This is a genomic window from Candidatus Nanopelagicales bacterium (assembly GCA_037045355.1).
Classification (GTDB): domain Bacteria; phylum Actinomycetota; class Actinomycetes; order S36-B12.
On sequence record JBAOHO010000008.1, the window covers coordinates 57,672 to 172,093 of the forward strand.

Sequence of the window (114,422 nt, forward strand, 5' to 3'; positions counted from 1 at the left end):
GCGACCAGCACCACGTTGACGACCGTCATCGACAAGGCCGGGCTGAAAAGAAGCGGCGTCAACCGAGTGGCGTCCATCGGCGAGCACCTCGCCCAGCGTGTGTTTCAAGAGACCGGTCGCATCGAGGCGGTCGCCGCCCGCTTGGGCATCAACAAGCTCGATGACGCGGCACGCATCGTCGGCTACGAATGGCGAGCCGAATACGAAACGTCACCGCCCGGCGGTGACGAATGAGCACCCCCACTCTCACCGCCGCTCCCGCAGTACAACTCCGCGCCATCACCCCGCCCGTGAAAGTGCAGCGGGCAGGACGACGAGCCGAACTCATCACCCTTCGCCCCAACGGCAAGTACGGGGCTCGACGCGCTCGCACACACGAGGAACGCGAGGTCGTATCACTCATCCAACGAGTCCGCTCCATCCTCGCCGACCCCGGATTTTGGGAGACCGCCACGCATCTCCCCGGCAACACGCGCACAGTGCTCCGTGCGTCGGGGAGGCCCGCCGACCATCCCACGTGGGTGATGTTCCTCATCGCCGCCCTCGCCACACAAGCCGGTTCACAACGCGCAGCTATCGCTCTCGTCGCCGACCCCGGGTTTTGGCGCTACGTGCGTGATGTCGCCAACCATCACCGGCCCGTGATGTTCATCCCCGCCGGGGACAAACCCCCGGCTCGACACCACTTCTCCCACTTCCTCCGCAAATGGGAATCCCCCGCGTGGCGAGAGGTCCGCACCCAGGTCATACGCGCGGGCCGCACCTACGCCCTCGAACAAGCGAAACGACTCGGTCACTTCAACCCCAACGACCCTCTCGAATACAACAGGGTTCGTCCGGAACAGTGGGTCACCCTCGACGGCACCGTGTACCAATCACCCAGCAACCGGGTGGATGCAGGACGATGCGACCCCGCTTCCGGATGGCATTCGAAAGGCGGAGCTCCCGACGGCACCGCGTATGGAACCAAGTACTCCATCGTGGAAACGTTGTCCGACGACTACTACGGACAGTTGCTCCTCTCGTTCGGCCACGTCACCCCACGCCCCGGCAAGACCCAGGGCGATGAAGCCGCCGCGAGCGAACGCCTCCTCAACCAGTTGAAGAAGGCAGCGCCCGGACTCAGAGGAGCCGTATCCGACTCCGCCTTCCGAGGACCGCACATCCGCCGCCTCACCCGACGCGGCATCCTCATCCTCAACCACCCCGTCGCCGCGAAAAACCCCAACCGGTTGGAAGGCGGACGCTACGCCGATGGTCGGGTGGAACGCACCCACAAAATTCGGACCGCCACACACAAGGGAGCGCACGGGTACGAGTGCCGCCACACCATCTACCTCCACGGCTCCAACCCTTGCGTCGAAGCGTTCGACGAAAACGGCGACACGACGCTCGTCCCGTTGGTGCCGGTCGGCTACGACCACCGGCAGACGAAGAGCGGCCACGTGTTCTACCTCAAAGTCGCCGTCGAGTGCCGACGCGGCAACTTCACCGAACTCATCCGCCTCGACCAGGCCGGGACCAGCGACGTCGCCCACGCGGCTCGCGCGGACCTCGCCCGCTTCTACCCTGTCGGCACACCCCAGTTCGACCTTCTTTACGGACGCCGTAACACGAGCGAGTCATTCCACGCGAAGATGAAACGCACGATGCCTCGCATCCCCGCCTACGGACGCCTCCGCCAAGACTTGTTCATGCTCGGCTACCAAGTGGCGAACAACGCGATAGCCCTCGCGTTCCACGCACAACGCGCAGGCCAGCCGAACGCCCTCGACGACACCCGCTAGTCACACACCTCCGGTTCCTATCACCCCGCCCGAGCGGGGCGTTCACCATGCCCGAAGTGTTGCTGGGGCTACTTGGCGACGCTCACCTTGCTCCGAATCGCAGCTGATTGGCTGCGGCAAAGGACGAGACGCGTACTCGCTCGCACCGCAAGCCGGTAACCTTGTTCTCGCAACGTTTTGCATCGGGTTTTCAACACGGTTTACTCCGTGTCCCCGGGCCTCTAGCTCAATTGGCAGAGCTGCGGACTTTTAATCCGTAGGTTGCGGGTTCGAGTCCCGCGGGGCCTACTTCGCCCGGATCTCTCATCACGTGACGTGGTGGATGGCGTCCTGGAGCCGCTACTTCTGTCCACGACGATGGTCGCGGCACGCTTCGCCGCCACACCGATCTCCCCAAGGTGGTCTCGGGTGGGCGGTCTGCGCAGCAGGTGGTTCAGCCGTTTCCCCGCTCGGCTCCCGGTTGGGGTGTGACCCGGTGGCTAGCCGTGGACCATGGCCCCCATCCCTGGGAGTTGGCTGCTCGGACCTTGAACCGAAAAGCGCGCCGAGGACTCAACTGCGTGAGAGTGCACGTTGTCTCACGCGTGGTGATGCAGGTCCGCGTCGACGGTGACGCCGAGACCTGGTAGCGGGTGATGGTCGATCCGCCGTTGTCCGCCGGCGCCTTCCAGTGCACCTTCACCGCCCTCTGCCGGGGAGTTCCGGATACCGCCCTTGGGGCTGCGGGAACTGTGCGGGACGCGACCCGGACGGTCACCGTGGTTGGTGGGCCGTCGGTGTGGATGTTGTGACTGGTCAAGTTCAACTGCAAGGAATATGTGCCCGGTTGTCTTGGCATGCGTACCCGCAGCACCTTCTCCGAAGACGTGACCTTTCCCGACCCGATGACCTTGGCTCGCGAAGCCGCGACGCAGGATTCGCTTCCGGCGGAGCCGGCCGCGCACCCGGCATTGCTCCGGCCCATGATCTGGGCGGTCACGGTGCTGCCCCTCCCGACGTAGGACACGGGGATGCGCACCGGCGTACCGGAGCGCACCGATCGGCGCGCCACCTTGGTTGTCAGGAGCCGACCAGGGCGGATGTCACCTTTGTTCGCCGCACCCGGGACTGGCCAGTTGTCCCACAGCCATAGTGCCGAATCCGCCATCTGACGGTAGCCCTGCATGTTGGGGTGGATGCCCGTGTCGCCATCGATCAAGGAGGGCTCGCCCGGGCACCACCCCGAGGCGATACGGCTGATGATGAACAACGATTGGGTGTTGTACGACATGTTGCTGGGGCCGTCGGCGCCGAGGCCCCAGGCGGACTTCCCAAAGCAGGCGGCCCATGACGAGAAGGCCCCCGGCGGTATCCCCACATTGAAGTCCGTGTTGACCCAATGCAGCCGTGACGCCTTGTTGGGCAAGTCTTCGCGAGTGTCACTGATCGCGCGGACGACAGCGTCGTTGATGGCGCTGCGCGCTACCAACAACTGCTCGGCGCTGAATACGGTCAACGCCGGCACTACCTCGGGGTACGGCTGAACGATGATCTTGGCATTGGTGTTGTTCAGGAGGAACCGGTACACGCCCCGCAGGCTCGAATAGGTTGCGTCCAGCTTCACCAAGGTCGCAACGCAGTTCCACAGGTCTTCGTTGACCTTGCCGATACATCGGGAAACGCCTTCGCCAATCAGCAACTTGCCAAGTGTTGGATTGCCACCCAGCGTCATGAGGACGATACGGGGTTGCTCGTCCGCCACGACGTTGAGCGCGTTCTTCCGGTTGTACTGGTTGAATCGCAGCTTCCCAACATTCCACTGAAGGGCAGTGGATCCGGTGACCGCGAAGTTCCGGTAGTACTGTGACGCATTGCCCGGGTTCACCCCGAGGCCGGCAGCGAAGTTGGCCGCCCAGGACACACGATTGGCCAGCCCGAAGTCCTGGGAGAACTGGATGTTGTCGTCGTCGGCGTTCTCCCTCGTGGAGTTCGACGAGCACGCGTCGTTCAACTTGTCACCAGGCTTGCACCACGGCAACCGAAAGCCTGACATTTCCGACCCGTCGCTGTAGTAGCCGAAACCGGCGGTGAAACTGTCTCCGATTGCCACGATCTTGGTCGGCGTCTTCGGATTCCTTCTGCGGGCTGAGCAGCGCCAGTCGAAGACGTTCTTCGTCTTGTTCTCCGCCAGGAAGTTGAATCGACCGTTGTCGAACAACGGGCAGAAGAGGGCCAGGTCGAGATGCTGCTGTTCGCCTGACCGCAACTGACAGAACCAGGAGTTGGGATCGCTGGGGTTCGCATAGTCCGCCGTGGCCTGGGGATCTCCGGTCATCCGCCGACAAACAGCATTCATTCCGCCGGGCCAGTTTCGGACCCAGAAACTGGGGTCGCGGACGAAGGGCGCACACCACCAGCCCGCCTGCAGGCTGTCGTTCCGGATGGCGTCGTAGTCATTCGTGTTGTCGGCAGCGGTCATGCAGTACGACGTGATGTCGGCCTGATCCAACTGCTGCCGGATGCCCTTCGAGGATTGGCAGTACACCGACCAGGGGTCCGCGAACACGGTCTCCCAGGGAATGGCACCCGGGTCGCCTGTCACGAATGTGCACGCCTTGTACAGGTTCACCCGGAACTCTTTCGCTTCCGGCAGGCGCATGTGCGGAACGCACCACCAGTTCACGCTGTCCCTGTCTTTCAATGCTGCGGTGAACGCGAAGTCTGGGGTGCTCCTGGTGTCGCAATACTTGGTCAGGCCGAAACTATTGACCAGAACGCCGCTGGACAGTTGACAGTAGAGCGAATATGGGTCCTTGGGGTCTTTGATCACGGGCCGTGCGTTGGGGTCGTCGGTGAGGACTGGGCAAGCGACCTCGAAGTCGATCTTGAACTCGTTGGGCCAGGCTGGTTTGGGGTGCGCCACGCAACGCCATTCCTGCAAGGACTGTTCAATCTCGGCTGTGAAGTAAGCTCCGATGGCTCGCTGGGCCGCGCAGTAGTCGTCGAGGTTTACGCCGTCCACATAGTGACCGTCGGCGAGCTTGCACAGCACCGACACAATGCCGGACCCACGCGTCATCGGATCCGACTTCGGATCGTTCGTGTAGAACTGGCAGGCGTCGTTCAGGTCGATCCTGAAGTCCTCGGCCGGTCGCGTTTCGTTGGTCGACCCAGTCACTCCCGTCGACGATCCGCCCCCTGGGGTGGCCGCGGACGCGTGGACTCCCTCGACTGTGGGGGAGCCAGCGGCCGCCACTGCTGGTGGGGACAGCAGGCCGACACCAAGCGCAAGGGTGGCCGAGGCGACCACCAGCCACGTTCGCCACCCCGAGCCTTGGGCCTGCAATTGACTGGTCATGATCCGATCTCCAGGTGCGAGTGCTTCCTGCTCCCATGGTCCTCTCCCACCCCAGTACTCCTCCGACCGGGTGGGAACCGCTGTTGGGGCCGATCGTCGACGATTGGCGCCCGGGCTCACAGAGTGCTCGACCGGAGCAGATGCTCGACGGCCCCCGCGAGGCGCTCGATGTCCGCAGCGCCAAGAGCCGACCACCACAGCCACCTTGACACCGATCGCAGCCAGGATCCCGGAGGGTCGCCAACCGCTCCTCGTGGTCGACTCTTTCGGCATGACAAGCAACCGTGACGACACGGTGGCGATGCCGGTGTTGAACGGGCGGGGGCTTCCGTGCCTACTCGCGAACGACCGAGAGCCAGCAGTCCTCGACACCGCACTGAGTGCGAGGAACTGCTGGCTCTCGACCTTCGGATCTTTGTTCGCCGCGGCAAGGCCCTGGCGCCGACGAGCAAAGGTCCGTGCGCTATGGCGCGACGGCCGGCAGGAAACTACTCACTTTGGTGGTAGTTCCCGTCGGCCTTGACCCAGGCGCGGTCGCTGTCGGCTCGTGCCCCGTCGCGAAGTGGGCGAACGGTGATCGTGGTGGCCACCGTGCGGCCGCTGGCCAGCGCAGCACTTGTCTGCTTGTCCAACTTCACATTCGCGGACTGCTTCTTCTGGTGCTTCAGCGTCACCTTGGTTGTGGAGGTCGGGCCGCCCTGCGGCTTCACGGCAACGATTGCATCGACCTTCTTGCTCTGGGTGGGGACGTTGCTCAGCACCTGCGCGCTCAGGGTGGCTCTACCGTCCTGCATCCGTTTGGAGACGGTGTAGCCGTTGACGACCGATGCCAACTGGGTTCCCTGCTGAATCGTGAAGATCGCGGTCGGAGGTTCACCGGGGCCCCAACTGTCGTGTTGGTCGTCCGAACCCACTTGGTACAGCTTTGCCGCGTCGCCTTCAATACTGATGCCGACATCGTTCTTGCCCGTGAAGTTCCCGTGCACGTGGGCCCGGATCAAGCCTTCGCCGCCGATATTCCAGTTCACGTCGACGTCCGGGGTGTAGCTGTTCGTAACGCCACCAGACGTGTAGAACCAGCAGGTGAGCTGACCGGAGACCAGGTCGAAGTCGCCTGATGTGGGCTGCGCGTTCGAGTTGGGCGCAGCCTTGTTCGAGTTATCGCAGTCCTTCCATTCCGCGTAGCCGTTCCAGAAGCTGTCGGGACTGGTGGATCCACTCGCGAACGTCATCGAATGACTCGTCCTGTTGTCAATCTTGATTCGGTAGCCGAGGTCCTGCGACCAGGCGTGCGCGTCGGTCGGAGGGATCGCGACGACGGCCGCTCCCACCAACACCGTGATCGCCCCACTCAGGGCCCGCTTTCCGTTGATCCGTTTGCTGACCATGGTCGCCTCTTTCCTTGACTTCACATTCGGCGCTTCATCTCTCGTGACTTCTGCACCCGTTCTCCGTGGACGGTTGCACGCATTCAACGCTCGGTCCCAGGAGATGTCGAGGAGCAAATCGGGCGTCTCACAACCAGGATCAAGAAATCCGTAAGGGTTACGGATGGTGCCGACTTCGACCAGGTGGGCCGTGGGGCGACCTACGTGGCGACTCGGTATGACTCCCGGATGGTCGGGTCACCTGCCTGCGATGATCGTCCTGTCAGAGCAGCCGCTACCGCGGCCCGCGGCCCACAGGTCACGGATCCAGAATGCGCTGAATGCCATCCTGAAGTGGCTGGAAGTTCACGGTCACGTCCCCGGCGAAGGGGTTGTAGAGGCCCAGCACGACACCGACCCCCATCGCCGACACCAACGCCCACCCGACCAGCATGAATGGGCGCGTGACTTTGGTGGCCACGATCCCCATGACCATCGACGACAGAGTCCCCGCTGTCAGGAGCAGCCACAACACGCTGGCAGGCAACTGACGTCGAGCGATCGACAGCAGTTCCACCTGACCCTCGGCAATGCTGCTGGCCACCGTGAGGACCTGCCCGGCTTCGGGATCGGACGAGTCCGCATTCTTCTCCAGCGCGCGAACGCCTCGCTCCAGCCGATCCAGGTAGGGGAGGCTGGGGAGATCGTTCAACTCACCGACGGCCAACTTGGGGCCGTCCTCCTCGCTGACCACCCGCATGTAGTCCTTCAGGTCCCGCGCGACCACATCTGCCCGGCTGCGATCCTCAACATTCTCGATAAGCCATGCGACTTCCTGCGCTGACGCCGCCACCTTCTCCACGGATGTCTGGGCGGAGCTGATGGTCCCCCACGTGATGGTGACCGAGAACCCGATCAAGAAAGCCATGGCGACGCCGGTGGGAGCGTTCATCGCCTCGGCCAGGGTGATGAGTTCGGTCTGGCGGGAGGGCGCTACGCGACGCCTCACCAGCAGACGGGTGGCAAACGTGACTACAGAGAAGTAGACGGTGAATAACGCGACGACGGCCAGCGTCGGCAACTGGGCGAGAGCGTCGAACACCCCTGCACGCTACTCGGCTTCGGCGCAGTGTCCTACTGTCACCAGGCTGTCGCACCTTCCACCGCCCCCGACCGACCTTCCACCGTTTGTGTCTCGCCTCTCCTCGATCGCAGGAGTCGCATACCGTGAAGTTCGTCAGGGTCCGGCGCATCTTCCGCCGTTGGGCCACTGAGGACTCGACCGCCCGCGGACATTGGCCCCGGGTGCGATAACTCGGCGTCGGGATGGCGGCGTTCGTGCCCGCCCTCGCTGGCACGCGGGGGATGTCAGCGCGGGCGGCGCTGTCCGATCGGTAGGTAGTCAGTCGACAGGCGGCCGGGCCACCCATCATGTTGGTCTCAGAATCCGCGACATCATGGAATCGGCTGTCGGCGACACGGCGCGGACTCAGCTGTACTGGCGACGTGCTGTCCCCAGCCCATCGCGCCTTGTCAATGCGGCTTGTGCGTCTTGTCCGCTTGGGGGGCGTCTGGGGGTATGGAGCGCGCGCTTCTGACCGCGGAATGGCCAGAGCGGGCAAGCAGAACCAGCGCTCCCAGCGCTACAGCGGACGTGAGGGCCAGAACCAGGGCTTCCGTTACCTGCGGTCGCACTGCGATCAGAACAACCACCGGTACCAATGCCGCAGCGCCGGCAGCAACAAGGGCCACGGCGGTGTGTAGGCGAGGCAATGTCGTTGCGGTCCAGTCGTCCGCATCTGTCCCAGTGGCGGTTCTTTCGATCCGACGGCCCCGCCGGTGCAGCGCCACGCTGCCAATGATCAGGACGACTCCGTAACACGCGATCAGCACAGTCGCCGATTGCACGGGTCAACTCCCGGCTGCGGACCCTGCGGGGGCCGGATCGTCGGAAGGAGACTCTTCGGTGAATAGCTGCAGGTCATCGTCGCTCACCCCTGCATCATGCTTACCGCGGAAGCGAATCCCGAGGAATGTGAGCCACAGCAGCGGAAGCACTCCGCCGACGATGAACACCGCATCCCCTGGTAGCCGCAGCCATTCGAGCGAGGTGTTCAGTGTCTGGAAGTTGAAGGCCATGGATCGCGCGCTGGCGTATCCGTTGTCCACGGATTCATAGAGTTGGAGCACCCCGAGGGGGAACAGTGAGACGAACACCATCCACGCCAGCCCGATGTTCAACGACCAGAAACTGATCCGCATCCGGCGCTCTGACCAGCGGTCCGGAGGTACGAAGTACTTCAATGCGAAGACCGCGAATCCGACGGCGAGCATTCCGTAGACACCCATCATCGCCGCGTGGCCGTGGTTGGCGGTCAAGGCGGTGCCGACCTCGTAGTAGCTCACGATCGGCAGGTTGATGAGGAACCCGAACACCCCGGCACCGAGGAAGTTCCAGAATCCGACCGCGATCAAGAACATGACGGCCCACTTGTGCGGGAAGGGGGTGCCGTCGGCGCTGCTTCCGCCACCGACTCGGATGAAGCTCCACGCCTCGATGGACAGGAAGAGCAAGGGGATCACTTCCATGGCGCTGAAGAAGGCGCCCAGGGAGAGCACTTCCGCGGGGGTTCCGGTCCAATACCAGTGATGGGCAGTCCCGATGACTCCCCCAGCGCTGTACAAGATGATGTCCAGGAAGATCACTCCGAGCGCCACCTTCTCCCGGACGACACCGAGTAGAACGAAGATGAAGGCGACCATAACGGTGGTGAACAACTCCAGGAAGTCCTCGACCCACAGATGGACCACCATGAATCGCCAGAAGTCGGTGATGGGGAACCTGTCCTGGTGCTGGGCCAGCAGTCCCAAGGCGTATACGGCGGGGAGCGCAAGTGCCGCGTAGAAGAACATCCAGGGCATGTTGAGTGCGCTTTCCGTGCGCAGCCGCTTGCGCAATCCCCGCCACAGGATGACGACCCAGAGAACCATGCCGACGGTCAGCAGGATCTGCCACAACTTGCCGAGGTCCAGGTACTCGAATCCCTGATTGCCCAGCCAACTCCACAGGTCCCCGAAGGCACCGCGTTGGCCTGCGAACTCTCCGATCAGCGATCCGACCACCACGATGACCAAGGCGCCCAGGAGCATGTAGGCCAACGGTGTCTGACCCTTGCGATCGCGTTGTCGCGTGATCATCGGGACCAGGAAGATCCCGGCGGCCAGGAACGACGTGCTGACCCAGAAGAGGGAGAGCTGAACATGCCAGGTGCGAACCAGGTTGAACGGCAGCAGGTCGGCGAGTGGGAGCCCGAAGAAGCTGGTCAGGTCTGCACGATAGTGGGCAGCTGCTGCCCCTACCAAGGTTTGCACCAAGAACAAGGCCGCCATCACGAAGAAGAACCAGGCCGTCGCACGTTGGGTACCGGTCAGGGTGATTTGATCCGGGGGTCGGAACCGGATCACTGCGCCAGTGTCCTGCCAGCCGATCTGGCGGTTCCAGCGCCCGAAGACGGCGAAGAGCGCCGCAGCGCCGCACAGCAGGGCCGCGAGACTGAAGATGCTCCACACCATGGTGTTGCCGGTCGGTGCGTTGGCGACGAGATCCTCTCCCGGCCAGTTGTTGGTGTAGCTGTCGCTCGACCCCGGCCGCTGTGTGGCGGCTGTCCAGGCCGTGTAGGCGAAGTACGCGGTCAGGTTGTGGATGTCCTCAGGGTCGGTGATGGCACTGGGCCGCAGACCGTTGGTGCCGTCGGGGTTGCCGAACTCGGTTGCGTACAGTTCCGTCAGATCCGCGAAGGCCTGCGCCTGGGCGTCGGAGATGGTCAGTGTGCCGGTGGCTTCATCGTAGGTATTCGTCCGGAACTCCTGGATGGTCCGGGCGATGGCATCACTGGATTCAGGCCCGCCGTACTGTTCCTGCACCGCTGTCGCTGCCCGATGCAGGTAGTCCGCGGTGTAGTCGGGACCGAGGTAGCCACCTTGTCCGTAGATGGTCCCGTACTCCATGAGGCCGTTCCGCAGGAACACCCCCTGCCCGGCGGTGATCTCCTCTCCCGTGAACACGGTCTGACCTGAACTGGACACGACCACCTCAGGCATGGGCGGACTCGACTGGTATGTCATGAAACCCATCAGGATCAAGACGAAGAACCCGATGACGGCAACGAGGCCGGCGGCTTGGGCCCAGGTCCGCGACAGGAGATGAGGGTGCCGTTCGGTGATTGTCTCTGCGGGATCTGGCATGGCGGCTCCTCCAGTCCGATTCGCTGGCAGAGCGTAGTGCGCCCATAGACACGGTGGTCGGACGGCGAAACAGGAGGACTGTGGACCCGTAACTATTCCCGGGTCAGAACCTCAGCGATCCCTGACTCCTTCCCCGTCGCCAACCGACCTGTCCAGGTCGTGACCTTGCGCGCCGACGAGACCGGGAACCTCGGAGAATGAAGAGCCCAACCAGTTGGCGCCGTGTGCACGCCGGTGAAGGAGCCGCACCTCTCGATGGCCGTCGGCGAGACCATGCGGCCCCGATCACCGCCCATCGATTGACCGGCACGACTGACCGACCGAAATAAGTCAGGACCAAAGTCCCAAGTTGGAGAGGCGTACTCGTCGATGTCGGACTACTGCGGCCCGATCAGGTGAAGCCCTTGCAGCTGTTCGGAAGGTTCAGGACCTGATTGATGTTCTTCCACGCCTTCTTGTCGTTGGTGACCGAACTCCACGGCAGCCACGTGGGTGATACCCGCTTGGTGTTGCGTGAGTTCAGCCACTCGAATGCCGTCGTGTAGTAGTCGACCTCCACCGAGACGTCGGCGGCGATGGTGGCGGGCCAGTTCACCTCGGTGAGTTCCTGGGCTGCCCGCAGGTGGGCCTTGGCTGCTTTGCGGTAGGTGTTGCGCAGGTACTTGGGCACCTTGGTCCCGTCCGGGACTGTCTTGCGCTTTCCGTACGCCTTGTGCCAGTTCTTGTCGACCGGTTTCCACCACTTGTCGGCGGGACACACGATCGTCATGAACTGGCGGGCGATCGGTGTGATCTGCGGTGCGGACTGGGTGTCGGTCGCACCGACTGCGCTGGGGGCGACACCTGCTCCGACGACAGTCAGCGCTGCTGCTCCGAGAACGATGGACGTGCGCATGATGACCTCCTCGGCCCCAGGTCCAAGCCCTGGGTCTCTACCTCCACGGTACGGCGGTACCCACCCAAGGGAAACCCTACGGAGCCACTAGGAAATACATCCGCCGCACCGATGGGACCTTTGCTGCGGCCCGGTGGGACCTTCGGCCCACACCCTCGGGGCCCCGTCGTCGACTACAAAGTCGCGACGAAGACGTCCCAGTTGTTGTTGTCGTCACCTGGAACAAGATTCGGGTTGTTCGACGTGAACGCCAGGCGCAGCCCGTCATGCGACCACACCGGATCCACCGACTCGAAGTAGGTGGTGTCGCAGTTGTCGTTGTCGCAGTCGTCGCGATTCCCGCCAGGTGTGACCTGGGTGAGAGATCCGGTGACGAGGTCCTTGACCATCACCACCATGCCGTTGTCGGAGCTATCGGCCACGAACGCAAGGCGCCGACCGTCGGGGGACCACACCGGGCCGGTTGAACTCCAGGTGCTCTCGCTGCCGTCCGCCGCGACGGAGATGCGTGTGATCGCCCCGCCGGACAGGTCGCGGACGAAAATGTCCGACGCTTCGTTGGTGTCGCCGGCGACGAGCGTCGGGGTCGACGATGCGAAGGCGATCCGGTCGCCCGCAGGACTCCAAGTCGGCTGAGCCGACTGCCCGTCAGTTGTCACGGCCGCGCCCCCCGATCCGTCGACGCCAACGACGCGGACATCACGCAAGACGCTGCCTTGTTCGTCAGAACTCACTGAGGTGAACGCGACGCGAGTCCCGTTGGGACTCCAGCGACCCTCACCGACATCGACACCTTGCGGGAGCCGCGTGAGCACCCGGTCGGCAGCGCCGCCGACGAACAAGTCGACCCACTCGTCGCCGTCACCCACCACCAGGTTGGTGGCCCCGGATCGGAACATCACCGAGGCGCTGTCCGGCGCCCAGCGTGGATCGCGGGCTTGCGCCGGGTACGGTCCGCCGGTCAACCCGGCACCCGTCGGAGACTGCGAGAGTCGTGCCGCCGTACCACCACTCGCGGGGATCACATACACATCGGAGTTGGTGTCCGTATCCGTCGCAGCGAGTGGATACGAGGAAACGAAGGACAATCGGGAACCGTCTGCCGCCCAGTCTGGTTCTCCACCCCACTCCAAATCGTCACCGAGACGCGTTCCCGGCAGGCGGGTCGTCGTCGACCCGGCCAGGTCCCGCGCGTACAACCAGCATCCGGGCACGGGCGCAGTGAGATCCGAGGCGCACGAACCGAAGACCAGCGCTTGATTGTCCGGTGACCAGGTCGCATACCGCGAGCGACCGGACCCGGGAGTGCCGGCGGGAGTCGCGGACACCAGCGCGATACCGGCTGGGGCGCCGACGACTGGGAACGGCTGAGTGGGTTGTTCGGGCGCGGGACAGGGCTCGAGCGCGGGATCGCACGGAGGTTGCGGCGCGATCGGGTCCGCCTGATAGCGCACCACAATCCGGTATCCCTTGCGTGCCGTCACCCGGGCCTTCGTCGGACTGACGGTGGGAATCCAGGTCCTGCCCTGGGTGCTGACGGGCTTGGCCGTGGCCCGGTAGATTCCCGGCCGCAGTCGGCGCAAGGTCTTGCTGCGCTTCACGATGATCGTCTTGGCGTACTTCTTGGGGCCTTTGAGCCGCACTCGAGCCGCGGAACCGGCGGGGAGCCCCGTCGCGGATATCACCACAGTGCGTCCCGGCGGCCGCGCGATCGGTGCCGCCTGCATTGGTGCGACCGGAGCAAGCAGAGGTAGAACCAGGAACCAGGCCCATCGCCATCTCATGTCGAACACCTCCTGCAGGAGGCGGGCCGCGTCAGAGTCGGACTGCGTAACCCCCACTTTCAGGGTAGCCCCGGCGAGGTGTCGGTGATCAGTTCAGCAGCGAGATCCAGTCCTGCGGCGCTGTGACGGAGAAATAGAAGACGTCGTGGATCGTGGTGATGGCGAGGACGTTGCGGGCGACTGTGCGATCCGGCAGTTCGCGTGTCTCGGTGGCTCCCGTGATGTCGATCCGTTCGATCGTGACGATGCGCCCGGAATCCGCCGTGAAGATGATCTGACTTGCCGTCAACCGCAACTGTCCGGGTCCCCGATCGGGGCCGAAAGCAGCGACAACTCGCTCCTCGCGATAGTCGACCGGCGCAGGCAGCGCGACCGCCGGGCGTGACGTCGACAACCGCGGCCGGGTGCGAATCCGTTGCAGTCCCCAGATCACCACGGCCACCGCAATTCCCAGGATCACCAGGTACAGCAGGGACCGCATCGGCTTCGGGGTGCCCCGTCAGATCCCCTGCTCGGCGGTGATCCGACCGCTCTTGACGGCAGCGACGAGGGCGTCGTGATCCTTCTCGTTCTGGTCCGCATATGCCTGCGAGAAGTCCGCGATGGCGTTGTCGAGCCGGTCGCTCTTCCCCATGTAGGTCGACAGCGCGATCGCGTCCCCGGAGCGGGCGTGGGCTTTGGCCAGGGTCCACGCGCAGATGCGCCCGTAGGCGGCCAGGTCGCTCGGCTCCATGGCGTCGATGACCGCCGAGCCTTTCCAGTCACGCAACTGGCGAACGTAGAAACTGCGGGAGACGCCGTCGAGCCCGGAGACGTGATCCCACCCGAGAAAGATGTCGCTCGCGGACTGCATCAAACGCTGGCCCGCCACGACCCGCTCGCCGCTGGTGCGGAACTCGCTCTTCGATGTGAACCGTTCCAGAACCGACTCCTGGGCTTCCTTGACCTGCAGGAACAGCGGATCCTCAGTGTCGCGGCCGCGGAACAGAGCCATCCAACACCGAGTCCCCACACTGCCCACGCCCACGACCTTCAATGCCAGGTCGGTGAACTCGAACTGCTCGAGCAGGTGACGACGGTCGAACTGCAGGGTGGATCGGTAGCTGCGCAGCACGGAACCGATGGTCTCGATCACCTGGTCACCGTCGACGCCCTCTTGCTGCATGAGGTCTCGCACATTCACGATGAGTGGAGGGCTGGACACGATACGGCGCTCGCCGTCGACCACCTGTGTGAACTTGGAGAACGCCTGCACAGAATCGCGGGTCTGCGCTTTCGCGATCTGGCGGCGGGCCCGCTTGACTCCGGTCTTGCTGGCCTGCTTGGCGAAGTTCTCGACGAGGGTCTCGATGTCGAGGCGTGCGTACCAGATCTCCAGCTGCGGCATCCCGGCGAAGTTGGCCATCGAGTCGCGGTACTGCTTCGTGGCCGCCAGCAGAATCACTCGCCGCTCAGGGTCGGTGAAACCCCGATCGCGTGCGGCGACCTCCAGCGAGGCGGTCAGTCGTTTGAGATCCCATTCCCACGGGCCTGGATTCGTCTCGTCGAAGTCGTTGATGTCGAAGACCAGGGCCCGCTCCGGGGAGGCGAATGCCCCGAAGTTCATCAGGTGTGCGTCCCCGCACGCCTGGACCGACAGGCCACTGTTGGGGGTCTCGGCGAGATCCGCCGCCATGACCAGCGCCGCCCCGCGATAAAACGTGAACGCTGTCTGCATCATGCGGCCATACCTGATCGGGATCAGTTGCTGCAGACGCGTCGCCGACTGTGACTCGAGCAGAGAGACCGGATCGGGCCGATCTGAGGGTGGGTCGAAGTAGGCCTGGCTGGTGCGCGGCACCCGCTTGCGTGCGGCCTTGCCGCGGTCGGCGCGTTCGGCGGGGGTCAAGTGCTCGACATGCTGAAGATCCTTCACCGGGACAGGCTCCCACAAGTGGGCCCCGCCCGCCCGGCAACAAGCCGGTGATGAGCCAGGCACCCCGCGCCACCGTGCGGCGGGACTGCCGACAGGGGTCCGGCCCCGTCCGACGGTGGGTGCCGTCGAACGGGGCCGGGTTGGGGGGAGGGTGGGGGATCAGGTGAGGCCGCAGTAGTCCAGCAGCTTGGGCGGCAGACCGGCGCTGGCGCCACCGCAGACTTCGTCATTCGGCACGCGGACCCACTGTGAGCCCTCAGCCTTGAGGAAGAAGTTCTCGACGGCAGGGCCGTTCATGGCCTGGCCGGCGGCCCAACGCTCCGCCGCGACATTGACGCAGATGAAGCTCTGGAGTTGCTCGCCGGACTTCAACGCCGCCGAGATCGCCTGACCCGTGCAGGGGGCTGTCGTTGATGTCGGGCTCGGGGTCGTGGTGGGGCTCGCGGTGGGACTGGCGGTGGGGGTCGTGCAGGCCTGCTTGCCTTCGCTCACGGCTTTCTTGAGCGCGGCTTCGGTCTCCGGGCCGAGTTCGCCGTCCACCTCGAGACCTTCGGCCTCCTGGAAGCGCACCAGAGCGGCGTCGGTCTCGGGGCCCATGATTCCGTCGACAGCGCCAGAGTGGCAGCCGACAGCGTTGAGCTCTTCCTGGATCTGCTTGTCGAAAGCCACCGTCGATTCACCCTCGGAGGCAGACGCGGAGGGGCTGAGCGAGGGACTCGCCGTGGGAGCGGCGGTCTGAGTGGGGGCTGGATCAGACGAACTCGAGCATCCCGCCAGTCCGGCGAGTGCCAATGTGGCGGCGGCGGTTCCGACTGCCAAACGCTTGGTCAGCATGTGGGCCCTTCCATCGTTGTGCGACGTCCTGGTTCTATCACCGCGGCTCTCGGCGACCCGGTGCCGCCGTGCCGCCGCGATTCGTACTGTTACCTGACCGATATGCGGGTCACGGCCGTCGCCAGTCGAGTGGCAAGATCGCCGTTCGCGGCCACGCTGACCTCGGCCAACCCCAACCAAGTGGCCAGCCGACCGAGTTCGGCGGCGAGGCGATCGGACGTGTCACTGGTCGTTTGGTGGCCCCACGTTCCTTGGACCTGAAGCGTGCCCCTGGCTCGGTCGGCTTTCAGGTCCACCCGGGCGCGTAGGTGCTCGTCCTGCAGGAAAGGCAGCACGTAGTAGCCATGCGCACGTTGCGCCTTCGGCACGTAGATCTCGATGCGATACCGCATGTCGAAGAGGCGCTGAACGCGGCTGCGCTCCCAGATGAGGGGGTCGAACGGCACCAGGAGCGCGTCGTGGGTCAGGCGCCGAGGAACCACGACGCTGTGATGGCGCCAGGCCGCGGGCCAGCCCGGAACGTCCACGGGCAGCAGGGCACCGTCCTCCACCAATTCGGTGACGGCCCGCATCGTGTCCGCGGCGTTCAGACGGAAGTAGTCCCGGAGGTCCACAGCGGTGGCCACGCCGAGCGCACGAGCGGCGATATCCACCAGCCCGCGGATGGCCTCCGCACGATCGGGGGTCGGGGTGTGGCGCACGTGCTGCGGAAGGACCGCCTCGGGGAGTGCGTACCGGCGCCGGAACTGCGCGTCCCGCCCGCCGCTGGTCACCTCACCGCTCCAGAACAAGTGCTCCAGAATCTGTTTGACCGCGGACCAGTTCCATCCCCAGCGATCGGTGCCGCGGGCTGCTCCGTGCTCGAGTTCCCGCTCAACAGTGGTGGCGGTCGCGGGTCCGATCGCAGCGACGCAGTCGAGCACCTCCGTGACCAGCCCGGGGTCCGACTGCGCTGCTGCTGCGACCGATCCCCACGCGTGTGGCTCCGCCATCCGCCAGCGCAGCAACGGCTGGCGCTCCACGGGGAGCAACGACGCCTCATGACCCCAGTACTCGAACAGGGTGCGTGGTGCCCGGGCGCCGGCCGCGTCGAGCCGGGATCGGTCGTACGCCCCGATGCGGCTGAAAGCCGGAAGGTAGTGGGCACGCGTGAGAACGTTCACCGAGTCGATCTGCACCAGGCCCATCCGCCGGATCGACCGCAGCAGGGACCGCGTGTCGGACCGGCCGCCACCGAGACCGAAACCCTGGGCGGCCAGCACCGCGCGGCGCGCTTCGGCCGGGGAAAGCGCGTCGCGGCCACGCACGGATCTCAAGCCGCCAGTTGTTCCAAGACGATTCGCGTGGTCGCTGGTTTCAGCCCCATTCCCAGGTGGCTGCCGGTGACCTCGATGTTCGTGGCGCCCGGGACGACGCAGGCCCGCCAGTCGACGATGCCGTCGGACTTCGTATACAGGGAGACAAGGTCCACGTCGGCGGGCAACGGCCGCTTGGTCGCCTCCATGTACGGACACGTGCAGTCGGGGGTCACACACTTTCGTTCGCGCAGCACAGGGTCCAGAGAATGCGTGACTCGTAGGGCGCCCACGAGAGGGGCGGGGATCTCGTAGAAGGCGAACTCGTGATTCAACGGCGCACCGAGGCTGATCACCCGCTCGACCAGTTCCGGGTGCCGGGCCGCCAGTCCCCGGGCCAACATCCCGCCGCGGCTGTGGCCCACGACGAGCAGGCGCCGATCGTCGTCTTCGGCGACGGTTCTTTGCGCCACCCGCGCCAACTCATCCACGGTGCGGTCCGAGCACCGGACATTCACCCGGATGCCGGACCGGACAACGTGGTAGCCACCCGTGTGCAACGCCCACTGCAAAGGCAGTGTCGACGGGTCGCCGAATCCGAATCCCGGGATCACCAGGACGGGGCGTCCGGCGCCCGACGGCAACCCCGCTGATGCCGCGCCAGGCCCATGCAGCAGGGCGTGTTCCCACTCGGCGATCTCCCATCCGAACCGGGATTCCGACGCGGCCCGGGCGGCCCAACCGGGGGCGGCTCGCAACCAGCCGGGAAGGCCGCTCGGTGCCCACGGGAGGTGCGGTTGGTGGATGTCCATCCACTGGCTGGTCATGGGTCGATCCTGCCGCAGTCGCAGTCCGGGAGGGATCGTTTCACCCGTTCCCCTATGGGGGAGTCGGGTCACGACGTAGAGTCAGGCCGTGGCCGAGCACGACCAGGATGACGAGCAGGAACCCGCGCTCGTCGGCGCGGAATCCGCCTCATGGGCCAAGGTGATCGGCTTCACGCTCGCCGGCTGCGCACTGGCGGGAGCCGGGTTCTGGGCCGTCATGCCCAAGGGCGTCGTCGCGCAGTCCGATGCCGAGCCGGTGGCAGCGGAACCGGTGCGCCAGACGGAGGCGGAGGACGCGACCCGCGAGGAGAAGCCGGTTCCCTACCGCAAGGTCAGGCCCTACTTCGGACCGCCCAAACTGTCGATCCAGATCAGCGATCCCCTGCGCGGTGTCTGCGGTGCGACGTTCTCCGAATCTATGGTCGTGCGGGTGTTGGAGGGCGAAGCCGACGAAATCGTGGCCGAGGTGCGCATCGCCGGGGAGAAGATCGTACGGACCCGGGTTCTGACCCACGCCAACGACGAATGGACCGGATCTATCGGTGGGCTGCCCGTGGACCGGCCCGCGAAGTTGCTCATCATGGCGTCCGGCCCGTACGGCCAGGAGTCCGTCGTCAAGGACATCACTCACGACTGCCCCGGCAAGATCGACCGCACCGATCCCGCCTACCTGGGCAGCAAGGCCGGCCGCGAAGACCTCAAGGAGATGTTCGACAAGGAGTTCGAGTTCGACTTCGACTCGGGTGGCTCCGGGGCGACCGACCAGGACAGCCGCGGCTCCGACACAGAGCAGGAGTGACCCACCGGTCCTGCGAGGACCGGCTGGTACTTGTCACCGGAACCTCGCGCCGACATCCGGGCGGACGAGGAGTGGGGCTCAGGCGATCCGGTAGACGGGGCCATTGAGGGACACCGCGTAGACCCGGCCGCGGGCGTCCTCACCGAAGGACACCAGCGACTCAACCCGCATCCCGGTGCTGCGATCCCCTGCCGCGGACCCTGGCCCGAGGTCGACGGCCCGCACATCCGGGTTGCAGAAGTCGCCGTACAGATACGAGCCGTTGAGTGTCGTCAGCGCCTGGTCGCGCACGACGTAACCACCCGTCACCGAGCAATATCCGTCCGAATGGCGCAGGCCGAGCACAGGTGCTTGCGCACCCGGCGCGCTGCCGTCGGCGTAGCGGTCCGGCCCCTCGAACACGCGCCAACCGAAGTTGGCGCCCGCGGCCGTACCCGGTGCCGAGTAGTTGATCTCCTCCCAGGAATCCTGGCCGACGTCCGCGATGGTCAGCGCTCCTGTCACACGGTCGAATGAGAAGCGCCACGGGTTGCGCAAACCGGACGCGTAGATCTCGGGCCGGACGCCGGTTTCGCCGACGAACGGATTGTCGGCCGGCACCCGGTAGGGCCGTGCCCCGGACCGGCGAGGGTCGATGCGCAGCATCTTGCCGAGCAAGGTCGACATGTTCTGGGCCCGGTTCTGCGGATCGCCACCGAAACCACCGTCACCCATACCGACATAGAGCAGCCGGTCGGGTCCGAACTGCAGCTGCCCACCGTTGTGGTTGCTCGCGGGCTGACTGATCCGCATGACTTGGCGCGCGCTTGTCGCCTTGGCCCGGTTGGGGTCACCCGTGCGCACCTGGTACTCGATGATGCGGGTGTCGCCGGAGCGGTCGGTGAGGTTGATGTAGAACCGGCGGCCGGCCCTAGGTGAGAACGCCATGCTCAGCAGGCCCTGCTCACCGCTGGTCGACACCTGTCCCGAGACGTCCAAGAACGGCGTCCGAAGGGTCCGACCCTTGCGTACGACAAGGATCCGCCCGCCCTTCTCGACGACGAAAAGTCGGGAGGAGTCGCCGGGTTTGGCAGTGACGAACACCGGTTGCTCGTACGAGCCGACCTTCACCAACCGGGGCTGATCGGTGGAGCCGGGTTGCGCCCGGCCCCGCTGATCCTCGGCGGCGCTGCCCGTCCCGATGACACCGGCCCCCAACACGCCGACCAGAATGCCTGCGAGAACTGCGCGTGCCGAGGATCTCATCTGCCGAGTGTAGGTCGGGTTCGAGAAGGTGCGCCGATCAGTGATTCTCGGCAGCGGCCTTGAGCCGGCGCAGTGTCTGCACCATGTTGGCGCGGTTGTGCGCCTCTCGATCGCCGGGGATCAGCAACTGCCCCACACTCTTCATGGGCAGACCCATCAGTCCCTGCCGACGGTCGATCCAGGTCTCGATGACCCGGGTGGTGCCGTCGCCCACATCCTCGAAGTCGTAACGCCAACGTGAGACCGGGAACGGCCCGAAGTCCACGTCGAACTCGAACTCGGCACCCCGGTCGGCCGCCGCGACCGTGCATTGCGTGAACCAACGCACCGGGCCGCGCCGGTTGGTCCCGATGAATCGGTCGCCTACGGACAGTTCTCCCGAGACACCGCGGGCGCCCGTCGCCTCAGGTGACCACTCGCCCATCCGCCCGACGTCTGACACCAGGTCGTAGACCACCGCGGGGGACGCCGAGATCGTGATGGACTCTGAGACGTGGGACTCGTGCATGCCACCTAGTGTCACTCGCCCCAAAAACACCATGCAATTCCGGGCACTTCCGGACTCGCCCACGGAACGCGCCTGTCGCCGGCGCGGCCCGGGACGCTCGGGTCTAGATCGGCTCAGGTTGCGGCGCCTCGGGTGGGTAGCCTCGGTGCGTGCGAGCAGTGGTGCAACGAAGCGACGGAGCAGAGGTCGTCGTCGCCGGCGAGCGGGTGGGCGGCTTCTCCGGACCGGGTTTGGTGGTCCTGGTGGGCGTGAACCGCGCCGATACCGCTGAGCAGGCCGACCGGTTGGCCGGCAAAGTGTGGGGCTTGCGCATCTTCGATGCACACAGGTTCACTGAGTCCCACTGTCTGGCTCCGGGGGGATCACGGGAGCTATCCGCCTCGGACTTGGGACTCCCGGTACTGGTCGTCAGTCAGTTCACGCTGTACGGCCGCACCGGCAAGGGACGCCGCCCGACCTGGGAGGACGCCGCCGCGGGACCTGACGCCGAACCGTTGGTGGACCGGGTCGCCGCTCGGCTGCGTGAGTCCGGCGCCCAGGTGACGACCGGGGTGTTCGGTGCCGACATGCGGGTGACGTCGACCAATGACGGCCCGTTCACCATCCTTCTCGAGGTCTGACCGGCCCTCTCGCTTCCCTGGCTCCTACTCGATGACGGACTGCTGTGCGGCTCGACTTCATGTTCGTGAGGTGGGCACGGCCGACCGCCCCGACAGGTGACAATCAGGTGTGACCGCTGATACCGCCGTGGCCGACTTCTTCAGCAACTGGGATGTCTATCGAGCGGTGATCGACAACAACTGCATGGAACACAGGGAGATCTACCAAACGGTCGCCCCCATTCTCGCCCGCCGAGTCGCGCCCTTCTCGATCCTGGACTTGGGGTGCGGCGACGCCGCCGGGATCGCGCCGCTGCTGCCCGATCTGCCGTTGGCCCGCTATGTCGGAGTCGACTGTGCAGCGCCTGCACTCGAGCATGCCCGCGCGATGTTGACGCCTGTCACCGACCGCATCGAGCTGCACGTGGCTGACATGCAGGATTTCCTTGCGGCAACCGAGGAGCACTTCGACGTGATCCTGGTGTCGTTCGCGCTGCACCACCTCCCAACAAGCGACAAGCTCCGGTTCCTGCGGGCCGCGCGGGCGCGACTTCTGCCGGACGGCGAAGTCATCCTCATCGACGTCGTCCGCAAGGACACGGAGTCCCGGGATCAGTATCTGCGGCGCTACGCCGGGCTCGTCTCGCAGTGGCCAGTCGGAACGGAACGCCAACGGCGCATCGTCGCGCACGTCACGGGCAACGACTTCCCCGAAGAGGTGTCGGTCCTGCCTGGCTGGGCCTCGGCGGCTGGGTTCACGTCGGTGGAGGAGTTCTACCGCGGTGGCCAGGACACGCAGGCTGGGTGGATTCTGTCGCGGTGATCAGCGGGCACTCGGCGAAACCCTTCTCATGGTCGGTTGCGGCCCAGTCGATCGTGGCTGGAGACCCAATCCCCGGCGAGCACTGCTCCCGCCAATGAGACGTCTCCGGCCAGGACAACAGCGGCGCAGATCTCGGCGAACCGGTCGGCTCCACCCGTTCCATAGCAGTCCAGCATCTCCAGGCATTCACGTTGCGTGGCGAGTCCCGTCCCGCCGCCGTAGGTCCCGACGATGAGGGCCGGCAAGGTGACCGACCAGTAGTAGTCGCCATTGTCGAGCAGCTGTGAATACACGAAACCCGTGTGTGACTCCGCCACGTTGGCGACGTCCTGGCCGGTCGCGATGAACAGCGCCGCGAGGGCATTCGCCGCGTGCGCCCCCAGGTAGGCGCTTCCCGCCAGGTAGCCACCGAGCGCTTGCACCTGACGGGCTTTGAACATCGTGGCCGGATCCACCCCCACGACCTCTCGCAGGACCGCTGCGTCCAGGGTCGCCTCTGCCACGACTCGACGTCCCCGCGTGAGCAGTTGGTTGACATGACTGTGCTTCTTGTCGGTGTCCATCGATCCCGACAGGATGTACCGCGCCCCCGGATACCGGCTCACGATCCATTCGCACGCGGCGAACGTGGCCTTGCCGGTCATGTTCTGTCCGGCCGCGTCCCCAGTCGTGAAGTTGAACCTGGTGTAGAGGTTGGGCCCGGCGGGGAACTGCTGGATCCCGATCAGGCGGCCCACGCTCGTGGTGGCTTCGGCGGTTTGCTTCACGGCGGCGAAGTTGGCATCGAGCCATCCCGAGAAGTCGCGTGCGCGCCGGGCGTCATCGAACAAGAACACGGGGGCCCGCTGCATGGCGTGATCCACGATCGTCGTCTTCACCCCACCGGTGCGGCCGAGCAGGCGCATGCCCCGGTTGTAGCTGGCCACCAGGGTGCCCTCGGTCGTGGCGAGTGGGATGTAGAACTCGCCGTTGGCGCTTTCGCCGTCGATGAGCAACGGACCGGCCACTCCCAGCGGAACCTGCGCCACTCCGGTGAAGTTCTCGATGTTCCCGGGCAGACTCGCAGGGTCCACCGAGTAGTGGCCGACGGCGTCCAGCGAGGCGCCGGTGTGTTCGCGGACGAATTCCCGGCGTACGTGCGCCATCTCGTGGGTGTGGTCGTCGTAGCGGTCGCGCGGAACTGGTGGGCGGGTCATGGTGGCCACGCTAACGGGGCAGACAACACCCGTGCTCAACCGTCGCAGGGGCCCTATTCCGTCTGCAGAGACCTACTTGGTCGTCGCAGTGACCGTGCGCTTGGTGCCGGCTCCGGTTGCATTGACGGCTCGCAGTTGAGACTTGTACGTCGTCTTCCGCGCCAACTTGGTGAACTTGACCTTCGAGGTCGTGATGCTTCGCCAGGATCCGTAGGAGCCACCCCTTGGCTTGATCCGGGCATCGTAAGACGTGGCAGAGGCGACCTCGCTCCAGTCGAGGATGATCCGCTTCTTCTTCGTCTTGATGGATGGGGTCGCAACTTTGGCGGGCACCGTCAGCAAGGCCACGGCGTCGACCTGGCCCGCCGTCCCGTCAGCATCCGTGGCCAGCACCTTGTAGAAGTAGTCCGTTCCCGGGGTGAGGTCCGTCATCGAGCAAGTGACGTTCGCGCTTTGTCCGGCGGTCACGGTGTTGGGGGTGGCAGTCACGATTTCGGAGTCGCTCGCGACGCCGCTGTTCAACTTCGTCAGGCTCGTGGCATACCGGCAACTGACGTCGGTCACCGCATCCGTATCGGCAGTGACCCGTCCATTGCCAGTGGCCGTGGTGCCCGTGACCGCGGTCGCCGCTGCCGTCGTCGCTCTCGGTGCGAGCGCCACGATCGAGACATTGTTGCTTCCCTGATTCCCCACCACGGCGCGGGTTCCGTCAGACGTCGTGCTCAGACCGACGGGCTGGGTTCCGACTGCCACGTTGCTGGTGATCGAGTTGTCCGACAGGCGGATCACGCCGAGTGAGTTGAGCGCGAATCGGGTCGTATACAGGGTGGCGCCGTCCTGTGACAGCGCGGGGATCGCTGGGGTTCCGGGCACCGGGATTGTCGCCGACACGGTGTTTCCGGTGCCGATCACCGACACGGAGTTCCCGGCTGCATTGGCGACATAGGCGCTTCCATCTCGGCCCACCACGACGCCCAAGGGGCTGGCGCCGACGGCGACTGTGGCAGCCACTGTGTTGCTGGCCAAGTCCACGACAGACACGGAGTTTCCTCCGAAGTTCACTACGTAGGCGCGGGTGCCGTTGGGGCTCACGGCCACGAGTCTGGGTTGCGCACCGACCGCGACCTCGCTGGTCACGGTGTTGGTGGCCGTGCTGATGGTCGACAGTTTGTTGTCGACCAAGCGGGTCACCAGGATGTTGGTGCTGTCGGGGGTGCTCGCCACTCCGTACGGGGCGCCGGGTACCGCGATCGTGGTGACCACTGTGTCGGTCGCCGTGTTGATGACGCTCACGTTGTTCGAAGTCGGGTTCGCAACGTAGACCCGCGAACCGTTCGCGGTGACCGCGAGTGATGTGGGCCCGGTCCCCACAGCGATAGTGGCGGTGACGGTATTGGTGCCGAGGTCGATGACCGACACTGAGTTGCCCGTGCTGCTCGCGACGTAGGCCTTGGTGCCATCTGGTGTGGTGGCCACCGCGAACGGTGCGGTTCCGATCGCGACGGTTGCCGTCAAGTTGGCCCCTGAGGCCGGTGCGGCCACCCCCATCGCGAGTCCGGCTACGGCGATGGCCGCGGCGGCGACCTGAGCAACGAGACGGAACCCACTCCGAGGTGCAACAGTCATGGCTCATGGAAACACAGGTCCCCCTCACAACACGAGGGCAAGCGTGAGGTCCGTGAAGGTCGGGTCGCGCAGGGCGGGCTGAGCCCAGCCGGATGCCGTCCCGGCTTGGGCCACCTCCGCGGGTGGATCTTCCCGCGACTTCCCTCACGGTGCAGCGGATCCGCGGCCTGCCTCCTGACGGAGCAGTTCGTCGAGGTCGCTCAGCCGATCCAATCCGCGCAAAGACTGAGCGACACGCGGATTGGAGGCGAGCCGTTCTCGGTTGCGGTGCAGGAAGGACCAGTACCCCGCCGTGAAGGGGCAGGCATTTGGCCCGACCCGCACGCGCGGGTCGTACGGGCAGGCGGAGCAGTAGTCGCTCATCCGCTTGATGTACGCGCCACCGGCGGCGTACGGCTTGGTCGCCACGATGCCGCCATCGGCGTACTGCGACATCCCCACGACGTTCGGCACCATCACCCAGTCGTAGCCGTCCACGAATGCCCGGTGGAACCAGTCCGTGACCGCGGCAGGATCCCAGCCGCGCTGCATGGCGTAGTTGCCCAGCAGCATCAACCGCGGGATGTGGTGGACCCAGCCGTGGTCGCTCACGTCGGCCAGTGTGCGAGCCAGGCACTCCGCGTCGACGACTTCCGCGTCCAGGTCGGCGAACCAGGCGGGCAGCGGCTCGGTGGCGTCGAGCTCATTCATGTCCCGGTAGGTCGGCGGCAGGTGCCAGTACAGATGCCACACGAAGTCGCGCCATCCGATGATCTGTCGGATGAATCCCTCCACGGACGCCAACGGGACGATGCCGCGGCGGTAGGCATTCTCTGCGCGCTGCACCACTTCGACCGGGTCGAGCAGTCCGAGGTTCATCGGAGCCGACAGCAGGGAATGGGCCATCCACGGGTCGCCGCTCAGCATGGCGTCCTCGTAGGGGCCGAACGTCGGCAGCCGGTGGGTGATGAAGTCGTCCAGCGCGGCGAGAGCCTCGCTGCGGGTGGCCGCGAAGCGGCGTGGACCATCGGAGCCGAGGAATGACACGCGCCCCTCACGCTGCCACCGATCGAGGTCCTCACGGACCTCCGCATCGATGTCGTCTTCCTGCGGCCAACGTGGCTGCGTCACCTCGATCGACCCGGTCCGTGGTGGTGGCTGGCGGTTGTCGGAGTCGTAGTTCCAGCGGCCCCCGACAGGCTGTTCGTCATCCATCAGTACGTTCAGGCGACGGCGGCTGTCCCGGTAGAAGTCCTCCATCAGCAGTCGCCGCCGACCGCGCGCGTCGACCCACCGCTCGAAGTCGTCCGCTGAGGTCGCGAAGCCACGCGCGGGAAATATCTCGACCCGGGCATGTCCGCTGACGAATCGTAGAGCCCCCTGTGACGTGGGGTGACAGACACTCAGCGGCTCGTCGATTCCGCTCAGCGCGGCGGAGTAGGTGTCGGCCTTGACGTAGGAACACTGCTCGCCCAACTCGGCCGCACGGTGCCGCATGGCGGACAGCACGAGGTGGGCCTTCGCGCGGTGGAAACGCCGTCGGGCGAATACCCCGCGGGCCTCGATCAGCAACACGGCCTGGTTCGGGTCATCAAGGAAATGGGGGCCGAGCTGGTCGCCGAAGAGCCAACGCCGTGTCACGGTGCCAGTCAAGCGCACCGCACCGGGCGGAGCGCGGTGAGTCACGGCGATAGATTCGCGGGTGTGGACCTCTTCGCCGAGATCGCCGATGAACGACGCCGAACGGCCGATGTGTTGGCTTCGCTGACTCCCGAACAGATGCGTACGCCCAGCCTCTGTGACGCATGGACAGTGCGCGATGTGGCAGCGCACCTGCTCATGCCATTGATTACCCCCGGTCCGAAGTTCGGTGTGGCGCTGATCCGCCATCGCCTCAACTTCAGCCGAACCAGCGAGGCGCTCACTGCTGACGTGGCACAACGTTCGGACGCTGACCTGGTGGCAGGGCTACGGGACAACGCCGCCAGTCGATTCACGCCGCCAGGTTTGGGGCCGCAAGCGCCACTCACCGACGTCGTCATCCACGGCCAGGACATACGACGTCCGCTGGGCCTGGGACGCGAGTTCCCGCCGGAGCGACTGGCCGTGGTCTTGGAGTTCCTCACGGGCCCCGATGCCCGCCGCGGATTCGTCCCCGCGGCGCGTACTCGGGGCTTGCGTTTCGTCGCGACGGACCTCGACTGGTCCGTCGGCTCCGGTGCCGGAGGTCATCGGTCCGGGTGAGGCCGTGATGATGGCCGTCGCCGGGCGTGCGGTGGCACTGGACGATCTCACCGGCGCTGGGGTCGCGGATCTCGCAAACCGGTTGGCGAAGTGACAGTGCCCGCACCGGCGCCGACGGGGCGGCAACCGTGGGAATCGTGGATCGCGGATTCCTACGCGGACCTGTTCGCGCGGCCGTTGGCCCGCCGATCGGATCTGTACGACAGCGACCGAGCGGTCTTGTGTCATGGCCTCGGCAGCGATCCGACCTTCGTGTACGTCAACCGGACCGCCCAGCAACTGTGGGAGCGGCCATGGCGGTCGTTCATCGGGATGCCCTCGCGGCTGACAGCGCCCCCCGCACACCGCGCCGAGCGCTCGGCGGCGTTGAACGGCGGAAAGGTAGCCACCGATTACACCGGAGAGCGCGTCAGCGCCACAGGCCGTCGGTTTCGCATCCTGGGAGCCACGATCTTCCCGGTCCGTGACGGCGCGGGTGAAGTCGTCGGGCAGGCGGCCACTTTCGTGCACTGGGAACCGATCCGCCGCCGCCCGTTGTTGGAGGTACTCGCGACGTCAGTCGACGAGGTTGGCGTGGCGCTGTCCGGGGGCGCGGATCGGATCGAGTTGTGCGCGGACTACGCCAGCGGCGGTCTCACTCCCAGCACTGACCTCGTGCACAGCGTCGCGGGCCCAGCTCGCGAGCAGGGTGTCGGGGTGATGGCCATGATCCGACCCCGACCCGGTGACTTCGTCTACTCGCGACACGAACTCGACACCATGCGGCGCAGCGTGGCTGACGTCCTGGCCGCGGGGGCCAGTGGTGTCGTGCTCGGCTGCCTGACGGCGGGCGGGCAACTCGACGTGGTGGCGACGGGTGCGTTGGTGCAAGCGGCGGCGGGCGCTCCCGTGACGGTGCACCGCGCCGTCGACGATTCCGTTGACCCCTTGGCGGCGGCGCTGGCTGCGTTCGCCACGGGTGCTGATCGCGTGCTCACGTCAGGCGGCGCGGCGACGGCGCTGCTCGGAAGTGACGTTGTGCGCCGGATGGTCGCCGAGACGCCGATAGCCGCCACGGTGGTCGCGGGTTCGGGTGTGACCCCGGACAACGTCGCCGCGCTCGTGGCACGCACCGGAGTCACCGAAGTGCACGGATCCCTGCGCACGGCCGCGGGCCCGCCGGACCCAGCAGCGGTGCAGGCGATGGTGGCCGCGTTGGCAGCAATCGGTCAGTCGGGCTGAGCCGGCAGCCACACGTCGAAAATGGCCCCGGTGGGGGAGTTGTCGCGCACCGACACCGAACCGCCCAGCGCAGACACGATCGCGGCGACGATGCTCAACCCGAGCCCAGAACCGCCCGCGGACCGAGTGCGGCTGGGGTCGCCGCGGTAGAACCGCTCGAACACGCGCGACTTCTCGGCATCGGGAATCCCAGGTCCGGAGTCGGCGACGGCTGCCCGCACCCAGCCCGCGCGGCTGCTGTCCACAGTGACGACAACCTCGCCATCGCTGTACTTGCACGCGTTGCCGACGAGGTTTCCCAGGACTTGGCGCAGCCGCATCTCGTCGCCGATCACCACCGGCGCTGCCGACCCCTCGGTGCGCAACCGCAGGGCTCGGACCGGTTGCGCCGCCCGGGTCGCCTGCACGACCTCGTTGGCGATGTGGAGCAGGTCCACCGGGTGCTGCTCGAGCGGGCGCTGTTGATCGAGGCGGGCAAGCAGCAGAAGGTCATCGACCAGCCCCCCCATCCGTTTGGCCTCGCCTTCGAGCCGGTCGAACGTCTCCGGGACACGCTCTGGTGGCACCCCTCCACGCAGGTACAACTCGGAGTACCCGCGGATCGTCGTGAGGGGAGTGCGCAACTCGTGGCTCGCATCGGCGACGAACTGGCGCATGCGGGCTTCGGATTGCCTCGACTCCTGTAGTGCATCGTCCCGCTCACCGATCGTCTGCTCGATCTCGTCCACCATGCTGTTGAAGGCCGCCGACAGTTGCCCGACCTCGGTGGTGGGCTCATGCTCGGGGACACGTCGGCTCAGGTCGCCCGCCGCGATCGCGGTCGCGGTCTGTTCCACCGTCGCCAGCGGCCGAAGGCTGCGCCGCACCGCGTAGAGCGCTGTCAACGCGAGCGCCCCGAGGACCACCAGGCCGACCACTCCCTCGAGGAGGATCAGCCGCGACACCGTCGCCTCCACCTCCGCCAGGGGTTTGGCGACGAACAGGGTGCCCTGGCGGACGGGCTGCCCGATGGCCCGCCAGGCGCCACCTTCGCCGGGGACCGTGACGGGCTGTCCCGGCGGAACGGTGACCAAGGACGTGAGGTCCGGGGAACCTGCGCTGAAGGGACGGCTGAGGATCTGCACAGTGCCGCTCTGCATCTGCCACGCCACGAAGAACTCGGCGGGCAGTTCGACGATGCCCGTCACCGGGCACCTCGGGTTCGTCGTCGACGGGAAGGGCGGGCTGAGCATCGGCGGGTCGGAACACCGCGGGTTGGCTCCCGGGACCGCGGAACAAAGGCGGGCCCGGCATGTTGTCGTCGTCGAATCCGGAGCGGGTGACCTGAAGCAGTTGCTGGTCGATCTGACCGATCAAGTAGTTGCGCAGGGCCGCGACGGCCACCGAACCGGCCACGAGCAGTGCCGCTGCCCCCAGTGCCACGACGATCACGACGAGCTGGGTGCTGAGGGGCCGACGGCGCCACCAGCCCACGTCAGGTGTCCGTCCCCGTGGGAGTGCGGAGCACATACCCGAAGCCACGGACCGTGTGCAGGAGTGAAGGCTCGGTCGTGTCGATCTTGCGCCTCAGATACGACACATAGGACTCGACAATTCCGGACTCTCCCTCGAAGTCGTAGTGCCAGACCCGATCCAAGATCGTGCTCTTGGACAGGACTTTGTCGGGATTGGCCAGGAACAGCCGGAGCAGGTTGAACTCCGTGGGAGTGCAGCTCGATCAAGGTGCCTGCCTTGCGGACCTCGTGACGGTCCTCATCCATCTCGATGTCCCCGACGGTCAGGCGCGGGGTTCCGGTGTCGCTGCGTTTGCCGGCCCGCCGCAGCAGGGCCTCCAACCGGGCGATCACTTCTTCGAGACTGAACGGTTTGGTGACGTAGTCGTCGCCACCCACGGAAAGTCCGCGGACTTTGTCCTCGGTGGCGTCCCGCGCGGTCAGGAACAGCACGGGAGCGTCCTGCCCTTCGGCCCGTAGCCGACGCACGAGATCGAATCCGTCCAGACCAGGCATCATGACATCGAGCACCAAGGCATCAGGTCGCTCCTGTCGGGCCATGGTGAGCGCTTTACGCCCGTCCGTTGCCGTGCTCACATCGAAACCGGCGAACCGGAGGCTGGCCGCGAGCAGGTCGAGAATCGTCTGCTCGTCGTCGGCGATCAGCAGCCGGCCGCGAGAAGTGGTCATGGCGCCCATCATGCCCGCTCAGTGAGGTCGTACAGCGTCACGCCATCGACCGTGACGGCGGTGAAGTTCTGCTGGACCCACTGCGAGATCGCAGCGGAGGTCCCACCCCCGGGGCCACCCCGTCCTCCTCCGGGGCCCCCGTTCGAGGCGATGAACCAGTGGATTCGTCCCTGCGCGACCAGATCCTGGAACTCGGCGAGCGTCGGTGAGGGGTCACTGCCGTTGAAGCCCCCGATCGGCATGACGGAGTAGCCGGTGGCCAACTGGTAACCGGCGCCGCTCTGGCTGCCGACGGCTGCGGCGATCCAGGTGTAGTCGCCGGCGTCCTGCGTCAGGGTGGCGACGAGTTCCGACGAAGGAGTGCTCGCATTCAGAAGGCCACCAGGACCGCCGGTCGGTCCGCCGATTCCACCGGGCCCACCTGCGGGAGGTCCGCCGCGGCCCGCCACTCCGGACCCGGACAATGCCGGCCCGGCGGAGGGCAGCGATCCGGTGTGAGGAGTGGCGACCGTGTCGAGCGTGAACAACAACGGCCCGGCCAACAGCAGTACCACTGCGGCACCGGCCGTCATCCGCTGCCAGCGGTCACCTTCCGCCAGCCCCAAACCCGCCGCCGCAGCCATGCCGCCGACGGCGACGACGAAGGCCGCAAGTGAGTACGCGCCGTCTGCTCGGATCAGCAGACTTGTCGCGTACAGGGCAGACACAGCGACCACGACAGCGAGAGCCCACCGTGCCTGGCCTCCGGCGCGACGCCGCCACAGCAGGGTCGCACCGATCGCCACAACAGCGGCTATCGCCGGGGCAAGAGCGACTGCGTAGTACTCATGGATGATGCCGGACGCGAATGAGAACGTCAGCGCCGTGACCAGCAACCACCCCGACCACAGGATCAGCCCAGCGCGGTAGCGGTCGGTGCGGCTGTCGCGTCGGGTCAACCAGAACCCCGCGATCATCAGCAGGAGTGCGGCAGGCAGGAGCCATGCGATGCCACCCGCCCATGAGGCATCGAACATCCGATGCCAACTCGGGTCGCCCCACATCCCGCCACCCGCGCCGGTGCCACCAGGAACGACACTGCCCGGCTCGTCGCCCGTGATCCGACCGAGACCGTTGTACCCGAGGATCAACTCCCAGGCACTGTTGGTCTGGGAGCCGCCGATGTAGGGGCGACTGTCCGCCGGCCAGAGCTCGACGACAGCGACCCACCATCCGCCCGCGAGCACCATCACAGCCGCGGCGATGAGCAGGTCGCGGATTCGGCGTCCGATAGTTGTCGGGGCGGCGATGAGGTACGTGAGCGCGAAGGCTGGAAGTACGAGCAAGGCCTGCAGGCTCTTGGTCAGAAACGCGAATCCGATCAGTGCCGCCGCAAGCATCAACCAGCGCACTGCTGCGGCTTCGGTGGCGCGGACCATGGCGTAGGCAGCGGCGATCAGCAACAGCACCAGCAGCGCGTCGGGGTTGTTGAACCGGAAGATCAGGGCGGCGATCGGCGTCAGGGCCAACGCCGCTCCCGCGAGCAGACCCGCATTCGACCCGTACCAGCGCCGCACGCTGAGGTACAGCAGTCCGACAGAACCGACGCCCATGAGCGCCTGTGGCATGAGCAGACTCCACGAGTTCAGCCCGAACAACTTGACCGACAGGGCCATCACCCAGATCGCCGCCGGGGGTTTGTCCACGGTGATCGAGTTGGCCATGTCCGACGATCCGAACAGGAAGGCGGTCCAGTTGTCCGCCCCCGCCTGAGCGGCGGCGGAGTAGAAGGCGTTGGCCCAACCCGAGGCGGACAGGTTCCACAGATAGAGGACGGCGGTGGCGCCAAGCAGGACGGCCAGCGCCAACCGTTGTCGGTTTGTCGCCTGGTCGCGGCCCGCTGGGGGTGGTCCCGTTGGTCTTCTGGTCGAGGGTCTTCCGTTCGAGGGTGTTCCGTTCGAGATGCGTGGCCGCGCGTGGTGCAGAGGTCTCGGCGATGGTCGTCATGAGCGTCCCTTCAGTTGGGTGGCAGAGGTCAGTTGCGCGGCAGAGGTCAGTTGCGCGGCGGAGGTCAGTTGCGCGGCGGAGGTCAGTTGCGCGGCGGAGGTCAGTTGCGCGGCGGAGGTCAGTTGCGCGGCGGAGGCCGGTTGGGCGGTGAACGTCAGTGGGGGATCGGAGGTGCGAGAGGTGAAGACCCACGAGCGGAACAGAAGGAACCGCACCAGGGTCGCGAGGAGATTGGCGGCCGTGAGCACCAGCAGTTCGACCGTGGCACCCGAGTCAGGCGCCATCAGATGCAGCAGTGCCAAGGAACTGCTCGTGATCAGCAGTGCGATGGCGAGGACGATGTAGCCCTGGGCTTGATGGCGCCAGCGTCCGTCGGGTCCACGGATGCCGAAGGTGAACCGGCGATTGACGGCTGTGTTGGCGTAAGTCGCAACCAGCAGCGCGGCGACGTTGGCGATCTGGGCCGGAAGTGCGAGTCGGAATACCCAGAACAGCAGACCGAACAGCACGGTGCTGCCCACGCCGACAATCGCGAACCGGACGATGTTGCCGAGCAAACCTTGATCGGGGCCAGGCAGCGGTGCGCGCGGGTTCAGATGGGCGACGGACAGGCGCCCGGAGGCGAATCCGCGAGTCAGCCGGGCGATTCCCCGCAGATCCTCGCGAGCGGTCGACACGATGTCGACGCGGGAGTCGGGGTCGTCGATCCAGTCGACCGGAACCTCATGGATCCGCATCCCGGCGCGTTCGGCCAACGTGAGCAGTTCGGTGTCGAAGAACCAGGCGTTGTCCTCCACCAGCGGCAACAGAACGTGGGCGCGATCGGCTCGAATGGCCTTGAACCCGCACTGAGCGTCGCTGAATCGGACCCCCAGCGCCGTGCGCAGCAGCAGGTTGTAGGACCGCGAGATGAACTCCCGCTTGGGCCCGCGCACGACCCTCGACCCGCGCCCCAGGCGAGTGCCGATCGCGATGTCGGAGTGGCCGCTGAGCAGGGGGGCGATCAGCGGCAACAGGGCGTCCAGATCAGTCGACAGGTCGACGTCCATGTACGCCAGTACGGTGGCATCGGATTCCAGCCAGGTGGTGCGCGAGCGCCCGGCCCCGGCCCTTCTGGCTCAGGTGCAGTGCGCGGACCTCGGCGAATCGCTCCGCCAGTAGGCACGCTTCGGGCCAGGTGCCGTCGGTGCTCCCGTTGTCGGCGATCGTGATCACCGAGGTCACGGGCAGCCCACGGAGGTGGGCAACGAGCCGTTCGATGGTGGCCCGCAGGCCGAACTCCTCGTTGAACACGGGGATGACGACATCCAGATCGACGGTCGTTTGGCCCGCGGTACCGACTGTGATGGGGTCGGGCTCTGCGGTCGTGGTCGATTCCATGAGCCCACGATGTCGGGCCAACCTGGGAGAAACCTGGGAGTCGGATGTCGGTAGCCCGGATCAATCGATGGTTCGGCTACTGGGCGCCACCATCGGGGCGCCAGGCGGCGTTGCAGCCACTCACCAGTGGCCCACACTGCCGTCGCGACTGCGCCTTGCCATCGCACCCGCTGGTGACGCTCGCTACTCCGAGGACCGAAGGATCAGAGCCTCCCGCACAATGGGCGGGTGAACTACTGGAGCAGTCCCGCGGTGGCCTTGGCCGTAGCCTTCGCCATCGCCCTCCTGTCCGGGGTCGTCGTCGGCGGTGGTGTGAGGTACGTGTTCGGGCGCCGCACGCACCTGAGTTGGTCGGCCAGCGTCCTCTCGGGCATGGTCGGTGCGTTCTTGTCGATTACCTTCGGGATCCTGGCGGTTGGCAGTCCACAGGAGTTCCATCCGATCTGGGCGTTGATCCTGGCGGTGGCGGGGACGGCGGTAGTGATGTGGATCGCGACGCGACTGTCGCGGCCCCCGGAACGTTCGGCGCGCGAGTTGATCGATGCCGGGGAAGCCGCCGATGTCGAGTTCAAGTCGACCGCGCGCTGCAATCTGCACACCCGGCAACGCGACGAGAAGCTCGAACTCGTGATCGCGAAGACGGTCGCGGCCTTTGCCAACAGTGAGGGCGGTTCGCTGTTGATCGGGGTGTCGGACGAGGGGGAAGCGCTCGGTTTGGAGCCGGACCTCCAGTTCATGAAGCAGCGTGACAACGATCGCTACGAACTCTGGCTACGCGATTTCTTGAGCCAGGTCATCGGGGGTGCGGCGACCGCGTCCCTCAAGGTGAGTTTCCCGGACATCGGCGGCACCGACATCTGCCTGGTGCGGGTCCCGGCTGCCACCCGCCCTGTGTATGTGGTGCCGAAGAAGGGCGAAGGGCCGCAGTTGTGGGTGCGGGTGGGTAACTCCAGCAGGCAACTACCGCTCGATCAGGCGCTGGCGTACGCCTCCGACCGCTGGGGTCGCCGCCGCCTGCGGGTGTCTCAAGGGTGACGCGAGCGGGGCCAGGTCGGGAGACCGCCCAAGTCTGCGTAGACCCATCTCGGGCCATCGCGAACCATCTCAAACCTCTCGGAGTCACCCCGAACATCCCACCCGTGACAGCGCGATCGTTCGCTGGCGGAACTTGCCGGGGTCAGGGCGCGCCGTCGCGATCAGGCCCGGTGTCGGGGTCCGTGTCGCTGGTCAACATCGTGGCGACGAGTCGGACGATGTGCTCGGTGTACCGTCGTAGTGGCCACTTGCGGTCAACGACGAGGTCCTCGTACATCGTGGGTGAGATGAGTGCGCTGATCATGTCGGTGGCTTGGTTGACGGTCCAGCCTGTGCGCAGCCCTCCCGATTCCGCGACTGGCCGGACCACCGAACGAATCCCCTCGAGCCGGACAGTCATGCGGTCCTGCCAGGCAGTCGCGGCAGTCCCGTCGGTTCTTCGAGCCTCTTTGAGGGCCAAGCTCACGGCGGCCACGTCGGCGTTGTAGGTGGCGGCGGCGGCGACCGCCCCGAGCAAGGCCTTCCTCGGATCGCTCAACTGCAGTGACGGTGCCATGAGCTGCTGCAGCCGACCGGAGTTGTCCATCCACGCCACGAGGGCGAGCAACAGGCCATTGCGTGAGCCGAAGTGCAGATAGACGGCCTGTCGTGAGACTCCGGCCGCGGCCGCTACCCGGGCCAAGCTGATGTCCGCGAACGGAGTGGTCTCCACGAGCAGTTTGGTGGCGGCGAGGATTTCCTCGCGCGTCTCGGGAGAACCTGTACTCACGCCGTCACTTTACAGGTTGACAAGTTCGCTCGGCGTCCCCTAACTTGACAACTTGTCAGCGTGTAAAGCTAGATGACTGGCAGCGGAGAACGGTCGCGATACGGTTCCGATTCGCTCGCGGTGTCGGTCATGAAGGAGTGCCACATGTCCACCGACACCACTGAGGTGACCTCGTCATCCACCGGGACTCCCTCGGCTCAGAGGGGTCATCGTCTGGCCGGTGCGGCGACGCTTGTGTCGGCGCCGGTAGCCATCGCGAGCATGGCTGTCATCTTGAGTGGCGCGAACTGGGATTCGTCCATCTTCGAGGACTCGACTCGACTCCTCGGATATGGAGCCTCGGCGGCCGCTGCCGCCCAGCTCGGCATGGTCCTCGACGTCATCGGCTACTACGCGCTGCTGGTCCCCGCACTCCTAGTCTTGAACTCAGCCATGGCCCGGCGGCGCCCCGACCTCGCGGGGATAGCCACCTTCGCTGGGGCCACCTACATCGTTACCGGAGCCGCTGGTGCCGCCATGCTGTCGGCCGTTTGGCCAACCGCTTTGAACAGCGTGGGGGAGGTCGGGGCTGACACCAGCACCATCGCCGTGTCGTTCGACATGATCAACAATGCCGTCGTCGATGGTCTGTGGAACCTGCTCGGCTCCGCCGCCATCGCGGTCTGGCTCCTGATCGTCGGTCCCCTGTCGTGGCGCAGCGGCCGAGCGTTCGCGGTGCTCACCGTGATCGTCGGTGGCGCTGCGGCGATCGAGACCGTCGCGACGCAGATGGGACTGCACGAAATGGCCAGCGTTTTCCTGCAGCTCTACCTGTACGGACTGCCGGTGTGGGCAGCTTGGCTGGGCATCCGTCTGCTGCGAGGCAAGACGATCATCGTGGCGGACGACCGCTTGGCCGAGGGATGACATTCCGCGAACGATCCGGCCAGTGCAGTGGCCCTCATGTCTCAATCGGCCGGAACAACAACTGACCGAACAACAACTGGAGGTATGGATGACTACTCGCGACACGGTGGAGCTCGTGCTCAGTGCCTGGGATCAAGGGGACGCCGATGCCATTCGGCGCCTGTACACGGAGGACTACCGGGATCACGACCCCTTGCCCGGGTCAGTTGGTGGTGTCGAAGGGGTGATTCAGCAGGTGGGGATGCTCACCTCTGCCTTCGCCGACGGTCACACCGAAGTCGAGGATGTTGTCGAGGTCGGAGACAAGGTCTGCGTGAGATGGCGCTTCACCGGGACGCACGCCGGCGATTTCATGGGCACCCCCGCGTCCGGGAACAGTGTTTCGGTCCAGGGCATGGAGTTCTGGCGGATGCGGGACGGGCGGATCGCCGAGGCCTGGACGACAGTTGACCTCTTGGCCCTCATGATGCAGGTCGGGGCGATTCCGACGGGGTAGTGCCGTCGCTGTTCCACTACTCGAGGTGGCGGGAATGGGCAGGTGCGGAACCCGGGTCGCGCGGGACTCAGCCGGCACCCTGCGAGTTCCGATCGGCGCCACTGCTGAACGACGGTCAGGTGAAGTCGACTCGGCGGCGGAAAGTCCACAGCAACCCGACCGCCACCGCCAGCGCGAGCAGCCCGGGAATCACCAGGCCCGCCCGGGGGCCGATGGTTTCGGTGAACCAGCCCACCAAAGGGGCTCCCAGGGGGGTGGTGCCGAAGAACACCGCCAAGTACAGCGACATCACCCGGCTGCGCTGAGCGGGGTCGGAACGGGTCTGGAGATACGAGTTGGCGGCAGTCATCATCGTGAGGGCGGTGATGCCGCACAGCGCCAAGGTCGCGGCGTACAGCCAGGCGTTGGGAGCCAGTCCCGCCAGCACGGTCGCGCTGGACAGCGCCAGAGCAGCGATCGAGATGATGCGTAGGTCCGTGCGCCCCCGTCGGGCGGACAGCAGCGAGCCCGCCAGCGAACCGACCGCCATCACGGACCCGAGGATGCCGAACACGACCGGCCCGGCGCCGAACTCCAGCGTGCTCATGGTTGCCGTGGTGATCTGGGAGTTCAACGCGAACATCGAGACCGAAGCCGGCGAGTGCGATCACGAACAGCAGGTCGGGGCGCTCGCGCACATGACGCATGCCGGAGCGGATCCCGCCATGTGCCCGGCCGGTCTCGGGGGCAGCGGTCGTGATGCCCGCCAGAGCGATGAGCATCACGACGAAGGTCGCGGCGTTGACGAGGAACACCCACCCGGTCCCGAACGCGGCGATCACCACCCCCGCGATCGCCGGGCCGAGGAGTCGGGCGGCGTTGAAGGAGGCACCGTTGAGTGACACGGCGTTGACCACCTGGTCCCGTGGGACCAGGTCGGACACGATCGACTGGCGTGCCGGTGCGTCCACAGCAGTGATGACTCCCAGGAGTGCCGCCGCGCCCATGAGGAGGCCCGTGGTCACGGACCCGTTGAGAACCAGCGCACCGAGTGCCAGCGCCTGAAGTCCCAAAGCCACCTGAGTCACCATGAGCAGTCGGCGCCGGTCGACACGATCGGCGAGCACTCCCGCCCAGGGTCCGATCACAAGAATGGGGAGGAACTGAAGCGCGGTCACCGCTCCCAGCACGAGCGCGTCGCCACTGATGGCCAGAGCCAGCCACGCCTGGCCGACCCGGTGCATCCAGGTACCGACGTTGGAGGCGAGCGCGCCAGTCGCGTAGCGGCGGTAGGCGGGGATGGCTAGTGAGGCGAAGGTGCGTCCGCGACCAGTTTCGCCAGCAGCGGTGCCGCTCGCAGAATCAGGTCCCGTTCCTCCTTCGGCATCTCGCTCAAGCGGTCCCGCAGCCATCGGTCGCGCGCTTCGCGGTAGGTGTCGATCCATTCGAGGGCCTGTGGGGTCAGCGTGATTACGATCTGTCGCCCGTCCTGGGGGTGAGGTTCCCGGGCCACCCATCCGTCCTCTTCCAACGCGGCCAGAATCCGGGACATCGTCGGTGGCCGGACCTGCTCCATGGCCGCCAAAGCCCCGGGCGTCGTCGGACCGTGCTGGGCCAGGTCGCCGAGGACTGACAGTTGGCTCGGAGTAAGACGGTCGTCGCGCTCCTGGCGCAACCGGCGGGCGAGCCGCATCACGGCCGTCCGAAGCTCCGGCACCGCGCGTTGTTGTCGCGGGGTGAGTCTCATGGAGGGGTCTCCTTCGCCGGACGGTATCCGTACGCGTGGGGAGCATAGCCGATCCCTTCCGTTCTGTTAGTCAACCTAGTTACCTTTGCTAACGATATGGCCCGCCGTGACATTCCCCAACCTGCCGTGACCGGGTTGTGACCCGGATGGTTGGATGGGGATATGACGTATCGATGCTTCGACGTGACGGTCGCCGACCATGTCGCCCACATCCAACTCAACCGCCCCGACGAGTTGAACACGATGGTCCCGGAGTTCTGGAACGATCTGCCCCGCATCGTGACTGAACTCAGTGACGAGGGCAGCGTTCGAGCCGTGGTCATCTCCTCGACCGGCAAACACTTCAGTGCGGGAATGGACCTTTCGGTGTTCACCGGTTCGGCGATCATGGGTGATGGGGAGGCGGGCCGCCGCCACGCCACCTTGTCCTTGCTGGTGCGCAGGCTCCAGCACAGTTTCACCGCCTTGGAACAGGCTCGGATGCCGGTGCTGGTGGCAGTGCAAGGAGGCTGCATCGGCGGTGCTGTGGACATGGTGTGCGCCGCGGACATGAGGTACGCGAGCGAGGACGCCTTCTTCGTGATCCAGGAGACCAACATCGGGATGACCGCCGATGTGGGCACGTTGCAGCGCCTTCCCAAACTGATCCCCGACGGCGTGGCCCGCGAGATGGTGTACACGGGACGGCGCATGTCCGCCGAGCGGGCCGCGCAGGTCGGACTGGTCAACGAGGTGTTCCCCGACTACGAATCACTCGTCGCCGGGGTTCTTGCGATCGCGGCCGAGATCGCGGCTCACAGCCCCCTGACCATGTGGGGTGCCAAGGAAGCACTCGTCTACGCCCGAGATCATTCCGTCCCCGACGCGCTGCACCAGATCTCGCTGTGGCAAAGCGGTGCGTTCCAACCCGGCGACATGATGGAGGCCTTCGCGGCCAAGGGTGAGAAGCGGACTCCTGTCTATCCCGATCTCCCGCCCGCTCCCACCCTCTGACTGGTCAGTGAGGACGGGCTGGCACCGACGCCTGTGGCCGGGTTCCCTCTGAGAACCACGGACGCCCATACCGACGCCCGGCGCATGCGCCGGGCTGGTGCTGATAGTTGTCCGCCCATCCGGACTATTCGCTCTGGCCTCGGATGCCGGATGCGCAGTACCGTCAGGTGAGCCGGAGAGGCCGGCTCGGGAGGTGGTGCCCTATGGCGGACTACTACGACGAACTCACCGACACCGACCTGAGCATGGTCGGCAGCGAAGGCGTGGCATACAGCTGCTCGCCGGAGTGCTGAACAACGACAGCTGTCGCAGAGCCCGGGCCCAACAGGGCCCGGGCTCTGTCGCTTCCTACCCGTCGCCTGGGCCCAACAGGGCCTGGGCTCTGTCGCTTCCTACCCGTCGCCTGGGCCCAACAGGGCCTGGGCTCTGTCGCTTCCTACCCGTCGCCTGGGCCCAACAGGGCCTGGGCTCTGTCGCTTCCTACCCGTCGCCTGGGCCCAACAGGGCCTGGGCTCTGTCGCTACCTACCCGTCGCCTGGGCCCAACAGGGCCTGGGCTCTTTCGCTTCCTACCCGTCGCGGCGTCCGCGAATGTTCGCGGGCGCGTCCTTCACGCCACGACCTGACTTCGAGCGTTACCGGCCGCTCGGCAGGACGGCCGCGCTCGGTTCACCGGTGGGATGGCCCCACGCCAGAACTGCCGGTAACTGCGGCGCCATCGCCGCCGCCAGGGTGATCACCGGACCGGCCAGTCCCTGGAACAGCCCGATCGGCTGTATCGGCAGTCCCTCAGGGACGCCCAACCGCAGTCGGTCAGCGTTCACTCGCTCGATCACACCATTCACGCAGGCTTCGTAGGTGGCCTTCATGGTGGGATCCACCGTCATCCAGATGCGCAGGATCTCGGCGCGTCCCGTGCTGCCGCAACACAGGTTGTCCCGGGCCTGAACGTCCCGGGTCACCAAGGGCCGCAGGCGCGGCAGGTCCTTCGTCGGGTCCCCGCACAGACAGTCGTGCCAGTGCCAGCCCGGCTGCACCGTTGCACCACCCGGGCCCCGGGCCCGCATCCGGTCCGCGCCGCAGATCGTGCCAGTCACCGAGGGCCGTGTCGAAGCGCCGCGACTCCGCGTCCAGACATCGGGTGACCAGAGACTCATCGCTCGCCCACCCCGCGACACCGGCGGCATCGAGAACTGCCGCCATCCCGGAGTTGCCATGACTGAATCCGTTGACCCCGCGCTGAGTGAGGTACTCACGCACCGCGGTCTCAGTGGTCGCGACGATTGCCTGCGCGATGCCCTGATCGACCGGGATGCCTGCACCTCGCGCTGCCACCAACCCTGCCACCAGGCCTAGAGAACCGGACAGCAAGTCGGCTGCGGGTTGAGGTTCGACACGTTGAGCCAACATGCGAGCCACTGCCTTCCCGACCGGTGCTTCCAGATCAGGCAGCAGGCGGCTCGCCATCGCCCATCCGAACAGCATTCCGCCCACACCGTCCTGCCCGCCGGGTCCCCGCGAGCGCCACCAGCGGCTCGCCAGGTTCGTGGTGGAGGTGAGTTCCCGCGTCAGGAGTTCCCGAGCGCGGTCCGTAGCAGCGGGGTGCTTCAGCGCGAGGCCGGCGGCCGCCAGGGCGACCGCGACACCAGTGGTGCCGTCGTACCAACCCGGGGTGAGCTGTTCGACCCCCCACTGCTCGGGCCCCACTGCCACGAGCCCCACGGGGGCACCGGTCGTGTGACGCAGGATGCGGTCGAGTAGCCGCTCGAGTGCCATTGCGGCGCTTGTGAGGTCCAAAGACGAATCCTGGGGGATCGCCCTCATCGCGGGCACTCGCCATGACATCGGCCCGGGTGTTGGGCGGGGCGAGCCGCAAGCTGGTGACGATGAGTTCTTCTTGGCGCGCCCGTTGCGCGTCATCGAGGGTCGCCAGGCGCCGGAGCGCGCGCTGCTGGGCCGACTCCGCGAGGGGCAGCAGGGGTTCGCCGGTGTCGCTGCGCAGGATGTCGTCGTCTCCCCGGACGGTGAAGAACGGTATGTCGCCGTCCTCCATCTGATCGCGTTCGATGTCCGTGAGTCTCACAGCGCTCCGCCAATCGGCGCGGTCCATCACGAAACGGGCCAGATGCTCCAGATGGATCGACCGATCCAGTCCATGGCCGAACAGTCGCGGGTGCAGCGAGGTCTCGGCGACCCGGGTGTAGGCCCGCGTCATCCGGACCAGGACGCGCACCCGAACGTCCGGCATGTCGCGGAGGGGTCCTGAGATCAACGACTGCCCGTGGACCCGCAGGACCTGCCAGCGCCCGCCGGAATCCCCCGATCAGTTCGGCGGTGTATTCCTGTGCCCTCAGGAGGTGTCCGTCGATGTCCGTCGCGCCGTGAGGAATTCCGGGGGTCATACGAGGAACGAGGCGAGCAGCGTCCGTCTCGGGGTCTTCCCAGGTCAATTCGCGGCGGCTCCACCCCACCCCGGAGCCCCCCAGCGGGGACAGATCCACCGGGCGCCCACCGATCCTGAGCCACCGCGGGAGCAGCAGCGTGTCCAGGACGTTGTCCCTGTGTTGACTGCCCGACTCATCGCGAATCGTGGGCTGCAGGACCGTCTCCGCGTCGACCACCACCGGCCGATCGCCGGCGGCGATCAGGTTCTCGGCGTGGCAGTCTCCACCGCCCAGAACGAACACCAGGGCAGTCAGGGCTCCCGCCCGATGGAAGAACAGCCCGGGATCGCAGGTCGGTGCGGAGGGCACGAACTCCACCCATCCGTGGTCCTTCTCGGCGGCAACTCGGGCAGGCGGTCCGAGGTCCAGGCCGTGGGAGTCCGCCCAGGTCACGACCGCGGACCACAGCAGTTCGGCGGACAGGTCCTTGGGTTTGTAGACCACCCGAGTCCCACTTGGCCCGCCCTGGCCGCTGGCGACGCCCGGCCCGCCGGCGAACTCGAGCACGGTGACGCGTCGACCCCCGTTGTGCGGATCCGACAGGCTGGGAATGACGCCCAGGATTGTGCCGGGGGACGAGCCCGTGATGTCGGCGATGATGTCGCGGTCAGTCACGAAGCGATGCAACAGTTCCGACGTGCCCACGGACCACCTCTGGAGGAGCCGCCCCACCAGGCGGGCGAGGACCGGATACCGAACCCACAACGCAGTCAGGTCGGTGGTCAACAGACTCTGTCGGTATTCCTGCCATCCCGCGGGTTGCTCTCGGAAGTCGGTGTCGACCGCCGTCTGGATGAGTCGGCTCACCTGCTGCCCGAGGTCGCGAGACAGATCCTCCAGTGCCTGTTGGGAGAGCAGCCCCAACGGGGCCCGAGCATCGGCCACCAACTCCCAAGCCCGCGCGATCAGGGGAGCCACCAGCGGCCCCAGGTGGTCACCCGGCTCGGTGGTCGAGCCGTGGGGCAAGTCGGTCAAGACATCCGCCCACGACGTGTCGGCCCAAGCCGTGTCGGCCCAAGCCGTGTCGGCCCAAGCCGTGTCGGGGGGTGGCCATGACATCTCGGTGGCGGGAACCGACTGCTGCAAGCTGGCGACGAAGCGGGCGGGGTCCAGTTCGGTCCACTCGGATAGGCGGCGCCGGAACAGTTCGTCGTCCCCGCGGGTCGCGTTGTCCCGCCAGACCCGGGCCCGCCGGAGGGCGGCGGAATCGGGTTCCGTGGGCTCGACCAGTGGCGTGTCCAGACGCTCGGAGAGGTTCCGGGCCGCGGCGAGGTCCACGGATTCCAGCGTAGGCCGGACTGTCGGAGGTTACGGCGACAATGGATCTCAGCCGACCCAGGCTCGAACCGATCGACCGAACGGAAGAACATGGCGCAGGACGCCGTCCACGGTCACCACCAGGTGATGGTCAAGCGCCGTCGTTCCGTGGTTGTCGCGGCCTGCGCCGCGATTCTCGGGCTCGCGTCGGGTGGGTGCAGTGGCCCGGCGCCGGGCTCGATCCCCGAGCGACCTCAGTCGGACAGGCCTCGGGTCTCCGAGCGCACTGCATCGCCTCGCCCTCCGGGGTCACCTCGCCCGCCGGCATCACCCCGCCCACCGACATCACCCCGCCCGCCCGGTGAGGAGGACCAGCGAGCAGGAGCTGGTGACGACCGACAGGCGGAGCCGACGCAGTCCGTGAAGGGCGTGCGCACCGGGTTCACCGCGGTGGACGGCGACACGATCGCGCGGGGCGCGCTCGACGTTCGGATCATCGGCATCGACACCCCGGAGATCGGGGAGTGTGGCTAGCGCGGCCGCGCGAGCGATCACGGATCGTTTCGTGTCGGGTGGGGTGCGGCTGAACAACCGCAGCGGCCGGGACCAATACGGGCGGCTGCTGGCCTATGCGGTGGACTCCGATGGGCGGGACTTGGGGACAGTTCTGCTGCGTCGCGGTCTGGCCAACGCCCGCTACGACGGGACTGATGGCTACGACTGGCACCCCCGCCAGGACCGGTATCGCCAGATCGACGCCCGGGTGCGTCACGACTGCGGCACCTACGCCGATGGTCTCGGCGGTCCCGAGCCCTTCCAGCGTCAAAGCGGCACTGTGTTCCCGAACTGCGAGACCGCCGTAGGGTCCGGTGCCGCACCCCTGCGGCGTGGAGACCCCGGCTGGAACCCCGAACTGGACGGCGACGGTGACGGCACCGCTTGCGAATGAACCGGCATCCCAAACCCCACACTCACAGATTGAAGCTAAGCCGTGAGCAGGTCGGGTACCGCTCGCGAGCGGGTCGGCGCATGATGGGCGCATGACTGATCGGGGTCGCGGGGGTGTGGGCACACTCGTCATGGTCGCCCTGCTGGTCGGAGCCGTGTTCGCCGGTCACTGGCTGCTCACCACCGGCAGACCGTGGCTGGACGGTGGTCCACTCGCAGATGCCGGCGATGCGATCCGCCGCCAAGTATCGGGATTTCTCAACGGAGATAGACCCCCGCCGGGGGCCGACGCCCAAGAGGACCGCATCCTGCCCAAGGTGCCGATCCCCAGCGATCCTGGGCCTCATCGGTTCACCCGCAGGGCCGACGGAGTGCCGGTCACCTACTCTCCCTGCCGTCGGCTCGAGGTCGTCGTCAATACCCGTGGCGCCCCACCCCAAGCCATGGGCGAAGTACGTGATGCGGTCGATCTGATCAGTCGCTCCACGGGGTTGTCCCTGACAGTCACCGGGCGTACCGGTGAGTCCTACAGCGTCAAACGCAAGCCCTACCAGCCCGAGCGCTACGGCGAGCGGTGGGCGCCCATCCTGATCGCCTGGTCGGGCGATGGCTCCGTGCGGGAATTCGGCGGTGACGCGGTGGGTCTGGGCGGCAGCATGGCGATCGATGTCTTGGGAACCCCGTCGTCGTATGTCACAGGTGCGGTCGCACTGGATCGGGAGTTCTTTGCCGACCCCTCACATCGGAGTTATCTCCACGAGGTCCTGGTGCACGAGTTGGGCCATGTCGTGGGACTCGACCACGTCGCGGACCCCGGTCAGATCATGTGGGAGGGCGGGTTGCACGGGTCGGGTCTCGGCTCCGGAGATCTCGCCGGCCTCGCCAAGGCCGGTCGTGGCCCCTGCACCCCCGACCTGTGACCGGCGGGTGGCGCCCCGTCAGGTCTCCGTGTCTCCGGCGTCTCCGGCGCCTCCGGCGCCTCCGGCGATGATGCGGTAGGCCAGCCACACGGCCAGGCCCGCGATCAGCAGGGCGCTGACGCCCAGCAGCACGTGCATGGCGATCTCCACATGAGCACACTAACCGTCACGAACCAGCCGCAGCTGCGCGCCACCAGTGTGGCGGCCGGGCGACGTCGGGGTCGCTCATCGGTGGTGCGATGGGAGGGTTGTCGTTCGCCGAGAGCGATTCCTGGCACCTCAGGGGGAGGCCGAGTTGCCCATGTGGCCGGTGCCCCGGAGTCTGGAACCATGAGCCAATTGCAGGTCACCGTCCCCGTGAGAGCTCCAGCGGATCAGACCTGGCGCGCCATGATCGATTGGGACAAGCAGAGCGAATGGATGCTCGGTACCACTGTGCGTAGCGTTGGACCGCAGCGCCGTGGTGTGGGTGACCGGCTGGAAGCCTTCACCGGGATCGGTCCGCTGGGCTTCCTCGACACGATGGTGGTGACGGACTGGGTCGATGGGATCGAGGTGACCGTCGATCACACCGGCAAGGTCGTGCGTGGCTCCGGGACATTCCGCGTGGAGCCGGCCGGCCCAGGTCGCAGCGTCGTGGTCTGGATCGAGAATCTCGCGATCCCCGGCGGGCGCGCTGGAGAGGTGCTGTGGCGCCTCACCCGACCGATCAGCCGATGGGCTGTCACCCACTCGTTGCGACGGTTCGCCGCAGACGTGGAGCGCAGCGGCGTCGCTGCGAAGTCGTGAGGGGGAGCAGTGGCTCGATACACCGCGACAGTGCACAGTCCTCAGTCTGCCGACGTCGTGTTCTCCATATCTGAAGGACTTCACCTCAATTGCGGAGTGGGACCCGGGGGTGGCCGAAGCGGAGCTGGTCGCCGGAGAGCCCGGCGAAGTCGGCGCCCGCTACCGGGTCGACACGGTTCTGCTCGGTCGGGTGACCCCACTGGAATACCGCATCGTGGTCGAGGTGACTGCCCCTGACGGCACCAGGCGAGTCGATCTGCGCGCCGAGAACAGCGACTTCATCAGTTACGACGTCATCACGGTCCGCCCGCTGGGCGCCGGCTGCGAAGTGACGTATGACGCAGACCTGGCTCTCAAGGGATTCCGGCGTCCGTTCGATCCGGCCCTGTGGATTCTGTTCCAGGTCATCGGACGTCGGGCCGAACGTGGCCTGCGTCAAGCGGTCAACCACCGGCGTGCAGCCTGATGCTCCGGCAGTTGCTGTCCCGTCCGGTCGACACTGCGCTCGAGGTCTCCGTTGCCGGGAGTTTCAGCCGATTGGGTTTCGAGGCGCGCCGTTGGTTGGACGATTGGTCCCCCGCCGCCGATATGACCGGCAAGTCCGTGATCGTCACGGGTGCCACATCAGGAATCGGAAGAGCTGCGGCGAGCGCATTCGCAACAGCAGGGGCCGAGGTCGCGATCGTGGGCCGCGATCACGATCGACTGCAGCGAGCGGCACGGGCGACCGGAGCCACCGAGACCTATGTCGCCGACCTGGGCGACCTCGCAGCGGTCCGGGACTTCGTCAGGAAGTACCGCGTCGAACACAGCACGCTGGATGTTCTGGTGCACAACGCCGGGGCGCTGGTCTCCGACTATCGCGTGACACCGGAGGGATTCGAGGACACCTACGCCAGCCAGGTGCTCGCACAGCACATCATCACGTCAGGTCTGCTCCCGCTGCTCGTCGCGGCGCACGGTCGCGTCATCGTCGTGTCGTCGGGGGGCATGTACACGCAGCGACTGGATCCCGACACCGTCGAGATGGGGCCGCACGGTTTCGACGGGGTCCGCGCCTATGCGTTGGCCAAACGCGCCCAAGTCACACTCACGCAGGAGTGGGCGCGGCGATTCCCGGATTCTGGTGTCACGTTCCACTCCATGCATCCTGGCTGGGCAGACACACCTGGGGTCCGTACGTCACTGCCCACTTTCCACCGGGTCACCGGTCCGTTCCTGCGGACGGCGGAGCAGGGGGCCGACACCATCGTGTGGTTGGGATCGAGCCCGGAGGCAGTGACCGTCAACGGGAAGTTCTGGCTCGACCGGCGCCCTCGCAGCATCCAGCGGCTCCCCGGCACCGCGCCGGACACGAAGACCGCCGAGGCGATGTGGGACCAGGTGTGTCGACAGACCCAGACCCGTCCGAGCCTCTGACCTGGGCACTGGCTTTGCGGTCCGGGCTTGGCCGACTCAGCCCGGACCGGCTGAGTCTTCCGGGTCAGGGGACGCGGTCGCTGAAGCGATCGAGCAGGCCTTCCACCACGGCATCGGGGGCGGTCTCAGGGATCCAATGACCGATCCCCTGCAGTTGGGTGAAGATGTAGTCGCCCGTGACGTAGTCGGCAGTCGCCTCGGCGCCGGCGCGGCCCAGGGCTGGGTCCCGCTCGCCCCAGATGTACGCGGTCGGGACGGTGATGCGATGCATCTTCAGCGACGGTCTGATCATGTCGCGGGGCATGGCCCGGTACCAGTTCAAGGCTGCGCTCAGTGCGCCCGGCTGACGCATCCGATCGGTGTAGTGGGCCGCCTGGTGAGGAGGCAGGCCCCGCATCAGGGCCCGCCATGCGGGGCCGTCGGGATCCAGGATGCGCTCGCTGATCCAGGGGAGTTGGAACATTCCCATGTACCACGAGCGCAGTCCCTGGGTGCTGGTGATCATGGCATGCTTCATCGCCGCCGGATGGGGGGTCGACAGTACCGACACCGTGCGCACCCGGTCGGGGTACTCCGACGCCACGGCCCACGCGACAAACCCGCCCCAGTCGTGTCCCACGATGTGGGCGTCGTCGGCCTCGATCGCGTCCAGCAGAGCGATGGCATCAGCGGCGGTGCGGGCGGATACATAGTCCTTCGCCGCCGTGGGACGGGCTGCCGGGGAGTAGCCGCGCAGGTTCGGGGCGAGCGTGCGATAGCCCTGTTCCTGGATGGGCTCGACCACGGAGTCCCATGCAGTGGAGTCCTGCGGGAACCCGTGCAGGAAGACCACGGGGTATCCGTCTTCCGGCCCTTCGTCTTTCACATCGAAGACCAGACCGTCGTGAGCATAGGTGCGCATACCCCCAACCTACTGGTGTCCGAGGATCGCTCACCCCCACCTACGTCACCCTCGGCACCGATGTCGACCACCCGCGCCCCGTTTGCTTGTTATCCGGGTGGCATCTCACGCTGCCGATGGGCAAGCCGACGATCGAGGCCTCCCGCGTGAGGGCACTAGACTTCGCCGGTGACGCAACGAACTGATCTGCGCAATGTCGCGATCATCGCCCATGTCGACCACGGCAAGACCACCCTGGTCGACGCCATGTTGTGGCAATCGGGTGCGTTCCGAGAGAACGCGGACATCGCCGATCGTGTGATGGACTCCATGGACCTGGAGCGTGAGAAGGGCATCACGATCCTGGCCAAACAGACCGCCGTACGGTACTCGGGGCCGGGTGCGCCAGAGGGCGGACTCACCATCAACATCATCGACACTCCCGGTCACGCAGACTTCGGGGGGGAGGTCGAACGCGGACTCGAAATGGTCGACGGAGTCCTGCTTCTGGTCGACGCCTCCGAAGGCCCGTTGCCGCAGACACGATTCGTCCTGGGCAAGGCGCTGGCGAAGGGGCTCCCCGTCGTTCTCGTCATCAACAAGGTCGATCGCAGTGACGCCCGGATCGCGGCTGTGCTGGATGAGGTCTATGAGCTGTTCTTCGATCTCGAGGCCACCGAGGATCAGATCGACTTCCCCGTCATCTACGCCAGCGCCAAGGCCGGCCGCGCATCCTTGGCGCAACCCGAGGACGGCGGAATGCCCGACGGTGAGAACTTGGAACCTCTGTTCACCACCTTGGTGCAGACCGTTCCCGCCCCCGAGTACGACGAGACCGGTCCGCTGCAGGCGCACGTCACCAACCTCGATGCGTCCCCGTATCTGGGTCGCCTGGCGGTCTGCCGAGTTCATGCAGGGGAAATCCGCAAGGGGCAGCAGGTCGCCTGGTGCCGGGCTGACGGGAGCATTGAGAACGCCAAGGTCACCGACCTCCTCATGACCCGGGCCCTCGAACGTGTCCCGGTCGACTCCGCGGCTGCCGGTGACATCATCGCGGTCGCGGGACTGCCCGACATCACCATCGGTGAGACCCTGGCCGACCCCGCCGATCCGCGCCCGCTGCCCGTCATCACGGTGGACGAGCCAAGCATCTCGGTGACGATCGGCACCAACACCGCACCCCTGGCCGGCAAGAGCGGCAACAAGATGACGGCCCGGCTGGTGAAGAACCGATTGGACGCCGAGCTCATCGGAAATGTCTCGCTGCGGGTCCTCGAGACCGAGCGCCCCGACGCGTGGGAGGTCCAAGGCCGCGGTGAACTCCAACTCGCCGTCCTGGTCGAGATGATGCGTCGGGAAGGGTTCGAACTCACCGTGGGCAAGCCCGTCGTGGTCACGCGCGAGATCGATGGCACCCTGCACGAACCGATGGAGGAGCTCACTATCGATGTCCCCGAGGATTTCGTGGGGGTCGTCACTCAACTGCTCGGACTGCGCCGGGGTCGCATGAAGCAGATGCACAACCACGGCACCGGATGGGTTCGGCTGGAATACGCGGTTCCCGCCCGTGGGCTCATCGGCTTCCGCACGGAATTCCTCACCGAGACCCGAGGCACCGGGCTGATGCACCATGTGTTCGGCGGCTATGAGCCATGGCACGGGGAATTGCGGACCCGGCCCTCGGGCTCCTTGGTGGCGGACCGACAAGGGACGGTCACCACGTATGCGTGCTTCGGGCTCCAGGAACGCGGCACCTTGTTCGTCGATCCGGGTGCCCAGGTCTACGAGGGCATGATCGTCGGTGAGAACGCTCGGGCCGATGACATGGATGTCAATCCCACCAAGGAGAAGAAGCTCACCAACATCCGATCCTCCACAGGGGACGAACTCGAACGACTGATCCCGGCCCGCCGCTTGTCGCTGGAACAGGCCCTCGAGTTCTGTCGTGAGGACGAGTGCGTCGAGGTCACTCCAGGCGAAGTTCGGCTGCGTAAGACCGAACTGGCGGCGACCGCCCGCGCCCGAGTTGCTGCCCGGCGCAAAGCCCGCGACTCCTCGTAGTCCCCGCGACTCCTGGTAATCGGAGCGACTCCTGGTAGTCGGAGCGACGCCTCGCGAACGGAGCGACGCCTCGTGAACGGAGTAGGCCCGGTCCTCGGTTCCCCTACGGCCTCCGCCGGAGGTTCCCAGCATGGCTGGCGCCCCCAAAGTGCGGGGATCGGGTGACACCGGGGCAATTCGGTTTCCCTGTCCCCCGAACGGACCTACGGTTACCGCACTTCGGTACCGATCCCTCACGGGAGCGCCAGACGAGGTCTCCAACGGAGTGAAGTCCTTCCTGGGTTTGTGGGGTGCCCCGGGATCGGGTGGCAGTTGTCCGCGCGGAGGCGCCTCAGCGAAGAAGTCGATCGGGTTACGGGCGAGAGGACACAGCAGTGCGCAGAATGGGTACCGCGAAGCGGTCCATGGTCGTGGTCATGGGGGCTGCCGTGGTGGCGGCGTCGGCGGTGGTACCAGCGGCTGGCGCGACTTCAGGGGTTGCTGTGTCGTGGACGACGACCAGTGATTGGGGGACGGGGTATTGCGTCGACGCCCGCGTGACCACCGATGCCGCGACGCCTGTGGTGTGGTCTGTTCCCATGGATCGTCCGGGAACTGTCACGTCGGTGTGGAACGCTCGGTTGAGTACCCAGGACGGCGGCACTGTTGCCTCGGGGCAGACGTGGAACTCGTTGGTCTCGAGTGCTGCCCCGGCCTCGTTCGGATTGTGCTTGACGCGTACGGGTGCACCGTCTCCGACGTCGAGTCCGACGCCGACTCCGACGCCGACGCCGACGCCGACTCCGACTCCGACGTCGACCCCGACGCAGACCACCCCCGCGCCGACGCCCGACGCCGACTTCCGACTCCAACCCCGACCTCGACTCCGACGCCGACGGCCGCTCCGGTCGTTGCGAAGACGGAGGTCACGGCGCAGTGGAATACGGGGTACTGCGTCGACGTCACCGTGACCACCGCGACCGCGAGCCCGGTGAGTTGGTCGATTCCGTATGGCGTCAGCGGTCAACTGAACTCGTTGTGGAACGCCAAGACGGCCACCGTCAGCGGATCGTTGCGGTTTGTGGGGGAGTCGTGGAACCGCACGGTCACGGCGGCGACCCCGGCGGTCTTCGGGTACTGCGCCACGGGTAAGGCCCCGAGCCCGACACCGACACCGACACCGACCCCGACCCCGACCCCGACACCGAGCCTGACGCCCACCCCTACTCCAACCCCCACGCCTACCCCGACCAGTTCGGTGACTTCCGCCCCACCTACGAGCTCGCCACCTACGAGCTCGCCGCCCACGAGTACGCCGACTCCGACAGCGCCGAGTGGACTCCCCACGCCCGTGTCATTCACCCCGACGAGTGCAGCGGACGGCGTGATCCACTTTCATCTCAATCTCCCCTTCGGATCGGGCAACGTCGAGCGGCTCACGCTCTCCACGAACCACACGGACCTGATCATTTCCAACTTCGTCGCAGGGGCGCTTCTCGGGCGGCTCGTCGAGGAGAAGGACCCGGAACTGCGCTTCAACAAGGACTACGTGTACGGCGCATTGTTCGCACAACTACTGCAGGAGAACATCGACACGGGCAACTACCAGCAGGGCACCAACTGGATCAACCCGGATGCCGTTGAACGGGGCAGACTGCTGTCCCCCGGCCAGGGCGGCCCCTACCAGATCAACGACTACTCCAAACGGCTGGAGACCGATGCCGGGATCGGGTTGGTCAACTTCGTCGCGCTGCAGAAGGGTCTTGGGTACTCAGTCGAGGATCAGGACTCCGGCGCCCAAACGGCGGCTGTCGGTCCCGAATCGCTTGACGACAAGTACTTCGGCCCGATGGCTGCCGCGTTCTTCCATCTCAACGACTTGAACCGACTCATCATGAACAACGCTGAGTCGTGGGGGCCACAGCATCAGTACTTCGCCACGTGCATGTCCAATCTGCGTGATCCCCGATCCGACGAGTTCAGCTACAACAACCTCGACATGTTGCTGAATGCGGCTTACAACGCCGGGACGTACTCGCGCATCCTGAACGACTACGTCCGCATCTGTGCCCGCCAGTTCGGTACTGGTCCGGAGTCGACCCAGGTCAAGTCCCAGGGCGATTACTCATTGTCCGATACCGCCTATCAGTCCGCGATCGGCACCAGCGAGTCTGCCGGTTCCACGTTCATCCTTTATCCCCGCCAGGTGAGGTTGTATCTGGATCAGATCTACAACTCGCCGCACTTCCCGTCGGCCGCGATCACCGGCGAGAACAGTGTGAGACTGTCCGCCCGCGATATCGGCTACGTCTTCGCCAACTCCATGGGAACCCTGGCCTACGTGGATGACCAGTCGAGGTATCGATACATCGACTGGTCCGACAGTGATGCGGCCTACCACGCCGCGCTCGACTCCTTGGAGCTGACCGAGGGATCAGTTCTCGACATCTCCAAGAAGGCTGATCGCTCGCGGTTCTTCGCTCTGCTCGATGCTTCGATCGACAACGTCGCGAAGCGCTTGAACACAACATTCGGCCAGGTCACCCAAACGACGATCCGCTAGCGCTGACCAGGCCACGCCACGGACCGCAGGAAGGACGAAACATGAGAACCGTGATCGCAGCAACTGTGGGGGCTGCCGTGGTGGCTGCTTCTGTGATCGTTCCGGTGGCGGGGGCTGCTGCGGGGGTTGCTGTGTCGTGGACGACGACCAGTGATTGGGGGACGGGGTATTGCGTCGACGCCCGCGTGACCACCGATGCCGCGACGCCTGTGGTGTGGTCTGTTCCCATGGATCGTCCGGGAACTGTCACGTCGGTGTGGAACGCTCGGTTGAGTACCCAGGACGGCGGCACTGTTGCCTCGGGGCAGACGTGGAACTCGTTGGTCTCGAGTGCTGCCCCGGCCTCGTTCGGATTGTGCTTGACGCGCACGAGTGCACCGTCTCCGACGCCGACTCCGACGCCGACTCCGACGCCGACTCCGACGCCGACTCCGACGCCGTCTCCGACGCCGACTCCGACGCCGACGCCGACTCCGACTCCGACGCCGTCTCCGACGCCGACGCCGACTCCGACTCCGACGTCGACCCCGACGCAGACCACCCCCGCGCCGACGCCCGCGCCGACTTCCACTCCAACCCCGACCTCGACTCCGACGCCGACGGCCGCTCCGGTCGTTGCGAAGACGGAGGTCACGGCGCAGTGGAATACGGGGTACTGCGTCGACGTCACCGTGACCACCGCGACCGCGAGCCCGGTGAGTTGGTCGATTCCGTATGGCGTCAGCGGTCAACTGAACTCGTTGTGGAACGCCAAGACGGCCACCGTCAGCGGATCGTTGCGGTTTGTGGGGGAGTCGTGGAACCGCACGGTCACGGCGGCGACCCCGGCGGTCTTCGGGTACTGCGCCACGGGTAAGGCCCCGAGCCCGACACCGACACCGACCCCGACCCCGACACCGACGCCGACCCCGAGTCCTTCGGTGACGTCTGCCCCGTCGGTGACTGCCACCCCCGCCCCGAGTGAGACGGCGAGTGCCACACCGACTGTCACACCGACACCCACACCGACACCCACACCGACACCCACGGTTTCGCCCTCTCCGACCGTCACACCGCCCCCGACGATCTCTCCGACGGCCCCTGCCGAGGGTCTGCGCCGCGTGGGGTACTTCACCGCGTGGGGCATCTATCAGCGCAACTTCTTCGTCAAGAATCTCGTCACGAGCGGGTCGGCAGCGAAGCTCACTCACATCAACTACGCATTCGGCAACATCAGTCCCTCCGGCGAGTGCTTCATCGTCAACCAGAGTGGCGAGGGTGACGCATGGGCGGATTACGCGCGGTCGTTCCCTGCCGACCAGAGCGTCGACGGCACCGGTGACACCTGGAATCAACCGTTGCGGGGCAACTTCAATCAGTTGCGCGAACTCAAGGCCCAGTACCCGCAGCTGAGGGTCCTCATCAGTCTGGGTGGCTGGACGTGGTCGGACCGCTTCTCAGATGTGGCCCTGACACAGGCATCCCGCGAGAAGTTCGTCCGCTCCTGCGTCGACCTCTATCTGAAGGGCAATCTGCCCCTGTACGACGGAGCGGGTGGCGCGGGTTCCGCCTCCGGTGTGTTCGATGGAATCGACGTCGACTGGGAATACCCGGCGTCACCAGGGCTGGACCCGAGCGCCCATCGTCCCGAGGACTCGCGCAACTACACGTTGCTGATGCAGGAGTTCCGGCGTCAGATGGATGCGTTGTCCACCAGCACTGGCCGCCGCTACGACCTCACCGCTGCGGTGCCGTCGGATCCCGCCAAGATCGCGAAGTTCGAGATCGGTGAGGTGTCGCGGATCCTGGACTTCATCAACATCATGGCCTACGACTTCCGCGGTGCTTGGGATGCGCAGGGTCCGACCAACTTCCACTCGAACCTGTTCCCCGACCCGTCATCGCCTGGGGGCGCGGACTTCAGGGCCTTCAGCGTGGCGACGGCCGTCGATGCCTGGCGAGCCGGAGGGGCGTCCGCCGACAAACTCGTGGTCGGAGTGCCGTTCTACGGGCGAGGCTGGACCGGAGTCGCGGGGGGCGGAGACGGACTGTACCAGGCCGCTGGCCAGCCGGCTCCTGCCACGTATGAGGCGGGCTACGAAGACTTCAAGGTCCTCCGTTCGCTGCCGGGTTACACGTCCTACCGTCACCCGGTCACCAAACAGAGTTGGATCTTCAACGGCAACACGTTCTGGTCGTTCGACGACGCCCAGGTGCTGGCCGACAAGTCCGCCTACATCAAGGCGAATGGCCTCGGGGGCGCGATGATCTGGTCGTTGGACGGTGACAGCGCTGACGGCGCCCTCATGAGTGCTCTGGACGCCGGTCTGGGCTGACCTCGTCACCGGTCCGACCAAGGCTTCACGGCGGCCTTGTCGCGCTCGTTCTTGGCGATCGCCAACGTCGCGTAGGCCGTGAGGGCGAAGGACATGCCCAGCAAGGTCCGGGTGCTGACCGCGAGCGTCGAGTCGAACACCATGTTGTAGGACACCAGAACGAACGGGGCGAGGGCGGCGACGAATGAGAGCCCGTAGAACAACGCGGTGACCGGGATCCCTTCCTGCCGGTCCCGCACGACCTTGCTGACACCCAAGCAGCCGTACAAGCTGAACAGTGCGGCGGTGTAGAGGAAGTAGCGCTCACCGATTGTGATCCCCGCGGCGTACCAGACGGAGTACAGGAACGTGATCGCGCCGAGCGCGAAAGCGAACCATGACACGCCCTGCCAGGCGCCGGTGGGGGGTGGGATTGTGCCGACCCGGACCGGGGCCACGTTCGGCGGGGGGAAATCCGTTGCGGGTGTTGCGGGTACGGACTCGACGGTGTCAGTCGTGTTCATCGGGATTCCTTTCGGTGGGTGCTGCGGTCGGGGGTCATGCTGAACAGGTCGCCGGGTTGGCACTCGAGTGCCTCACACAGGGCGATGAGAGTCGTGAAGCGGATCGCTTTTGCGCGGTTGTTCTTCAGGATGGACAGGTTCACGTGCGTGACGCCCACGCGCTGCGACAACTCCATCACCGTCATGTGGCGCTCGGCCAACAGGTCGTCGAGGTGGCAGATGATCTCGGGCATCCTCAGATCAGTCCCTCGGTGTCTTCCACGATTCGCCGACCCGAGCGGAACGCCCCGGCGAGCACCAGTGTGACCGCGGCCAGCGCGATGGGGATCAAGGAGTAGTAGGGGATGACGGCGATATCCGTCCCGGGTGCCGCGACGCTGGTCAGCCATCGAGCGGTCACATAGTTCACGGTGTCAGCGCCGGCCGAGGCCACCAGGATTGCGAGGGCGATCTGGGTGAAGCGTCGTGCGTGCGATGGATGGAACGGGTCACCCGCCGCGATATTGGCGAGGATCCGCGCCAAGAGGTAGGCGATGCTCGCCAACCCCAGCAACCAGATCGACGTTCCCAGATCGCTCAGCAGACGCAGAGTCAGCGGGACTGAGGACCCGTCCGGCAGTCGGTCGACGAACAGGTTGACGGTCAGCCCATCGTCACCTGTGGGCCGGATCTGCTGGCCGTCGGGCAGGGGGACGGTCATCAAGGCAGTCTCCGATGCCGCTGGTGCCAGGTTCACGGTCGCGACGGCACCGGGCTCGGTGATCTGATGAATGGGCAGTGCGATCGCGATGATGGTGAGCACCGCTGAGCCCACGAGCAGCAGCGCCCCCAACGGCGATGCCAGCCGGGACGTGTCGGATGCGGTGCTGGATGTCATCGCAGCGGCCTCCCTGCATCGGGGTTTCTTATCGAAAAACAATAACATCGAATATCGATAAGTCTTGGGGCGTCACCCGAATGGCGCTGCAGGGACCTCGCATCCTGCTCCCAGCCGATTCCCAGGCTGACAGGGCACGGTGGCCCCATGAATGACGAGCAGTGGCCCGGCCGGGCCGACCATCCGACGGAACCGATCGAGCAGCCAGGTGACGCTCCCCCGCCCGGGTTGCACAGCGACGCGGATTCGGAGCCAGGGGTGAGTGCGGACACAGTCGGAGAGGACTGGCAGCAGCGCTACGAGACCCAGGCCAAGCGCACCAAGATCTTCATGGCCACGACTGTCGCTGCTGCGGCGGCCCTGGTGGGCAGCCTGTTCTTCGCCGCCGCTCAGGCGGGGAACTCCGGAGCCGATCCTTCCCGGTTCGGCAATCCTGGTTTGGGCCGGGGGACGGGCCCTGGAGCCGGTCCTGGGATGGGACGCGGTCCGTCGGATGGTGGACCGCCGGGAATGGGCCATCACGGAGGGTTCGACAACGAGGCGGACTTCGACGACGCGGACTTCGACGACGCGGGCCTCGATGATGACTCGGACCCGGATTACAGCGGCTGACCATCGACCCCGATCGCCCGGTAGCGAGGGTCGACGGTGAGGTCACGCCAGATCGGGACCACCCCGATGTAGGTCAGCGCCGTAACCGCCAGGGTGATCGGCATGGTCAACGCATAGCCGACCAACAACCATGTCGACGAGTCCCCGTCCGGAGTCGCCACAAGGCCGACGGCGATCACGGACAACGGCAGCAGCACGGCGGACACCACGATCTGACCCAGGACCGAGGCGACAATGGCCCACAAGAGGTAGCGCCCGAGAACGGCCCAGAACCGCCCTCGCGTCGCCGTCCAGGTCCAGCGCAGCGCCCCGGGGCCGATCACGACCTGAGCCCCGATCGGGCTGAGCCGCCCGATCAACCACAGGCCGACCGCCACAGCTGCGACGACGCTCGTGAGAGCGAGAAGGACGGCCAGACCAGGGGCGGACCATAGCGCCGCGATCGCGGCTATGAGCCCGACTGCGAGCAGCGCGACGATCGCCGCCACAGCCACGACGTAGCCCACAAGACGCAAGCCGCCTGCAATCGCGGCGGACCACGCATCTGCCAAGCGCACGGATCGCTCTGCCGCCGCATCCATCGCCAGTCGGCTCACGGCGGCGATGTGGCCGCAGGACACCAGAACCGTCATCAGGGCGAGCAACACTGCGATGCCGATCCACGCTCCGGGTGACTGCACACGCAGGAGATGCGCCAGCGCCTGTTCGGCCTGTTCCGCCTGATTCTGGGCACGGCCGGGGTCGGGGTAGCCGTACGGGTTGGGAGTCAGCGCGACCAGCCGGGCGAGTGCCGTGAGATCGACGGTGAGCGTCGTGAGGATCGCCAGCACGGCGACCCAGGCACCCCACAGCACGAGCCCGACCGAGAGGATCTGCCACCACGCCCGAGTCAGGATCCGGCCAACGTCACCGAATAGGGCTGAGACCCGCCTCATACCTGCTGCCGGTGAGGGCTGACGTGTTCGGGCTGTAGGCGCCATGCCGCTGCTCGACCCACTCCGTGGTGGCGGCGGGGGCCGCCGACGCGTCCGGGGTCGTTGCCCCCCAACGCGAGGCTCCCCAATCCGATACCGCGTCTGGGGTCCAGGCGGAACCGTCCCAGTACCGCCGGCCCGCGGGATCGCTCGGATCGGGGTACCAGCCCGGCGTGGGATCACTCACAGATTCAGGCTACGGGCAGCCCCGACGGGCGGATTCGCTCCGCTGGCCGCACCATCGGTACATGACCGACGAGAGACCACGAACCAGCCAGCGACCCCCCACCACCGCCCCCGACTGCGGAGCACCCTCGGCCCGCGAACCCCCGGCCCACGAAGCATCCCCGGACCGATCGACACCATACGACGAAGTGGACCGACGCCGACCTGCCGGACCTCTCCGAGCGAACCTTCGTGGTCACCGGCGCGACCAGCGGTCTCGGACTCGAAACCGCGGTGGCCCTTTGCGCGCATGGCGCGACTGTCGTGCTCGCCGGGCGCGATCCCGGTCGCCTGCGGTCTGCCGTGACCAAGGCCGGAGCGGTCGCCACCGGCCCTGAACCCTCCGGCCAACTGCTCGACCTCGCGGACCTCGGGTCGGTGCGGTCGGCGGCAGAGGAGCTCGCCGAACAGCATCCGGTCATCAATGTCCTGATCAACAACGCGGGTATCATGGCCACCCCGCGCCGCCAAACGGCTGACGGATTCGAACTCCAGGTCGGCACCAACCATTTGGGACACTTCGCGCTCACGGGCCTCCTTCTCCCGGCGCTCCTGGCCGCCGACGCCGGACCGCAGGCAGCGCGCGTCGTCACCGTGTCCAGCGGCGCTCATCGCATGGGCTCGGTGGATCCTGACGACCTCTTCTTCGAACGCCGGACCTACCGCCCGTGGCAGGCGTACGGCCAGAGCAAGTTGGCCAACCTGCTGTTCACGTCAGAGCTGGCCCGGCAAGCCGAACTGGCGGACGTGCCCGTCATCGCGGCCGCCGCCCACCCGGGATACGCGGGAACCAACCTGCAATTCGCCGGACCGTCCTTCGCGCAGAACAGCATCGGACGCCTCTGGATGAAGGGAATGAACTCCGTGTTGGGTCAATCGGCGCTGGCCGGCGCCTGGCCCACTCTGTACGCGGCCACCCGGCCCGACGTCCACAGTGGTGACTACATCGGTCCCGACGGTTGGTTGGAGCAGCGTGGGCACCCGCGGCACGTGGGTCGCAGCGCTGCCGCCAAGGATATGGCTGTCGCGGCTCGGCTTTGGGAGCGCAGCGAGGAACTGACGGGCGTGACGTACGAATGGCCCGCTGACTGATCATTGACTCGACTGACGGGACGCGGACCGGCAGCGGATGGGCAGCAGGGGTCCGGTGTCAGCAGTAGGGGCAGTGGCGGCAGCCGTTGCCACAACAGCGGCCCCGCTCCGCGTGCGTGAGGGCAGTGATCACGAACAGCCCGGTCTGCGGATCGAGGTACCCCGGATGCCCGGCCGCCATCGCCTCCTCATGGCGCCGCAGGATCTCGCTGCGCATGGGGTGCTCCGTCGGCAGGCGATCGGGGTGTGGCTGCGTCAATGGACGGGTCATCTGCCCCCCGGACTCCCCTCCGGAATCAGGACGAGGCTTCCCGTCACATCGCCGGCACTCACGCGATCCAGCGCCGACGCGGCGGCCGTCAGCGGCAAGGTCTCATACGCGGTGCGGACATCGGCGGGCCCGACCAGCTCCAGGAAATCGCGCACATCTGCTCGGGTGACGTTGGCGACGGACCGCAGCGATCGTTCCCACCACAGATCGTCATAGTCGAACTGAGGGATGCGGTCGAGGTGGATGGCGTTGATGGCAACAGTCCCACCCCGGCGAACCGATCGCAGCGCTGCCACGACGACGTCCCCCGAGGGCGCGAACGTCACTGCGGCGTCGAGTTCGTGCGGCACCGTCTCGTCGTAGGTACCGGCCCATTCGGCACCCAACGACATCGCCCGATCTACCTCAGCCGCCGAACGGGTGATCACCGAACAGCGGACTCCCCAGTGGTTCGCGACCTGGATGGCCAGGGATGCCGAGGCCCCGAAGCCGAACAGGCCCAGGCGCTGTGTCTGACCCTCAGGGGCCGGGCCGGTGATCCCCGCGATGTGCAACGACCGGAACCCGATGACGCCGCCGCACAGCAAGGGGGCGACATCGGCGTCGCTGCGCTCGTCCAGGGAGTGCGGTATCGGGTGGATGAAGCCCGGATCGGCGCGCACCAACTGCGCATACCCACCGTCCACATCCCATCCGGTGAACTGTGCGTGTTCGCACAAGTTCTCCCGCCCCGTGCGACAGAAGTCACACACACCACAGGCGTATGCCAGCCACACCAGACCCACCCGACGCCCGGCATCCGGACCTTCCGCTATGCGGCCGACGACCTGGTGGCCCGGGATCACAGGCATCCGGTGGGCGGGCAGATCTCCGGTGACGAGTTGTAGATCGGTGCGGCACACCGCCGTCGCCGTGACCTGGATCAAAGTGCCGGGGCCGACGGGGTCCGCAACCTCACCCACGGACATGGCTCGGGCCGGGTCGGGATCGGGGGTGTTCAGTCGGGCAGCCAGCACGAGCCCATGATCACATTCCCAGCCCCAGCTTGCTGATCGGAGATCACGATCCGCGCACCGGTGCCGCGGGCGGTGGTTTGGCCCCTGGGAGAGCGGGGAAGGGTCGCCGGGGCTTTGCTGCGCCCGGTCGACGCCAGGCTGGTGGGCGGTGGGACTCAAGGAGTCCGGCCACGTGCTCCACAGGACCCGGTGTCCGCCCGAGGGCCGGTAAGCAAGGCCGGTAACTCAAGAACCGGTTATCGGTAAAGGAGAGAGGTATTCGTGACGACCGCTGGGACGTCAACTCGTGCTGCCCGCTACCCGCTCATCGTCGTGGACTGGGCGCAGGATCGCGCCTCCTTCGACTGGATCCGAACCGCGGGACCCGGTGATGTTGCACACCTCAGGCTCACACCGACGTGCCAGACCTGGGACGGCAGCGGGCGCCCGGTGATCGTTCAGGGTTCATCGGTGACCGTCACCTCCGACGCCGTCGATCCGGCTGTGCGCAACATCGTGACCGAGTGGAGATCGCGCGCCCCCGTCGGCGTCATGCCCGCCTCGATGTCCGGCGACACTGCCATCCCATTCCTCGTCGACGATGTCGCCGCGGCCCGGGATCGGCTCGCCTCCGGCGGGACCACCGGGCGCCACCCGGCCGCAAGGCGTTGGCTGCCCATCTTGTTGATGGCAGTCGCCGCCGTCTCCTTGATCCCGCTACTCCAGGTCGACCTGCTCACCGGATCGATCTCCTTCGTGCTCTACGTCGTCGCCTCGTGGGGCATGGACCGCTGGACTGCCCCGGCGCGCCACTGGGGCGGTCGAACCGATCCCCACGACACGATCAGTCGCATCGCAGTGGCGACCCGGATCGGGTTCTGGGCCGTTGCGGCGGCGGCCCTCACACTGGTGATTCTCGACTGGGCCGAAGTCATCCCCCGGTTGTTCCGTTGGGTCTGAAAGCCGCTCCGCGCAGCGCGAACACGGTCGGCGGGGGCCGGTGGGCCGGTGTACCTTGGCACTGCGGTGCCCGGTCTGTCGCCGGGTCACTGATCCGTGGGCAGCGTGCCCACGCGACCGGACACCGGAGGCCCGACCCGCCCCCATGGACCTGAAACGAATCGCCCGCGGCCCCGTGCTGTGGATTCTGCTCGCGCTGGTGCTGCTGCTCGTCGCAACGAGCGTCATGTCCGACCTACGCGGACCGACTGAGGTTCCCACGTCGCAGGCTGTGCAGTCCATCCAGGACAACCAGGTCGCTCAGGCCACACTGATCGACCGGGACCAGCGGTTGAACCTGACCATGGGCGACGGCACCCAGCAGACTTCTCAGTTCATCACCGGGCAGGGTGTCGAACTGCAGCAGCTGCTGCAGACCAAGTTCGACGAGGGCCAGTTGAAGGACGGCTACAACGTCGAGGTGCCGCAGGAGAGCCTGCTCGTCACCTTGCTGGTGTCATTCCTGCCGATTCTGTTGATTCTGTTCCTGCTGTTCTTCTTCCTCAACCAGATGCAGGGCGGCGGCGGGCGCCTCATGTCCTTCGGCAAGTCCAAGGCGAAGATCGTCAGTAAGGACATGCCCAAGACCACATTCGCCGATGTGGCCGGAGCTGACGAGGCCGTCGAGGAACTGCAGGAGATCAAGGAGTTCCTCGAAGATCCCAGCAAGTTCACGGCGGTCGGCGCCAAGATTCCCAAAGGCGTGCTGTTGTACGGCCCCCCCGGAACCGGCAAGACCCTGCTGGCCCGCGCGGTCGCCGGGGAGGCCGGCGTGCCGTTCTTCTCCATCTCCGGGTCGGACTTCGTGGAGATGTTCGTCGGCGTCGGCGCTTCCCGGGTCCGCGATCTGTTCGAGCAGGCCAAGAACAATGCCCCCGCCATCATCTTCGTCGACGAGATCGATGCTGTTGGTCGGCATCGAGGTGCGGGACTCGGCGGTGGCCATGACGAGCGGGAGCAGACCCTCAACCAGATGCTCGTCGAGATGGACGGCTTCGACGTCACCGGCGGTGTGATCCTCATCGCCGCGACCAACCGACCCGACATCCTCGACCCCGCCCTGCTGCGCCCGGGCCGGTTCGATCGTCAGATCGCGGTCGAATCCCCGGACCTCAAGGGTCGCGAAGCGATTCTCAAGGTCCACTCGACCGGCAAACCCCTGGCGCCGGACGTCGACCTCGAGAGCATCGCGAAGCGTTCGCCGGGCTTCACCGGCGCCGATCTAGCCAATGTGCTGAACGAGGCAGCCCTGCTGACAGCCCGCAACGGCGACAAGCTCATCACCAACAAGGCTCTCGACGAGGCTATCGATCGGGTGATCGCCGGTCCCCAGAAGCGCACCAGGGTCATGGACGAACACGAGCGCAAGATCACGGCCTACCACGAAGGAGGCCACGCCATCGTGGCCGCCGCGTTGCCTGGCAATGACCCCGTGCACAAGATCACGATCCTGCCGCGCGGACGGGCCTTGGGATACACGATGGTCTTGCCCGATCAGGAGAAGTACTCCCGGACTCGCTCGGAGATGCTCAACCAGTTGGCCTACATGCTGGGCGGTCGCGCTGCCGAAGAACTCGTGTTCCACGACCCGACCACCGGGGCGGCGAACGACATCGAGAAAGCCACCAGTCTGGCTCGGGCCATGGTCACCCAGTACGGCATGACCGAGCGGCTCGGTGCGATCAAGTACGGCCAGGAGCAAGGAGAGGTGTTCCTGGGACGCGACATGGGCCATTCCCGTGACTACTCCGAGGACGTTGCCGGCGCCATCGACGAAGAGGTCCGCACGCTCATCGAGGCCGCGCACCAGGAAGCCTTCGACATCCTGGTCACCAACCGGGATGTGCTCGATCATCTGGTCCTGGAGCTGCTCGAAAAGGAGACCCTGAACAAGTCGGAGGTCGAGCAGATCTTCTCCGCACTGGACCTCAACGATGTCCGGCCCGCCTGGACGGGCTCGGCTCGGCGCGCTCCGTCGGATCGCCCGCCGGTGTTGACCCCCAAGGAGGTCGCCGGCCTCAACGGTCATGGCTCAGCCAACGGTTCCGGCAACGGCAGCCGGGGTGGCGCCGACGTCGATGTCAGTGATGGTGCGTCCACGGGAGCGGCAACCACATCCGGCACGGCTCCCGGTGATTCCGGCCCGTGGGATCCCCCGGCCGGCGAGTCACCGATCGGTCGATGACCGGTCCCCAAGAGTTCCCGCGACTTGACCAGATCGGCCCGGTGGCGGACTGGCGTTGTCAGCCTCACACTGAAGCGTGACCGAAATGACTGACTCGGATTTCGACCACGTCCGGGCCGAGGCCGCCGTCCGCGAACTACTGATCGCCATCGGCGAGGATCCGGATCGGGAGGGACTGCGCGAGACACCTGCCCGGGTGGCCCGCAGTTTCCACGAAGTGACCGGGGGCATGCGCCTGGAACCCAAGACGGTGCTGTCGACGACCTTCGAGGCGGATCACGACGAGATGGTTCTTGTCCGAGATATCGAAGTCTTCTCGCTGTGCGAGCACCACTTGGTTCCGTTCAGCGGAGTAGCTCATGTCGGCTACATCCCCGCGCAGGACGGCCGAGTGGCGGGACTGTCCAAGCTGGCCCGCCTGGTGGACGTCTACGCCCGGCGACTGCAGGTGCAGGAGCGGCTCACGACCCAGATCGCCGACGCCTTGGTCTCGGTCCTCGAACCGCGCGGTGTGATCGTCGTGGTCGACTGTGAACACCTGTGCATGGCGATGCGCGGAGTGCGCAAGTCGGGTGCCCGAACCCTGACGAGCGCCGTGCGCGGCCAACTGCGGGATTCGGTCAGTCGGGCCGAGGCGATGTCCCTGATCCTCAAGAACTGAGCGGGATCCTCAAACACCGGGCGGGATCCCCAAACACCGGGCGGGATCCCCAAACACCGAGCGGGATCCCCAAACACCGAGTGGGATCCCCAACACCGAGTGGGATCCTCACGAACCGAGCGGGATCCTCAGTTGCTGCGTTCCGCTGCTCCGTATGCTGGCGGGGTGTCAGGTCCCGTCGGTCCCCGTGGTCTGCCTGCCCCATTGACCGACACAGGCCGCTGTCTGGTCATGGGAATCATCAATGTCACCCCTGATTCCTTCTCCGACGGCAGCCGGTATGCCGACCCGCCCGCCGCCATCGCTCACGGACAGTCTCTGGTGGCCGCAGGTGCCGACTTGGTCGACGTCGGGGGGGAGTCGACCCGACCCGGGGCCGATCGCATCAGCACCGACGACGAACTCGCCCGCGTCCTTCCGGTGATCGAAGGCTTGGCGACCGCAGGGGTGCCGGTGAGCATCGACACGATGCGTGCCGCGACAGCTCTTAAGGCGGTGGCAGCGGGAGCGGTCATGGTCAACGACGTGTCCGGCGGACGGGCGGATCCCACCATGTACCGTGCCATCGCCGACTTGGGCACGCCGTATGTCGTGATGCACTGGCGGGCCCACTCGCGCGAGATGAATCGATGGGCCACTTACTCCGACGTTGTCAGCGACGTCCTGGCTGAGTTGGGCAGCGCCGTCGCCGATGCGCGCGCGGCGGGCGTCTCGGCCGATCGACTCGTGATCGACCCCGGACTGGGCTTCGCCAAGGAGGCCCGCCACAACTGGGCCCTGCTGGCGGCCATGGACCGACTGGTGGCGCTCGGATTCCCGGTACTGGTCGGAGCCAGCCGCAAGCGGTTCCTCGGGGAACTCCTGGCCGACGAGCACGGCCCCCGTTCGTTGGATGCACGAGAGGCCGCCACCGCAGCCGTATCCGCGCTGGCTGCGGCAGGCGGTGCGTGGTGTGTTCGGGTTCACGACGTGGCGGCGACCCACGACGCCGTCCGTGTTGTCGCGGCACTCGAGGGCGCTCGATCGGGCGACGCGACCTGAGGCTGGTTCAGATGGTTGCCAACTCCGACAAGCCCGTGCCCTTCGTTCGAGTGACCTGAGGTCAGCAGTCGTGGGCCCTGCGGCGGTCGTCAGCGGTCGCAGCGCAAGTAGACGTCCCGGGCGTCGTTGGCCGGTTGGTTGGGTCGCGGGATCTGGTCGGTGATGACCTTCGACGTACTCCAGACCTCCGGGGGCGGGCTGCGGAATGAGGTCACGTAGCAACTGCCGGCCCAACTGGGAATCCACGTGCTGACCGAATAGCCCTGTCCCAGCAGAATGGATCGCGCCTCGGTCGCCGTCTTGCCCATGACGTCGGGAACCACCTTGTTCGCCGGACACGGCACTTCCACCGGACGCGGCCTTTCCAGCCCGACGTACCGGTAGCAGGTCCGACTCGTGCTGAAAGAGACCGCACTGCCCGGGGCGGCCTGATTCAAGGTGCCATCGGCGGCGCCGGTCACGAACTTGGATTCGTACAGCCAGGTGTCTCCAGGCCCTCCTCTGAGCGAGGGTTGGACGACCTTCGGGTAGGACTGGCCGGTCGGGAACGAGAACTTGACCACCTGCTCTGTGCGGCTTTCCCGGAAGGGAAGCTCCGTGGCGATGGCCTTGATGACGGGGGTTCCTCGGATATCGCGATAGGCGGCCGCGGCAGAGGCGGACAGCGGCGGTGCAGTCACCTCGATCTCGACAGGGTCGGACCACTGTTCCTCCGGCCATACCCCGGCGGACAACTGCACCATGACCGTCCCTTGACCGACGAGCTGGGTCGTGTTGCTGATCCGCTTGTCGTCGGTGTCGATTGATCCGCCGGCGTCCAGTTGATTGCCGTCCGAGTCCTTGACCCACACGTTGATCCAGTTCCCGGGACTGAACCCTTCAGTGTGCCCTTCGATCACGAACGGCTGTCCGGATACGACGCGCTTCGGGAAGGAGTCGATGGTCACCCCGAAGCGTGGTTCGGCAGTCGCCGCGAGCCCGACGCGGCGGAAGTTGGGCATGATCGTGCCCGGGGCAGGGTTGTCGCTCGTCGGCGTCACCGGCGGGCGGTTGTCATCCGTGGATGGCGGGGGCTCGGGGACCTCGCCGCTGTCGTCGATGACCAGCGTGAGAGGTCCGGTTCGTTTGGGGTTGGCGGCCCGGTTCGTCGCCTGCTGCTTGCCCTTGGCGAGTTTCCTCCCCGGGGCAGGGAGCGTTTCGACAGTCCGGGCAATCCGATCGGCATCGAACCGGACGGTGGCGGAGGCCCGATCGAATCGGGGTCGGCTCAGCATCAGGGCCATCTGGGTGGGCAGTTCGCCCGGGGTGCGCTGATAGGTCAGCACCGCGGTCGGATGGGCAGAGCCGAACCGCTTCTTCCAGTGAGAGACAAAGTGGTCGAGTCGAACGTGGGTCGCGTCGCGGGACGGGCGATGGGCGAACCGCGCGACCCGTTGGTCCACTCCCGTGAGTCGAAGTCGCAGACGAGAATCGTCATTGCCGGTCAATGACCCGTTGCGGGCGGCCAAGGACCACAAGTAGTCGGGGTTCTCGTCGATACCCACCACCTGACCTGAAGCCTGTGGGCCGGGGGTGGCCGCCAGGGCGCCGACCCCGAGCCCAGCAATGAACAGGGCAGCGACCGCGCCCACGGTCACGAACAATCTGCGCACGATGAACTCCTCAAATGCCGACCGGGAAGCGACCCGCGAAGCTCCGAGTGGCCAACGCGTGTGAGAAGTGATTGTGAGTGTCGCGTGATGGTTCGCGCAACCACAAACCATCCGGATGCGGACATTCTTCGGTGATCCGGACCAGGTGGGTTCGCTGAGCCGCCGAACAGTCCGGCTGCCGCGGGCCGATCGCTGGGAATGACAGGTCGACCCGCGGGATGACACATGTGCGTGCCAGCATGGCTCTGTGACCTCACCCGAACCTGCCGCGGCCCCGCACTCGGACAGCGGCGCCGCCCCGGAGCGCGAGTCGCTGGGGATGCCGCTGGTCGCCCTCATCATGGTGGCCGCGGTGGCCAACCTGAACCTCGCGGTCGCCAACGTCGCGCTCCCGGACATCGGCAAATCCTTCGACTCCTCACAGACCGCGCTGAACATGATCGCCATCGGCTTCTCGCTGGGGCTGGCGGCCTCGGTGTTATACCTGGGGGCACTGGGAGACCGGCACGGCCGAAAGGGCTTGATGCTGCTGGGAATGGTCTTGTCGATCCCCGCGTCCTTGATGGCTGCCTACGCCCCCAACGAATGGGTGCTGGTGGGTGCCCGCATCTTCGGTGGGGTGGCGGCGGGAATGGCCTTCCCCACCACTCTGGCCCTCATCACCGCGATCTGGGCGGGATCCTCGCGGACCCGGGCGATCGCGCTGTGGTCCGCGGTCGGCGGTGGCGTCATGGCGCTGGGGCCGCTCGTGTCGGGGGCCCTTCTGGAGAGCTTCTGGTGGGGTTCGGTCTTTCTCATCACCTTGCCGTTGGCGGTGATCGCGCTGCTTCTCGGAGCGAAGTTCGTTCCCGCCCATCTCGACGAGTCGACCCAACCCGTGGACAACATCGGTGGCGTGTTGTCGATCGTCATGGTGGCTGCGCTCGTCATCGGCATCAACTTCGCCCCGGTCCCGGGTGCGCTGCCTTTCGCGCTCGCGCTCGCCGGGATCACTGTCGTGGCGGGCGCCCTCTTCGTCGTGCGTCAGAAGCGCGCGCCAAACCCGCTGTACGACCTCGACTACGCGAAGCGCCGAGTCTTCTGGGTGGCGGCATTGGGCGGGATCATCGTCTTCGGCAGTTTGATGGCATCGATGTTCGTCGGGCAGCAGTACCTGCAGAACGTCTTGGCCCTGTCCACGTTCGAGGCTGGCGCTGTCCCGCTGTCGATCACGGCCGGGATGCTCGCGGTCGCCGGCCTGTCGGCCAAGTTGGTGGAAAGCCGTGGATCCCGCTTCACGTTGCTGTCCGGGTTCCTGTTCATCATGATCTCGTTCACCCTCATGCTGGTCGTCTGGACTGAAACCACCTCGATTCCCGTTGTCGTGTTCACCTACCTCATGGCAGGTATCGGAGTGGGCTTGGCCGGCACTCCTGCCTCCCACTCGCTCACCAGCTCCGTGCCGACCGACCGCGCCGGCATGGCGTCTGCGACCGCGGACCTGCAGCGTGACCTCGGTGGGGCCATCCTGCAGGCGATCCTCGGCGCACTGCTGACCGCCGGCTACGCCGCAAGCTTCGCTTCTCTGGTGGCCCAGGCGCCGCAACAGGTGAGTCAGGACGTGCTGGCTCAACTCCAAAAGTCGTTCTCGAGCGCGACGACGTTGGCCGAGCAGTACCCCGAGTACAGCAACCAGATCGTCGAGGCAGCCAAGCAGTCATTCCTGACGGGCGCGAACTGGGCCTACACAGCCGGGCTGGTCTGCGCGGCCGTGGGAGCTCTCGTGATCTTCTTCCTCTTCCCCAACCGCGAAGATGAGCGCGCCCTGCTGCGGCGTTACGCCGAGCAGGACAACAGTTCCATCGAGGTGATGTAGGTGGCCGACCGCATCGTTCTCGAGGGCGTGAGCGCGACTGGCTATCACGGCGTGTTGCCCGAGGAGCGCCGCAACGGTCAGCCTTTTGTGGTCGACGTGGAACTCGTGACGGATACATCTGTTGCTGCGGACAGTGATGACCTGGGCGACACGATCAACTATGCGGCAGTGGCCGCTGATGTCCGGGACATCATCACGGGGGAGCCCGTCGATCTGATCGAGACTCTCGCCGAACGAATCGCGCGGATATGCCTGACGCGCTCCCGGGTGGTGGCCGTTCAGGTCACCGTCCACAAACCGCAGGCACCCGTCGGAGTGCCCTTCACGGACGTGCGGGTCGTCATCACTCGCGATCGCGGTGACTGACGTGCGAGTCGCGCTGTCGGTCGGTTCGAACCTGGGTTATCGCCGCGCCGCGCTCGACCACGCCGTGACTGCGCTTGGGCAGATGCCTGGCGTAGCCGACGTCCGAGTCTCATCGGTGTACGAGACCGACCCCGTCGGAGGAGTCGAACAACCGGATTTCCTCAACATCGTGGTCGTCGCGAACCTCGGTGACGATCCCGCTGAAGAGGTGGCGCACGCGCTCCTCAATCTGGCCCGCAACGTGGAGGCCGATCTCGATCGCAGGCGCACCGTGCGCTGGGGACCGCGGACCGTTGATCTGGACATCCTGGCGGTTGGCACATGGACGAGTACCGATCCCGAACTGACCGTCCCGCATCCGCGTCTCGCGGAGCGCGCATTCGTGCTGGTCCCATGGGCCGAGGTCGATCCCGACTTCGACGTGCCCGGTCTGGGGGAGGTGACCGCACTGCTGGCGGCGCTGCCGGATTCCGAAGTGAAGGGTGTGCGGCAGGTGCGCTGACGGCTGCGCCAGGACATTCGGGCGCGTGGCCTTACGGTTGGGGCGGCCGTACGGTTGGGGCGTGAGTGATGATGGTCGCACCCGAGAGTTCCTCGACCGCTTCGCGGTCACGCCTGTTGCACCCGAGCGCTACACCGGCACCTGCCACCCGGCGTGGCCGGGTCGCGCATTCGGGGGTCAACTGGCGGCGCAGAGCGTGCAAGCTGCGGCAGCTGCGCTGACCGATGAGTCCTTACACCCATGGTCATTGCACATCCTCTTCCACGCTCCGGTGGCATCGAACTCCCGGATCGATTACCAGGTTCTCGCGCTGAAGGAGGGCCGGACCCTCACGAGCCGGCAGGTCCGGGTCGAGCAGGACGGCAAACTGCGGGCAACAGCGGTTGTGCTGTTCGGCATGACGGCAGAGGGACCGGAACACCAGTACCAGCAACCGGATGCACCACCTCCGGCACTCGTACCGCCGGAGGAACGGCTCATCGATCCCACTTTGGTAGCCCCGGACGCGGACTTCGAGGAGCTCGGCTATCCCGCCGAGTCCCTGGTCGACCTGAGGATCGTGGAGCGGGCCGAGAGGGGGCCTGCCGACAACTCGGCTGAGACGTCGGACGGCTACTTGCGCAAGGCGTGGATGCGCGTCATCCCGGATCTTCCCGACGACCCCATCACCGCCGCAGCGACGCTGTGCTACCTGTCCGACATCACGCTGGGAACCACCGCCCTGCAGCCCCACGGCGGCCGATCTCACACCACGGAACTGCAACTCGGCGCCGTCGAACTGGCGTTGTGGTTCACCGGCCCGGCGACGCTCAGCGAGTGGACCATGTTCGCCCAGGACACCGCCTTCGCCGGGCGCGGTCACGGATTGGCCCACGGGGTCTTCTTCAACTCGCGCGGCGAGGTCTCCGCGGTCGCGATGCAGAACGCGTTGATGCGACGCCGCTGAGACGGCTCAGCCAGAGTGCCGGCGGAGCAGAGGAGTGATGGCCTCGAGCACGGTGGCGTCCTCGATTGTCGACGGGACCGATTCAGCCCGGCCGTCCGCGATGCCACGCATCGTGCGGCGCAGGATCTTGCCGGACCGCGTCTTCGGTAGCGCCGGGACGATCACCACTTCCTTCATCGCCGCTACCGGTCCGACTCGATGACGAACCTCGGCGATGATCTCCGCGCTCAGTTCCTCCGGCGCCACATCGGCACCTGCTTTGAGCACCACGAAGGCACGCGGGCTCTGCCCCTTGAGGTCGTCCGCGACCCCGATCACCGCGCATTCCGCGACAGCGGGATGAGTAGCCACGACCGCCTCCATGACACCAGTGGACAGCCGGTGTCCGGCGACATTGATCACATCATCCGTGCGACCCAGTACGAACAAGTAGCCGTCCTCATCGACGTAGCCTCCGTCGCCGGTTGTGTAGAAGCCGGGGAACGCGGTCAGGTACGAGTCGATGTACCGCTGGTCCGCATGCCACAGCGTCGGGAGTGTTCCGGGTGGGAGAGGCAGTCGAATGACGATGCTGCCCTCTTGGCCCTCGGGAAGGGGCCTACCTTCGCCGTCCACCACCTGCACGTCGTATCCCGGCACAGGGACCGACGGTGAACCCTCCTTCAACGGAAGCGGCTCCAGTCCGCGAGGGTTTGCGGCGATGGGCCATCCGGTTTCCGTCTGCCACCAGTTGTCGACGACGGGAACATCGAGGGCCTCGGTGGCCCACTGATACGTATCTGGATCCAGTCGCTCGCCGGCCATGAAGAGCGACGCGAGTGACGATGTGTCGTGGTCGCCGATCAGCGTTGCGTCGGGGTCCTCCTTCCGGATGGCCCGGATCGCGGTCGGAGCTGTGAACAACCCCTTCACCTGGTGGTCGGCGATCACCCTCCAAAACGCCGCGGCATCCGGAGTTCCCACGGGCTTGCCTTCGTACAGAACAGTCGTCGCCCCGATCAGCAAAGGCGCGTACACGATGTAGGAATGACCCACGACCCAGCCCACGTCCGAGGCGGCCCACCACACATCGCCTGGCCCTATGTCGAAGATGCTCCGCATCGACCACACCAAGGCGACCGCGTGGCCCCCGTTGTCGCGCACGATCCCCTTGGGCTTGCCGGTGGTGCCAGACGTGTAGAGGACGTACAGGGGATCAGTGGCGTCCAAGTCGGTACAGGACACCGGGACTGCTCTGGCCAGCAGTTCTCGCCAGTCATGGTCCCGTTCGCCGAGGTCAGCCGTCAGTTGCTCGCGCTGCCAGATGACGCAGGCGTCAGGGCGATGCCGAGCGATCGACAGCGCTTCGTCCAGCAGTGGCTTGTAGGGGACCAGGCGATTGGGTTCAATGCCGCACGACGCGGACAGGACCACTTTCGGTTCGGCGTCATCGATGCGCAGCGCCAACTCCTCCGCAGCGAAGCCCCCGAACACCACCGAATGCACCGCACCGATCCGGGCGCACGCGAGCATGCCAATGACAGCTTCCGGAATCATCGGCATCGACAACACGACCCGGTCACCCTTTTCGACCCCCAACTCGTGGAGCGCGCCGGCAAATCGGGCGACGTTCTCGAGCAGTTGCGCGTAGGTGTAGGTCCGTTCGGTCCCGGTGACGGAACTCGTGTAGACGAGCGCCGCCTGGTCAGCCCGTCCCGCAATGACATGGCGATCAAGGGCGTTGAAGCAGGTGTTCAGGCGGCCGTCGGGGAACCAGCGGTACAGGGGAGCCGCACTGTCATCCAGAATCATCTGGGGCGGTCTCACCCAGTCGATGCCATTCGCGGCTTCACCCAGAATCCCGCGGGATCCTCGATGCTCTGGCGATAGGTGTCCTGGTATGCGCCCATGATCACTCCTGCCTTCGACTCTGTCGGGACCCTAGGACGCGGCCCCGGGTACCGGCAAGGGCTGTGGCTCAGGCGCGGCCGACCCGGGTTCGTCGTCGTGGGCTTGGGGGTCCGGGGGCTGGGGGTGCTCGGGGGCTGGGGGTGCCTCGGGTGCCTGCCCGAGGTCCGCCAGCCACAGGGGTCGTTGGGCGCTGGGTGATTCCGTGCTTGCCGGGGGGGGGTGGCCTCGGTCGGGGTGAGGTCTTGTCGGCCTGCCCACGACACCCCCGAACACCCCCTGCGACAGTGAAGGCCCCTGCGACAGTGAAGGCTCCCGATGTCAGTGAAGGCTCGACCCAGCAGCAGTTGGGCTCCGACAGTCGGGGAGTGACCGGTCGTACAGTGGGCGCGTGACCCCGACTCGGATTCGCCTGCTGATGTTGATAGCACTCGTCGCCGGTGTAGTCGGGTGGGCATTGGCGACCCTGGCCGATTCCGTCGCGGGCCGTTACCTGCCGGTTCCACTGTCGGCGGCGGTGGCTGTGTGGATGCTGGCTCTGGGTCTGGGCATGTGGGCGCTGATCGTCCGTCCGCGCTTATCGGGGCGTCCCGAAACCGCCCCTCTGCCGCCCCTGGTCGCGGCGCGGACAGCCGCGCTGGCACTGGCGGCGTCGCGGGTCGGCGCCGGAGTGGTGGGCTTCTACGTCGGCGTGCTGTTGGTCTTCGTCGCCGACCTTCCCGTGCCGGCAGCACAGAGCGGCTCCCTGACGTCGGGTGCGACAGCGGTCGGTGGCTTGGTGATCGTGGCGGTCGCCTTGTGGCTGGAGCATCTGTGTCGCATCAAGGGAGATGACGATGACGAGCGGAATGTGGACCTGCGCGGGCTTTCTGGTGGACCCGCGCCGGGTGGGACCGAGCGCACATCCTCTCGGTGAGACCCGCGTACCCTGGGGCCATGCCGCTGGATGAGCCGATAGACGAGTCGCTGGATGATCTGCCGTACGAAGAAGTGAAGTCCCGCGCGATCGCGCTCGCCGAGAAGCGCCACGACATCGGCTTCTTCTACGACCTGTTCCGACACACACCGGCGATGAACGCCGCTCAGTCCGAGGGCGGTTCGCTCGGTGACTTCTCCGGCAGCATCATCGAGATGGTCGACGCGGCCCGCGAGATGTTCGGCACCGGTCATGTGGGGGAACTCGAACCGCTGTTCCGAGCCCGATTTGAGGAGTACCTCACCCAGCACGGCACGGGCTGATCTGAGCCGTCAAGCACTCATCTGACCTGGGCAAACGCCGCGCCTGACCAGGATCCCGATCTAGTCCGCGACGTTGCTGTTGGCGGCGAGGATCTGGCGCACTCCGTCGAAAGTCAGAGTTCCGAGCGCTGCGCCGTCCGCACCGGTCACGGCCACGCGGCCCGCCGGCGCATCCAAGATCGCCACTGATGCCTCGCGCAGGGTCGCAGTCACAGGGATTGTCGGCAGAGACTCGGTGCCAACGACCACGGGGTCGAGGTGGGCACTTTCGACATCCATCACCGCCATGAGTTTCAGCAGCCGATCCGAACCGACGAACTCGGCGACGAAGTCCGAGGCGGGGTGGCCCAACACCCGCGCCGGAGTGTCGTACTGCTCCAGATATCCACCCTGCTTCATGACTGCGATCCGGTCACCGAGTCGCACTGCCTCGTCGATGTCATGCGTGACGATGACGGTGGTGGTGCCGAGTTCGCGTTGCAGTTTCAAGAACTCCTCTTGCAGGTTGCCACGGGCCACAGGATCGATGGCGCCGAATGGCTCATCCATGAGCAGTACTGGGGGATGAGAGGCGAGCGCTCGCGCCACCCCCACCCGCTGTCGCTGGCCACCGGACAACTGATGGGGATAGCGGGAGCCGTAGAGTTCAGGCTCCAGGCCCACCAACTCCAGCATCTCGTCGGCGCGCTGGTCGATCTTCTCCTTGTCCCACTGCAAGAGGCGGCACACGGTGCCCACGTTGCGGCGCACCGTCTGATGGGGGAACAGTCCGACCGCCTGGATCACGTAGCCGATCCCGCGTCTGAGCGCCACCGGGTCGCCGGCCATGACGTCCTTGCCGTCGACGGACACCGTGCCCTTGGTAGGTTCGACAAGGCGGTTGATCATCCGCATCGTGGTGGTCTTGCCGCAGCCCGAAGGCCCCACCAGGACGCAGACTTCCCCGGCCTTGACGTCGAGAGTCAGATCCTGAACGGCGATGGTGCCGTCACCGTACTGTTTCTGCACTCCCTCAAGACGAATCATCGATTCAGCGGTAGCGTCCATGCATGTCCCTCCCGGCGGTCGGCGACGCCCCGAACCCCTGGTTCAGCTGGACGTACGTTGAGAACAACGTAGACAAGTTAGTAGCAGCCGGTCAGCAACATGTCGCGTTGACCCTGTGCGCGATGGGACTCAGCATCATCGTGGCCGTCCCGCTCGCGGTCATGGTTCGGACCTGGCGACCGCTCGAGACTCCGACACTCGTGTTCACCGGCGTGCTCTACACGATCCCGTCACTCGCCATGATCACCGCGCTGTGGCCGGTGTTCGGGCTGTCGGCGTTGACTGTGATCATCGCGCTTGCGCTCTACGCACTACTTATCATCCTGCGCAACATCCTGGTGGGCCTCGAAGGTGTGCCGGAGACCGCGGTGGACTCCGCGCAAGGTATGGGGATGAGTCGCCGACGGATCCTGTGGCAGGTGGAGGTGCCGCTGGCCCTGCCCGCCATCATCGCCGGGATCAGGCTGGCCACGGTGTCCACCGTCGGACTGGTCACCATCGGCGCGCTCGTGGGTTTCGGTGGCTACGGCACCCTGATCCTGAACGGATTCATCAACAACTTCTACCACGCCGAGATCATGACGGCGACGATCCTCACGGTCATCCTGGCGCTGCTGTTCGACCTGCTGCTGCAGGGAGTGGAACGACTCGTGACGCCATGGGCCCATACCCGCGGGAGCAGGTGAGGCATCGTGTCTGAACTCATCGCATGGTTCACGGACCCCGCCAACTGGAGCGGTCCCAACGGCATCCCGGTGCGCACGCTGCAGACACTGTGGATCAGCGCCGCCGCGATGGTGATCGCGGTCGCATTGGCCTTCCCGATCGGAATGATCATCGGTCACTTCGGCCGGTTCGGTGGCCTGGTGACCAATCTCGGCACCATCGGCCGCGCGATCCCGACGTTCGCGTTGTTGATCATCTTCGCGTCCTGGGATGTCATCGGGGTCGGCAACTTGGCTGCGATCTTGGCGCTCGCGATCTTCGCGATCCCGCCACTGCTCACCAACACTTACGTCGGTGTGCGCGACGTGGACGAAGCCATGGTGGACGGCGCCACGGGCATGGGCATGACAGATCGCCAGGTCTTGGGGCGCGTGGAACTGCCCACTGCCGTTCCGTTGATCGGGGCGGGACTGCGCACCACGACGGTTCAGGTAGTGGCCACCGCGACACTTGCCGCGCTCGTCGGTGGGGGCGGGCTGGGTCGATACGTCGTGGACGGGTTCGCCCTGCAAGACCTCACGCTGATGTTCGCCGGTGTCATCTGTGTTTCGGTGCTGTCCGTGGGGACCGAAGCCGTGTTGGCCGTCATCCAGAAGTACCTCACCCCGTTGCCGCTGCGTGCGAAGAAGAAGTCCGATGCGCAAACTGGGAGTCAGACGTGAGAGGTGCAGTTCGGTTGGCCGCCGCTGTCCTGGCCGTCCTGGTCGTGCCGGCCTGCTCCAGCCTGCAGTCGTCCGATCCCAGTGCCGACGCGGAGCCGGGTGCGGGCGACGCCGGGACTTTGCAGGTGGCGGCCTACAACTTCGGTGAAAGCCAGATCGTCGCCAACGTGTATTCGGGAGCTCTCAACGCGGCCGGTGAATCCGCTGAGGTCAAGACCCTGACCAACCGCGAGATCGTCATCCCGGCCGCAGAGCAAGGGGAGATCCAGGTCGTGCCGGAGTATGCAGGCACCCTCACGGAGTTCCTCAACAAGCAGGTCAACGGTCCGGATGCGCCGGCGCAGGCCTCGCCGAACATCGATGTCACGGTCAAACACCTGCGCAAGCTGGCCGATCAGGTGGGCCTGGTGGTGCTCGAGCCCGCTCCCGCGCGCAATCAGAACGCCTTTGCGGTGCGCAAGGAGTTCGCGGCGGAGCACAACCTGACGACCCTGACCCAACTCGGCGAGTACTCCCAGCAGAGTCCGGTCAGCGTCGGGGGGCCACCAGAGTGCCCTGCCCGACCGTTCTGCTTGATCGGGCTCGAAGACACCTATGGAGTCCAAGTCTCCGAGTTCGTCAGTCTGGACGCCGGTGGACCGTTGACGAAGTCAGCCCTGGAACAGGGAATGGTGGACGTTGGACTGGTACTCACCTCGGATGGTGCACTCGATCAGTTCGGGTTGGTGATCTTGACCGACGACAAGAACCTGCAGGCATCCGACAACATCATCCCGGTGGTCAACGCCAAGGCCGACAACGACACGATCAACAAGACCCTCAACGCGGTGTCGGCAAAGCTCACCCAGGAAGCCTTGCGTCAGATGAACTACGCGGTCGACTGGGAACGCCAGGACCCAGCGACCGTGGCCCAGTCGTGGCTCGTCGCCAACGGTTTGGCCTGACTCCCACCCGCGCGTGACCCCCCACCCGCGCGTGACCCCCCACCGCGCGTGGTCTTCGCATCACCTCCTGTCGTGACCGCGTAAGACAGGTCACGAGATTCGACCCCCCATGTCGGCGGCCCGGCCCTCGGCGATGGACAGTTTCTGCGCCGAAACGGGGGTAGGCGCATGAGTGTTCGCATCAAGCCGGGTGACGACTGGGGCGATTCCTGGGGCAGTGGTCCGGGGCCGGAGTCCGACGACCGCGTCCCCGACCCCCAGGATGTCCGGGCAGTGTTCGCCGATGATGACGGTGACTCCGACGAGTGGGGTGCACCCCGGCCGGCACGAGCGTCATGGTGGGGCGGCGGACGGCCACAAGTGCCGAAACTGGTGGCGGGTGCCCTCATCGCAGTCGTGGTGATGATCGTGCTGGGGGGCCTGGCCTACCGGTTGTCGGTTCCCGCGCCGGTTACTCCCGCGGAAACAGTGGCGGCGGCTCCCGGACCAAGCCCGGTCACCTCTGTGCGCTCACCGGAATCAACTCCGACGCCAACCCCCGATTCCGCCGACCTGACCTCCATGCCGTGGCAGGGCGCTGCTCTGCCCATCAGCGAGAGTTCTGGCCCGTTCATCTTCACCGATCACCGGGCGACGGGTTTCGCCCAGGATCCCCAGGGTGCGGCACTCGCGGCAGTCCACATCTCCACCCACATCGATCCCTACACCGGTCCGCGGGTGTTCACTCCGACCATCGACGAGCAGGTGATCGAGGGCGGGGACTTGTTGGCGCAGACCATGAAGCAGTACGAAGCTGCGGCGGAAGCACAGGGCCTGGCCGAATCGGCGATCAAGCGGGGCGCCCCCGTGCTGGCGCCCACCGGGGAGATCGCCGCCTGGCGGATTCGCAACTATCGACCCGATGCCACCACCACGGTGGAGTTGCTGGTGCACACACCGCAAGGACGCTCCGTCGTCTATGAGGTCCCGGTCGTCTGGGATGACGACGACTGGCGCGTCACGTTCGCCGGCAGCCAGACCGGACCGGTGCTGCGCGTCACGGCTGCGGCCCCTGGCGCCGAATCAGAGTTCGAACCGTTCAATACAAGGGGGAAATGAGAAATGAGTACGCGTTACCTGACGATTCCGGCGGGGCTGTTGGTCGTCGGCGGAGGGATGTTCCTGGGCATGGGCACCGCACATGCCGACGACGTCGACCACGAACCGGGATTGACGGCGTCGGCGGGCATGGTCAGTCGGGATCCGCAAGATGATTCCGAGCCCGGTCCCGTCACGGATCCTGGGACTCCTGACGACGAACCGGATCCCAGCGGTGGAGATACCACGCAGGGGGATCCAGGTGGTGGTTCGGCTCCCGATCCACAGCCCGATCCAGGGCCTGATCCTGGGCCCGATCCGGGGCCGAAGCCGGATCCGGATCCTGACCAGTCCGACGACGGCCCGGATGACGACCCGGACGACGGCCCGGACGACGGCCCGGACGACGGCCCCGGCGACGGTCCCGACGACGGTGCGGGCGATGATCCCGACGATGGTGCCGAGTCGACTCCGGGCGATGGTGGTGAGGGCCGGCCTGATGCCGATGAGCCTGATGCCGGTGAGCCTGATGCCGGTGAGCCCGATGCCGGTCAGCCCCATGCCGATGAGCCCGATGCCGATGAGCCCGATGCAGACGAGCCCGATGCCGGTCAGCCTGGCGCGGGTCAGCCTGGCGACGGCAAGGACGACGAACCCCAACGCGGTGGCAACGGTGAACCGCCGCGCGGGGGCCATGACGATGAACCGCAGCGTGGCGGCGGCGGCAACGGGGGCGAAACGGGGACCCCGGAGTCGACGGAACCACCGCGCGACGAGCCGCCCCGACGTGAGCCGCCTCGACGCGAGCCGGACCCATCGATCGTGACCGTGGACCCGGGTCCAGCCCCGACACCGTCGCCGGTGCTCTCCCAACCGCAGCCACAGCCGCGCGACCCCGCGCGTGACCCCGGCGCAGCGCCGCAGCCGACGGTCGGGGCGTCCCCCCAGCCCAGCGGGACCCCGCTGCATCCGGTCGTACCGCAGGCTCCCAGTGACGCCCCATCCGTGGTCGTCAGTACTCCCCTGCATCCGGTCGTCCCCGCAGGAACTCCGGAGTCGGACCAGGCACCAGGCGCCAACATCACGTTGTCGACGCCGCTGCATCCGGCGCGGGTCGTCGGTGGTTCCACCCCGGCTGCAGCGGAGTCGGGGTCACCCCTGCATCCGGTTGAGGACGACTGATCGGGGAGTAGATTGGCGGTCGTGACAATTTGGTGAGGCCTTCGCCCCTCCCACCGAGGCGTGGCAACGGGTCTCACCGCGGCTCGCGACCGCCTGGCGGCTCACCACCGTCCTGATCGTCGTTCCGGTCACCGCGGTACTCATCGTCATCTTCGCGGTGCAGTCCCTCATGCCGGGGGTCATCGCGGTGAGTGTGGTCGCTGTCGTTGTGCTGGGCTGGTTGTGGTGGCTGTTGGGTCGCCGCGTCGCCTCGTTCGGTTACGTGGAGCGCGACGACGATCTCCTCGTGACATCAGGGGTGATGTTCAAACGCCTGGTGATCGTGCCCTACGGCCGGATGCAGCTGGTCGACCTGGTCGCCGGGCCGATCGACCGGGCCATGGGCTTGGCCACCGTCAAGTTGCACACGGCAGCTGCCACCACCGACGCCGGTATCCCGGGACTCACACCGGTCGAAGCGGCCCGGCTGCGGGATCGCCTGGCGGCCCAGGGTGAAGCCCGCTCCGCGGGGATATGAACCTCCCACCACCGCCGCGCCCCGTCCCGGACAGCTCCGGGACGTTCGGACCCGCTGAAGCACTGCCCGCTGGACCACCGCCCGCCGGTCCCACCGCACCCCGGCGCACCCATCCGATCACCCCGCTCGTGCATGCCGCCCGAGTGCTGCCGCTGGCGCTGCTCGTGGGCATCGGTCTGCTGGGACGTTTCCAGGCGTCGTTCCCGATGTTCACCGGACTTGCGGGCGTTGTGGTCGTGGCGCTGGTCATCGCGCTGATCACTGCGGGCGTGCAGTACCTGGCCTGGCAGCGGCTGACGTTCTGGTTCGACGGGGAAGGCGACTTGCGGGTCGCGTCCGGCATCCTGACCCGGACCGAACGCCGGCTGCAGCTGTCCCGATTGCAGGGCGTCGAAGTCGTCCAGCCGCTGTTGGCGCGGCTGTTCAGCATGGCCGAGGTGAGCGTCGAGGTCGCGGGCGTCGGCGACTCCCGCGCCCAACTGCGCTACCTCACGCTGTCGGACGCTCAAGATCTGCGCAACGAGGTCATCGCCCGGGCCGCCGGACTGCACCCCAGCACCGGCGAAGCCCCGCAACGTCCCCTGGTCTCAGTGCCCGCCCGCGATCTGGCGGTCTCGCTCCTGCTGCGCGGCAGCACAGTACTCCTCCTGCTGCTCACTACATTGATCGTCGTCACGACGGTCATGACAGAGGGACCGGTCGGCCTGCTGTTCCTGTTCATCGGCGGGGTTCCCCTCGTGATGGTCCTGACCGAGTTCACGCGGTACTACGGATTCACCGTCGCCGACTCACCGGACGGACTGCGGCTGCGCTCCGGTCTGTTGCAGGTCCAAGCGCAGACGATCCCACCCGGTCGGGTTCAGGCGGTCGAGTTCGTCCAGTCGATCCTCTGGCGGCGCAAGGATTGGGTGCGCGTGAGACTGAACGTCGCGGGGATGCGGCGCTCCGACGACGACGACGGACAGAACACCGACCAGGTCCTCCTCCCGGTCGCCCCGTACGACGTGGCGCTGTCCGTGGTTCGCCAGGTTCTCCCGGGAGTCGATGCGCGTGCCATCACTTTGGTCCCACCTCCCCCGCGGGCCGCCCGGCGTGCGTGGATCCAATTCCGGCAGCTGGGAGTGGGACACGACGACACCGTGTTCGCCACCGCACGCGGCCGCTTTGTCCACCGGCTCACCGTGGTGCCACACGCCCGATGCCAGTCCGTACGCGTCACCCAGGGACCCTGGCAACGGTGGCTGAAACTGGCGTCCATGCACGTGGACTCGGTTCCCGGTCCGGTCTCGATCGTGGCTCTGCACCGGGACGCAGGAGAGGCGCGGACGCTGGCCGAGGAACAGAACCAGCGGGCTCACGCGGCGCTCACCGCCGCCGGGACGATGCGCTGGATGCAGCACGAGCCGCCGGTGACCGATGAGTGAACCGGCCCGATTGCGGGTGGGTGTCATCGGAGTCGGCCGCGCCGGATCGGTCTTGGCGGCTGCGCTGCAGCGAGCCGGTCATCATGTGGTCGCGGTGCACGCCCACTCGGGACGCTCCCGCCAACGTGCCGCCGGCATGCTGCCCGACGCCGCCGTCGTGTCACCGCCCGACGTCTTCGCGGCGGCGGATCTCGTCCTGCTTACCGTTCCGGACGACGTACTGCTCACGATGGTCCAGGCCGCGGCGGCGGGAGGCTGGGCAGGTCGAGAGCAATTCGTCGTCCACTCGTCCGGCCGCTACGGAGTCACGGAACTCGACCCGCTGCACGCCCAGCCGATGGCTCTGCATCCCGTCATGACTCTGACCGGACGTCCCGAGGACGTCGACCGGCTCATCGGCTGCCCTTTCGGGGTGACCGCCCCGGAACACCTGATGACCGTCGCTGCTGCCTTGGTCGTCGAGATGGGTGGGGAGCCCATGTTCGTCGCGGAGGACAAGCGCCCGCTCTATCACGCTGCCTTGGCCCACAGCGCGAACCACATGATCACCCTGGTCGCCGAAGCGATGGATCTGCTCCGGCTCTCGGGTCTGGACGAACCGCATCGCATGCTCGGACCACTGTTGGACGCCGCGCTGGCGAATGCCCTGGCCCATGGTGACAACGCGTTGACGGGACCGGTGTCCCGCGGCGACTCCGGCACCGTCGCGGCTCACTTGGACGAGTTGACCAAAGTGTCGACAGCCATGGCCGACGCCTATCGGGCGCTGGCACGACGCACGGCTGACCGCGCTCTGGCGGCCGGCAACCTCGACCCCGCCTTGGCGGCCCGCTTGCTGGAGGTACTGGCGCAGCGCTGACGGGTGTCGGGCATGCTGATCCCATGCGACCTCGCGTTGTCGACACAGTGGCGGACATGCAGGCGCGGACGCCTACTGGACACAGAGTCGCCGTGATGACGATGGGCGCCTTGCATCCGGGGCACGCGGCCCTCATGGACCTCGCCCGCGATGAGGCCGGGGCTACCGGGGAAGTCGTGGTGTCGATCTTCGTCAACCCCCTGCAGTTCGGTGAGGGCGAGGACTTTGCGCGGTATCCCCGCACCTGGGAGCAGGATCTCGACATCTGCGCCGATCACGGGGTCGATGTGGTCTTCGCCCCTACCGCCGACGACCTGTACGCGGGAGGGGCGCAGATCACCGTTGACCCGGGCCCGCTCGGCGCAGTACTCGAGGGCGCAGCTCGACCCGGGCACTTCCGGGGCGTACTGACGGTCGTGGCGAAGTTGCTGCACATCATGGCGTGCGACACGGCAGTGTTCGGGGAGAAGGACTACCAGCAGCTGGTCCTGATCCGGGCGATGATCGCGACGCTGAACATCCCCACCCGCGCCGTCGGCGCCCCGACCGTACGCGACTCCGACGGTTTGGCGATGTCCAGCCGCAACGCGTACCTCTCGCCCGCCGAACGCAAGACCGCCACGGCCATCCCCCGCGCCACCGCCGCCGCTCGGTCGGCCGCGGAACGCGGAGCCAACGCCGAGACTGTGGTGGACGTGGCCACCGACATCCTGCGCGCCGAGCCCGGTGTGGAACCTGACTACGTCGTCGTGACCGATCCCGATCTGGGCCCGGCGCCGTCATCGGGACCGGCTCGGCTGCTGGTGGCCGCTCGGGTCGGCCCCCCTCGCCTCCTGGACAACGTGCCCCTAGTGTTGGCCCCGCGATGACCATGACACCGCCGCCTCCCACTGCTGCCGGTATCGTGGCTGCCGAGCTGGCGGCCCCGTCACCGGGGTGGTTCGAGGAATCCGATGTCGTCGTCATCGGCTCCGGAATCGCCGGTCTCAGCCTCGCTCTGCACGCACGCACCCTCGGGTACCGGGTCATGGTCGTGACCAAGTCGCGGGTCGAGCACGGGTCGACCCAGTGGGCCCAGGGTGGCATCGCGGCGGCCCTCGACGAGGACGACTCCCCGGACGATCACCTGCGGGACACGCTCACCGCCGGTGCCGGTCTGTGCGACGAGGACGCCGTCCGGGTGCTGGTCACGCAGGGCCCCGGGGCCGTTCGAGGCCTGGTGGAGCTGGGCACACGTTTCGACCGCACCGCCGGCGGCGATCTCGCCCTGACCCGCGAGGGCGGCCACCTGCGTGACCGGATCGCGCATGCGGGGGGCGACGCCACGGGCCGAGAAATCGTGCGGGCCCTGGTATCCGCGGTGCACGACGACGACGGCATCACTTTGTACGAACAAGCACTCGCCCTCGACCTGCTGCGCGACGGCGACGGTGCGGTGCAAGGCATCACGTTGCATGTCATGGAACAAGGGCAACGGGACGGCGTCGGGGCAGTGCTGGCTCCTGCTGTGGTGCTCGCGACCGGGGGCCTCGGTCAGGTCTTCGCCGCCACCACGAACCCGCTGGTGGCCACCGGCGATGGCATGGCCTTGGCCGCGCGTGCCGGGGCGGTCATGGCCGATCTGGAGTTCGTCCAGTTCCATCCCACGGTGATGTGGCTGGGCCCTGCCGCGCGCGGGCAGCAGCCGCTGGTGTCGGAGGCGGTGCGCGGTGAGGGGGCGCTGCTGTTGGACCCGCACGGGCGCCGGTTCATGGTGGACCGACATCCGTTGGCGGAACTCGCCCCCCGCGACGTCGTCGCCAAGGCGATCATGCAGGTCATGCGGGAGTCCGGCGCTCCACATGTGTGGCTGGACGGGCGGGCACTGGGGGCCGACGTGTGGCGGGAACGATTCCCCACGATTCTGGTGCGCAGCCGTGAGCTGGGTTTCGACCCGGTCACGCAGTTGGTCCCGGTGGCGCCGGCCCAGCACTACGCCAGTGGCGGTGTTCGCACGGACCTGTCGGGACGCAGTTCCATCCGTGGCCTGTTCGCGTGCGGGGAAGTCGCGTGCACCGGTGTCCACGGAGCCAACCGTCTGGCGTCGAACTCGCTGCTGGAGGGACTCGTCTTCGCGGAACGTATCGCGGACGTCCTGGCCACCGGGCTGCCCCGCCGCCGCGAGCCCGTCGCCCGCTCCCAGTCCGAGTTCGTCATGGATGAGGCGGCCCGCCCGTTGGTGCAAAGCGCGATGTCCGACGGTGTCGGAGTGCTGCGATCAGCGCAGTCCATCGACGCCGCGTTGCGCGAGTTGGATCGTCTCCCCCGGGAGTTTCCGGGAGAAGCGGCGACCGCCGCCTGGGAGACGAGCAACATCGCCACCGTCGCCACGGTCCTGGCCCACCAGGCGGGGGGCCGGACCGAGACCCGCGGATCACACTGGCGCGAGGATTACCCAGAGACGGTCCCCGCGTGGGCCGTTCATCAGGCAACGCGATTGGTGGACGGTGAACTCGTCACCGAACTGGCGCCATTGTCGACTCCACGATGGGAGGCTTGGCCATGAGCTGGCACGACATCTCCCCGGCCACCAGGACTGCACTGGTGACTGCCGGACTCGATCCCGAACAGGTGACGACCTTGGTCGGTCGCGCGCTGGACGAGGACCTCGACGGGGGTGTCGACGTGACCACCGCGGCCACAGTCCCCGACGATCAGACCGCAGTGCTCGACCTGGTGGCACGCCAGCGGGGAGTCGTCGCAGGCGTACCGGTGGCAGCTGCGGTGTTCGAGACCGTCGGGGGCGACGACTTGACCACGACAATCGGATCGGTGGACGGCACCCGGGTCGGCCCCGGGGACGTGGTGGTGAGCGCGGCCGGTCGCACGCGGGACCTGCTGCTGGCCGAACGCACCGCTCTCAACCTCCTGTGCCACCTGTCCGGTATCGCGACTCAGACCGATCGATGGGTGCAGGCGCTGGCGGGTACCGCAGCCAGCGTGCGGGACACCCGCAAGACGACCCCGGGTATGCGGCGTCTGGAGAAGTACGCCGTGCGCTGCGGCGGCGGCGTCAATCACCGGATGTCGCTGTCAGACGCCGCACTCGTGAAGGACAACCACGTACTGGCCGCGGGGGGTGTCGTTCCGGCTTTCGACGCTGTGAGGCGCGACTTCCCCGGGCTGCCGATCGAGGTAGAGGTCGACTCGATCGACCAGCTCGAAGAGGTGCTCGTCGCCGGGGCCGATCTGGTGCTGCTCGACAACTTCACGACCGATCAGATGCGTCAGGCGGTGGCGATCAACGCGGGCCGGGCGCAACTCGAGGCGTCGGGGGGCTTGACCCTCGACATAGCCGCCGACGTGGGAGCCACTGGCGTGGACTACCTGGCGGTGGGGGCGCTGACGCACAGCGCCCCGGTGCTGGACATCGGCGCGGACCTGCGGAGTTGACATGCTGCTGACCATCGACGTCGGAAACACCAACACGGTCCTGGGTCTCTTCGGCGGTCCCGAGCTGATGGAGTCGTGGCGTATCAAGACCGACTCGCGAGCCACCGCCGACGAGATGCTCCTGATCTATCGAGGGTTGCTCGAGGGGCAGCCGGGTTTGACCGGGATCTCGTTGTGCTCGACGGTCCCCGCGGTGCTGCACGAGCTGCGCCTGATGCTGGACCGGTACTTCCCGCGAGTCGACACCGTGATCGTGGAACCGGGGGTACGCACGGGGGTTGCGGTGGTGACCGACAACCCGCGGGAAGTCGGCGCCGATCGCATCGTCAACACCCTCGCTGTGTTCGAGCGGTACGGCGGACCGGCGATCGTCGTGGACTTCGGGACCTCCACCAACCTCGACGTCGTCAGCGCGAAGGGGGAATTCCTCGGCGGGGCACTCGCCCCGGGGATTCAGATCTCGTTGGACGCGTTGGCCGCCCGCGCTGCGCAACTGCGCAAAGTCGAACTGGTCCGACCTCGGTCTCCCATCGGCCGAAACACGGTCGAGGCCCTCCAATCCGGTGCGTTGTACGGGTTCGCCGGACAGGTGGACGGCTTGGTTCGTCGCATCACGGCGGAACTCGGTGCGGTCGAGGCGGTCGTGGCGACCGGTGGCCTGGCCGAGATCGTCGTGCCCGAGTCCGAGTCCATCACCCACCACGACCCGTACCTGACGTTGCACGGATTGCGGCTGGTGTTCGACCGCAATCGGGACTGAACAGGACGGAACCGGGACTGAACGCTGCCGGTAAACTCCCGGGGTGACCGAACACCTGGACACGTCATCCCCAGACGAGGGCCTGCCATCCCCGGATGAGGACCTGCCCGAACAGATGCAGATCCGCCGCGACAAGCGGCAGCGCCTGCTCGACAGTGGTCGGCAGCCCTACCCCGTCACCGTTCCAGTCACTCACAGCATCGAGCAGGTCCGCGACACCTTCGACGAGGTCGCGGCGGGGCAGACCACGGGCCAGTTCGTGACAGTCGCCGGCCGCGTGCTGTTCATCCGCAACACCGGCAAACTGTGCTTTGCGAGTCTGCGCTCCGGGGCGGGCGCCGCAGTGCAGGCGATGATCTCGTTGGACCGCGTCGGGGAGCAGTCGCTCGCCGACTGGAAGCACGAGGTCGACCTGGGCGATCAGGTGTGGGTCACCGGCGAAGTGGGAGCGTCGCGGCGCGGTGAACTCAGCATCTTCGTGACTGACTGGGGTTTCGCGGCCAAGGCACTACGTCCACTTCCCGTCGCCCACAAGTCGCTCAGCGAGGAGACCAGGGTCCGGCAACGCCATCTGGACCTGATCATGAACGAGGAGGCCCGCACAGTGGCGCGGCAGCGGATCGCGACGCTCGCCAGTCTGCGTGCGTCACTGACTTCCCGTGGGTTCCTCGAAGTCGAGACCCCGATCCTGCAGACCTTGCAGGGCGGCGCGAGCGCGCGCCCGTTCGTGACGCATATGAATGCCTATGACATCGACCTGTTCCTGCGGATCGCCCCCGAGCTCTACTTGAAGAGGTGCGTGGTGGGTGGCATCGAAAAGGTCTTCGACATCAACCGCAACTTCCGCAACGAAGGCGCGGACTCCACCCATTCCCCGGAGTTCGGGATGCTGGAGTTCTACGAGGCCTACGCCGACTACAACGACGGTGCCGCCCGCACCCGGGAACTGATCCAGGAGGCCGCTCAGGCGGTCTGTGGATCACTGACCGTGACGCACGCCGATGGCAGCGTTCACGACCTGTCCGGTGAGTGGGAGCGGATCTCGCTCTTCGACGCCGTCTCACAAGCGGTCGGGCGCCGGATCACCCCGCAGACGCCGAGGGCCGAGTTGGCGGATCTGTGCGCAGCGGCAGAGATCGACCTCGACCCCGGTTGGGTCCCGGGTCGACTGGTCGAGGAACTCTTCGAGCACTACGTCGTCCCGCAGTTCACCGGTCCGACGTTCGTGTGTGACTATCCCGTCGACACCTCCCCCTTGACCCGGGATCACCGCAGCATCCCCGGTGTCGTCGAGAAGTGGGACCTCTACGTCGGCGGATTCGAGTTGGCCACCGGGTACTCCGAACTGACCGACCCCGTCATCCAGCGCGAGAGACTGCTGGCTCAGGCCGAGTTGGGCGCGCATGGTGATGTCGAGGCCATGCCGCTGGACGAGGACTTCCTGGCGGCACTCGAGCAGGGCATGCCACCAAGCGCAGGTGTGGGACTGGGTATCGACCGCCTCCTGATGGTGCTGACCGGACTCGGTATCCGCGAGACGATCCTGTTCCCTTTGGTGAAACCGCTGTGAGCGTCGGGGCCCCTGGTGACGTCTCGCTGCGGCCTGCTCGAACCGTGGACATCGCGGAGGTCCGGCGCCTCGTCGACCTGTACGCGCCCGACAGACGCCTGCTGAGCAAGGCGACCGTGACGCTGTATGAAGATGTCCAGGAGTTTGTCGTTGCCGAACTCGGCGGCCGTGTCGTGGGGTGCGGTGCGCTGCATGTGATGTGGCAGGACCTGGCCGAGGTGCGGACCTTGGCCGTCGACCCCGACTACCTCGGAATGGGTATCGGCGGCCAACTTCTGGAGGAGTTGGTCCAACGGGGTCGAGACCTCGGGGTATCCCGGATCTTCGTGCTGACCTTCGAGGCGCGCTTCTTCAGTCGTTTCGGATTCACCATCATGGCCGAACCTGCGGTGTCCCCCGATGTCTTCGCGGAGTTGCTGCAGTCCGAGGATGAAGGTGTCGCGGAGTTCCTCGACCTCGAACGAGTCAAACCGAACACCCTGGGCAACAACCGCATGATTCTGCGGATGTAGGTCACCGCAGCAGCCCGGCTGCCGTCAGTGCCGCACGTAGTTCACCCGGACCGACGGTTCGCGCGGCCGCCCACCCGGCAGCTTGGGCTGCCGCGACATTTACTGGGTTGTCGTCCGCGAAGAACACGGCATGCGGTGGCACCTGGAGTTCTCGGGTGACCCGGGCGAATACCTCCGGGTCAGGCTTCGCGACACCGAGTCGGAACGAGACGAATTCCTTGTCCAGTAGTTCCGACAGGCGCATCTCCTCCCACATCAGCGGCCAGTGGATTTCGTTGGAATTGCTCAGGCATCCGGTGGTCAGTTCCGGCCGCAAATCCGTCAAAATCCCGGCGACCTCGGGAAATACTCCCTGGGGCCACGATCGGAAAGCCTCCAGGTACTCGGGGGGCGTCAATGGCAGTTCCCATTGCGCTACCATCCGCTGCGCGAAGTCGATGGCGGTGCACTTTCCGGTCTCGAATTGTTGGACATGCGGACTGTGTATCCACGCCTGCCACAAGTCGGCCTGCTGTCGGGCGTCTGTCGCAGTGATTCCCGGCAGTCCGGGCAGATCGACAAGGACCCCGCCCACATCGAAGAGGACAACGTCGATCGAGGCTGCCTGCCGTGGCGATCCGGGCCCTTCGTCGTGCACAGTCAGCGATTCTGGCAGAACCCGAGGAAGCAGCGTCCTGACCCGCCACCCGTGGATGCTGGTCACGCCCGGTCCTCCTCGCCCTGGGTCCTCCGGGAGCCCGATGCCGTGGGCATGGTGTGGTGGAATCGAGGAGCCCTCAGCGGAGAATCCGATTCCCCGGGCAATTTCGGCGAATAGAGGCGGACGGCGATATCATTCGGCGAAATACACACAACGGGGACCGGCAGGAGAACATATGGCCCGCAAGGTCCAAATCGTCCTTGAGGATGACATCAACGGCGGAATCGCTGACGAAACTGTCACCTTTGCTCTGGACGGCACCACCTATGAGATCGACCTCTCCAGCAGTAATGCCGATGAGTTGCGAAGGGCTCTGAGCCCCTACACCCGAGCTGGTCGCAAAGTCACGAAGTCACGGACCCGCCGACCTGCTCCCGGGGCTGGTGGCGGCACCGGCAAGTCCGGTGAGGTGCGGGCCTGGGCGCGCGCCAACGGGATACCGGTGAGTGCCCGTGGCCGGGTGGGGGCAGACGTCGTCGCCCAATACGAAGCCGCTCACCGCTGAGGCCCGATCCGAGAGTTCGCCCTGGGCTCCGGATTCAGGCGTCCAACACCGATCGGTAGACCTCCACGGTCCGTCGCGCGATCGCGTCCCAGCCGAACTCCTCGACGGCCCGACGCCGCCCGGCGCTGCCCAAGGAACCCGCCAGAGCCGGATCGGCCGCCACCCGGTTCACCTGGGTGGCGAGGGCTGCCTCGAACGTTCCCGGGTCGTCCTCGTCGTAGTGCACGAGCAAGCCGGTGCCGTCGGTGACGACCTCGGGAATCCCACCCACGTCGCTGGCCACCACCGCTGTCTCGCACGCCATGGCTTCGAGGTTGACGATGCCCTGCGGCTCGTAGACCGACGGACACACGAACGCTGTCGCCCGGGTGTAGAACTGCACAACCTCGGGTCGGGACAGTTGTTCTTCGATCCAGATCACGGAATCTGCCCCCCTGCTGGCTCGCAGCGCCGCCACCTGACGGGTGACTTCCTCCCCCAACTCCGGCGTGTCCGGAGATGAGGCGCACAGAACCAGCCGCAGGCCAGGGTCGAACTGCTCCGCCGCGCGCAGCAGATGCGGTAGCCCTTTCTGCCGCGTGATCCTCCCCACGAAGAGAGCGAACGGTTCATCGGGGTCCACGCCATGCGCGGTCAACGCGTCTGTTGTGTTGGCCGGGCGGTAGAAGTCAGTGTCGATGCCGTTGTGCACCACATACACGCGGTCCGGGTCGACGAATGGGTAGCAGTCCAGCACGTCGGCCTTCATGCCCGCGCTCACGGCGATGATGGCTGCCGCCTCCCGATACGCGGCTCGCTCGACCCAAGAGGAGATGCGGTAGCCCCCACCGAGCTGCTCCTCCTTCCACGGTCGCCGTGGCTCCAGCGAATGCGCGGTGATCACATGCGGTGCACCTTGCAGCAGCCCCGCAAGATGACCGGCCATGTTGGCGTACCAGGTGTGCGAATGCATGATGTCCATCCCGGCGCTGTCACCGGCCATCAGCAGATCAACGCCGAGCGTCTGAAGTGCGAAGTTCGCGTCACCCAACTCCGCCGGGGGGTTCCACGCCACCGCGTCGGGCCGCGGGGGTCCGAAGCACTCCACCGTCACGTCGGCGAGCTGCCGCAGCTGCGCGACGAGGTACTCGACGTGGACTCCCGCACCACCGTAGATGTCCGGTGGCCATTCCCTGGTCATGATCCCGATATGCACGGCAGGAGCCTATGGGGGATGGGACCCAGGTGGCGCGGCGTCGGTCGCGTTATTCGTGGCGGGGTGGATAGGGTGGTCAGGTGAGCCAACCTCATGTCCTGGGAATCGTGCTCGCCGGTGGCGAGGGCAAACGACTGCTCCCTTTGACCGCAGACCGAGCCAAACCCGCTGTGCCCTTCGGAGGCGCCTATCGCCTGATCGACTTCGTACTGTCGAATCTGGTCAATGGCGGCATCCACCGGATCTGTGTGCTGACCCAGTACAAGTCGCACTCGCTCGACCGACACATCACCACGACATGGCGCATGGGGCAGATGACCGGCGACTACGTCACCCCGGTCCCGGCGCAGCAGAGGCTCGGCCCGCGCTGGTACACCGGCAGTGCCGACGCCATCTACCAAAGCCTCAACCTGGTCTATGACGAACGGCCGGACATCGTCGTGGTTTTCGGCGCCGACAACGTCTACCGCATGGATCCCACGCAGATGATCCAACAACACATCGACACCGGGGCGGGGGTCACTGTCGCGGGGATCCCCATGCCGCGGCGTGACGCCAATCAGTTCGGCGTGATCGAGGTCGCGGATGACGGCCTCAGGATCGAGCGATTCCTCGAGAAGCCCGACGATCCCCCGGGAATCCCCGGAAATCCCGACCAGTCCTACATCTCCATGGGCAACTACGTGTTCAGCACCGACACTCTGCTGGAGGCGCTCAAGGCGGACGCCGGAGATGAGGGCTCGGTGCACGACATGGGTGGCAACATCATCCCGATGTTGACTGAGTCCGGGGACGCCTACGTGTACGACTTTCACTCCAACCGCGTCCCGGGGTCCACCGATCGCGACCATGCCTACTGGCGCGATGTGGGAACACTGGACGCGTACCACGACGCCCACATGGACCTCGTCAGCGTGCATCCTGTGTTCAACCTCTACAACCGGCAATGGCCCATCCTGTCCAGCCCCCCATCGCTCCCGCCCGCGAAGTTCGTCGAGGGTGGCAACGCTCATGACTCGATGGTCGGGGCGGGTTCCATCATCGCCGGGGCGCACGTCCGGTCGTCCGTGGTGTCCCACAACGTCGAGATCCGCGAAGGCGCCTACGTCGAGGGCAGCGTCATCCTGCCTGGCACGCGGATCGGTCGTAACGCGGTGCTGCGCAGGGTGATCCTCGACAAGAACGTCGAAGTCCCCGATGGTGCTCAGATCGGTGTCGACCTCGAGGGCGATCGAGCCAAGTACACGGTCAGCCCCGGTGGCATCGTCGTGCTCGGCAAGGGCCAGATCGTCGTCTGAGCGCGTGTCTTCTCGCCTGGTATATGCGGCTCAGGGGGGCATAAACAGTCACCGGGCGCCGTTGGGATGGCCATGAGCGAAGCCCAGATCGACCTTGCGATCAACGGAATGAGTTGCGCCTCGTGTGCGGCCCGAATCCAGCGCAAGGTCGCCGGCATCGACGGAGTGGCCGATGCCTCGGTCAACTTCGCGACCGGAACTGCGCTCGTCACGGTCGATCCCGAGCTCTGCGATCCCGACACGGTGGTCCGCACCATCGACGATCTGGGCTACGGCGCGGTTGTCCACGACGCTGCCACGCCACCTGGGCATGAGTCCGGACACGAGCATGATCACCACGGCGACAGCGCCGATCTCAGAGTCCGACTGTTCGTTGCGATCCCACTGACCGTGGTCGTGGTGATCCTCGGTATGGTGCCGTTCTTCCACAGTCAGATGTGGGCCGCGGTGGTGGCACTTGTCCTGTCCACTCCCGTGGTGTGGTGGAGCGGATGGCCCATCCACGACCGCACGATCCGTGGGCTGCGGCACCGATCAGTCGGAATGGACACACTCGTCACGCTCGGAGCAGGCACCGCCTGGGTGTGGTCGGTGTTCCAGATCGCGGTCGGCGGCATGCAGGTGTACGCCGAGGTCGGTGCGGTCGTCGTCACCTTCGTCTTGCTGGGTCGATGGTTGGAGGCTCGCGCGACGGACACGTCGGTCGATGCGTTGTCGGCGCTGTCCCAACTGCAAGTGGACACCGTCCAACGGCTGGCAGCCGACGACACCGAGCAGGAGATCCCGCTGTCTCAGCTTCAGGTGGGGGACCGGTTCCTTGTGCGACCAGGGGGGCGGGTGGCCACCGACGGCAAGGTGGTGCACGGGACCTCGGCCTTGGACCTCAGCCTGGTGACCGGGGAGTCGGTTCCTGTCGAGGTCGGCCCCGGCGGTCAGGTCGTGGGTGGCTCCGTCAACGGGGCCGGCCGACTCGTGGTCGAGGCGCAGGCGGTGGGTGCCGACACCGTTCTGGCCCGCATCGGGGAACTGATCCGGCAGGCGCAGCACTCCAAGGCCCCTATCGAGCGGCTCGTCGACCGCATCGCCGGCGTGTTCGTTCCGGTGGTCCTGGTTCTCGCGCTGCTGACTCTCGCAGGGTGGTTGATCGCAGGCGCCGACCCCACCTTCGCGGTGAGTGCTGCCGTTGCTGTGCTGGTGATCGCGTGTCCGTGCGCGCTCGGTCTGGCTACCCCAACTGCCTTGGTGGCGGGTACTGGCAAGGGCGCCCAGCTGGGAATCCTGATTCGTGGACCACAGGTCCTGGAGGCCGCTCAGGAAGTCGACACCGTCCTGCTCGACAAGACGGGGACGGTCACGAGCGGTGAGATCACCGTCGAATCCGTCACTGGTGGAACGAGCGAGGAGCGGCTCATGGTGGCCGCCGTCGAGCGCGCGTCGGAGCACCCCATCGCGCGTGCCATCGCCACGGCCTTCGCGACCGCAGGCAGCGTCCCCGACGTCACCGAGTTCGAGGCCCGTGCCGGAGTGGGTGCCGCCGGCATCGTGCACGGCCGTCCCGTCTTGGTGGGCAAGCCCGACGCGGAGTTGCCGGCGGACCTCTCCCGTGCCGTGGCAGATGCTGCGCAGCGGGGCCTGACTCCCGTCGCGGCCACGATCGATGGTGTCCCGGTGATGGTCATCTCCGTGGGGGACTCCGTCAAGCCCAGCAGCCGCTCGGCGATCGGCCGGCTGGAGCACCTGGACCTGACTCCGGTCCTGCTCACCGGGGACCGCAGATCGACGGCGGACGCAGTGGCCGCCCAGGCTGGCATCACCGATGTCATCGCTGATGTGAGTCCCGAGGGCAAGGTGCTGGCCGTCAAGGAGCGGCAGGGAGCAGGGAATCGCGTCGCGATGGTCGGTGACGGCATCAACGATGCGGCAGCGCTGGCGCAGTCCGATCTCGGAATCGCCATGGGGTCCGGCACGGACGCCGCCCGAGAAGCAGCCGACATCACGATCGTCAACTCGGACCTGCAGTCGGTCGCAGACGCCATCGAACTGTCCCGCCGCACCTGGCGCACCATCAAGCAGAACCTGCTGTGGGCCTTCGGCTACAACGTTGCGGCGATTCCGCTGGCAATGAGTGGACGTCTGTCACCGATGATCGCCGGCGCGGCGATGGCCTTCAGCAGCGTGCTGGTGGTCAGCAACTCCCTACGGCTGCGCAGGTTCCGCGCGCACCGGTGAGGCTGCTGGTCATCAGGCCCCACAGCGCGGACGATCAGCCGTCCACACCACTGTTGAGTTCGGCCAGGTCCTTCAGGCTGTCGACGCTGACGACCTGATCGGCGGGGGGCGGGACGATGTCGGTCTCTATGCCGAAGTCGGTCATGGTGGTACTGGACATGGTCTCGACCGGCTTGCCGGCACCGATGTCGATGGTCATCTTCTGGTCGAATCGCACGATCCGGTTCTCGCTGTCGACCCACACGGTGACCTGTGACTGGCCGTCGACCTTGTCGAGGTTCTTCTCGATCTCGCTGGTCTGACCGGTGGGCAGCCCCAACTGCTCGATCGCCTTCTTCAGATCGATCGTGCCCGTGTACTTGGTGGCTTGGACGCCATCGATGTTCTCCGCGCCCACCTCTTGCAGGTCTGCGATGTCCTGCAGCATCTGCAGGCTTTGGCTCGGATCTGCTCCGCTGAGCCCGAATTCCTCGGCGGGTGCTTCGATCCACTTGTTGCCGAAGATGGGGACCTTGATGTAGCTCTTGCCGTCGACCACCGTGACCTCGATGTCGCTGCCGCCACCGAACAAGCTCGAACTCACCCGCAGCGCCGCCTCGTCGTCGGTGAAGTTGACCACGCCGTCACCACGGATGGCGATGCCCTGGTCGGCCATTCCACCCACAGAGGTCGTGAAGGTGACTCGGGCGCTCCCCGACGATGTCGTGCTTTGGGTGGCCTGCGCCATGAAGGCAGCCGGAGATGCGGTGACCGCCACGGAGGGAGAATCGGCGGGGGCCGGAGTGGTCGACGGCGTGGAACTGGCGGAGCACCCCGCGGCGAGGAGTCCGGCAGCCACGAAGCCCGCGGCTGCGATGAAGGGGCGGTTGGTGATCATGGGGCACTCCCATCCGAAGGTTCTCCCAGGTTACGACGGTCTCCCCCCCGCGTAAGTTCCAGAACGGCATCGGCCTGACTCGGGAAAGAGTGGATCACTGTCGTCGGGTCACGTGCGACATCCGTCCGTCGCCGTAGGTCTCGGTGATCTCCGCGACGACGATGTGGTAGCCGTGGTACCACCTTTGGTACTGCGCCTTGGCGCTGCGGTGACTGGCCACATCGGCGAAGGCGCGCAGACCCGCGAGGGTCTTCCAGTAGTACACGGCGTTGCGAGTGCCGCCGTCTTCTGAGACCCACGACTCCTGACCAACGTAGTCGTCGGAATCGTAGGCAGCGGCCTGGATCTCGGCGTCGAGCCGGTGGAAGTCATCGTCGTATTCGCCGGGCTGAAACATGAACGAGATCATGTACATGGCTGTCCCTTCATCGGATTCCACTTCGGCCGTGACTGTCGGAGGTCGTGCTCGTCACCAGTCGACGGGCCCACTGGACGTCGGGCCCGAGGCGATCCAGGTGGGTCACCAGATCCCGCGCGGCGGCGTGCAATTGATCGTCGGTCACAGGGTCGAGTGCGTCGAGGATGAACAAGCCCGCGGTGGTGTGATCACTCAGTTGAGTACGACGCGCCTGGCGCCAGTTCCAACGCCGACACGTCACTCCCTGGTCGTCACACCACACCACCTCGCCCGGATCTGGGTGCTCGATCACCTTCTCGCCGGAGGCGACGGTGTCGAAGGGCTCCTGACCGGTCGCTCGGCGCAACTGAGGGGCGCCGACATAGCGGTCGAGGTCCTCGCCCCCCAACGGGATCTGGTGGATCACGGAGATGGCGTTGTAGATGTCGGTCAGCCGGTTGATGCGAGGCAGCCCGGAGTCCACGCGCCGCAGCAGTGCCTCAAGACTGTTGCGCGTGCGCTGCGGTTTTGACCCGAATCCGCGGTACGCGTCGCGCCAGGCCGCCACGTGGGGGAGTTGGTCCGCGGGCATCAGACGAAGGGCGTCCTGCCCGGTTTTCTCCGCGGTCTCGAGGAGGGCGTCGCTTGCTGGGTCCGACGCTCCCGGGGTCAGTCCGCTCACCGCCACGAGCATGGCGCGGTAATCGGGGCGCAGGTCGAACACAGCCGCGTCGACCGTACCGCCGGCGAGGAAATCGTCAAGGGCGCTGTCAGCCATGGCCTACCTCCGGTGATGTCGGTTCGACTCTTGGTAGGTCGACGCTGGTGGCTTCTCTGAGCGCTTTGGTCGGCTCGGATACAGCCAGCGAGAACCGTGTCGGTTGCCCAGACGGACGGGAGTCGGGGGCGGCGGGATTCGAGTAGGAATGTGCCACGTCCCCGGGGAAGGCGGCGGCGTCCCCCGGACCAAGGGTGAACGCCTGCGCGCCGACCCCGAGCGTGAGCGTGCCGACGTGGACGTGCAGGAGTTCGCGGGTGCCCGGTGCGTGGGCCTCGCTGGTGTGGCGGTCTCCGGGACCCAATGTCCAGTCCCACATCTCCAGCACGTCCGGTCGCACGGTGCCGGCGACCATCACGGCGGCCCCGCCGCAATCTCCGGTCCACAGGACGGGCCCGGTGCCCCTGCGGGTGACGGCCACCGGCGAGGGCTGCGGGGGTTCCACCAGGTCGGGCAGCCCGACGCCCAGTGCCTCACTGAGGCGGAGCAGGATCGCGACACTCGGGTTCGCGCTGCCACGCTCCACGTTGACGACCGTTCTGCGGCTCACGTCCGCGGCCACGGCCAGTGTGTCCAGGGTCCAACCGCGGGACTGACGTTCCTGCTTGACGCGGGCACCTATCGCGCCGGCAAGCGCGGCGGTCGCGGAATCCATTAGTGCAGCATAATGCATTAGTAGTGCAACAGGCTCGACAACGTCGAATGACCCGCAATGGCCCGACAATGGATCGTGATCACTCACCCACTGCGCCGACGGCTGGCGGCCTGTGCTGCCTTGCTGGTGGGTGGCCTGGCGACTCTGCTGCTGCTCACGACGGTGCTCGCCAATCCGATCGCCAGTCTGTTGTCGGTGATCGGCTTCGTGGTGGCGGTGGTCTCGGGTTGGGTCGCACTGACCAACCGGGGCGTCAAGCGCAACCGGGCATTGGCCGCTGCGATCGCCGGATGCCTCCTGCTGGTCGCCGCCGTCATCGGTGACGACGAGCATCGGTTCTACCTGACGCTCGCCCTCGTCGGACTGTTGGCCGCCACAAGCTCGGGTCGCGTGGCGCTCGGCCATCCGCCGCGTCGCCCGGACAGCGACGTACCGGTGGGCCGTTCCCGGCATCCCGCTCTGGTGGTCAATCCCAAGTCGGGCGATGGACGCGCAGCGCAACTCGGACTGGTCGAGCGTGCCCGGGAACTCGGAATCCACGTCTTCGTCTGGGACGGCTCCGATACCCCCCTGCAGCTGGCTCGGCGAGCGGTCGCCGAGGGCGCCGATGCGTTGGGCATGGCAGGTGGTGACGGGTCACTTGCCCCGGTGGCGCGATTGGCCGCAGACCACGGTATCGACTTCGTCTGCATCCCGGCCGGCACCCGGAATCACTTCGCGCTCGACCTCGGACTGGACCGCTCGGATCCGCTGGCGGCCCTGACCGCCTTCGGTCCGGCCTTCCGGCGCCGGATCGATCTGGCCTGGGTCAACGATCGTCCGTTCGTGAACAACGTCTCATTGGGGCTGTACGGCGAGATCGTGCAGGACGAGGCCTACCGCGAGGACAAGTTGGGCACGGCGCTCGCGCGACTGCCCGACGTGATCAACGAGAACCCCCAGGACCTCGACCTGCGCTACACCGATGCCGACGGCGTTGCGCGCGACGACGCCCAAGTTGTGCTCGTGTCCAACAATCCGTACACCTTCACAGTGGGGGGGTCGGTCGGTCGCCGCGAACTCGATGCCGGCGAACTCGGCATCGTGTGCCTGCGCGTGGACGGCGGAGTCCGGGCGGCGGAGGTCGTGACGGCTGTGCTCGGATCCGGCAACTCCGACTCGATGCGGTCCTGGACCAGTCGCGCATTCGAGGTACGTTCCGGAGGTCCGGTCGCGGCCGGGCTCGACGGTGAGGCGCTCACGTTGGAACCGCCCCTGAGGTTCAGCAGTGCCCCGGCATCGGTGGGCGTGCGGATTCCGCCCTCGGCGCCCGGCCAATCCCCGGCGGCTCGGCGTTCGAGCTATGAGTTCGCGATCGCCGAGTTGCTGCGTCGGGCAGTACTTCCCTCACGTCGCTGGACATCGCCGGAAGAGTTCCCGGTGGCGGGGTGACAGGCCCCAGGTCCTCACTTGCCCCCACCATAAGACTGCTCTACTATTCCTGAAAAATAATACAGATAAAGCAGATTCAGCAAAGGGGAGTACCTCTCGCCTGGAGCCGACAACCCGGGGACCCACGTCCCCCGGCCACAGGGAACGGCGTGTGCCGTTCGGGGAGACCTTCGCGACGACGGAGTGGAAGTACCGCGCCGCGTCTGATGAAGCCGTCCGTGGCAGGTCCCGGCGGAAGGCTTCTGGAAGGTCTCGAAGGAAGGAATCCCCGCAATGTTTGATGTTCCCCTGTGGGCTTGGGCCGGCGTCCTGGCGCTGATCCTCGTCATGCTCGCCATCGATCTGTTTGCCCACCGCCGCGCGCACGTCATCGGAGTCAGGGAGGCGCTCGGCTGGTCGATCTTCTGGGTCGCGCTGGGAGTCGGCTTCGGGATCCTGATCTGGTCCGTCTACGGTGCCGAGTTCGGTGCTCAGTACTTCGCGGGCTACGTCATCGAGAAGTCGTTGGCCGTCGACAACGTCTTCGTCTGGGCCATCATCTTCGGCTACTTCGCCGTGCCACGCGAATACCAGCATCGAGTCCTGTTCTACGGCGTCATCGGGGCCCTGATATTCCGGGGTGCCTTCATCGCGGCCGGCTCGGTCCTGATCGCCAGTTTCTCCTTCGTCCTGTACCTCTTCGGCGTCTTCTTGGTGTTCACCGGAATCCAGATGCTGCGGCACCGCAACGAGCACATCGACGTCGCCAACAGTCGAGTGCTGCGGTGGTTCCGGCGGGCCGTCCCTCACACCGACGAGTACCACGGGCAGCGGTTCTGGGTGAAGAAGGCCGGGGTCTGGGTCGCGACCCCACTGCTGTCGGTCCTCGTTCTGATCGAGATCACCGACATCATCTTCGCGGTCGACTCGATTCCCGCGATCTTCGCTGTCACGCAGGAACCGTTCCTCGTGTTCACTGCGAACGCCTTCGCGATCCTGGGTCTGCGCGCGATGTACTTCCTGCTCGCTGACCTGATCGACCGGTTCACCTACCTGAAGACAGGCTTGGCGTTCGTTCTGATCTGGGTGGGAGTCAAGATGCTGCTGCTCATGGTGGGCGTCAAAGTGCCGACCTTGCTGAGTCTGGGCATCGTGATCGCCATCATCACGACGAGCATCGTCATCAGCCTGAGGTCGACCCGGGGGAGGAAGCGCCCGCTCGGCGCCGACGCGGAGGATGCCGAATCCCAGCAAACCGCGAGTCCACGCGTCGAGATTCCCATCGACCAGCAACAACGGCCGTAACCCGGCGTCGGTGGATTCGGGATGAGCTCGGATCCACCGACGAGGGGACGCCCCGGTCCAACGGCGCGCGTGCGTCGGCGACCACTACCGTGAGATGACCACGGAGGTGGAAATGAGCGCTGACCCGCAGCCGCAGTTGACCGGTCGCAAGAAGTGGGTGGCACTGGTCTTCCTGTCGCTCGGCGTGGCGATGATCATCCTGGACGCGACGGTGGTCAACGTCGCGATCCCGACCATGGTCAAGGACCTCGGCCTGTCCACCACGGATGCCGAGTGGGTCAACGCGATCTATGCGCTGACATTCGCCTCACTGCTTCTGCTGTCCGGGCGGTTGGCCGACATCGTCGGACGGCGGCTGATGTTCGTCTCCGGTGTGGTCGTGTTCGCCGTCTCGAGTGGTCTGGTCGCGATGTCGGACGGCGCTGTGGAACTCATCGGCGCACGGGCGTTGCAGGGGATCGGTGCGGCCATGATCCTGCCGGCGTCCTTGTCGGTCCTCAATGCCGTGTACCGCGGTCGTGATCGTGCGGTCGCCTTCGCCGTGTGGGGCGCCACGATCGGTGGCATGGCCGCCTTGGGGCCGCTCGTCGGTGGCTGGCTGACCACATACGCGTCCTGGCACTGGGCGTTCCTGATCAACATCCCCATCGCGGTCATTGTCGTGATCGGGGTTCTGGCGCTCGTCCCCGAGACCCGCGACCTGGTGGATCGATCCGGCGCCGACCTTCCGGGGACGATCCTGGGCACGCTGGGCCTGGCGTTCTTCGTCTTCGGGCTCATCGAGGGACAGACCTACGGATGGCTGGCTGCCAAGAAGCCGTTCCAGATCGGTGGCTGGCAGTGGCCTTTGGACAACGTGTCGCCGGCGGCCGTGGGACTGTTCGGTGGAGTGCTCCTCGTGCTGGTGTTTCTCTGGGTCGAGAAGAGCCGTGCTGCCGCCAACCGCACTGTCCTGGTGGATTTGAGACTCTTCCGGATCCGCACGTTCGGTGTCGGCAACCTGGTGGCGGCCCTGGTGAGTCTGGGGGAGTTCGGACTGCTGTTCACGCTCCCCCTGTTCCTGCAGTCGGTCATCGGATACGACGCATTGCAGACCGGGGTCATCTTGTTGGCGTTGGCCGTCGGATCCTTCGTGGCCAGCGGTGTCGGAGCGCCCCTCGCCCAGCGCATCGGGCCGGTTCGGGTCCTACGCACCGGGATGGCCTTGGAGGTGATCGGCGTACTGCTGATCACGGTGGTCATCTCGACGACTGTGACGGGGTGGGCGATGGTTCCGGGGTTGTTCATCTACGGATTGGGTGTCGGATTCGCCACGGCGCAGCTCACCGGAGTGATCTTGTCCGAGGTCCCCGTGGCCGAGTCAGGTCAGGCGTCGGCGGTTCAGTCGACCTCCCGCCAAGTGGGAGCGGCCATCGGTACCGCCCTCTTGGGCGCGACTCTCGTGGCAGGACTGAGTTCGGTCGCAGGGGAACTCACCGACCGGGGTGTGCCGCAGCCGGTCGCCGATCAGGTCACCAGCGCGGTCCAGGGAAGCGCCGGCACTGCAGTGGCGGCACTGCCCGCTCAGCCCGGTGGCGATGTGCTGTTCGCAGGGGCATCGCAGGGTTTCGCATCCGCCACCGAGGACGTCGGCTATGTCGCCGCCGCGTTGATCGCCCTGGGTCTGATGGCAGCCTTCCTCCTCCCTGCCGATGCTGCTCGGACCGAGGCTGCCGGGTACGTGTCCGCCAAGGAGGAAGAGTCGGCCGCTGAGGAGGATTCGGCCGATGGAGAAGAGTCCGCAGCCGAGTAAGAGGCGGCCGTGCCCCCGGCTCAGCCCAGTGAGTCGGTGTCGACCACTGCCCGGGTCGCAACCCGGTCACTCATCCAGGACACGATGTCTTGATGAACGGGATCCGCCGCGTACGTGGTGAGGGCGTCCGGGGAGTCGTGCTCGCTGATCAGGACGAGTTCGAACGCATTCGCCGATTCGTTGCGGTTGCGCCCTACCTTGATCGAGTTGGCGCCGGCGACCTTGCCGACCATGCCACGCAACTTCGACACCGCCTCGTCGACGTCTGCCGGATCGTGGAAACGCCACATGACGATGTGAGTCAGCATTGGCAAACCCTATCGATGTCGGCGCCCTACGCGCCGTCGTTGTCGAGCGCCCTGCCGTTGTCGAGCGCCCTGCCGCTGTCGGCTGCTCCTCGGTTGTCGAGCGCCCTCCCGTTGTCGAGCGCATAGTCGTTGACGCGATCGATCAACTGGCGCAGACGCCCGAAGGAGGCGCGTGTGTGGGTGAATACAAGACGCGGTAGGTCGAGGTACTCGCCCTCGATGTCGTCCGCCGGTCGCTGATACATCTCACCGGCCTCGACGAGGTCGGCGAACTCGCGATTGAGGTGGCGCAGTTGCCGAGTGGTGAGCGGGGAGCGTAGGCGCAGGACGAGTTCGCGCCCCACATATCGCGACGAGTGGTAGTTGCTGAAGAAGCGGGTGATGTGGTCGACAGCATCCTGGGCGTCGATGGCGAGGTAATACAGCGACGTGTCGGCCGGGCTGAGGAAACCACCGCCGAGGAGTTCCTCTCGCACGTAGCGATCCCACCGCTCCCAGTAGTTCGAGTCAGGTCCCTCGATGAGGACCACCGGAACCACGGCGGACTTACCTGTCTGAATCAGGGTGAGTGCCTCGAGGAGTTCATCCTGGGTCCCGAACCCGCCCGGGAAGGCAGTGATCGCCTGGCTTTGGCTGAGGAACATGAGTTTGCGTGTGAAGAAGTAGCGGAAGTTGATCAGCTTGTGATCGCCGGAGATCACCGAGTTGGCCGTCGTCTCGAACGGCAGTCGAATGGACAATCCGAACGAGTTCTGCGGACCCGGGCCCTCATGACCGGCCTTCATGATGCCCTCACCGGCTCCCGTGATCACGAGCCAGCCCTGTTCGGCCATCATGCGAGAGAAACTCACGGCGGTCTGGTAATCCGGATGATCCGCCGGTGTCCGCGCGGATCCGAAGATGCTGACTCTCGGGGCGCCGTTGTAGCCCCCGAACACCCGGTAGGCGTGCCGCATCTCCTTGAAGGAGTTCGTGAGCAGTTTCAGTTCTCCGGTGTGGCGGCGATCGGTGATCAGTTTGAGCGAGGTGGCGAGCAGATCCCGCACCAGGCGACCGTCGCGCGAGGTGCTGTCACCGCCGCACTCCTCGATCAGTCCGTTCAGCTGCCTGACGAGATCGGGATCATCCACTCGCCGGCGAGTGAGGGTGTCGATCGCTGCTGACATGTTGGTCATGACGCCAGACTTGCCCGATCAGTGATCGGGAAGCTGAGCGTCAGGTGGAGCGTTGCGCACGAATGGATGAATAGTCGACGGTCGCGTCAGGGGGAATTGCCGGTGGGACGCGGCGCATCGTCAGTTGGGCCATCAGCAGATCCAACTCCTGCGAGATCGTGTTCAACCGGCCCATGAGTTTGGCCGTGTTGGGGGGCATTCCGTGCTCCCGGCGGTTCTTGGTGCTGCGCTGGCGCGGCAGGCTCAGCACCACGCTGTCCGCCAACCCCGCGATGTCCCGGGCGCGGTCATGGCACTCGACCTCCAACGGTCGAGGGCTGCCCTGAGCCGCGATCCGGGCGATGGCCACCATCTGGGATCCGATGAGACCGGTGGCCTGAACGACGCGGATCGCCGGCGAGCGGTGCGGGCCGGAGATCTCGGTGGTCCGATCGAGGAACACCAGCCGGGCGCGATCGAGGTCCTGGGCGGATTTGCTGATGCGCAGGAACTGCATCTGGCGCGCGGCCGGCCCGACTGTCACCAAGGTGTAGAGCGCTGTTGCCGTGGGCGGGAGATGCTTCAGCACAGATCGCAAGGTCAGGCCGTCGGATCGGGGGGTGACCGCGGCTCCGTTCTCAGGCACGATGGAGAACCTAAGGAGAGCGGGGGAACGGCGCTGAGCGCCGGGACGAACGGTCGGTGAACATCCGATGGCGGTTGCCTCGGGCCGGTGGTGACGATGACGGGGACCACACCTCCACGGCCAATGGTCACGTTCAGGTCACCCCGCGTTCATCTGTGAGCGAACCTCCGGTCATCTGGCTGCCCTAGCGTCCGGATCGCATCGCCCCATACGGGGGCTTCGCAATGCCCCGAGTCCGGGGCACTGACATTTTGGAGGCAGGGTGCGCATCACCCGTAAGAAGTGGGGGCTCGCCGCCGTCGTCGCCGGGGGATCCCTGGTCCTGGCGGCCTGTGGCGGTCAGCAGTCCGGCAGCGGCTCGGGAAGTTCGGCTTCGGGGGCGGTGGCCGTTGACGGGTCATCGACCGTCGCACCCCTGACGTCCGTTGCTGCAGAGTTGTTCCAGGCCCAGAACTCCGGCGTGAACGTCACCGTGGGAACCTCGGGAACGGGCGGCGGATTCGAGAAGTTCTGCCGCGGCGAGACCGACATGAACGACGCGTCTCGACCCATCGAGGACGACGAGAAGGCCAACTGCGAGACGGCCGGCGTCAAGTACGCGTCGCTGACCGTTGCCAACGACGCCCTGACCGTGGTGGTGAACAAGGAGAACACTTTCGCCAAGTGCCTGACCACGGAGCAGTTGAAGAAGATCTGGGAGCCCAAGTCGCAGGTCACCAACTGGAACCAGGTCGACCCGTCATTCCCCGACGAGAAACTTGCGTTGTTCGGGCCCGGAACCGATTCCGGGACCTTCGACTACTTCACCGAGGCCATCAACGGCGAAGAGGGTGCCAGTCGCACCGACTACACACCCAGCGAGGACGACAACGTCGTCGTGCAGGGCGTGTCGGGCTCCAAGGGCGGCATGGGCTACTTCGGGTACACGTACTTCGAAGAGAACGCCGACAAAGTGAACGCGGTGCAGATCGACAGTGGTGATGGCTGCGTGTCTCCGTCACCTGAGACTGCCCAGGACGGCACCTACACGCCGCTGGCCCGGCCGCTGTTCATCTACCCGTCGATCACGAAGCTGGGATCCAACCCGGCGTTCGCTTCGTTCCTGACGTACTACGTCCAGAACGACTCAACGATCGCGGAACAGGCCCAGTTCATCCCGCTCAACGACAAGCAGAAGAGCGAACTGGACGCAGCGCTGGACAAGGCGTTCACCGAGGCGGGCCTTCCGGCTCCGGCGGCGAGCTGACCCAGACGATGAGCAGTTCCACCCTCGACGTGGTCCGGGAGGGCGGCGGTTCGCCGCCGTCCTTCCGGCAATCGTCGCCCCGCTACGGGGAGAGAGTTATCGGCTTTGTGCTGATGGCCGCGGCGGCCGTATCCGTGCTCACCACGGTGGGGATCATCTACTCGCTGCTCATCCCCACGATCGAGTTCTTCCAGACCGTCCCGGTCACCGACTTCCTGTTCGGCACCCAGTGGTCACCGCTGTTCGCCGATCCTGAGTTCGGTGTCCTGCCTCTGGTCTCGGGGACCTTGATCATTACTGGCATCGCGTGCCTCGTCGCGCTGCCCCTCGGACTGCTGTCCGCGATCTACCTTTCGGAGTACGCCAAGCCCAAGACTCGAGCGTCGATCAAACCGACGCTGGAGATCCTGGCCGGCGTCCCCACTGTGATCTTCGGCTTCTTCGCCCTCGAGTTCGTGACGCAGGTGGTGTTGAAGCCGCTGTTTCCGGATATCCAGGTGTTCAACGCCCTGTCCGCCGGACTCGTGATGGGCGTCATGATCATTCCCACCGTGGCCTCCCTGTCAGAGGACGCCATGGCGGCTGTGCCCCGCGGGCTGCGCGAGGGCGGCTACGCGCTGGGTTCCACAAAACGACAGGTGGCACTCAAAGTCGTTGTGCCTGCTGCCCTTTCGGGCATCGTGGCAGCATTCGTGCTCGCCATTTCGCGTGCCATCGGTGAGACGATGATCGTGGCTGTGGCCGCCGGATTGCAGCCCAACCTGAGTCTGAATGTCCTGGAGGGCATGCAGACAATGACCTCGTTCATCGCAGCCGCAGGATCCGGCGACCAGCCGACCGGATCAATCGGCTACCAGACCATCTTCGCCGTCGGCAGTCTGCTGTTCGTGATGACTTTCATCATGAACATGTTCAGCATCCGCCTGGTGCGCAAATACCGGGAGGTGTACGAATGAGCCAGGCCCATTCGCTCGACGACATCAAGCCGTTGGAGATCGAGTCCGGGGCTCTGCAGTCCCAACGCAGCGACCTGCCCGAGAAATCGTTCCGCTGGGGACTCTTCGCCGCCCTTGCCGTGGCCCTGATCACGTTGGCGGTGCTGCTGATCTTCATCGTCACCGAGGGGTGGCCGCGCTTCAATCTGCAGCTCTTCACGAACATGCCGTCGATCCGCTTGCCGGAGATCGCGGGAGCTCAATCGGCAATCACAGGATCGATCTGGGTGATTGTCACGACCGGATTCATCTCCCTCCCGGTGGGCATCCTGGCGGCCATCTACCTCGAGGAGTACGGCAACCCGCTCAGCCGCTTCTACCGGCTCGTCGAAATCAATATCCAGAACTTGGCAGCCGTGCCGTCCATCGTCTACGGCATCCTCGGGCTCGGCGTGATCGCGCGTGCCCTCGCCCTCGGCCAGACGGTCATCACAGCGGCCCTGACACTGTCGCTGCTGATCCTGCCGGTCATCATCATCTCCACCCGGGAGGCGATCCGGGCGGTGCCGCAGTCCATCCGGTTCGGATCGATGGCGCTGGGTGCCACCAAATGGCAGACCATCTGGAAACAGGTCCTGCAGGTGGCCACTCCCGGAACCGCGACGGGCGCCATCCTGGCGCTTTCTCGGGCCATCGGCGAGGCGGCACCTCTGCTGCTCCTCGGGGCCGTCACGTTCATCACGTTCAACCCCAACGGCCTGCTCAGTTCCTACACCGTGATGCCGATCCAGATCTACAACTGGATCTCACAGTCCCGCGATGAGTTCCATGTCCTCGCGGCCGCGCTGTGCATCGTCTTGCTCATGCTCCTGCTGGTCCTCAACGGTCTGGCGATCTTCCTGCGCAACAAGTACCAGAAGAGATGGTGACCTCATGACCGCTGAAAACACTGTTGAACTCGACTCAGAGCAAGGTGCGCCCGTGACGGATGGAACAGAGACCCGGCCAACACTGCCTCGGATCGCCATGCAGCAGCCGAAGCCGCGATCGGAGACCAGCGAGACCGTGGTCACGCTGCAGGATGTCGGTGTCTGGTACGGCGACTACCACGCCCTGCGCGGGGTCAATATGGAGGTGAACCGCAACGAGATCACCGCCTTGATCGGACCTTCCGGATGCGGTAAGTCGACGTTGTTGCGTTCGATCAACCGGATGAACGACCTCATCCCCGGCGCCCGGGTGGGGGGCACAATCGAGGTTCATGGCACTGACATCTACGGCTCCGATGTCGACCCCGTCGAGGTGCGTCGGCACATCGGAATGGTGTTCCAGAAGCCCAACCCGTTCCCGAAGTCCATCTACGACAACATCGCCTACGGGCCGCGAGTCCTCGGGCAGAAGAAGAATCTGGACGACATTGTCGAGGAGTCCCTCACTCGAGCTGTTCTGTGGGACGAGGTCAAGGACAAACTCAAGACCAGCGGCCTGTCTCTGTCCGGAGGCCAGCAACAGCGTCTGTGCATCGCCCGGTGCATCGCAGTGCGCCCGCAGGTGATCCTCATGGACGAACCGTGCGCATCGCTCGACCCCATCGCCACCTTGAAGATCGAGGACCTCATGCAGGAACTCGCCGACGACTACACGATCATCATCGTCACGCACAACATGCAGCAGGCAGCTCGCGTCTCCGACCGCACCGCGTTCTTCACGGCCAAACTGGACGAGCATGGCGAACGGTTCGGCGAACTCGTCGAGTACGACCTCACCCACTCGATCTTCACGCAGCCGAAGGATCAGCGCACTGAGGACTACGTCTCGGGCCGATACGGCTGAGCCTTTCCCGCCGACCCGTGCCCATCAGCGGGCACGGGCAGGTTCAGAGTTCTTGTCGTTCCGCTGCCTCGATGCGCCACTGGCCCTTGCCGGTGAAAGAGCGGTGGACGACGACGAATCCCCCGGGGGGGAGCGGCGCCCGGAACGCCGAAGCGGCCTTCTTGTCCGCCTCCCGCGCGAGTGGCGCCATGATGTCGGGCAGCACCGGGCGGTGGGAACAGACCGACAGGGCGGCCTTGGTGTCGGCCAGCGACAGCAGTCGGTTGACGGCGGCCTTGGGTTTGTCGTCGAAGCCGGTCTCGCTGAACAGCGGCTCCTGTTCGACCGTGACCTTCTCCGCAGCGGCGTACGGTTTCACAGTCTGCAGGCAGCGAACGGCGTCCGATGAGTGAATCCGCCTGATGCCGAAGGCGGCAAGCAGGGGGATCAGCGCCTGCGCTTGGCTGCGACCTTTCCCCGTCAGTGGTCGGTCTCGGTCGTCCTTGCCCGAGAAGTCCGACCGCTTGGTCGCCACAGCGTGACGCAGGTAGACGAGAGGCTGCGTGGGCGGCAGAGCGAGAGCCCGTTTGACCAGATCGAAGTCGCGCTTGTAGGTCAACAGAGATCGGGCCTGAGAGGCGGTCACCCAGCGGATGTCATCGATCTCGGAATCCGGGGAGAAGCCGTGGTCCTTGCCAGGGGAGGCGACCCAGTAGTCGACGGTCTTGGGTCGTCCCATGGCTTGGTAGGACTGACGGCCCAGCGGAACCCCCAGAATGGGCACGATCCCGGTCTCTTCGTCACATTCCCGGACAGCCGCGGCCACCACATGCTCGCCGCGGTCGAGTTTCCCCTTGGGTAGGGACCAGTCCTTGCGCCGGGGGCGATGCACGAGCAGGACCTTGGGTCCGCGCGGTCCCGGGCGCAGCATCACCACGCCCGCAGCGCGGACAACAGACTCGGCCATCAGGCGAGCACGGTCTCGGCGTGGACCTTGGCGATCTTCGGCCACATCCGCTGGAACTCCCGACGCAGTCGCATCTCGTAGTCGACCTCGAGACCGAACAGCAGCCCCAGCGCGAACCCGGTGGGGGCGTCGACATCGGGCTCCGTGGCCAGCGATTTCAGGGTCATCTGGGCAACGTGCGCGTCTTGATGGTCCCCGAGGATCTCGGTGACCTGCTCCAATACCTTGACCAGTTCTTTGGCGGGCCGGCCGAACACCGGCTCCACTGCCTCGGCGGCATACCGCGCCTTCTTGGCGGCGATCCGGGTCTCGTGCCAGGGGGCCGCGGGGCTGTCCAAGTGCAACTCCGCGACATCTTTGGCGAGGCGCCGCCACGTCTTGTCGACGAGCGGCGGGAGGGCCTCGTCGCAACTGCGGTCCGCTGCCTTGGTCAGGTGGGGCTCGTTCGCGGCCTCGACCAGATCCTCCAGCAGTCGCAGGTGGCGCTTGCTGCGCAGAGCCGCGAGCGCGTGCGCGCGGGCATCGACGATGCGGGAGTTCAGGGCCTTGTCGACTGCGGTCTGGGCCAGGTCCGCTTCGTCCGGGGGCAGGTCGGCTGCCCGTTCATCCAACCGCTCGATCATGACTTCGGTGTCGCGGACGGCGCCGAGTTCGCCCGCGATCCAGCCGAGTTCGTCACGCAGGTGGCGCGCCCATTTGTCGTCCACCAGCGGGCCGAACCCGCGTAGCCCACTGCGGATCCGTCGTGCCGCCACCCGCATCTGATGAACCGAGTCCGGCAGATTGCGCCGCACCCGAACGTCCTGCAAGAGGAACCGCCGGATGTGCTTGGTCAGATGAGCGCGCACCGCGTCCCCGGCGGGGTCACCCGGTCCTACCCCCTGCGCTTCGACAACGTCAGGTGGTGCCGAGGCGCGGGGACCCACCGCGGTGGCCGCCTTGGACGCCGTGCCCGGGATGGCCCCCGCGGCCTGCAGAGCCTCGACCACGGCGGGCAGCAGGGCCCCCTTGGCGGCCTCCGGCGTGATGGCCTCCACCTCGATCTCCCGGAAGCGGGCAGCGACATGTTTGCCGTCCAGGATGCTGACGGTGTCGTCGACGAGCTCCAGCACGGGAACTCCCGAATCGTCGCTGATCAGATAAGGGGTCCGTTCGGTGCGAAGGGTCGCGACCGGGGTCAGGAACTGTTCGCGTGTCAACGCCGTGAGGGTGTCCCGGATGGCCTCGGGCACATCCCCCACACCGCCCTCCGACAAGGGAAGTCGAACCTCATCACGCACGCCCTCACCCTCGCCGGGCACCGGGAACTTCACGTGCCAGCCGGCATCGTCGCCCCCCTCTCGTCGACGCAGGGTGATGCCCCAGCGGAACAGCCGGAGATCCTCCGTGTCGTGGTAGACCGCCGTCAGAGTGCGAGTGGGTTCGGCGCGGATCTCGCGGATCCCCTCGATGCCGTCGAGGGGCGGCAGGCGGAATAGCGCATGGACCCGCAGTTTCTTCTCGACCTCGCGATGAGTGGTCGGGCTCTGGCGCGTTTCCGTCATCCTCAGGCTCCCCGGCGGCTGCTTTGCAGCTTGATCACGGTGTCTTGGTAGTCGACGAGGTCGTGACCCTCTTCATCGACGATGCGGCGGGTCCAGGTTCCGTCGGCATCGAGGTCCCATCCTGACGTGCCCGGGTCGAAGGCAAGATCGAACAACCTGGCGACCTCCGTGATGTGCTCGGGGGTCTCGAGCCGAACCAGAGTCTCCACGCGACGGTCGAGGTTGCGGTGCATGAGGTCGGCGGATCCGATCCAGGTCTCGGTGTCACCGCCGTTGGTGAACTCGTAGGCCCGGGAGTGCTCGAGGAACTTGCCCAGAATGCTGAGCACCCGGAAGTTGCCATCGGTGCCCGGGATACCGGGCCGCGCCGCGCAGATTCCGCGGACGAAGATGTCCACAGGTACGCCGGCCTGCGCCGCTCGATAGAGCGAGTCGATCAGCCGTTCGTCGACGATCGAGTTGCACTTGAAGCGGATTCGCGCGGGACGGCCTTCTCGGTGATGGTCGATCTCGCGTTCGATGCGGTCCATGAGGCCGGAGCGGATCGAGCGCGGGGCGACCAGCAAGCGGTCGTAGGTGGTGTTCATCGAGTATCCGGACAGGACGTTGAACAGCCGACTGACGTCTTCGCCGACCACCGGGTCGGTGGTCAGCAACCCGAAGTCCTCGTACAGACGGGCGGTCTTCGGGTGGTAGTTGCCGGTGCCGATGTGACAGTAGCGACGCAGGACATCGCCGTCGTCCCGGACGACCATGCTGAGTTTGCAGTGGGTCTTCAACCCGACCAGACCGTAGACGACGTGCACTCCGGCGCGCTCGAGTTTGCGGCCCCATTTGATGTTGGCCTGCTCGTCGAACCGGGCCTTGATCTCGACGAGGGCGAGGACCTGCTTGCCGGCCTCGGCAGCGTCCACCAGGGCGTCGATGATGGGGGAGTCCCCGCTGGTGCGGTACAGGGTCTGCTTGATCGCCAGGACTTGGGGATCCGCGGCGGCTTGTTCGAGGAAGCGCTGCACCGACGTCGAGAACGAGTCGTAGGGATGATGCAGCAGCACCTCCTTCTCGCGCATCGTGTCCAGCACGTCCGGAGGCGCCGCTGTCTCGACCTCGGCGAGCTCGCGGTTGGTCTTCGGGACGAAGGGGGGCTCCTTCAGATCCCCGCGGTCCAGGCCGACGAGCGTCCACAGGAACGTCAAGTCCAGGGGACCCGGCAGTTGGACGACCTCGCCAGGGTTGACCCCCAACTCGCTGACCAACAACTCCAGCACGTGGGGATCGATCGACTCCTCGACCTCCAGGCGGACCGGTGGGCCGAACCGGCGCCGCATCAACTCGCGTTCGAGGGCCTTCAGGAGGTTCTCGGCGTCGTCTTCTTCGACTTCCAGATCCTCGTTCCGGGTGACTCGGAACGTGTGATGCTGCAGCACCTCCATGCCGGGAAACAGCTGGTCGAGGTGCACCGCCATCACTTCCTCGAGTGGGATGAACCGCTGGCCGTCCAGGTGAACCAGGCGCGGCAGGAGCGGCGGCACCTTGACGCGCGCGAAGAGTTCGTTGCCGGTGTCGGGGTTGCGGACCACGACGGCCAGATTCAGCGACAGTCCCGAGATGTAGGGGAAGGGGTGAGAGGGGTCGACGGCCAATGGGGTGAGCACCGGGAACACCCGGTCTCGGAAGAACTCATGCAGTTGCTGCTGTTCCAAGCCCGAAAGCTCGTCCCACCGCAGCACCTCGATGCCCTCCTGTGCGAGAGCGGGCCGGATGTCATCGCGGAAACTCGCAGCCTGACGCTGCATCTGGGTGCGCGAGTTGCGCCAGATGCCGTCGAGGACCTCCGTCGGCATCAGACCACTGGCGGCTCTGACGGCGATTCCCGTGGCGATCCTGCGCTTGAGTCCGGCCACTCGGACCATGAAGAATTCGTCGAGGTTGCTCGCGAAGATGGCGCAGAACTTCGCCCGTTCCAGCAGGGGGATCGGCCGTCTTCGGCCAACTGCAGGACTCGGTCGTTGAACGCCAGCCACGACAGCTCCCGGTCCAGGAACCGATCCGGGGGCAGTTCTGGCAGCTCCTCGGTGGCCGGAGCTGATTCCGGCGCCTGATCCTCGGTCAACTCGGCTGTCATTCTCCGATCCTGTCACAGGCGGTCGCGCAACGGAGGTCGCAACGGGGGTCGGATGTGCGCTGTGGCCAGTCGCGGGACATGCTGGGGCGGCGACAGGTCCGGGCGCAGGTCCCGGCCGGGAGGTCAGGCCAGGAGGTTACGGTGCGCAGATCGATCGCGGTGGGGCTGGCGATTCTCGCTGTCGCCGCCGTGGCCGGCACTCCCGGTCGCGCGGCCGACGATCCGCCGCCGGTCGAATCACTGCGATTGCCGGGAGGGCCGACCTCCGCCACCGATCGGGCACCGGTGGATCTCGCTGTCGATCTCTACCGGCCCGCAGTCACTCCGGCGTCCGCGGTGGTGCTGGCCCACGGATTCGGGGGGAGCAAGCAGTCCGTGGCGCAGGAGGCGCAGGAGTTCGTCGAGCGCGGGTTCGTCGTCCTCGCGTACACGGCGCGCGGGTTCGGGACGTCGACCGGGACGATCTCGATGAACTCCCCGGACTACGAGATCGCCGATGCCCGGGCCATGATCGATGCGCTGGGCGATCGGCCGGACATCGTCGTCCAGGACGGTGACGCAGATCCACGGGTGGGCTTCGCGGGCGGGTCCTATGGCGGCGCGCTCGCGCTCATGACGGCGGGCTACGACCAGCGCGTGGACGCGGTCGCAGCCGACATCACCTGGAACGACCTGCGCACGTCGCTGTTCGGACAGAGCGTCGCAGGCGCCGGCCTCGGGGTCTTCAAGCAGTGGTGGGCAGGCAGCTTCTTCGGCGTGGGGTTGCTGCAGCCCGGGGCCTCGGCCACTGCATGCGGCCGGTTCGCCCCCGACTGGTGCCAAGCCTTCGAGATCGCCGCGGAACGGGGCGCGGTGACCCCGGGTGCCGCCGCGCTCATGGCGCGCTCCAGCCCCCGTTCGGTGGCGGGTCGAATCACCGCGCCGACGCTCATCGGCGCGGGCCAAGCCGACTCCTTGTTCCCCTTCGCCCAGGCAGCCGCCACCGTCGACCAGATCCGCGCCGCCCAGCCCCAGACACCCGTGAAGGTCGTCTGGCACGGCGGGGGGCACGACGGCGGTGTCGACGAGTCGGAACGGCTGAGGGACCTGGCCGGGGACTGGATGCAGGCGCATCTCGCCGCCGGCCCTTGCCGGTTCCCACCGACTACGAGATCACGCTCACGAACGGCGGCTTGGGTGCCGACTCACGCCGCGAGCCGACGGTTGTCTCGTTGCCGCAGTTCCCCGGGATCGGGGGCAATGCCCCGCAGTCCGTCACGCTGGCGGGTCCCGACACCCAGGTGCGGGCCCCGGCCGGAGGGGCGCCGGCCGCGATCACATCGTTCCCCGGGCTCGGCGGGGTCGCCGGGCAGGTCGGGTTCGCGCCCCCCGGCCAG

General features: G+C 66.3%; 114 protein-coding genes, 1 tRNA gene and 2 pseudogenes (2 of these 117 cut by a window edge). 60 read left to right on the forward strand and 57 right to left on the reverse strand.

Features of this window, described 5'->3' with window-relative positions; genetic code table 11:
- The 3 genes from V9E98_01195 to V9E98_01205 all read left to right on the forward strand — a co-directional run.
- Positions 1 to 234: the 3' end of a site-specific integrase gene (locus V9E98_01195; GenBank protein MEI2715607.1), read on the forward strand. The gene continues 801 nt to the left of window position 1, outside the view; 234 of the gene's 1,035 nt are visible here — the last part of the coding sequence; its start codon lies off the left edge, out of view; its stop codon occupies positions 232 to 234.
- A complete protein-coding gene (locus tag V9E98_01200) occupies positions 231 to 1,787 on the forward strand; it encodes a hypothetical protein (GenBank protein ID MEI2715608.1) in 1,557 nt (518 codons plus the stop codon). The genes V9E98_01195 and V9E98_01200 overlap by 4 nt, the downstream gene beginning before the upstream one ends.
- A 215-nt stretch (positions 1,788 to 2,002) precedes the next feature.
- Positions 2,003 to 2,075 (forward strand) — tRNA-Lys (locus tag V9E98_01205).
- Between the two features lie 145 nt (positions 2,076 to 2,220).
- Here the strand turns inward: V9E98_01205 and V9E98_01210 are convergent.
- On the reverse strand, positions 2,221 to 5,124 hold the full coding sequence (locus V9E98_01210) for a fibronectin type III domain-containing protein (GenBank protein ID MEI2715609.1): 2,904 nt from the start codon (positions 5,122 to 5,124) through the stop codon (positions 2,221 to 2,223).
- A 14-nt stretch (positions 5,125 to 5,138) separates the two neighbouring features.
- On the opposite strand from V9E98_01210, the gene V9E98_01215 reads away from it, so the two are divergent.
- Entirely contained in the window at positions 5,139 to 5,333 is a 195-nt protein-coding gene (locus tag V9E98_01215) for a hypothetical protein (protein ID MEI2715610.1), read from the forward strand.
- A 279-nt stretch (positions 5,334 to 5,612) separates the two neighbouring features.
- Here the strand turns inward: V9E98_01215 and V9E98_01220 are convergent, their stop codons facing one another.
- Entirely contained in the window at positions 5,613 to 6,512 is a 900-nt protein-coding gene (locus V9E98_01220; GenBank protein ID MEI2715611.1) for a hypothetical protein, read from the reverse strand.
- Between the two features lie 298 nt (positions 6,513 to 6,810).
- The gene (locus tag V9E98_01225; protein MEI2715612.1) at positions 6,811 to 7,593 is read right to left on the reverse strand and encodes a hypothetical protein; all 783 of its coding nucleotides are present in this window, start codon (positions 7,591 to 7,593) and stop codon (positions 6,811 to 6,813) included.
- 503 nt (positions 7,594 to 8,096) lie between these two features.
- Here V9E98_01225 and V9E98_01230 point away from each other — a divergent pair.
- Positions 8,097 to 8,255, forward strand: a complete 159-nt coding sequence (locus V9E98_01230; protein ID MEI2715613.1) for a hypothetical protein — start codon at positions 8,097 to 8,099, stop codon at positions 8,253 to 8,255.
- Positions 8,256 to 8,402: 147 nt separating this feature from the next.
- On the opposite strand, the gene V9E98_01235 is transcribed toward V9E98_01230, so the two are convergent.
- The 8 genes from V9E98_01235 to V9E98_01270 form a co-directional block, all read right to left on the reverse strand.
- On the reverse strand, positions 8,403 to 10,736 hold the full coding sequence (locus tag V9E98_01235) for a cbb3-type cytochrome c oxidase subunit I (protein MEI2715614.1): 2,334 nt from the start codon (positions 10,734 to 10,736) through the stop codon (positions 8,403 to 8,405).
- A 391-nt stretch (positions 10,737 to 11,127) separates the two neighbouring features.
- Positions 11,128 to 11,631, reverse strand: coding sequence for a hypothetical protein (locus V9E98_01240; GenBank protein MEI2715615.1), 504 nt, complete (start codon positions 11,629 to 11,631; stop codon positions 11,128 to 11,130).
- Positions 11,632 to 11,804: 173 nt separating this feature from the next.
- A complete protein-coding gene (locus V9E98_01245) occupies positions 11,805 to 13,415 on the reverse strand; it encodes a hypothetical protein (protein MEI2715616.1) in 1,611 nt (536 codons plus the stop codon).
- Positions 13,416 to 13,503: 88 nt separating this feature from the next.
- Positions 13,504 to 13,896, reverse strand: coding sequence for a hypothetical protein (locus V9E98_01250; GenBank protein MEI2715617.1), 393 nt, complete (start codon positions 13,894 to 13,896; stop codon positions 13,504 to 13,506).
- 18 nt (positions 13,897 to 13,914) lie between these two features.
- Positions 13,915 to 15,330 carry a DUF2252 domain-containing protein gene (locus tag V9E98_01255; protein MEI2715618.1) on the reverse strand — a complete coding sequence of 472 codons (1,416 nt, stop codon included), beginning with the start codon at positions 15,328 to 15,330 and terminating at the stop codon, positions 13,915 to 13,917.
- A 159-nt stretch (positions 15,331 to 15,489) separates the two neighbouring features.
- Positions 15,490 to 16,164 (reverse strand): peptidoglycan-binding domain-containing protein, encoded by a 675-nt coding sequence (locus V9E98_01260; protein ID MEI2715619.1) that lies wholly within the window; start codon positions 16,162 to 16,164, stop codon positions 15,490 to 15,492.
- A gap of 89 nt (positions 16,165 to 16,253) precedes the next feature.
- Positions 16,254 to 17,471, reverse strand: a complete 1,218-nt coding sequence (locus V9E98_01265; GenBank protein ID MEI2715620.1) for a crosslink repair DNA glycosylase YcaQ family protein — start codon at positions 17,469 to 17,471, stop codon at positions 16,254 to 16,256.
- Positions 17,472 to 17,476: 5 nt separating this feature from the next.
- Positions 17,477 to 18,286 carry an alpha/beta hydrolase gene (locus V9E98_01270; GenBank protein ID MEI2715621.1) on the reverse strand — a complete coding sequence of 270 codons (810 nt, stop codon included), beginning with the start codon at positions 18,284 to 18,286 and terminating at the stop codon, positions 17,477 to 17,479.
- An 88-nt stretch (positions 18,287 to 18,374) separates the two neighbouring features.
- Here V9E98_01270 and V9E98_01275 point away from each other — a divergent pair, with 88 nt between their 5' ends.
- Entirely contained in the window at positions 18,375 to 19,085 is a 711-nt protein-coding gene (locus V9E98_01275) for a hypothetical protein (protein MEI2715622.1), read from the forward strand.
- 78 nt (positions 19,086 to 19,163) lie between these two features.
- On the opposite strand, the gene V9E98_01280 is transcribed toward V9E98_01275, so the two are convergent.
- Positions 19,164 to 20,330 (reverse strand): PQQ-dependent sugar dehydrogenase, encoded by a 1,167-nt coding sequence (locus V9E98_01280; GenBank protein ID MEI2715623.1) that lies wholly within the window; start codon positions 20,328 to 20,330, stop codon positions 19,164 to 19,166.
- Between the two features lie 37 nt (positions 20,331 to 20,367).
- On the reverse strand, positions 20,368 to 20,838 hold the full coding sequence (locus tag V9E98_01285) for an SRPBCC family protein (GenBank protein ID MEI2715624.1): 471 nt from the start codon (positions 20,836 to 20,838) through the stop codon (positions 20,368 to 20,370).
- Between the two features lie 149 nt (positions 20,839 to 20,987).
- Here V9E98_01285 and dtd point away from each other — a divergent pair, with 149 nt between their 5' ends.
- Complete coding sequence (gene dtd, locus V9E98_01290; protein MEI2715625.1) at positions 20,988 to 21,458, forward strand: D-aminoacyl-tRNA deacylase; 471 nt, start codon at positions 20,988 to 20,990, stop codon at positions 21,456 to 21,458.
- A 109-nt stretch (positions 21,459 to 21,567) separates the two neighbouring features.
- Positions 21,568 to 22,260, forward strand: coding sequence for a class I SAM-dependent methyltransferase (locus tag V9E98_01295; protein MEI2715626.1), 693 nt, complete (start codon positions 21,568 to 21,570; stop codon positions 22,258 to 22,260).
- A 26-nt stretch (positions 22,261 to 22,286) separates the two neighbouring features.
- Here the strand turns inward: V9E98_01295 and V9E98_01300 are convergent, their stop codons facing one another.
- The 3 genes from V9E98_01300 to V9E98_01310 all read right to left on the reverse strand — a co-directional run bounded on the left by V9E98_01300 (position 22,287) and on the right by V9E98_01310 (position 26,702).
- Positions 22,287 to 23,456, reverse strand: a complete 1,170-nt coding sequence (locus V9E98_01300; GenBank protein MEI2715627.1) for a hydroxymethylglutaryl-CoA reductase — start codon at positions 23,454 to 23,456, stop codon at positions 22,287 to 22,289.
- Between the two features lie 72 nt (positions 23,457 to 23,528).
- A complete protein-coding gene (locus tag V9E98_01305; GenBank protein MEI2715628.1) occupies positions 23,529 to 25,082 on the reverse strand; it encodes a beta-propeller fold lactonase family protein in 1,554 nt (517 codons plus the stop codon).
- Positions 25,083 to 25,226: 144 nt separating this feature from the next.
- A complete protein-coding gene (locus tag V9E98_01310; protein ID MEI2715629.1) occupies positions 25,227 to 26,702 on the reverse strand; it encodes a cryptochrome/photolyase family protein in 1,476 nt (491 codons plus the stop codon).
- A gap of 36 nt (positions 26,703 to 26,738) precedes the next feature.
- On the opposite strand from V9E98_01310, the gene V9E98_01315 reads away from it, so the two are divergent.
- On the forward strand, positions 26,739 to 27,305 hold the full coding sequence (locus tag V9E98_01315; GenBank protein MEI2715630.1) for a maleylpyruvate isomerase family mycothiol-dependent enzyme: 567 nt from the start codon (positions 26,739 to 26,741) through the stop codon (positions 27,303 to 27,305).
- 96 nt (positions 27,306 to 27,401) lie between these two features.
- The gene (locus V9E98_01320; GenBank protein ID MEI2715631.1) at positions 27,402 to 28,526 is read left to right on the forward strand and encodes a copper homeostasis protein CutC; all 1,125 of its coding nucleotides are present in this window, start codon (positions 27,402 to 27,404) and stop codon (positions 28,524 to 28,526) included.
- Here V9E98_01320 and V9E98_01325 read toward each other — a convergent pair.
- From V9E98_01325 to V9E98_01350, 6 genes and pseudogenes are all read right to left on the reverse strand, one after another.
- Positions 28,514 to 29,713, reverse strand: coding sequence for a HAMP domain-containing sensor histidine kinase (locus V9E98_01325; GenBank protein ID MEI2715632.1), 1,200 nt, complete (start codon positions 29,711 to 29,713; stop codon positions 28,514 to 28,516). The two genes, V9E98_01320 and V9E98_01325, sit on opposite strands and share 13 nt — an antisense overlap.
- Before the next feature lie 287 nt (positions 29,714 to 30,000).
- On the reverse strand, positions 30,001 to 30,216 hold the full coding sequence (locus tag V9E98_01330) for a winged helix-turn-helix domain-containing protein (protein ID MEI2715633.1): 216 nt from the start codon (positions 30,214 to 30,216) through the stop codon (positions 30,001 to 30,003).
- Between the two features lie 202 nt (positions 30,217 to 30,418).
- A pseudogene (locus tag V9E98_01335) lies at positions 30,419 to 30,721 on the reverse strand (response regulator).
- Positions 30,718 to 32,556 carry a glycosyltransferase family 39 protein gene (locus V9E98_01340; protein ID MEI2715634.1) on the reverse strand — a complete coding sequence of 613 codons (1,839 nt, stop codon included), beginning with the start codon at positions 32,554 to 32,556 and terminating at the stop codon, positions 30,718 to 30,720. Before V9E98_01340 ends, V9E98_01335 begins: the two are co-directional and overlap by 4 nt.
- A gap of 135 nt (positions 32,557 to 32,691) precedes the next feature.
- Positions 32,692 to 33,744, reverse strand: a complete 1,053-nt coding sequence (locus V9E98_01345) for a GtrA family protein (protein MEI2715635.1) — start codon at positions 33,742 to 33,744, stop codon at positions 32,692 to 32,694.
- Positions 33,722 to 34,075 carry a glycosyltransferase gene (locus V9E98_01350; protein MEI2715636.1) on the reverse strand — a complete coding sequence of 118 codons (354 nt, stop codon included), beginning with the start codon at positions 34,073 to 34,075 and terminating at the stop codon, positions 33,722 to 33,724. The genes V9E98_01345 and V9E98_01350 overlap by 23 nt, the downstream gene beginning before the upstream one ends.
- Before the next feature lie 228 nt (positions 34,076 to 34,303).
- On the opposite strand from V9E98_01350, the gene V9E98_01355 reads away from it, so the two are divergent.
- Positions 34,304 to 35,110 (forward strand): ATP-binding protein, encoded by an 807-nt coding sequence (locus V9E98_01355; GenBank protein ID MEI2715637.1) that lies wholly within the window; start codon positions 34,304 to 34,306, stop codon positions 35,108 to 35,110.
- A gap of 142 nt (positions 35,111 to 35,252) precedes the next feature.
- Here the strand turns inward: V9E98_01355 and V9E98_01360 are convergent, their stop codons facing one another.
- Positions 35,253 to 35,879, reverse strand: a complete 627-nt coding sequence (locus tag V9E98_01360; protein ID MEI2715638.1) for a TetR/AcrR family transcriptional regulator — start codon at positions 35,877 to 35,879, stop codon at positions 35,253 to 35,255.
- Between the two features lie 144 nt (positions 35,880 to 36,023).
- On the opposite strand from V9E98_01360, the gene V9E98_01365 reads away from it, so the two are divergent.
- Positions 36,024 to 36,785: a hypothetical protein gene (locus V9E98_01365; protein MEI2715639.1), complete on the forward strand. Its 762-nt coding sequence runs from the start codon at positions 36,024 to 36,026 to the stop codon at positions 36,783 to 36,785.
- An 88-nt stretch (positions 36,786 to 36,873) separates the two neighbouring features.
- Positions 36,874 to 37,281, forward strand: coding sequence for an ester cyclase (locus V9E98_01370; protein MEI2715640.1), 408 nt, complete (start codon positions 36,874 to 36,876; stop codon positions 37,279 to 37,281).
- Between the two features lie 115 nt (positions 37,282 to 37,396).
- Here V9E98_01370 and V9E98_01375 read toward each other — a convergent pair whose 3' ends face one another.
- Positions 37,397 to 37,867, reverse strand: coding sequence for an MFS transporter (locus tag V9E98_01375; GenBank protein MEI2715641.1), 471 nt, complete (start codon positions 37,865 to 37,867; stop codon positions 37,397 to 37,399).
- On the opposite strand from V9E98_01375, the gene V9E98_01380 reads away from it, so the two are divergent.
- Positions 37,866 to 38,162, forward strand: coding sequence for a hypothetical protein (locus tag V9E98_01380; protein MEI2715642.1), 297 nt, complete (start codon positions 37,866 to 37,868; stop codon positions 38,160 to 38,162). The two genes, V9E98_01375 and V9E98_01380, sit on opposite strands and share 2 nt — an antisense overlap.
- A 401-nt stretch (positions 38,163 to 38,563) precedes the next feature.
- Here V9E98_01380 and V9E98_01385 read toward each other — a convergent pair whose 3' ends face one another.
- Positions 38,564 to 39,007 carry a MarR family transcriptional regulator gene (locus V9E98_01385; GenBank protein MEI2715643.1) on the reverse strand — a complete coding sequence of 148 codons (444 nt, stop codon included), beginning with the start codon at positions 39,005 to 39,007 and terminating at the stop codon, positions 38,564 to 38,566.
- Positions 39,008 to 39,169: 162 nt separating this feature from the next.
- On the opposite strand from V9E98_01385, the gene V9E98_01390 reads away from it, so the two are divergent.
- Positions 39,170 to 40,000 carry a crotonase/enoyl-CoA hydratase family protein gene (locus V9E98_01390; protein MEI2715644.1) on the forward strand — a complete coding sequence of 277 codons (831 nt, stop codon included), beginning with the start codon at positions 39,170 to 39,172 and terminating at the stop codon, positions 39,998 to 40,000.
- 634 nt (positions 40,001 to 40,634) lie between these two features.
- Here the strand turns inward: V9E98_01390 and V9E98_01395 are convergent.
- The 3 genes from V9E98_01395 to V9E98_01405 form a co-directional block, all read right to left on the reverse strand.
- Positions 40,635 to 40,823, reverse strand: coding sequence for a hypothetical protein (locus tag V9E98_01395; protein ID MEI2715645.1), 189 nt, complete (start codon positions 40,821 to 40,823; stop codon positions 40,635 to 40,637).
- Positions 40,813 to 41,844, reverse strand: coding sequence for a lanthionine synthetase LanC family protein (locus V9E98_01400; protein MEI2715646.1), 1,032 nt, complete (start codon positions 41,842 to 41,844; stop codon positions 40,813 to 40,815). The genes V9E98_01395 and V9E98_01400 overlap by 11 nt, the downstream gene beginning before the upstream one ends.
- 71 nt (positions 41,845 to 41,915) lie before the next feature.
- Complete coding sequence (locus V9E98_01405) at positions 41,916 to 43,721, reverse strand: DUF4135 domain-containing protein (GenBank protein ID MEI2715647.1); 1,806 nt, start codon at positions 43,719 to 43,721, stop codon at positions 41,916 to 41,918.
- 505 nt (positions 43,722 to 44,226) lie between these two features.
- On the opposite strand from V9E98_01405, the gene V9E98_01410 reads away from it, so the two are divergent.
- Both V9E98_01410 and V9E98_01415 read left to right on the forward strand, forming a co-directional pair.
- The gene (locus V9E98_01410; GenBank protein MEI2715648.1) at positions 44,227 to 44,649 is read left to right on the forward strand and encodes an excalibur calcium-binding domain-containing protein; all 423 of its coding nucleotides are present in this window, start codon (positions 44,227 to 44,229) and stop codon (positions 44,647 to 44,649) included.
- 91 nt (positions 44,650 to 44,740) lie between these two features.
- Positions 44,741 to 45,568, forward strand: coding sequence for a matrixin family metalloprotease (locus V9E98_01415; protein ID MEI2715649.1), 828 nt, complete (start codon positions 44,741 to 44,743; stop codon positions 45,566 to 45,568).
- An 18-nt stretch (positions 45,569 to 45,586) separates the two neighbouring features.
- On the opposite strand, the gene V9E98_01420 is transcribed toward V9E98_01415, so the two are convergent.
- On the reverse strand, positions 45,587 to 45,718 hold the full coding sequence (locus V9E98_01420) for a hypothetical protein (protein ID MEI2715650.1): 132 nt from the start codon (positions 45,716 to 45,718) through the stop codon (positions 45,587 to 45,589).
- A gap of 180 nt (positions 45,719 to 45,898) precedes the next feature.
- On the opposite strand from V9E98_01420, the gene V9E98_01425 reads away from it, so the two are divergent.
- The 3 genes from V9E98_01425 (at position 45,899) to V9E98_01435 (ending at position 47,776) form a co-directional block, all read left to right on the forward strand.
- Positions 45,899 to 46,357, forward strand: coding sequence for an SRPBCC family protein (locus V9E98_01425; protein ID MEI2715651.1), 459 nt, complete (start codon positions 45,899 to 45,901; stop codon positions 46,355 to 46,357).
- Between the two features lie 70 nt (positions 46,358 to 46,427).
- Positions 46,428 to 46,823 carry an SRPBCC family protein gene (locus tag V9E98_01430; protein MEI2715652.1) on the forward strand — a complete coding sequence of 132 codons (396 nt, stop codon included), beginning with the start codon at positions 46,428 to 46,430 and terminating at the stop codon, positions 46,821 to 46,823.
- A complete protein-coding gene (locus V9E98_01435; GenBank protein MEI2715653.1) occupies positions 46,823 to 47,776 on the forward strand; it encodes an SDR family NAD(P)-dependent oxidoreductase in 954 nt (317 codons plus the stop codon). Before V9E98_01430 ends, V9E98_01435 begins: the two co-directional genes overlap by 1 nt.
- A 64-nt stretch (positions 47,777 to 47,840) precedes the next feature.
- Here the strand turns inward: V9E98_01435 and V9E98_01440 are convergent, their stop codons facing one another.
- Positions 47,841 to 48,677 carry an alpha/beta hydrolase gene (locus tag V9E98_01440; GenBank protein ID MEI2715654.1) on the reverse strand — a complete coding sequence of 279 codons (837 nt, stop codon included), beginning with the start codon at positions 48,675 to 48,677 and terminating at the stop codon, positions 47,841 to 47,843.
- 168 nt (positions 48,678 to 48,845) lie between these two features.
- On the opposite strand from V9E98_01440, the gene typA reads away from it, so the two are divergent.
- Entirely contained in the window at positions 48,846 to 50,717 is a 1,872-nt protein-coding gene (typA, locus tag V9E98_01445; protein MEI2715655.1) for a translational GTPase TypA, read from the forward strand.
- Positions 50,718 to 51,069: 352 nt separating this feature from the next.
- Here typA and V9E98_01450 read toward each other — a convergent pair whose 3' ends face one another.
- Entirely contained in the window at positions 51,070 to 51,531 is a 462-nt protein-coding gene (locus V9E98_01450; GenBank protein MEI2715656.1) for a hypothetical protein, read from the reverse strand.
- Between the two features lie 188 nt (positions 51,532 to 51,719).
- Positions 51,720 to 52,058 carry a hypothetical protein gene (locus V9E98_01455; protein ID MEI2715657.1) on the reverse strand — a complete coding sequence of 113 codons (339 nt, stop codon included), beginning with the start codon at positions 52,056 to 52,058 and terminating at the stop codon, positions 51,720 to 51,722.
- Between the two features lie 22 nt (positions 52,059 to 52,080).
- Here V9E98_01455 and V9E98_01460 point away from each other — a divergent pair, with 22 nt between their 5' ends.
- Entirely contained in the window at positions 52,081 to 53,259 is a 1,179-nt protein-coding gene (locus V9E98_01460) for a hypothetical protein (protein ID MEI2715658.1), read from the forward strand.
- Here the strand turns inward: V9E98_01460 and V9E98_01465 are convergent.
- Together V9E98_01465 and V9E98_01470 are read right to left on the reverse strand one after the other, a co-directional pair.
- On the reverse strand, positions 53,237 to 53,929 hold the full coding sequence (locus V9E98_01465; protein ID MEI2715659.1) for a hypothetical protein: 693 nt from the start codon (positions 53,927 to 53,929) through the stop codon (positions 53,237 to 53,239). The two genes, V9E98_01460 and V9E98_01465, sit on opposite strands and share 23 nt — an antisense overlap.
- 57 nt (positions 53,930 to 53,986) lie before the next feature.
- On the reverse strand, positions 53,987 to 54,373 hold the full coding sequence (locus V9E98_01470) for a hypothetical protein (GenBank protein MEI2715660.1): 387 nt from the start codon (positions 54,371 to 54,373) through the stop codon (positions 53,987 to 53,989).
- Here V9E98_01470 and V9E98_01475 point away from each other — a divergent pair.
- On the forward strand, positions 54,360 to 55,574 hold the full coding sequence (locus V9E98_01475) for a glycoside hydrolase family 18 protein (protein MEI2715661.1): 1,215 nt from the start codon (positions 54,360 to 54,362) through the stop codon (positions 55,572 to 55,574). The genes V9E98_01470 and V9E98_01475 overlap by 14 nt on opposite strands.
- A 5-nt stretch (positions 55,575 to 55,579) precedes the next feature.
- Here V9E98_01475 and V9E98_01480 read toward each other — a convergent pair whose 3' ends face one another.
- Genes V9E98_01480 through V9E98_01490 form a run of 3 tightly spaced genes read right to left on the reverse strand, consistent with a single transcriptional unit; the run spans position 55,580 to position 56,954 of the window.
- Positions 55,580 to 56,077, reverse strand: coding sequence for a YiaA/YiaB family inner membrane protein (locus tag V9E98_01480; GenBank protein MEI2715662.1), 498 nt, complete (start codon positions 56,075 to 56,077; stop codon positions 55,580 to 55,582).
- Entirely contained in the window at positions 56,074 to 56,310 is a 237-nt protein-coding gene (locus V9E98_01485; GenBank protein MEI2715663.1) for a helix-turn-helix transcriptional regulator, read from the reverse strand. Before V9E98_01485 ends, V9E98_01480 begins: the two co-directional genes overlap by 4 nt.
- 2 nt (positions 56,311 to 56,312) lie before the next feature.
- A complete protein-coding gene (locus tag V9E98_01490) occupies positions 56,313 to 56,954 on the reverse strand; it encodes a DUF2975 domain-containing protein (GenBank protein ID MEI2715664.1) in 642 nt (213 codons plus the stop codon).
- Positions 56,955 to 57,101: 147 nt separating this feature from the next.
- Here V9E98_01490 and V9E98_01495 point away from each other — a divergent pair, with 147 nt between their 5' ends.
- Complete coding sequence (locus V9E98_01495) at positions 57,102 to 57,566, forward strand: hypothetical protein (GenBank protein MEI2715665.1); 465 nt, start codon at positions 57,102 to 57,104, stop codon at positions 57,564 to 57,566.
- Here the strand turns inward: V9E98_01495 and V9E98_01500 are convergent.
- Together V9E98_01500 and V9E98_01505 are read right to left on the reverse strand one after the other, a co-directional pair.
- The gene (locus V9E98_01500) at positions 57,554 to 58,501 is read right to left on the reverse strand and encodes a hypothetical protein (protein MEI2715666.1); all 948 of its coding nucleotides are present in this window, start codon (positions 58,499 to 58,501) and stop codon (positions 57,554 to 57,556) included. The genes V9E98_01495 and V9E98_01500 overlap by 13 nt on opposite strands.
- Positions 58,473 to 58,727: a DUF2510 domain-containing protein gene (locus V9E98_01505; GenBank protein MEI2715667.1), complete on the reverse strand. Its 255-nt coding sequence runs from the start codon at positions 58,725 to 58,727 to the stop codon at positions 58,473 to 58,475. Before V9E98_01505 ends, V9E98_01500 begins: the two co-directional genes overlap by 29 nt.
- Positions 58,728 to 58,918: 191 nt before the next feature.
- Here V9E98_01505 and V9E98_01510 point away from each other — a divergent pair.
- Positions 58,919 to 59,857, forward strand: a pseudogene (locus V9E98_01510) (oxidoreductase).
- A 58-nt stretch (positions 59,858 to 59,915) separates the two neighbouring features.
- Here V9E98_01510 and V9E98_01515 read toward each other — a convergent pair.
- Complete coding sequence (locus V9E98_01515) at positions 59,916 to 60,074, reverse strand: DUF5522 domain-containing protein (GenBank protein MEI2715668.1); 159 nt, start codon at positions 60,072 to 60,074, stop codon at positions 59,916 to 59,918.
- Between the two features lie 50 nt (positions 60,075 to 60,124).
- Positions 60,125 to 61,144 carry an alcohol dehydrogenase catalytic domain-containing protein gene (locus V9E98_01520; GenBank protein ID MEI2715669.1) on the reverse strand — a complete coding sequence of 340 codons (1,020 nt, stop codon included), beginning with the start codon at positions 61,142 to 61,144 and terminating at the stop codon, positions 60,125 to 60,127.
- Positions 61,145 to 61,405: 261 nt separating this feature from the next.
- On the opposite strand from V9E98_01520, the gene V9E98_01525 reads away from it, so the two are divergent.
- The 4 genes from V9E98_01525 to folP all read left to right on the forward strand — a co-directional run bounded on the left by V9E98_01525 (position 61,406) and on the right by folP (position 66,009).
- The gene (locus tag V9E98_01525) at positions 61,406 to 62,083 is read left to right on the forward strand and encodes a hypothetical protein (GenBank protein ID MEI2715670.1); all 678 of its coding nucleotides are present in this window, start codon (positions 61,406 to 61,408) and stop codon (positions 62,081 to 62,083) included.
- 145 nt (positions 62,084 to 62,228) lie between these two features.
- The gene (ftsH, locus tag V9E98_01530) at positions 62,229 to 64,307 is read left to right on the forward strand and encodes an ATP-dependent zinc metalloprotease FtsH (protein MEI2715671.1); all 2,079 of its coding nucleotides are present in this window, start codon (positions 62,229 to 62,231) and stop codon (positions 64,305 to 64,307) included.
- Between the two features lie 85 nt (positions 64,308 to 64,392).
- Positions 64,393 to 64,968 (forward strand): GTP cyclohydrolase I FolE, encoded by a 576-nt coding sequence (gene folE / locus V9E98_01535; protein ID MEI2715672.1) that lies wholly within the window; start codon positions 64,393 to 64,395, stop codon positions 64,966 to 64,968.
- 165 nt (positions 64,969 to 65,133) lie between these two features.
- Entirely contained in the window at positions 65,134 to 66,009 is an 876-nt protein-coding gene (gene folP / locus V9E98_01540; protein MEI2715673.1) for a dihydropteroate synthase, read from the forward strand.
- Between the two features lie 89 nt (positions 66,010 to 66,098).
- Here the strand turns inward: folP and V9E98_01545 are convergent, their stop codons facing one another.
- Complete coding sequence (locus V9E98_01545) at positions 66,099 to 67,661, reverse strand: hypothetical protein (protein ID MEI2715674.1); 1,563 nt, start codon at positions 67,659 to 67,661, stop codon at positions 66,099 to 66,101.
- Between the two features lie 247 nt (positions 67,662 to 67,908).
- On the opposite strand from V9E98_01545, the gene V9E98_01550 reads away from it, so the two are divergent.
- The 4 genes from V9E98_01550 to V9E98_01565 all read left to right on the forward strand — a co-directional run bounded on the left by V9E98_01550 (position 67,909) and on the right by V9E98_01565 (position 71,330).
- The gene (locus tag V9E98_01550) at positions 67,909 to 69,516 is read left to right on the forward strand and encodes an MFS transporter (GenBank protein ID MEI2715675.1); all 1,608 of its coding nucleotides are present in this window, start codon (positions 67,909 to 67,911) and stop codon (positions 69,514 to 69,516) included.
- Positions 69,517 to 69,882 (forward strand): dihydroneopterin aldolase, encoded by a 366-nt coding sequence (gene folB, locus V9E98_01555; protein MEI2715676.1) that lies wholly within the window; start codon positions 69,517 to 69,519, stop codon positions 69,880 to 69,882.
- A gap of 1 nt (position 69,883) precedes the next feature.
- Entirely contained in the window at positions 69,884 to 70,384 is a 501-nt protein-coding gene (folK, locus tag V9E98_01560) for a 2-amino-4-hydroxy-6-hydroxymethyldihydropteridine diphosphokinase (protein ID MEI2715677.1), read from the forward strand.
- Positions 70,385 to 70,445: 61 nt separating this feature from the next.
- Positions 70,446 to 71,330 (forward strand): acyl-CoA thioesterase domain-containing protein, encoded by an 885-nt coding sequence (locus V9E98_01565; protein ID MEI2715678.1) that lies wholly within the window; start codon positions 70,446 to 70,448, stop codon positions 71,328 to 71,330.
- A 6-nt stretch (positions 71,331 to 71,336) separates the two neighbouring features.
- Here the strand turns inward: V9E98_01565 and V9E98_01570 are convergent, their stop codons facing one another.
- The gene (locus tag V9E98_01570; protein ID MEI2715679.1) at positions 71,337 to 73,121 is read right to left on the reverse strand and encodes an AMP-binding protein; all 1,785 of its coding nucleotides are present in this window, start codon (positions 73,119 to 73,121) and stop codon (positions 71,337 to 71,339) included.
- A 487-nt stretch (positions 73,122 to 73,608) separates the two neighbouring features.
- Between V9E98_01570 and V9E98_01575 the strand changes: the two genes are divergently transcribed.
- Both V9E98_01575 and V9E98_01580 read left to right on the forward strand, forming a co-directional pair.
- On the forward strand, positions 73,609 to 74,133 hold the full coding sequence (locus V9E98_01575) for a DUF3180 domain-containing protein (protein ID MEI2715680.1): 525 nt from the start codon (positions 73,609 to 73,611) through the stop codon (positions 74,131 to 74,133).
- Between the two features lie 20 nt (positions 74,134 to 74,153).
- The gene (locus V9E98_01580) at positions 74,154 to 74,456 is read left to right on the forward strand and encodes a hypothetical protein (GenBank protein ID MEI2715681.1); all 303 of its coding nucleotides are present in this window, start codon (positions 74,154 to 74,156) and stop codon (positions 74,454 to 74,456) included.
- 60 nt (positions 74,457 to 74,516) lie between these two features.
- Here V9E98_01580 and V9E98_01585 read toward each other — a convergent pair whose 3' ends face one another.
- A complete protein-coding gene (locus V9E98_01585) occupies positions 74,517 to 75,464 on the reverse strand; it encodes an ATP-binding cassette domain-containing protein (protein MEI2715682.1) in 948 nt (315 codons plus the stop codon).
- A 41-nt stretch (positions 75,465 to 75,505) separates the two neighbouring features.
- Between V9E98_01585 and V9E98_01590 the strand changes: the two genes are divergently transcribed.
- From V9E98_01590 to V9E98_01655, 14 genes are all read left to right on the forward strand, one after another.
- Positions 75,506 to 76,189, forward strand: a complete 684-nt coding sequence (locus V9E98_01590; protein ID MEI2715683.1) for an ABC transporter permease — start codon at positions 75,506 to 75,508, stop codon at positions 76,187 to 76,189.
- Positions 76,190 to 76,195: 6 nt separating this feature from the next.
- Complete coding sequence (locus V9E98_01595) at positions 76,196 to 76,891, forward strand: ABC transporter permease (GenBank protein MEI2715684.1); 696 nt, start codon at positions 76,196 to 76,198, stop codon at positions 76,889 to 76,891.
- Positions 76,888 to 77,835: an ABC transporter substrate-binding protein gene (locus V9E98_01600; protein ID MEI2715685.1), complete on the forward strand. Its 948-nt coding sequence runs from the start codon at positions 76,888 to 76,890 to the stop codon at positions 77,833 to 77,835. The genes V9E98_01595 and V9E98_01600 overlap by 4 nt, the downstream gene beginning before the upstream one ends.
- 168 nt (positions 77,836 to 78,003) lie before the next feature.
- Entirely contained in the window at positions 78,004 to 78,933 is a 930-nt protein-coding gene (locus V9E98_01605) for a hypothetical protein (GenBank protein MEI2715686.1), read from the forward strand.
- 3 nt (positions 78,934 to 78,936) lie between these two features.
- Positions 78,937 to 80,094: a hypothetical protein gene (locus V9E98_01610; GenBank protein ID MEI2715687.1), complete on the forward strand. Its 1,158-nt coding sequence runs from the start codon at positions 78,937 to 78,939 to the stop codon at positions 80,092 to 80,094.
- Between the two features lie 169 nt (positions 80,095 to 80,263).
- Positions 80,264 to 80,611, forward strand: a complete 348-nt coding sequence (locus V9E98_01615) for a PH domain-containing protein (protein ID MEI2715688.1) — start codon at positions 80,264 to 80,266, stop codon at positions 80,609 to 80,611.
- Between the two features lie 128 nt (positions 80,612 to 80,739).
- Entirely contained in the window at positions 80,740 to 82,035 is a 1,296-nt protein-coding gene (locus V9E98_01620) for a PH domain-containing protein (protein MEI2715689.1), read from the forward strand.
- On the forward strand, positions 82,028 to 82,894 hold the full coding sequence (locus tag V9E98_01625; protein MEI2715690.1) for a DUF2520 domain-containing protein: 867 nt from the start codon (positions 82,028 to 82,030) through the stop codon (positions 82,892 to 82,894). Before V9E98_01620 ends, V9E98_01625 begins: the two co-directional genes overlap by 8 nt.
- A 23-nt stretch (positions 82,895 to 82,917) precedes the next feature.
- A complete protein-coding gene (gene panC / locus V9E98_01630) occupies positions 82,918 to 83,763 on the forward strand; it encodes a pantoate--beta-alanine ligase (protein ID MEI2715691.1) in 846 nt (281 codons plus the stop codon).
- Positions 83,760 to 85,439, forward strand: a complete 1,680-nt coding sequence (locus V9E98_01635; protein ID MEI2715692.1) for an L-aspartate oxidase — start codon at positions 83,760 to 83,762, stop codon at positions 85,437 to 85,439. Before panC ends, V9E98_01635 begins: the two co-directional genes overlap by 4 nt.
- Positions 85,436 to 86,326 carry a carboxylating nicotinate-nucleotide diphosphorylase gene (gene nadC, locus V9E98_01640; GenBank protein ID MEI2715693.1) on the forward strand — a complete coding sequence of 297 codons (891 nt, stop codon included), beginning with the start codon at positions 85,436 to 85,438 and terminating at the stop codon, positions 86,324 to 86,326. Before V9E98_01635 ends, nadC begins: the two co-directional genes overlap by 4 nt.
- Before the next feature lies 1 nt (position 86,327).
- Positions 86,328 to 87,086, forward strand: coding sequence for a type III pantothenate kinase (locus tag V9E98_01645; GenBank protein ID MEI2715694.1), 759 nt, complete (start codon positions 86,328 to 86,330; stop codon positions 87,084 to 87,086).
- 43 nt (positions 87,087 to 87,129) lie between these two features.
- Entirely contained in the window at positions 87,130 to 88,656 is a 1,527-nt protein-coding gene (lysS, locus tag V9E98_01650) for a lysine--tRNA ligase (GenBank protein ID MEI2715695.1), read from the forward strand.
- Positions 88,653 to 89,168, forward strand: a complete 516-nt coding sequence (locus V9E98_01655; protein ID MEI2715696.1) for an amino-acid N-acetyltransferase — start codon at positions 88,653 to 88,655, stop codon at positions 89,166 to 89,168. Before lysS ends, V9E98_01655 begins: the two co-directional genes overlap by 4 nt.
- A gap of 1 nt (position 89,169) precedes the next feature.
- Here V9E98_01655 and V9E98_01660 read toward each other — a convergent pair whose 3' ends face one another.
- Positions 89,170 to 89,871 carry an HAD-IA family hydrolase gene (locus V9E98_01660; protein ID MEI2715697.1) on the reverse strand — a complete coding sequence of 234 codons (702 nt, stop codon included), beginning with the start codon at positions 89,869 to 89,871 and terminating at the stop codon, positions 89,170 to 89,172.
- Between the two features lie 172 nt (positions 89,872 to 90,043).
- Between V9E98_01660 and V9E98_01665 the strand changes: the two genes are divergently transcribed.
- A complete protein-coding gene (locus tag V9E98_01665) occupies positions 90,044 to 90,373 on the forward strand; it encodes an Lsr2 family protein (GenBank protein MEI2715698.1) in 330 nt (109 codons plus the stop codon).
- Between the two features lie 34 nt (positions 90,374 to 90,407).
- Here V9E98_01665 and glgA read toward each other — a convergent pair whose 3' ends face one another.
- Positions 90,408 to 91,568: a glycogen synthase gene (gene glgA, locus V9E98_01670; protein MEI2715699.1), complete on the reverse strand. Its 1,161-nt coding sequence runs from the start codon at positions 91,566 to 91,568 to the stop codon at positions 90,408 to 90,410.
- Between the two features lie 80 nt (positions 91,569 to 91,648).
- On the opposite strand from glgA, the gene glgC reads away from it, so the two are divergent.
- The gene (glgC, locus tag V9E98_01675) at positions 91,649 to 92,866 is read left to right on the forward strand and encodes a glucose-1-phosphate adenylyltransferase (GenBank protein ID MEI2715700.1); all 1,218 of its coding nucleotides are present in this window, start codon (positions 91,649 to 91,651) and stop codon (positions 92,864 to 92,866) included.
- A gap of 72 nt (positions 92,867 to 92,938) precedes the next feature.
- Positions 92,939 to 95,095, forward strand: coding sequence for a heavy metal translocating P-type ATPase (locus V9E98_01680; protein MEI2715701.1), 2,157 nt, complete (start codon positions 92,939 to 92,941; stop codon positions 95,093 to 95,095).
- Positions 95,096 to 95,129: 34 nt separating this feature from the next.
- On the opposite strand, the gene V9E98_01685 is transcribed toward V9E98_01680, so the two are convergent.
- The 4 genes from V9E98_01685 to V9E98_01700 form a co-directional block, all read right to left on the reverse strand.
- Positions 95,130 to 95,972, reverse strand: coding sequence for an LppX_LprAFG lipoprotein (locus V9E98_01685; GenBank protein MEI2715702.1), 843 nt, complete (start codon positions 95,970 to 95,972; stop codon positions 95,130 to 95,132).
- 94 nt (positions 95,973 to 96,066) lie between these two features.
- On the reverse strand, positions 96,067 to 96,381 hold the full coding sequence (locus V9E98_01690) for a hypothetical protein (protein ID MEI2715703.1): 315 nt from the start codon (positions 96,379 to 96,381) through the stop codon (positions 96,067 to 96,069).
- A gap of 16 nt (positions 96,382 to 96,397) precedes the next feature.
- Entirely contained in the window at positions 96,398 to 97,147 is a 750-nt protein-coding gene (locus V9E98_01695) for a phenylalanine--tRNA ligase beta subunit-related protein (protein MEI2715704.1), read from the reverse strand.
- Positions 97,140 to 97,802: an XRE family transcriptional regulator gene (locus V9E98_01700; GenBank protein ID MEI2715705.1), complete on the reverse strand. Its 663-nt coding sequence runs from the start codon at positions 97,800 to 97,802 to the stop codon at positions 97,140 to 97,142. Before V9E98_01700 ends, V9E98_01695 begins: the two co-directional genes overlap by 8 nt.
- 57 nt (positions 97,803 to 97,859) lie before the next feature.
- Between V9E98_01700 and V9E98_01705 the strand changes: the two genes are divergently transcribed.
- The 3 genes from V9E98_01705 (at position 97,860) to V9E98_01715 (ending at position 102,309) form a co-directional block, all read left to right on the forward strand.
- Complete coding sequence (locus V9E98_01705; GenBank protein ID MEI2715706.1) at positions 97,860 to 99,233, forward strand: diacylglycerol kinase family protein; 1,374 nt, start codon at positions 97,860 to 97,862, stop codon at positions 99,231 to 99,233.
- 273 nt (positions 99,234 to 99,506) lie between these two features.
- Positions 99,507 to 100,517, forward strand: coding sequence for a TerC family protein (locus V9E98_01710; GenBank protein ID MEI2715707.1), 1,011 nt, complete (start codon positions 99,507 to 99,509; stop codon positions 100,515 to 100,517).
- A 112-nt stretch (positions 100,518 to 100,629) separates the two neighbouring features.
- Positions 100,630 to 102,309: an MFS transporter gene (locus V9E98_01715; protein MEI2715708.1), complete on the forward strand. Its 1,680-nt coding sequence runs from the start codon at positions 100,630 to 100,632 to the stop codon at positions 102,307 to 102,309.
- A 20-nt stretch (positions 102,310 to 102,329) separates the two neighbouring features.
- On the opposite strand, the gene V9E98_01720 is transcribed toward V9E98_01715, so the two are convergent.
- The 3 genes from V9E98_01720 to V9E98_01730 are packed head-to-tail and all read right to left on the reverse strand — an operon-like array spanning position 102,330 to position 104,417.
- Complete coding sequence (locus tag V9E98_01720) at positions 102,330 to 102,617, reverse strand: Dabb family protein (protein ID MEI2715709.1); 288 nt, start codon at positions 102,615 to 102,617, stop codon at positions 102,330 to 102,332.
- 26 nt (positions 102,618 to 102,643) lie between these two features.
- A complete protein-coding gene (locus V9E98_01725) occupies positions 102,644 to 103,792 on the reverse strand; it encodes an LOG family protein (protein ID MEI2715710.1) in 1,149 nt (382 codons plus the stop codon).
- 40 nt (positions 103,793 to 103,832) lie between these two features.
- Entirely contained in the window at positions 103,833 to 104,417 is a 585-nt protein-coding gene (locus tag V9E98_01730; protein MEI2715711.1) for a hypothetical protein, read from the reverse strand.
- Positions 104,418 to 104,679: 262 nt separating this feature from the next.
- Between V9E98_01730 and V9E98_01735 the strand changes: the two genes are divergently transcribed.
- From V9E98_01735 to pstB, 4 genes are all read left to right on the forward strand, one after another.
- A complete protein-coding gene (locus tag V9E98_01735) occupies positions 104,680 to 105,663 on the forward strand; it encodes a PstS family phosphate ABC transporter substrate-binding protein (GenBank protein MEI2715712.1) in 984 nt (327 codons plus the stop codon).
- An 8-nt stretch (positions 105,664 to 105,671) separates the two neighbouring features.
- A complete protein-coding gene (gene pstC, locus V9E98_01740) occupies positions 105,672 to 106,619 on the forward strand; it encodes a phosphate ABC transporter permease subunit PstC (protein MEI2715713.1) in 948 nt (315 codons plus the stop codon).
- A complete protein-coding gene (gene pstA, locus V9E98_01745; GenBank protein MEI2715714.1) occupies positions 106,616 to 107,527 on the forward strand; it encodes a phosphate ABC transporter permease PstA in 912 nt (303 codons plus the stop codon). The genes pstC and pstA overlap by 4 nt, the downstream gene beginning before the upstream one ends.
- 97 nt (positions 107,528 to 107,624) lie before the next feature.
- Entirely contained in the window at positions 107,625 to 108,431 is an 807-nt protein-coding gene (gene pstB, locus V9E98_01750; GenBank protein MEI2715715.1) for a phosphate ABC transporter ATP-binding protein PstB, read from the forward strand.
- A 43-nt stretch (positions 108,432 to 108,474) separates the two neighbouring features.
- Here the strand turns inward: pstB and V9E98_01755 are convergent, their stop codons facing one another.
- Genes V9E98_01755 through V9E98_01770 form a run of 4 tightly spaced genes read right to left on the reverse strand, consistent with a single transcriptional unit; the run spans position 108,475 to position 113,046 of the window.
- A complete protein-coding gene (locus tag V9E98_01755; protein MEI2715716.1) occupies positions 108,475 to 109,377 on the reverse strand; it encodes an NUDIX hydrolase in 903 nt (300 codons plus the stop codon).
- Positions 109,377 to 110,921 carry a CYTH and CHAD domain-containing protein gene (locus V9E98_01760; GenBank protein MEI2715717.1) on the reverse strand — a complete coding sequence of 515 codons (1,545 nt, stop codon included), beginning with the start codon at positions 110,919 to 110,921 and terminating at the stop codon, positions 109,377 to 109,379. Before V9E98_01760 ends, V9E98_01755 begins: the two co-directional genes overlap by 1 nt.
- Positions 110,922 to 110,923: 2 nt before the next feature.
- Positions 110,924 to 112,864: an RNA degradosome polyphosphate kinase gene (locus tag V9E98_01765; GenBank protein MEI2715718.1), complete on the reverse strand. Its 1,941-nt coding sequence runs from the start codon at positions 112,862 to 112,864 to the stop codon at positions 110,924 to 110,926.
- A complete protein-coding gene (locus tag V9E98_01770) occupies positions 112,765 to 113,046 on the reverse strand; it encodes a hypothetical protein (GenBank protein ID MEI2715719.1) in 282 nt (93 codons plus the stop codon). Before V9E98_01770 ends, V9E98_01765 begins: the two co-directional genes overlap by 100 nt.
- A 141-nt stretch (positions 113,047 to 113,187) precedes the next feature.
- Between V9E98_01770 and V9E98_01775 the strand changes: the two genes are divergently transcribed.
- Positions 113,188 to 114,422, forward strand: the 5' portion of a protein-coding gene (locus V9E98_01775) for an alpha/beta fold hydrolase (protein ID MEI2715720.1). The gene runs 778 nt beyond the window's last position; 1,235 of the gene's 2,013 nt are visible here — the first part of the coding sequence; it begins with the start codon at positions 113,188 to 113,190; its stop codon lies off the right edge, out of view.

What these genes read in the sequence shown, in the direction of transcription:
- V9E98_01200 (MEI2715608.1), top strand. Translation starts at nt 231, where the DNA reads ATGAGCACCCCCACTCTCACCGCCGCTCCCGCAGTACAACTCCGCGCC.
- V9E98_01210 (MEI2715609.1), bottom strand. Translation starts at nt 5,124, where the DNA reads ATGACCAGTCAATTGCAGGCCCAAGGCTCGGGGTGGCGAACGTGGCTG.
- V9E98_01220 (MEI2715611.1), bottom strand. Translation starts at nt 6,512, where the DNA reads ATGGTCAGCAAACGGATCAACGGAAAGCGGGCCCTGAGTGGGGCGATC.
- V9E98_01230 (MEI2715613.1), top strand. Translation starts at nt 8,097, where the DNA reads ATGGCCAGAGCGGGCAAGCAGAACCAGCGCTCCCAGCGCTACAGCGGA.
- V9E98_01235 (MEI2715614.1), bottom strand. Translation starts at nt 10,736, where the DNA reads ATGCCAGATCCCGCAGAGACAATCACCGAACGGCACCCTCATCTCCTG.
- V9E98_01240 (MEI2715615.1), bottom strand. Translation starts at nt 11,631, where the DNA reads ATGCGCACGTCCATCGTTCTCGGAGCAGCAGCGCTGACTGTCGTCGGA.
- V9E98_01245 (MEI2715616.1), bottom strand. Translation starts at nt 13,415, where the DNA reads ATGAGATGGCGATGGGCCTGGTTCCTGGTTCTACCTCTGCTTGCTCCG.
- V9E98_01250 (MEI2715617.1), bottom strand. Translation starts at nt 13,896, where the DNA reads ATGCGGTCCCTGCTGTACCTGGTGATCCTGGGAATTGCGGTGGCCGTG.
- V9E98_01260 (MEI2715619.1), bottom strand. Translation starts at nt 16,164, where the DNA reads ATGCTGACCAAGCGTTTGGCAGTCGGAACCGCCGCCGCCACATTGGCA.
- V9E98_01270 (MEI2715621.1), bottom strand. Translation starts at nt 18,286, where the DNA reads ATGACCAGCCAGTGGATGGACATCCACCAACCGCACCTCCCGTGGGCA.
- V9E98_01280 (MEI2715623.1), bottom strand. Translation starts at nt 20,330, where the DNA reads ATGAGATCCTCGGCACGCGCAGTTCTCGCAGGCATTCTGGTCGGCGTG.
- V9E98_01285 (MEI2715624.1), bottom strand. Translation starts at nt 20,838, where the DNA reads ATGCACGAGTCCCACGTCTCAGAGTCCATCACGATCTCGGCGTCCCCC.
- V9E98_01300 (MEI2715627.1), bottom strand. Translation starts at nt 23,456, where the DNA reads ATGACCCGCCCACCAGTTCCGCGCGACCGCTACGACGACCACACCCAC.
- V9E98_01305 (MEI2715628.1), bottom strand. Translation starts at nt 25,082, where the DNA reads ATGACTGTTGCACCTCGGAGTGGGTTCCGTCTCGTTGCTCAGGTCGCC.
- V9E98_01345 (MEI2715635.1), bottom strand. Translation starts at nt 33,744, where the DNA reads ATGGACGTCGACCTGTCGACTGATCTGGACGCCCTGTTGCCGCTGATC.
- V9E98_01350 (MEI2715636.1), bottom strand. Translation starts at nt 34,075, where the DNA reads ATGGAATCGACCACGACCGCAGAGCCCGACCCCATCACAGTCGGTACC.
- V9E98_01365 (MEI2715639.1), top strand. Translation starts at nt 36,024, where the DNA reads ATGTCCACCGACACCACTGAGGTGACCTCGTCATCCACCGGGACTCCC.
- V9E98_01370 (MEI2715640.1), top strand. Translation starts at nt 36,874, where the DNA reads ATGACTACTCGCGACACGGTGGAGCTCGTGCTCAGTGCCTGGGATCAA.
- V9E98_01380 (MEI2715642.1), top strand. Translation starts at nt 37,866, where the DNA reads ATGGTTGCCGTGGTGATCTGGGAGTTCAACGCGAACATCGAGACCGAA.
- V9E98_01375 (MEI2715641.1), bottom strand. Translation starts at nt 37,867, where the DNA reads ATGAGCACGCTGGAGTTCGGCGCCGGGCCGGTCGTGTTCGGCATCCTC.
- V9E98_01385 (MEI2715643.1), bottom strand. Translation starts at nt 39,007, where the DNA reads ATGAGACTCACCCCGCGACAACAACGCGCGGTGCCGGAGCTTCGGACG.
- V9E98_01390 (MEI2715644.1), top strand. Translation starts at nt 39,170, where the DNA reads ATGACGTATCGATGCTTCGACGTGACGGTCGCCGACCATGTCGCCCAC.
- V9E98_01400 (MEI2715646.1), bottom strand. Translation starts at nt 41,844, where the DNA reads ATGTCATGGCGAGTGCCCGCGATGAGGGCGATCCCCCAGGATTCGTCT.
- V9E98_01415 (MEI2715649.1), top strand. Translation starts at nt 44,741, where the DNA reads ATGACTGATCGGGGTCGCGGGGGTGTGGGCACACTCGTCATGGTCGCC.
- V9E98_01425 (MEI2715651.1), top strand. Translation starts at nt 45,899, where the DNA reads ATGAGCCAATTGCAGGTCACCGTCCCCGTGAGAGCTCCAGCGGATCAG.
- V9E98_01435 (MEI2715653.1), top strand. Translation starts at nt 46,823, where the DNA reads ATGCTCCGGCAGTTGCTGTCCCGTCCGGTCGACACTGCGCTCGAGGTC.
- V9E98_01440 (MEI2715654.1), bottom strand. Translation starts at nt 48,677, where the DNA reads ATGCGCACCTATGCTCACGACGGTCTGGTCTTCGATGTGAAAGACGAA.
- V9E98_01480 (MEI2715662.1), bottom strand. Translation starts at nt 56,077, where the DNA reads ATGAACACGACTGACACCGTCGAGTCCGTACCCGCAACACCCGCAACG.
- V9E98_01485 (MEI2715663.1), bottom strand. Translation starts at nt 56,310, where the DNA reads ATGCCCGAGATCATCTGCCACCTCGACGACCTGTTGGCCGAGCGCCAC.
- V9E98_01490 (MEI2715664.1), bottom strand. Translation starts at nt 56,954, where the DNA reads ATGACATCCAGCACCGCATCCGACACGTCCCGGCTGGCATCGCCGTTG.
- V9E98_01495 (MEI2715665.1), top strand. Translation starts at nt 57,102, where the DNA reads ATGAATGACGAGCAGTGGCCCGGCCGGGCCGACCATCCGACGGAACCG.
- V9E98_01500 (MEI2715666.1), bottom strand. Translation starts at nt 58,501, where the DNA reads ATGAGGCGGGTCTCAGCCCTATTCGGTGACGTTGGCCGGATCCTGACT.
- V9E98_01515 (MEI2715668.1), bottom strand. Translation starts at nt 60,074, where the DNA reads ATGCGCAGCGAGATCCTGCGGCGCCATGAGGAGGCGATGGCGGCCGGG.
- ftsH (MEI2715671.1), top strand. Translation starts at nt 62,229, where the DNA reads ATGGACCTGAAACGAATCGCCCGCGGCCCCGTGCTGTGGATTCTGCTC.
- folE (MEI2715672.1), top strand. Translation starts at nt 64,393, where the DNA reads ATGACTGACTCGGATTTCGACCACGTCCGGGCCGAGGCCGCCGTCCGC.
- V9E98_01570 (MEI2715679.1), bottom strand. Translation starts at nt 73,121, where the DNA reads ATGATTCTGGATGACAGTGCGGCTCCCCTGTACCGCTGGTTCCCCGAC.
- V9E98_01580 (MEI2715681.1), top strand. Translation starts at nt 74,154, where the DNA reads ATGCCGCTGGATGAGCCGATAGACGAGTCGCTGGATGATCTGCCGTAC.
- V9E98_01590 (MEI2715683.1), top strand. Translation starts at nt 75,506, where the DNA reads ATGTCCCTCCCGGCGGTCGGCGACGCCCCGAACCCCTGGTTCAGCTGG.
- V9E98_01605 (MEI2715686.1), top strand. Translation starts at nt 78,004, where the DNA reads ATGAGTGTTCGCATCAAGCCGGGTGACGACTGGGGCGATTCCTGGGGC.
- V9E98_01610 (MEI2715687.1), top strand. Translation starts at nt 78,937, where the DNA reads ATGAGTACGCGTTACCTGACGATTCCGGCGGGGCTGTTGGTCGTCGGC.
- V9E98_01615 (MEI2715688.1), top strand. Translation starts at nt 80,264, where the DNA reads ATGCCGGGGGTCATCGCGGTGAGTGTGGTCGCTGTCGTTGTGCTGGGC.
- V9E98_01625 (MEI2715690.1), top strand. Translation starts at nt 82,028, where the DNA reads ATGAGTGAACCGGCCCGATTGCGGGTGGGTGTCATCGGAGTCGGCCGC.
- panC (MEI2715691.1), top strand. Translation starts at nt 82,918, where the DNA reads ATGCGACCTCGCGTTGTCGACACAGTGGCGGACATGCAGGCGCGGACG.
- V9E98_01635 (MEI2715692.1), top strand. Translation starts at nt 83,760, where the DNA reads ATGACCATGACACCGCCGCCTCCCACTGCTGCCGGTATCGTGGCTGCC.
- nadC (MEI2715693.1), top strand. Translation starts at nt 85,436, where the DNA reads ATGAGCTGGCACGACATCTCCCCGGCCACCAGGACTGCACTGGTGACT.
- V9E98_01645 (MEI2715694.1), top strand. Translation starts at nt 86,328, where the DNA reads ATGCTGCTGACCATCGACGTCGGAAACACCAACACGGTCCTGGGTCTC.
- V9E98_01665 (MEI2715698.1), top strand. Translation starts at nt 90,044, where the DNA reads ATGGCCCGCAAGGTCCAAATCGTCCTTGAGGATGACATCAACGGCGGA.
- V9E98_01680 (MEI2715701.1), top strand. Translation starts at nt 92,939, where the DNA reads ATGAGCGAAGCCCAGATCGACCTTGCGATCAACGGAATGAGTTGCGCC.
- V9E98_01685 (MEI2715702.1), bottom strand. Translation starts at nt 95,972, where the DNA reads ATGATCACCAACCGCCCCTTCATCGCAGCCGCGGGCTTCGTGGCTGCC.
- V9E98_01690 (MEI2715703.1), bottom strand. Translation starts at nt 96,381, where the DNA reads ATGATCTCGTTCATGTTTCAGCCCGGCGAATACGACGATGACTTCCAC.
- V9E98_01695 (MEI2715704.1), bottom strand. Translation starts at nt 97,147, where the DNA reads ATGGCTGACAGCGCCCTTGACGATTTCCTCGCCGGCGGTACGGTCGAC.
- V9E98_01700 (MEI2715705.1), bottom strand. Translation starts at nt 97,802, where the DNA reads ATGGATTCCGCGACCGCCGCGCTTGCCGGCGCGATAGGTGCCCGCGTC.
- V9E98_01705 (MEI2715706.1), top strand. Translation starts at nt 97,860, where the DNA reads ATGGCCCGACAATGGATCGTGATCACTCACCCACTGCGCCGACGGCTG.
- V9E98_01710 (MEI2715707.1), top strand. Translation starts at nt 99,507, where the DNA reads ATGTTTGATGTTCCCCTGTGGGCTTGGGCCGGCGTCCTGGCGCTGATC.
- V9E98_01715 (MEI2715708.1), top strand. Translation starts at nt 100,630, where the DNA reads ATGAGCGCTGACCCGCAGCCGCAGTTGACCGGTCGCAAGAAGTGGGTG.
- V9E98_01720 (MEI2715709.1), bottom strand. Translation starts at nt 102,617, where the DNA reads ATGCTGACTCACATCGTCATGTGGCGTTTCCACGATCCGGCAGACGTC.
- V9E98_01725 (MEI2715710.1), bottom strand. Translation starts at nt 103,792, where the DNA reads ATGACCAACATGTCAGCAGCGATCGACACCCTCACTCGCCGGCGAGTG.
- pstC (MEI2715713.1), top strand. Translation starts at nt 105,672, where the DNA reads ATGAGCAGTTCCACCCTCGACGTGGTCCGGGAGGGCGGCGGTTCGCCG.
- pstA (MEI2715714.1), top strand. Translation starts at nt 106,616, where the DNA reads ATGAGCCAGGCCCATTCGCTCGACGACATCAAGCCGTTGGAGATCGAG.
- pstB (MEI2715715.1), top strand. Translation starts at nt 107,625, where the DNA reads ATGCAGCAGCCGAAGCCGCGATCGGAGACCAGCGAGACCGTGGTCACG.
- V9E98_01755 (MEI2715716.1), bottom strand. Translation starts at nt 109,377, where the DNA reads ATGGCCGAGTCTGTTGTCCGCGCTGCGGGCGTGGTGATGCTGCGCCCG.
- V9E98_01760 (MEI2715717.1), bottom strand. Translation starts at nt 110,921, where the DNA reads ATGACGGAAACGCGCCAGAGCCCGACCACTCATCGCGAGGTCGAGAAG.
- V9E98_01770 (MEI2715719.1), bottom strand. Translation starts at nt 113,046, where the DNA reads ATGACAGCCGAGTTGACCGAGGATCAGGCGCCGGAATCAGCTCCGGCC.